Origin of the sequence: Jiella sp. M17.18 (assembly GCF_041027365.1) — a bacterium.
GTDB lineage: Bacteria > Pseudomonadota > Alphaproteobacteria > Rhizobiales > Rhizobiaceae > VKMB-3413.
This window is the reverse complement of sequence record NZ_JBFTEH010000003.1, coordinates 341,296-451,050: the sequence shown is the minus strand read 5'-3', so window position 1 is coordinate 451,050 and position 109,755 is coordinate 341,296. Positions and strand designations below refer to the sequence as shown.

Here is a 109,755-nt window from a genome sequence, read left to right as displayed (position 1 = left end):
CAGGGTCTGCGCGACTATCCGATGCCGCCGGCCGACGCGCCGCTGATCGCGCATCTGACGGATCTCCTGCCGGCCGGCGCCTGATCAACGACCATATCCCCTTGGGGAATGGGTCGGATAAAGTCGGCGCGCGGTCTTTAAGCTCTTTTTCAGCCTTGCCTGTCACTCTGGTTCTCCAGAGCTTTGACGGGCGGAGCACGATGCGCGACTTCGACGCCGAGAACCGATACCTCGACGAGGAAGAACCGACGCGCCGCATGGCCGGGCTCGGCACGGGCCTGTTCCGGGCGACGCTGCTGTTCGGCTCGCTGGTGTTGGCGCTGGCCCTCGTGCTGGCGCCGGCCGCCGATCGCGGCGCCGACTATCTCCTCGCCTCGGGCCGTCCGCAGCTCGACATGATGGCGACGGGCTCGGTCGCGCCGGCCTCCTCCTACACGCTGCGCCGCAGCGTCCTGCAGCCGCCGGGTTCGCCGGCCTGCATCCTTCCCGCGAACGGAGCGAGGTGGGGCCGATGCTGACGTCACTGGCCGTGCAGCCTCACGCCCGGGGAGCCCGCTGGCTCCTCAAGCGCTTCCTGCGATGCGAAAGCGGCGCCACGGCGATCGAGTACTCGCTCATCTGCGTGATCATGAGCGCAGCAGTGGTCGCAGCCGTCACGCTGCTGAAGCAGCCGCTGGTCGACACGCTCAGTTATATCGCCGCGGCGATGTGGCCCTGACCGGGCGATCGCGCCCGCCGACTTAACGCCTCGACGCCCGCGTCGTCGTCACAGTTCGAGAAGCCTCGGCCGGGGTCTGCAAGCCCATGCGCCGGCACCGGCGCGCCGAACGTCCGGCTGACGCTGATGCGTCTTGCTCGCAGCCCATCTCGCCAGCCTGACCTATTACAGCGAAAGCCCCTGCAGGGCATGCCTGCAGGGGCCGATGATACGTTGGTTCCGGGAGCGGAGCGGCGCTTCGCTCAGAAGAAGCTGGCGAGGAAGGACGAGGACTTCTCGCCGCCGACACGGTTGCCGAGCCGGTCGAAGCCCTGGCGACGGTGCTGCTCCTGGGCATAGGCCTCCGGCGTGATCGGCTGGCCGGTCTTGTAGGTGAAGGTCGAGGTCTCGGCGAACTCGCTCGGCGAGAGGGACTCGGCGATCTTCTGCTCCTCGGCCGCGTCCGAGGCGCTCTTCGCGGCCACCTGCGGCGGCGCCTGGACGCTGGGGCACGGGCCCGTCGGCGTCAGGCTGGCGACCGTCTCCGCCGTCTGGTCGAAGATGTAGTGCTTCTGGCAGACCCCGACATTCGGCTGCAGATGCGTCGTCTCGAAATAGTCAGAGCCCTTCTTCAGCATCTGCCAGAAGGCGTAGTGCTCGGAATTGCGGTGCCGGGCCATGTTCTTCGGCGTCATGCGGAACGGATAGGCCTGGATCTGGAACGCACGCTGGCCGCCCTCGAAGGCGTCGCGGGCCAGCGCGTAGATCTCCTGCACCTGCGCATCGTCCATGGCGTAGCAGCCGGACGAATTGCACGAGCCGTGGATCATCAGCGACGAGCCCGTCCCGCCGTTCACACGGTCGTACTGGTTGGGATAGCCGATGTTGATCGCCAGGTGGTAGTTCGAGTTCGGGTTCAGCTGGCCCGGCGTGACCGTGTAGAAGCCCTCGGGCGCCTGACGGTCGCCCTCCTTCGTCTTCGGGCCGAGCTTTCCCGACCAGGCGCAGATCTTGTAGGTCTTGAGCAGGCCGAAGGTGCCGTCGGTCTTCTGCTTCCAGATCTCGAGGTCGGAGTCTTCCTTGTAGAGCCGGACCAGGATGGGCGAGTGGACGCCCATTCCCTGCGCCTTGATGGCCGCAGCGAGATCGCTCGGCAGCGGCGCATTGGCCGGCAGAAGATCGTCATACTTGCAGCCGGAAACGGAAAACAGACAGACTGCGACGAAAATCGCCGCCACGACGCGTCGGACGAACATTCCCCTCATCCCCTCGCTGAGCGGGGCCCTGCCCGGCCGCCGTCCCGATCGGGCCGGCATTGGGCGAGCCACCGTCGGCTCTCGCGACACTGTGCGCCGTACCCCCGGCGCCCGCGTCGCATGCTTGCAGTCAGTCTAGCGCAGCCATGCTTAAGGGAATCTTGCGGTCGCCCCACCGACCGGCTGCGCTCCGACCCCGTCGCATCCCCTCTTACGGGAGAGAATGGCTTTATTCTGGCAAATGCCCGTGCGGAACGGAAGAACCACACTGTTGCGCATGCGCAACGAGGCGCCGGAAACCGGTGGTGAGCCGAGGCGCGCGCGGTTTCCGGGGGCGCTGTGACCCGTCGGACTCAACCGGTCGCAGGCCGTCGCGGCCCTCAGAGGTCGCGGCCGATCGCCAGGAATTTTTCGCGGCGTGCCTGGCGCAGCGCCTTGGAGTCCAGCTCCGCCAGCTCGCCGAAGGCGGCGCGAAGCCGTTCGGCAGCCGTGTCGATGGCCTCGGCTGGCGCGCGGTGCGCCCCGCCGAGCGGCTCCTCGACGATCTCGTCGATGACGCCGAATTCCTTCAGGTCCTGGGCGGTGATCTTCATCGCCGAGGCGACGTCCCGCGCCCGCGTCGCGTCGCGCCACAGGATCGAGGCGCCCGCCTCAGGCGAGATCACCGAATAGATGGCGTTCTCCAGCATCAGGACCCGGTTGGCCGTGGCAATGGCGATCGCCCCGCCGGAGCCGCCCTCGCCGATCACCAGCGAGACCAGCGGCACCTCGAGGTTCAGGCAGGTCTCGGTGGACCGCGCGATCGCCTCGGCCTGGCCGCGCTCCTCCGCGCCGATGCCGGGATAGGCGCCCGCCGTGTCGACCAGCGTCAGCACCGGAATGCCGAAACGCTCGGCCATCTCCATGATGCGCACCGCCTTGCGATAGCCTTCCGGCCGCGCCATGCCGAAATTGTGCTTCAGCCGGGTCTGGGTGTCGTTGCCCTTCTCCTGGCCGATCACCGCGATCGACTGGCCGTCGAAACGGCCGAAGCCGGCGATGATCGCGTGGTCCTCGGCATAGTAGCGGTCGCCGGCCAGCGGCACGAAGTCGGTGATCAGCCGGTTGACGTAGTCGAGACAGTGCGGCCGGTCCGGGTGGCGCGCGACCTGCGTGCGCTGCCAAGGCGTCAGCTTGCCGTAGAGCTCGGCCAGCGCGTCGCGCGAGCGCTTCTCCAGCCGCTGGATCTCCTCGGTCACGTCGACCGCGTTCTCGCCGGCCTCGATCTTCTTCAGTTCGAGGATCTGGCCTTCCAGATCCGCGACCGGCTTTTCGAAATCCAGATAATTGTGCATGCGTCCTACGGCTGCGCCGACGATGGGAGATCAGGGCGGAGGCGCCGGCAGGCCGACCGCTGGGCGGCTTTGGCGGCGCGCGTCGATGCGACCGCTTCGCCGCCCCGCCTGCGGCGGGAGTTCGCGGCGGAAACTGGCGATGGGCTGCCGGCTTGTCAAGCAAGCGCTGCGGGCAAGAAGACGGGTCGGCTTGTCGCTGCCGTTCACGTCTCCCGCGCGAGCGCCGACAGCGGGTGATGGTCGGTGACGAGGCGGACCAGCCGCTCCTCGAGAACGTGGGTATAGATCTGCGTCGTCGAGATGTCGGAATGGCCGAGCAGTTCCTGCACGGCCCGAAGGTCGGCGCCGTTCTTCAGGAGATGGCTGGCAAAAGCGTGGCGGAGGACGTGCGGCGAGATCTTCGCGGCAGGGATGCCCGCGCGGGCGGCGAGCGCCTTGAGGTCGCGAGCGAAGGCCTGGCGGGTCAGATGCCCGGCCTCCGAGACCGCGGGAAACAGCCAGCGCTCGTCGGGCCTGATGCCGGCGGCGCGCATCGCTTCGGCGAACCTCAGAAGCGCGTCGGCGGCGGCCTCGCCGATCGGCACCATGCGCTCCTTCTCGCCCTTGCCCTTCACGACGATCGCGCGGGCGGTCGTGCGCAGCACCGAGCGCGGCAGCGAGACGAGCTCGGAGACGCGCATGCCGCTGGCATAGAGCAGCTCGACCAGCGCATGCAGCCGCGCCGCCCGAAGATGCGCGGCAGGCGAGAGACTGCCGTCCTCGGCCTCCGCCGCCGCCCGGTCGAGCAGCCGGTCGACCTCCTCCTCGCTCATCACCTTCGGCAGCGGCCGCTTCTTCTTCGCGCCCTCGATGGGTCCGGTCGGATCGTCGCCGCGCAAGCCCTCGGTATAGAGGAAGCGGAAGAACTGGCGCAGCGCCGAGAGGCGGCGCGAGCGGCTGGTCTCGGCAAAGCCGCGGGCGGCAAGCGCCGCGACATAGGCCCGGATCCCGTCCGTATCGGCAGTTTCCAGCGAAACGCCGCGCGCGGCGAAGAAGCCGGCGGCGTCTTCGAGGTCCCGCCGATAGGCGGCGACGGTGTTGTCCGAGGCGCCGCGCTCGACCGCCATCATCTCCAGGAAGGATTCGATGTCGAGCCCGGCCCGGCCGTTGCCTCGCGCCCCGGCGGCACTCATTGCGCGGGGGCTCCCGCAGCGGCGGGGGTGCCGGTGAGCGTGGCGGTCGATTCCGGCTGCAGCTGCGGCAGCGGCACGGTGACCGTCACCTCGCGCCGCGTCGGCTCGACGAAGTAGACGAGCGCAGCCATGATGCCGTAGATGATGGCAACGATGATGGCGAGTGTCGTCAGAAGGCGTAGAAGGGTCGGCATCGCGGTCTGGCGGATTCACTCCCGGTGGGGGCGTTCGAGGATCGTCGGGTCGCTTCTAGAGGGAATGGCCGGGGACGCAAGCGGCCCGACCGCGAACCATCCCGATAGCACGCCGAGTTTGAAGAAACCTTGTCCGCAGCCCATGGCCGGACGGCACAGCGGAAGGGCGATGAGCGGCGAAGGCGCAGCGAAGCATTTGGACAGCGTGCAGGATCGGCTGGGGCGGCGCTCCGTCGTTCTGATCGGACTGATGGGAGCCGGCAAGACGACCGTCGGCCGCAAGCTCGCCTCCCTCGTCGGACTGCCGTTCCGCGATTCCGACGCCGAGATCGAGGCCGCCTCGCGCATGAGCGTGCCCGAACTGTTCGAGGCCTATGGCGAGCCGGAATTCCGCGCGCTGGAGGCCCGGGTGATCGCCCGTCTCACGCAGGAAGGTCCGCAGGTTCTGGCGACCGGCGGCGGTGCCTATATGCGGGAGGAGACGCGGCTTCTCTTCCGGACCTGCGCGGTGACCGTCTGGCTGAAGGCCGACCTCGACACGCTGATGGAGCGCGTCTCGCGCCGGCAGAACCGACCGCTTCTCAAGAACGACAATCCGAGAGAAGTCATGCAGCGCCTGATCGACATCCGCTATCCCGTCTATGCCGAGGCCGATCTGACGATCGTCTCGCGCAATGTCAGGCGGGAGGTGGTGGCGGAGGAGATCGTCGCGGCGCTCGACCGTCATCTCGCAACGGAGTCCGCCCGATGAACCATCCCCTCACCGGTGCCTCGGCCGAACAGCTGGCTCTGCGTCGCACCGTCGAGGTCTCGCTCGGCGCCCGCTCCTACGACATCCTGATCGGGCCCGGCCTCATCGACGCCGCCGGCGAGGAGATCGCAAGGCGCCTGCCTCAGAGCCGCGCCGTCGTCGTCACCGATCAGATGGTGGCGAACCTGCATCTGGAGCGCCTGAGGATCGCGCTGCGCAGCGCCGGCATCGACCATTCCGAGATCGTCCTGCCGGCGGGAGAGACGACCAAGTCCTTCGCGCATCTGGAACGGCTGGTGGACGGGCTGATCGCCGCCAAGCTCGAACGCACGGATGCGGTCGTCGCGCTCGGCGGCGGGGTGATCGGCGATCTCGCGGGCTTTGCGAGCGCGATCATGAAGCGTGGCTGCCGCTTCGTGCAGCTGCCGACGACCCTGCTCGCCCAGGTCGACAGCTCCGTCGGCGGCAAGACCGGGATCAACACGCCGCGCGGCAAGAACCTCGTCGGCGCCTTCCACCAGCCGGCGCTGGTCCTCGCCGACACCGCCCTCCTCGACACGCTGACCCCCCGCGAATTCGCGGCCGGCTATGCCGAGGTCGCCAAATACGGGCTGATCGACCGGCCGGACTTCTTCGCCTGGCTGGAACGCAACCGCGAGGCGATCTTCGCCGGCGGCGCCGAACGGACCGAGGCAATCCGGGTCAGCTGCCAGGCCAAGGCCGACGTCGTCGCCGCCGACGAGCGCGAGACCGGGGCGCGGGCGCTGCTCAATCTCGGCCACACCTTCGGCCACGCGCTGGAAGCGGCGGTGAAGTACGATCCCGCCCGGCTCGTCCATGGCGAGGGCGTGGCGATCGGCATGGTCCTGGCACACCGGTTCTCGGCCGAGCTCGGCCTTTGCGGCGGTGCCGAAGCCGAGCGCGTCGCCGCGCATCTGGACGCGGCGGGCCTGCCGACCCGGATCGGCGCCATCCCGGGCGCTGCCCTTGATCTCGACACGCTGATGCCGGCGATCGCGCAGGACAAGAAGGTAAAGCGCGGCCGGCTGACCTTCATCCTGACGCGGGGGATCGGAGAGGCCTTCGTCGCCGACGACGTCGACCCCGCCGCCGTCCGCGCCTTTCTCGCCAGGGAGCTTGCGCGATGACGACCGGGCTCTGGGTCTATGTCGGGATCGTCGTCCTGCTGATCTGCATCTCGGCCTTCTTCTCGGGCTCGGAGACGGCGCTGACCGCCGTCTCGCGCGCCCGGCTGATGAGCTACGAGAAGAACGGCGATGCCCGCGCCGGGATCGTCCAGCGGCTGATCGAGAAGAAGGACCGGCTGATCGGGGCGCTCCTGATCGGCAACAATCTCGTCAACATCCTGGCCTCGTCGCTGGCCACCACCGCCTTCATCGGCCTGTTCGGCGAGACCGGCGTCGTCTACGCGACGATCGCGATGACCATCCTCGTCGTCATCTTCGCCGAGGTTCTGCCGAAGTCGGCGGCGATCGCCAGCCCGGACGGCTTCGCCCTCACCGTGGCGCGACCGGTGCAGCTGGCCGTCGCCGCCTTCACGCCGCTGACGGCAGCGGTCAACTTCATCGTCCGCAAGATCCTGACGATCGCCGGCATGAATCTCGATTCCGGCGCCTCGCTGCTCACCGCCCACGAGGAGCTGCGCGGCGCCGTCGAGGTGCTGCACCGCGAGGGCGCCCTCATCAACGCCGACCGCAACCGGCTCGGCGGTCTTCTCGACCTGCACGAGCTGGAAGTCTCCGACGTGATGGTCCACCGCACCGGCATGCGCCAGGTGAACGCCGACGATCCGCCGGCCGACATCGTCCGGCAGATCCTGGAAAGCCCCTATACGCGGCTGCCGGTCTGGAAGAACCACTACGACAACATCGTCGGCGTGGTGCACGCCAAGGATCTCCTGCGGGCGCTGCACGAGGTCGACAACGACCCGTCCAAGGTCAACATCCTGAAGATCTGCGCCAAGCCCTGGTTCGTGCCGGAGACGACGACGCTGCAGGATCAGCTGAACGCCTTCCTGCGGCGCAAGACGCATTTCGCCATCGTCGTCGACGAATATGGCGAGGTGGAAGGGCTGATCACGCTGGAGGACATCCTGGAGGAGATCGTCGGCAACATCGCCGACGAGCACGACGTCGAGATGCAGGGCGTCCGGACCGAGGCGGACGGCTCGGTGGTCGTCGACGGCCAGGTGCCGATCCGCGACCTCAACCGGGCGCTCGACTGGAACCTGCCGGACGAGGAGGCCGTGACGATCGCCGGCCTCGTCATCCACGAGACCCAGACGATCCCCGAGGAGCGCCAGGCCTTCACCTTCTTCAACAAGCGCTTCACCGTCCTGAAGCGCGAGAAGAACCGCATCGCCCAGCTGCGCATCCGGCCGGCCACCGTGCTCGTCCCGCCGAAGAAGGGCAGCGCGATCCAGGCGACGTCGGGCCCGACGGTGCTGATGCCGGAGGAGGACGAGATGCTCGAGGAGATCGAGAGCGAGGCGCCGACGGGAGCACTGGACGAGGATCCGGGCAACGCCGCACTGCTCGGCGCCCTGGCCGCCGAGGATCGCACGCCGCCGGCAGAGGCGGACGGCGGCGACCGGCGGCGCGAGGACGAGCAGGGGCAGGCCGGGTCGGAGGACGGAGGAAGTCAGCCGAGCGGGCGAAGCGGTTAGGGACCCCGGCCCGCGCTCAAAGCGCCGCGATCGCGCCGAGCGCTAGGCAGCCGTCTCCTGATCGGGCTCCGGCTCGGCTCGACCGGCAGGCTCGATCGTCAGGCGAAGCCCCATCGCCGCCAACATCCTCGCCACCGTCTCGAAGCGCGGATGGCCGTCCCGGCTGAGCGCCCGGTAGAGGTTTTCGCGGCTCAGCTCGGCGTCGTCGGCGATCCGGCTGATCCCGCCCGCCTGAGCCTTGGCGACATGACGAATGCCTTCCTGAAACAGTTCCAGGTCACCACTCTCCAGGAATTCGGCGAGATAGGCTGCGGCATTCGTAGGATCGCGCAGCAAGTGATCGTATTTCTCGAACTCGAATGGCTTGCTCGCCGCAGTCATGACCGCCGCCTCCTGTCATAGTCTGTGAAATAGGCCTTCGCATGAGCGATCGCGCGTCGCTGCTCGCCTTTTCCCGAGCCGGCGAGAAGGAGAACGACGGTTCGACCGACGAGGGCGTAATAGATGCGGAACCCGCCGCCCGAGTGAATGCGCATTTCGCGTATGCCGTTCGAGTCGGCGAGCGATTTCCAGTCTCCGAAGTTGCCGAGCGACGCCCGGCGGATCCGCGCGACGATCTGCGATCTGATCTGGTCGCTCTTCAGGCCGTCGAGCCACTCCTGAAACGGCACCGCCCCGTCTTCCGTCTGGTAGACCTCGATCTGAAACGGCTCCATGGCTCCGAGTGTAGCTTAAGCGCTACATAAGGCAAGCGACCTCGCCGTCCCGACCGAAGCGCGGCCTGCGAGGCAAATCCCGGACCGTCGCGCTCAGTGTCCCACTTCCCTCCGCAGCCCGTGCCGTTGGATTCCTATGCGTTGACGCTCGTCACGGTCGCCCGTCCCGCGACGCCACCACCGTCGGAACGGCGCAGCCGAGCGGCTCGTGATAGCCCTCCGGATGGATGTTGGCGTTGATGTTCTCCACCATCGGCACCAGCGCATGGGACGAGAAGCGTCGCTTGAGGTGCCTGACGTCGCTGGTGCCGACCGAGACCAGCACCGTATAGGCCTTGGTGAAGGTGATCAGCGTGATCTGCCGGTTGTCGTCCGAGGTGCCGGTCTTTCCCGCGACTTCCTGGATGAAGCGGCTGCCGCGGGCGGTGCCGTCCGGCCCGGTCACCGCGGCGAGCATCGTCTGCAGCGTATCGAAGCCGGCGATGAGCTTCGGATCGTCCGGCAGCGGCTTCGGCCGCTGGCGCATCACCACCGTCTGCGTGCGCCGGTCGCGCGCCTCCTCGATGATCAGCGGCGCGTTGGAAACCTGGCCGCAGCTGGCGATCGTCACATAGGCGTCGAGAAGATCCATCAGGTCGACCGGCTCGGCGCCGAGCGCCAGAGAGCGGGCCGGCGCGCCGGCAAAGCGGAAGTCGGTGTCCATGCGCTTCAGGACCGCATTGGCACAATCCGGGCCGAACTCGCTCAGCAGCCGCACGAAGGGCGGGTTGCGGCTCTTCGCCAGCGCGGTCTGCAGGCTGATCCTGCCGAGATAATGCCGGTCGTCGTTGCGGACCGGCGGGACCCCCACGGCGGTGTCGAGGACAGCGGTCGTTTGCGTCCAGCCATGCGACACGATCGCGCAGAGCGCCTCCAACGGTTTGACGGAGGATCCGGGATAGATGCGGGCCCCGGCCGGGGCGACCATCGCCTTGATCCCGCCGGTGCGGTTGTCGACGACCACCGCCGTCAGCCGGTCGTAGCCGGCCCGCTCCAGCCGCGGGTAATAGCTGTCGATCGCGCTCTCGAGATAGAGCTGGATCTCCGACGAATAGGTGGTGACGACGTCGAGCGTGCGGTCGGCGTCGCCGAGGGCCGAGGAAAGGCGGCGGATGGCGAAGTCCCGCGCCGGCCCGAACTGGTCGCTGAGCCGGGACGTGTCGTCGAAGGCATGGGCGGCGAAGCGGCGGGGCAGGTCCGGGTCCGCCACCGCCTTGGCCGTCAGCGTCTGCGGCGTGACGCCCATCGCCAGGAGCAGCCGGCGGGCCTCGACCATGTTGACCGGCTTGGTCGGGTTGCCTCCCGTCGGGTTCTTGATCGTGACGGCGAGGCTCGCCGCCATGTCCGGGGTGAAGGCGACCTTCTGCCAGCGCCCGGCCTTCTTGAAGGAATAGCCGAAATAGTATCGGGCCGCGGCCTCGATCCCCTTCGTGCCGTGCCCCATGAAGGGCGTGTTGAAATAGAACTCCAAGAGCTGCTTCTTGGAGAAGTGCCACTCCAGCCAGAGCGCGATGGCGAGTTCGTCGACCTTTCGCCTGAGGTCGTGGCGGTCGCCGACATAGAGCTGCTTGGCGAGCTGCTGGGTGATCGTCGAGCCGCCGCGCGGGTCGCCGCCGAACTGGCTCAGCACCGCCTTGCCGACCGCGATCGGATTGAAGCCGAAATGCCAGAAGAACCAGGAGTCCTCGCTGGTCAGGATCGCTCTGCGCATGACCGCGGGCACGTCGGCGTAATCGACATACATCATCTCCTCGGTCGGCGCGTCGAAGGGCTGCGCCTCGTGCTCGGGCAGATGGACGATCAGCTTGTTGGCGTGGACGCGCTCCACGGTCAGCGCGACCGAGGCACCGTACTGGCGGGCGACGAGGTTCACCCAGCTGTAGACGAGCGCGAGGCCCGAGGTGAAGAGGAGGAGAAGGAAGACGAGCGCCAGCGAGACCACCGGGAAGCGTCGGCCTGAAGTCTCGCTCATTCCCGCATCCCGCTCTCAACCGATCGTTAACCCTGTCGATATGGGCGGATGGGGATGGGGCCGCAATATGACGACCGATCACGGATCGTCGGCGGCGAACGACGGACGGACGAAGGACGCCGCTTCCGGCGGGGTCGGCTGCGACGCCTGCATCAGCGCCGCTTGAGCCGATGCTCGGCGCCGAGATAGCTGCGCTGCCAGTGGAGCGGCAGGAGAGCCGTGAAGAGGACGAGCAGCGCCGCGAGGGCGGCCGCGGCCCACAGCGCCGGGACGGGCTCGGCGAGCTGCAGGAGCGTCCCCGTGACGGCGCCGGCGAACATTCCGCCCCAGGGGATCAGCTGGATGAGGAAAGCGGTGCGCGGTTCGCCGGTGAGCCAGCGCCCGAGCCCCTTGCCGAAACGCGACAGCGCGCCCGTGACGTAGGTCAGACCGACCGGATGGCCGGCGACGCCCTCGACCGCCGCATTCATCACTCCCATCGCCAGCACGACCGGCAGCAGCACCGGGACCGAGGCGACCATGCCCCCGTCGGCGAGCGCGGAAAGTCCGATGAGGATCGAGACGCCGAGGAGCAGCGGCCACAGGCGGTAGCCGACCGCGGCCGCCAGCATGACGCCGGCGGCGTTACCGGCGACGAACACCGTGAGGATCGCCGCGACCTGCAGGACGTCGATGCCGCGCCCTTCGCCGACGGCGATCGCCAGCCGCGTCGTGTTGCCGCTCATGAAGGAGAGGAAGTTGCCGCCGAGGATGAAGCCGATGGCGTCGCTCATCCCGCCGAGGAAGGACAGGAGCGCCACCAGCACGAGGCCGGTGACGGTGCGGCTGCGCTCCAGGCTGAGCGTCTGCCTCACGTCCGGTCGTTCGCCCAGCGCACCGCTTCGCCGGGCGCCGCGGCCTCGATCGCCAGCGCGTGCACCCCGCCCGAGAGCTCGTCCTTCAGGAGTTCGTTGATCGCCCGGTGGCGCGCGACGCGCGACTGGCCCGCGAAGGCGTCGCTGATCAGCCGGATGCGGAAATGCGTCTCGCCCGAGCCGTCGAAGGCGGCGTGATGGCCGCTGCCCTCGTGGTGGTGGCCGGCATGCAGATGGCTCTCGTCGATCACGATCAGCCGCTCGGGCCTGAACGCGTCGGTGAGCTTCTGCTCGATCGTCGCCTTGGTGGTCATGCTTCGTCTCTCCTCGATGCGGGGACACGGGGGATCTGGAAGCTCCACTGCGAAGCTTGCGCGGAGCCGCCGAACCCCCTTGAATTTCGGGCTTTTTCCGGTCTGTCAATTCTTGTTCGCACTGCGGCGGGGCACCATAATCCGCCTGATGAAACTCGACTCCAAATATTTCGACTCGATCCGGGTCAACGGCAAAGGCGGGAGCAAGGCGGGAGGACGCCGGCCCAGCGAACCGCCGCGCGCGCCCGAATGCGCCTGGGAGGGCTGCAACGAGGCCGGCCTCTACAAGGCGCCGATGGGGCGCGATCACGAGGGGCAGTACCTCAACTTCTGCGTCGACCACGTCCGCCAGTACAACAAGTCGTACAACTACTTTTCCGGGCTGAACGACGAGGCGATCCAGCGCTATCTGAAGGATTCGCTGACCGGCAACCGGCCGACCTGGACGATGGGCCACAACGGCGCCCAGCCGGCCTCGGCTCGCGCCCGCACCGCGCGCAGCTGGAAGGGCGGTGCGCGCGATCCGTTCAATCTCTTCGGCGAGGACGGGGCGCGGCGGCCGGAGCCACGGCGGCGCAAGGTGCGGCCCTTGGAGGAGAAAGCCTTCGAGACCATGGATCTCGCCCAGGAATCGTCTGGCGAAGACATCCGCCGGCGCTATAAGGAACTGGTCAAGCAGCTGCATCCGGACGCCAACGGCGGCGATCGCGGCACCGAGGACCGGCTGCGGGACGTCATTCAGGCCTACAAGCTTTTGAAGCAGTCGGGTTTTTGCTAAGCGCTGGGGATCAAGTCCCCGTCCCGCCGCAGCGGAGTCCGCGACCGTCTCGAAGCGCAGGCCTCTTCATCCACCCTTCGGGCAGTCTGCGAGCGTCCTGGGGATGACGGAAAACGAGCAGGCGCGCGGCATCTGAAAGGCCCGCGCCCTTGGAGGTATGATGAGTGCAGCGGAACAGGAAGTGGCAGCCCTGCCGGACGCCACGATCTCCGTCCGCGAAACCTTCGGTTTCGACAGCGACCTGACCGTTCCGGCCTATTCGACGGCCGACCAGCACGTGCCGGAGATCGATCCGGACTATCTGTTCGACAAGCCGACGACGCTGGCGATCCTCGCGGGCTTCGCGAAGAACCGCCGCGTCATGGTCTCGGGCTATCACGGCACCGGCAAGTCCACCCATATCGAGCAGGTGGCGGCGCGGCTGAACTGGCCCTGCGTGCGCGTCAACCTCGACAGCCACGTCTCCCGCATCGACCTCGTCGGCAAGGACGCGATCACCGTGCGCGAGGGCATGCAGGTCACCGAGTTCCGGGACGGCATCCTGCCCTGGGCCTACCAGCACAACGTCGCCCTGGTCTTCGACGAGTACGACGCCGGGCGCCCGGACGTGATGTTCGTGATCCAGCGCGTGCTGGAATCCTCCGGCCGGCTGACCCTGCTCGACCAGAGCCGCGTCATCCGCCCACATCCGGCTTTCCGCCTGTTCGCGACCGCGAACACCGTCGGCCTCGGCGACACCACCGGCCTCTATCACGGCACGCAGCAGATCAATCAGGCGCAGATGGACCGCTGGTCGATCGTGACGACGCTGAACTACCTGCCGCACGACCACGAGGTCGGCATCGTCGCCGCCAAGGCGAAGAGCTTCGCCAATGCGGAAGGACGCAAGGTCATCGGGCAGATGGTGCGCGTCGCCGACCTCACCCGCTCGGCCTTCGTCAACGGCGATCTGTCCACCGTGATGAGCCCGCGCACGGTGATCACCTGGGCCGAGAATGCCGAGATCTTCGGCGACGTCGGCTTCGCCTTCCGCCTGACCTTCCTCAACAAGTGCGACGACCTGGAGCGGCCGCTGGTCGCCGAGTTCTACCAGCGCGCGTTCGGGGAGGAACTGCCGGAGTCGAGCGCGAACATCGTGCTGGATTGACGAAAATGTCGGCCGGCTGATGGGGAAGACGATCGAAAGGATGCGAGCCAATCCGAAGGCGGATTGGCAGATCCGCGACGTCGAAAAGGCCTGTCGGGAGTCAGGGGCAGAATGTGCCCCGCCGCCGGGAGGCGGCTCGCACTATTATGTCAAATTGGCCGGGCGCCAGAATCGGCTGACGATTCCGGCGCACAAGCCTATCAAACCGTATTATATTCGTCAGCTGGTGCGATACTTGGACGGTTGACGCAACGGAGACTGCGGTATGGATAGCATCACTCTTTCGGACGGATCGCCATTCAATCCGCACGCGTATGCTGTGACGGTGAGGCCGCTGTCAGAAGAGGATGGGGGCGGGTTCCTCGCGACGATCTCGGACCTTCCCGGTTGCATGGGCGATGGTGAGACAGAGATGGAGGCTATTGCCGATGTTCGGTCTGCCGCCAGAAGCTGGGCTGAAGGCGCTCTGAAGGACGGTGAGACGATACCTGAACCGTCTCACTTGAGTTTGGAAGCCGCCGAATAGGCGCTTCACCCGATCCGGGCGTGGATTGGCGGGAGCGAGCCCGCTGCGTTGGCGGACCAAATAGGACCGCTTGAATCAGCCGCCCTCACCGATACAGCTTCGCGAGCGCCGTCATGTTCTCCGCCACGAGGCCCTCCGCGATCGCCCGCTGGAAGGTTTCGTGCACGTGCTGCACCAGCGGCGCCTTGTCCTCGCCGGCGAGCGCCAGGGCGTAGCGGAAGTCCTTGTCGATCAGCTCGACCGGGAATTTCGGCGAGAAGTCGCCCTTGATCATCGTCGAGGTGAGATAGCCGAAGTTCGGCGCCCAGACCGACGTCTGCGAGATCGCGTCGACGGCGGTCTGCGTGTCGACCGGCGCCCGGTTCAGCATGGCGATCACCTCCGCCCAGGCGGCGACGTTGACGCCGAGGATGGCGTTGGTCGCGAGCTTCACCGTCGCGCCGTCGCCCCAGTCGCCGACCCGCTGGAAGCTCTTGCCGAGCGGCTTGAGCACAGGCTCGGCGCGGTCGATGGCGTCTTTCTTGCCGCCGAGGAAGAAGACGAGGCCGGCGTTCTCCGCCTGCGGCAGCGTGCCCGACACCGGCGCCTCGACGAGATCGACGCCCTTCTCCGAAAGCTTCGGGCCGAGTTCGCGCACCCACTTCGGCTGCAGCGTCGAGATCTCCACCGCCGTCTTGCCGCGCGCCATGCCGGCCAGGGCGCCGGTCTCGGCGTCGAGCCAGACCTCGCGCGAGGCCTCGTCGTTGGCGACCATGGCGAGCACGAAGTCGGCCGCTTCGCCGGCCTCGCGCGGCGATTTCACCGCCTGCGCGCCGGCCTCGACGAGAGGCTTGGTCTTTTCCGGGCTGCGGTTCCAGACGACGAGGTCCGCGCCGCCGTCGACAAGGTTCTTCGCGAGGCGCGAACCCATCGCGCCGAGGCCGAGAAATGCGATCTTGGGCATGATGATCTTCCGGTTGTTGGTGAGCCGCCCGGCGCCCGGTCGTCTGGCGCATCGTCGGCGGCGGTCGGGGACGTAACTCTGCCGGAGCGCCGCGATTTCAAGCGCCGAGCGGCACGGGCCTATCGTCGCGGCGAAGGATCGCAGCGTCGTCCCCCGCGCCGCGGCGTCTGCGGATGTGCAGTCCGGGCCGCCGCCGCCTGCAGCAATTTCGCACGCCGGGCACCCTCTCCCTTGCCGCCGGGCGCCCCTGCGGCCTATCTGTTCTCCCATGAGCAAGATCGGCGACAACAAGCGCCCACCGACGCAGAAATCCACCGACCGCGAACCCTTCCGCCGCGCCATCGCCGGCGCGCTGCGGGCGATCGCGGGCGAGCCGGAGATGGAGGTCACCTTCGCCTCCGAACGGCCGGGCCTCGCCGGTAACCGGGCGCGCCTGCCCGACCTGCCGAAGCGCACCACGAAGAACGACGTCGCCGTCACCCGCGGCCTCGCCGACGCGATGGCGCTCCGCAAGGCGCGGCACGACAGCCGCCTGCACGCCAACCTCTCGCCGGAAGGGCGCGGGGCGCGCGCGGTCTACGACGCCGTCGAGCAGGCCCGCTGCGAGGCGATCGGCGCCAACGCCATGCGCGGGGTCGGCGACAATCTCGCCTCCATGCTCGAGGACAAGTATTTCCGCTCCAACCTCTCCGAGGTCACCGACAAGGCCGAGGCGCCGATCGAGGACGCCGTCGCGCTGATGGTGCGCGAGAAGCTGACCGGACGCCCGGTTCCCGAGAGCGCGCGGGCGCTCGTCGACGTCTGGCGCGACTTCGTTGAGGAGAAGGCCGGGGCGAAGTTCGAGAAGCTCTCCGAGACGCTGGAGGATCAGGACGCGTTCGCCCGCGCCATGCGCGACATGCTGGTGTCGCTGGAGATGGCGGAGGAGCTCGCCGAGGAGAACCAGTCCGAGGACAGCGACGAGGACGAGGAACAGGGCGACAACCAGAGCCGCGACAACGAGGAAGGCGGGTCCGAGAAGGATTCCGGCGCCGAGGACGCGCAGGCCGAGGAAAGCGAGAACGAGGGCGAGAACGAGGAGACGGCGGAGGCCGAATCCTCCGAGGTCACCGCCGAGGACCCGGTCGACGACGACACGCAGGATACCGAGACGCCGGGCGAGTCGCGCCGGCCGAACCAGCCGCTGAACAACCAGATGGGCGATCTCGACTACCGCGTCTTCGCGACGCAGTTCGACGAGATGGTCGGCGCCGAGGACCTGTGCGACGAGGCCGAGCTCGATCGCCTGAGGGCCTTCCTCGACAAGCAGCTCGCGACGCTATCCGGCGTCGTCGGGCGGCTCGCCAACCGGCTGCAGCGGCGCCTTATGGCGCAGCAGAACCGGTCCTGGGACTTCGACCTCGAAGAGGGCTATCTCGACACCGCGCGGCTCACCCGCATGGTCACCGACCCGATGCAGCCGCTCTCCTACAAGATGGAGCGCGACACCGAATTCCGCGACACGATCGTCACCTTGCTGATCGACAATTCCGGCTCGATGCGCGGCCGGCCGATCACGGTCGCGGCGACCTGCGCCGACATCCTGGCCCGCACGCTGGAGCGCTGCGGCGTCAAGGTCGAGGTGCTCGGCTTCACGACGCGGGCCTGGAAGGGCGGGCAGTCGCGCGAGGCCTGGCTGAAGGCCGGCAAGCCGGCGAAACCCGGCCGGCTGAACGATCTGCGCCACATCGTCTACAAGAGCGCCGACGCGCCCTGGCGGCGGGCGCGGCGCAATCTCGGCCTGATGATGCGCGAGGGGCTGCTGAAGGAGAACATCGACGGCGAGGCGCTGATCTGGGCGCACAACCGCCTGCTCGCCCGGCCCGAACAGCGGCGCATCCTGATGATGATCTCGGACGGCGCGCCGGTCGACGATTCCACCCTGTCGGTGAACCCCGGCAACTATCTGGAGCGGCACCTGCGGGCGGTGATCGAGGAGATCGAGACGCGCTCGCCGGTCGAGCTCCTGGCGATCGGCATCGGCCACGACGTCACCCGCTACTATCGCCGCGCCGTCACCATCGTCGATGCGGAAGAGCTCGCCGGGGCGATGACCGAGCAGCTCGCCGATCTCTTCGAGGACGAGGGGGCCGGTCGGGGTCGCGGCGGCTCTCGCCGGCGCGTTGCGGGCGGACGCCGGTAACGCGCCGCCGGCCTTCTGCCACGCCGCCTCGTAGCGGCAACCGCCTCGCGGCCGAGGCCAGGCGCCGGCGCCCGGTCAGCGCGCAGCGGTCGCCGGGACCCGGTAGGGCATGAACTGCTGCATGATGATGCGGTAGGGCACCAGCGCGAAGACCGCGATCATCAGCTTCACCGAAAAATCGCCCATCGCCCAGGAGATCCAGCGCGGCGCCTCGACCGCATAGACGCCGAAGAGCCTGGCGCTCTGCAGCGCGAAATCGTCGTTCGGCCCGACGAAGACGAACAGCGGCGCAAAGGCAACGGAGAAGAAGGTCAGCGTGTCGATGACCGAGCCCGACAGCGAGGACGCCGCCGGCGCGCGCCACCAGCTCTCCTGCCGCAGCCGGTTGAACACGGCGATGTCGAGGAGCTGCGCCATCAGGAAGGCGGCACCGGACGCCACCGCGATCCGGAACAGCCGGTCGCCGCTGGTCGGGAACTGGAGGAGGCCGAGATCGAAGAGCAGCGGCGGCGCGACCAGCGAGGCGAGAACCGCGGTGACGAAGCCTGCGAACACCACGCGGCGGGCGATCCGCGGTCCGAATCGGCGGTTGGTGAGGTCGGTCACCAGGAAGGCGAAGGGATAGGTGAAGGCGCCCCAGGTGAGGACGTCGGCGAGCTGCAGCCCGCCCACCTGCCCGAACACCGGATACTGGACCAGCACGTTCGAGGCGAGGACGATCAGCGCCATGGCTGCCACGGGCAGCGAATAGGTCTTGAGGCTCGGCATTTTTTTATCCTGGGTGATGGAACCAGCAGAAACCGGCGCGCCGCATCGGGCGCCCGGTCTCAGGCATGCTGCATGGTGTCAGGCGAAGCGCGGCAGGGGCCGCGCACGGCCTCAGGCGGCGGCGGGCTCGGCCGTCTCGGCGAGCTTCTTGGCGACCTGGCGCTTCAGGAGCCGGGCGCGCTGCGACAGTTCGCTCTCGTCGGCCTTGATCAGGAAGGCGTCGAGGCCGCCGCGATGCTCGACCGAACGCAGCGCATAGGCCGAGACCCGCAGGCGGTAGCTCTGGCCGAGCGCGTCGGAGATCAGCGTGACGTTGCACAGGTTCGGCAGGAAGCGGCGACGCGTCTTGTTGTTCGCGTGGCTGACATTGTTGCCGGACTGGACAGCCTTGCCGGTGAGTTCGCAGGCGCGTGACATCTCATCACCTTTCAGAGTAATCTAATGCTCAACACGACGCGCCGCCGAAATCGGCGCGATCATCGCTGTCGGGCATGATCGGAAAGTCGTCGGGCTCTATAGTCCGAGACTGCGAAAGCGTCAACCCGCGGCCGATATCGCGATCGTGTCCCGCAGCGCCACAAAACGGTCCCGTTTCGGCCCGCAACCGATCCTCAGCCCCACGCCCCTCCCCCTCAGTCTCTCGCTCCTGGAATCATCCGGATGAAACTTCCGCGGATCGCCCTCGCACTGGCCTCACAGATCGCCCTGACGCCCATCGGCAGCGCCGGAGCGAGCGCCGAGACCAAGACCGTCACCACCGACTACGGCATGGCGATCATCGGTCTCCTGATCGGCAAGGCGTCTTTCGACACCGTGATCGACGGCAGCCGGTTCAGCGTCGACGGCCATCTGTCCTCGGCCGGCCTCGGCGCGCTGGTGTCCGAGACCAAGGGCACCAGCCATGTGTCCGGCCGGTTCGGCAGCGGGGGCTTCTCGGCCCAGCGCTACGGTCTCGACTATACGAGCGACTCCAAGCGCTGGAAGAGCGACGTGCGCTTCAACGATGGTCGCGTCACCTTTGCCAGTGTCAGTCCCAAGCGCAGCAAGCACGAGAAGCCGACCTACATCCCCGTTGAGAAGAGCCAGCTCGCCGCGGTGGTCGATCCGCTCAGCGGCATGATGATCAAGACCACGAATCCCGCCTCGGTCTGCCAGCGGACCTTGCCGCTGTTCGACGGGTGGTCGCGGCTCGACCTCGAGCTGTCGCCTGGCGGAAGCAACAGCTTCAAGATGCCCGGGTACAACGGCCCTGCCACGGTGTGCGAGGCGCGCATCGATCCGGTCAGCGGCTACGATACGGCGTCGAAGGGGCTGAAGTTCCTGAAGGACCAGACCATCCAGCTGTGGTTCGCGCCGATCGCGCAGAAGGACGTCTTCGTGCCGGTCTACGCCCGCATCCCGACGACAATCGGCCCGCTGACGCTGCAGGCGCTGTCGGTCGCGGTGAAATAGCCCGCTCGCGGCAGAGCGGCCCGCGCGGCCGGCGACCGCAGCCGGCCGACGCGCTTCAGACGAGGGCGGCGACGCGCTGCTTCAGGACCGGCAGAAGCTCGGCTTCGAAGAACGGGTGGCGCCGCAGCCAGCCATTGTTGCGCCAGGACGGATGCGGCAGCGGCAGAACCGGCGCGTAGGCGCCGCCGCCTGCGAGGACGGCGCGCCAGTCGGCGACGGTCTCGGCCAGCGGCCGGCGGCGCCCGATGATGTGGAAGTCCTGCGCGTAGAGGCCGATCGCCAGGATGAGCTCGACCTGCGGCATCGCCCGCATGACCTGCTCATGCCAGGTGGCGCGGCATTCGCGGCGCGGCGGCCGGTCGCCGCCCTTGGCGTCGTTGCCGGGAAAGCAGAAGCCCATCGGCAGGATCGCGACGCGCGCCGGGTCGTAGAAGACGTCCGGACCGATCCCCATCCACTCCCTCAGCCGCCTGCCGGACGGATCGTTGAACGGCGTGCTGGTCTTGTCGGCGAGATTGCCCGGCGCCTGGCCGGCGATGAGAAGCCGCGCGGTGCCGGAGATCGCCAGGATCGGGTTCGGCTCGATCGGCAGCGGCTCGCCTGCCGGCGAATCGCGGCAGATGCGGCAGGCGCGGATACGCCGATAGAGCGCTTCCGGTGTCTCGCGGGGCACGGGAACGGGGTCGGCCGGGCGGACGCCTGATTCCCGGTCGCGTCCCGCGGACTCGTGCCCGGCGCCTGCGGGCGCGGTCGATGCTGCGGTTCGGCAGCCGTCATCACGCGTCACGGCCTCATCATCTCCATCTCGATCTGCAGGCCGGCCGGTCGTGCTGCCGCGGTCCCCGGGACGGCGGGGCCGGCTGCGAGAAGGCTGCGCAGGCTGCTCCCATGCATCGCGAAAGCTGCAAGGAGACCGGCGCATCCACAACCATTCCGATCTTTCAGGTTCTTTAAGGCATTTCTTTAAGCTTCTCGAAACAGAATGGGCACCGTCCGAATGCGAAGACAGCCAGTTGTACGAGTTTCATGTCCATCGCAGCACCGCCCACATATGAGTTCGCCCTTCGCCGCGGGCGCAATCGCGACCTCGCTCAGACGGTGCGGGCGACACGCGAGCGGCTGTCGACGCGCGGCGGCCTCGCACCGCGATTCGATCGCGAACTGCTCGCCCAGCATGCCGCTGCGCTGCGGGCGATGGCGGTCGTCCTGCCGCTCCCGGTCATGCTCACGGGCTTCGGCCTGTCGCTGTTCACCGGCCCGCTGGCCGCCTCGCTCTGGACCACCTTCTCGCTCGCCGCCTATCTGGCGCTGGTCGTCCTCGCCCATCGGTTTTCGAGCCAGCCGGTCGAGAGCGTCGATCCTCCGCGCTGGCGGCTGTTCTTCCTGCTCGGCCATGCCGCGGCTGGGCTGTGCTGGGCGTATCTCGCGAATTTCGACTGCGCCGCCTGCACGCCGATGCGCTTCGACATCTTCCAGTTCACCGTGCTCTTCCTCGCCATCGCCTCGACCGCGATGATCTCGTCGAGCCTGAAAGCCGCGGTGCCCCTCACCTTCGCGGTGCCGGTCGCGCTTCTGTGCTGGGGCATGATCGCCGATCCGCAACCGGCGCGCCTGGCGATGAAGGCCGTTCTCGTCGGCGCCGTGCCGTTCTTCGCGGTCGTCGCGGAGATCCTGCGCCGCAGTGCCATCCAGCGCATCGCCTACCAAGCCGACAAGGACGAGCTGATTGCCGAGCTGGAGACCGCGCGGCTCCTGTCCGAGGAGGCGCGCCGCCGCGCCGAGGACGCCAACTCCGCGAAGTCGCAGTTTCTCGCCACGATCAGCCACGAGCTGCGCACGCCGCTCAACGCCATCCTCGGCTTCTCCGAGGTTATGACCCACGAGATCCTCGGCCCGATCGGCACCGACGCCTACAAGGAATATATCGGCGACATTCACGCCTCGGGCCAGCATCTCCTCGGCCTGATCAACGAGATCCTCGACCTGTCGCGCATCGAGGCGGGGCGCTATGCGCTGAACGAGGAGGCGGTCGAGCTGGTGGCCATCGCCAAAGACTGCCTGGCGATCCTGAGGATCAAGGCCGAGGCGAAGGATCTGCGGCTGCGCGCCGAGTTCGAGCCGGACCTGCCGGCGCTCTGGGCCGACGAGCGCGCCGCCCGGCAGGTGATCATCAACCTTCTCTCCAACGCCGTGAAGTTCACCCCGCGCGGCGGCGAGATCGTGCTGCGCGTCGGCTGGACCGCCGGCGGCGGCCAGTATGTCTCGATCCGGGACAACGGTCCGGGGATTCCCGCGGAGGAGATCCCGATCGTCCTTTCCTCCTTCGGACAGGGGTCGAGCGCCATCAAGAGCGCCGAACAGGGAACCGGGCTCGGCCTGCCGATCGTCCAGGCGCTGATGAAGCTGCACAACGGCAATTTCGAGCTGCTGTCGCGCCTGCGCGAAGGCACGGAGGCGATCGCTATCTTCCCGCCGTCACGCGTCCTCGAGGCGATGCCGGCGCTCGACGACTATCCCTGATCCCGCAGCCGCGGCGGCGAAGGACGTCGGAGGCAGCGCAGGCCTTACCCCACCTCGCCGGCGTCTGCGGTGACCGACAGGCGTCCGATGAGGTCGCCCGCGATCCGGGTCGCCGCGCCCGCCGCCATCGCCATCTGCGGCAGGAGCATCCATTCCAGGGTCCAGGCGGCGCCGGAGCGCTCGTTCTCGTGGACCAGCGCCTGGTGCAGGCCGGAGACGAGCGTCGCGTTGAAGCGCGCCAGCGTCACCAGAACCTCGGCGCCGACCGGGTTGTTCTTGTGCGGCATCGCCGAGGAGCCGCCGCCGCCTTCGAGCTTCAGCTCCCCCACCTCGTTCTGCAGGCTCAGCGCCGCGTCCTGCCCGAACTTGCCGAGCGCGCCGGTGATCAGCGACAGCCAGCTGCCGAGTTCGGCAATGCCGTCGCGCTCCGAATGCAGCGCCGTCGGCGCCTCGTAGAGGCCGAGCGTCTGGGCGACCTGCCGGGCGATGGCGTCCGCCGCATCGCCGTAGCCGGCGCGGTCGCCGACGGCGCCGCCCATTCTCAGCGCGAAGGCGCGCGGCGCGATCTCCTCCCGACGCAGCCGGCAGCGCACCAGCGGATCGGTCCAGGAGGCGATCTTGCGGGCAAAGCGCACGGGCTTGGCCGCCTGCATGCGCGTATGCGCCATGACCACCCGCTCGCCGTCGCGAAGGCCCCAATCCGAGAAGGCGTCGACGATCGCCTCCAGCCGCCGGTCGAGCACCAGCGAGGCGCCCTGCAGCCGCATCGCCATCGACGCATCGATCACGTCCTGGCTGGTCGAGCCCTTGTGCAAGGCCTGGGCGACGTCCGGATCGAGGCTGCTGCGAAGCTGCTTCAACAGGCCCGGCACCACGAGGCCGTCATGCGCGGTCGCCTGCGCCAGCGCGTCGAGGTCCGGGGAGAAGGCTTCCAGTCGCGCCCGGACGGCTTCGGCGGCTTCCGACGGAATCATCCCGGCCTCCGCCTCGGCCTCGGCCAGCGCCGCCTCGAAGGCCAGCATCGCGTCGATCTCGGCGGCGGCGGTGAAATAGGTCGCGAGTTCCTCGTCGCCGACGAGGCCGGACAGGATCGGATGGTCGAAGGCCGAGGCGCTCATGGGACGCCTCCTTCGAACACCGACTGCGCGAAGTCCTCCACCAGCGCCGCCGTCGCCTCCGGCTGCTCGATGCACGGCAGGTGACCGGCACCGGCGATGATCTCGAACAGCGCGCCTTCGATCAGCTCCGAGGTCGAGCGCACGAGATCCGGCGGCGTCGAGCCGTCCTGATCGCCGACGACGCAGAGGACCGGCAGAGCGAGCTCCCGCGCTTCCTCGGTGTAGTCGGCGTCGCGCAGCGCCGCGCAGCTGCCGAGATAGCCCTCGACCGGCGTGCGCGTCAGCATGTTGGCATAGCCGGTGAAGGCGGGATTGTCCGGCCGCCGATAGTCCGGCGTGAACCATCGCTCCAGGATCGGGCCGGCGAGAGCGGCGATGCCGCCCGCCTCGATCGCCTCGATGCGCTCGTTCCAGGACTGCGGCGTCCCGATCTTGTGCGCCGTGTCCATCAGGACGAGCCCGGCGAGCCGCTCCGGCCGGTCGGCGGCATACCCCTGCGCGATCATCCCGCCGATCGACAGCCCCACGACGAGCGGCTTGTCGAGACCGACATGATCGATCAGGGCGGCGAGGTCGGCGACGTGCGTCGCCATCGCGTAAGGCGCGGGCGTCGCCTCGGAGAGGCCGTGGCCGCGCTTGTCGTAGCGCAGGATCCGGAAGCTGCCGGACAGCCGCGCGACGACGTCGTCCCAGATGCGGAAATCGGTCCCGAGCGAATTGATCAGCACCAGCGCCGGCGCGCCGGCCTCGCCCTCGAGCCTGTAGTGGACGACGATCCCGTTGACGCGGGCAAACGGCATTGCGGCGACTCCTTCCCCTGCTTCCGGTCCGCGATGATAGCGGCGGCGACCGGCGAAGAAAGGGCACGCGCCCGCCGGCAGGATCTGCGGGCCTTTTCCGGGCGCCGCAATCCTGCTAGCGGCGGGTCAAATGGCCGTTGGGCGTTTATCGGAAGGTGGCGAAATGTTCCTGAGCTGCGGCGACTCGCTGTTCGACCTGTTTTCCGACGCGGGCGACGACGTCGCGTCGATCGCCCTCGCCGGCAGGGTCGGGGGATCGGCCCTCAATGCCGCTCTCGGCCTCGCACGGCTCGGGCATCGCTCGGCCTATTTCTCGAAGATCTCCGGCGACCTCTTCGGCCAGCGCATCCGCGCCTTCATGGAGCGCGAAGCGATCGACCAGCGCTTCCTGATCGCGACCGATCGCAACACGACGCTCGCCGTCGTCTCGCTGGGCGCGGACGGCACGCCCCGCTACTCCTTCTATATCGAGGGAACCGCCGACCGCTCGATCTCGCCGGACGAGGTGCCGACCCTGCCGGACGAGGTGACGGCGATCCATATCGGCGGGTCCTATTCGACGGTGACGGAGCCGACCGCCTCCGCCCTCGCCCGTCTCGTCCGCGAGGAAGCCTCCCGCCGCTTCATCTCCTACGATCCGAACATCCGCGCCTCGGTCGTGCCCGACCTCGACGTCTGGCGCGCCAAGGTCGCCGAACTCGCGCCGCATGCCGCCGTCGTCAAGGCGAGCGAGGAGGACCTAGAGCTTCTGTTCCCCGGCCGCAGCATCGACAGCGTGCTCGCAGACTGGATCGGCGCGGGCGCGGCGATGGCGGTGGTGACGCGAGGGGGAGCGGGCGCCGTCGTCCGGTCCGCCGGCGGCGTCGAAGCGGCAATTCCGGGCCGCGCGGTCACGGTCGTCGACACCGTCGGCGCCGGCGACACCTTCCAGGCGGCGCTCCTCGCCTGGCTGCAGGAACGCGGCCTGCTGTCCCGCGACGCCCTCCTGTCGCTCGACAGAGGCGCGGTCGAGGATCTCGTCGGCTTCGCCGTCTCGGCCGCCGCCGTCACCTGCTCGCGGCGCGGCGCCGACCTGCCCCGGCGAGACGACCTCGGCCTTCCGCCGCTAGGCTGAACCGGCGGCGCAAGCGAACCCGGCGGCGGCCTGACACGGAACAGCATCGCTCGCAAAAATGAAGCCGGCCGGATCGAGCGATCCGGCCGGCTTTCCATTTCCGTCTCGTCCGGCCCCGGTACCTGCCGGGGCCGTCGGATCACACGAACCGCTTAGTTGAAGCGGTAGGAGGCCTTGGCCCAGACCGTGTGGAAGTCGAGATCGTTGTTGTTCGAATTGCTGCTGAAGCTGACGGTGTTGGCACCGTTCGTGCCGGTGATCGTCTGCTTGTTCGAGCCGAGATTGGTGTAGAGATACTCGACGCCGAAGGAGAGATGCTGCGTCGCGAGGTAGTCGACGCCGCCGCCGACGGAATAGCCGAAGTCGGCCTTGTCGCCGCTCGTTCTGAAATTGTAGCCGGCGTAGTTGCCGCCCGCCGGGTAGGTCGTCTTGTTGTCGACGCCGGCATAGGCGAGACCGCCCGAACCGTAGACGAGCAGGCTGTCGAAGGCATAGCCGAGACGGCCGCGGACCGTGCCGAAGTAGTTGAGGTCGCTCTCGGTCGAAAAGGTGCCGCCGCCCACGGTGTAGGAGCGCTTCTCCTTGCCGTCGATGTAGTTGATGTCGGCGACCGCGCCGAGCACGAAGCCGTTCGAGAGCTCGTAGTCGTAGCCGACATGGGCGCCGCCGACGAAGCCGGCATTGTTGTCGTGCCCGAAGAGCCCGTTGTTGAAGGCGCCGTTGTTGCCCGGATCGAACACGGCGCCGTTGTCGCTGTTGCCGAAGGCGGCACCGGCCTGGCCACCGACATAGATGCCGGTCCAGGTCTTGGTCGTGGTCACCGGCTCGATGGTCATCGGAGCCGGAGCCGGCGGCTGCGGCGCGATGATGTCCGCGGCGAAGGCCGGCGTGACGAAGGCCGAGGCGGCCAGAAGCAGAAGAGCGCGTTTCATGACTGTACTCCAAATTCCGTCGCTTCCGCGACATCTGATCCGGCCTCTACGCCCGCGTGGGGGCCGGATGTGCGATACCCGTTCCAGCGGGTTCGCGAGGGGTTATGGGTCGCCGCCGTGCCGGAAACATGGCAGGACTGCGGTCTTCTCCGCTCTGTTGCCGGACTGCAACGGCCCGTCCGACCCACCAGAGCGTCGTAAACCCTTGCTAACCGCGGACCGTTGATTCTGTCTTAAAATCCATGGTTTACGCCGAAGCGGCGAACGCGCTCGCCGTTTACGAAGATGGCAACTTCAAGGCAGATTGTTTTCCTATCGTTACGGAAGGCATCCGACCCCGGCGCACCGCTTCCGGCCCCGTTGGACCCCGCTTCGCCCGCCTTTCGAGCCTTTCGCTCCCCGTTCCGCTCGATCGCACCGCTGCAAGCGCGGCCACATTTGCGCCGCCTTGATTGCAGCGCGAAGCACCCCACGGAAAAGTCGGCAGCCGCTCACGAATTGGTGTGACTGTCGGGCGTCCTCGCGCGGAGGGCTGGATCGCGGGTGCCCGCGCTTCCTCGCGCGCATCGGCGGACGCCCGGAGCCGGGAACGAATGCGGCCACGATGTCGCCCCCCGCAACCGTTGCCAATATCTGGAATCGTTCAATATGATCCGCGTGGTTGGGCCCATTGGCACCGATTCATTCGTGGAGGATCCATGCGTATCATCACTCTGGCCGCTGGCGCGGCCGTCGCTCTCGCCCTCACCTCGGGCGCGTATGCGCAGCAGGTCGGCGACGCGGCCGCAGGCAAGCAGGTGTTCAACAAGTGCCGCGCGTGCCACGCGATCGGCCCCGGCGCCAAGAATCGCATCGGCCCTTATCTGAACGGCGTCGTCGGCGAAAAGCCGGGCGAGCCGGCCAGCTACAATTTCTCCACGCCGTTCAAGCAGTGGGCGGCGGACAAGACCGCCTGGAACGAGGATCTGCTGGACAAGTGGCTGACCGATCCGCGGGCGGTGGTGAAGGGCACGAAGATGGTCTTTCCCGGCCTGAAGGACGAGAAGGACCGGATCAACGTGATCACCTATCTCGCGAGCTTCGACGCGGACGGCAAGAGCCAGGATCCGGCCGCTGCCCTGAAGGCGGCCGCGAGCAAGTAGGCGACGCGGCCTATCCCGCGCTGCAGATAGCTCCAGTCAATATGCAACGGCCGCCCATCGGGCGGCCGTTCGCTTTTGAAGCCTCGGTTCCGCGCCCTTGCGATCCGCACACCGGACGCGGCGTCCCGAGCGTGAGCCTGGCAGCGGCGGCGGCGAGCCCTGCCGCTGGACGCCGCGCCGTTGAATCAGGCGTAGATGTCCATGACCTGGTTCAGAAGGTCGATCGCGTCGGCCTTCGAACGCTGGAACGAGTTGCGGCCGATGATCGAGCCGTTGCCGCCGCCCTCCCGGATGGCGCGGACCTCGTCGAGGAGCTCCGGCGTGTTCTTCGCGGCTCCGCCGGAGAAGACCACGATGCGCTTGCCGTTGAACGCGGCCTGCATGATGTGGCGGACGCGCGCCGCCGCATCGTTCACGTCGACCGGATACTTCTCGTAGGTGGACTTCGCCGCGTCGAGATCGATGTGCGCCGACGGCAGCTTCACCTTGATGATCGTCGCACCCATCAGCGCCGCCATGTGCGCGGCATAGGCGATGATGTCGAGGCCGGTCTCGCCCTCCTTCGACACCTTGCCGCCGCGCGGATAGGACCAGACGACGGAGATCAGGCCGCGCGATTTCGCCTCGTAGCTGATCTCGCGCAACTCCTCGATCATCCCGTAGGAGGCATCGGCGCCGGGATAGATGGTGAAGCCGACGCCGACGCAGCCGAGACGCATGGCGTCTTCCACCGTCCCGGTGAGCGCCTGGTCGGCGCCCGAGACGAGGGAGTTGCCGCTGTTCACCTTGAGGATCAGCGGCACTTCGCCGGCGAAGGTGTCGGCGCCCTGCTCCAGAAGGCCGAGCGGAGCGGCATAGCCGGAGACGCCGGAATCGATGGCAAGCTCGTAGAGGTAATGCGGGTCGTAGGCGATCGGATTGGGCGCGAAGCTGCGCGCCGGCCCATGCTCGAATCCCTGGTCGACCGGCAGGATCACGACGCGGCCGGTCCCGGCCAGGCGTCCATGCATCAAAAGCCGCGACAGATTGCTCTTCAGGCCCGGCGTCTCGCCTTCGTACCAGGACAGGATGTTCCGGACGGCCTCGGTTCTCAGCATGGGTCGTATTCCTTCGACAGGACAGTCGGGCAAGCGGGCTCATGCGCCGCGGGACCTTCTTATTGGCGTCGCGCCAAGGCTGCGTCCAGTCGTCCGGCACGCCGCCACCAAATTAAAATCGGTTAGAACTGTCTGCGCGGCTCGGCTCTTCGTTCGAAGCGGCGGCCATTACGCCGAAGCACTGCGCAGCAAGATGAATTTTCCGCGAAAGCTACACTTCGTCATGAAGTTTCAAACACCGAAACGCGGCGATGGCTACACTGAGCACCTGTTCGTCCCAATGCCGGAGGCCATGCCGATGCAGCCCCTCGTCCAGCGCTATGCGACGCCCCTCATCACGGGGTTCTTCCTGGTCTCGCTCGTTTCGGGCGTGCTGATCTTCTTCCACTGGGGCCCCGGCTTCTTCCACAGCATGCACGAATGGCTCAGCATGGTGCTGATCCTGCCCTTCGTGCTGCACATCTGGCGCAACTGGCGCGCCTTCTCGAACTATTTCCGCCGCCCGCCGATGCTCGCAGCCCTCGCCGTCTCGCTCGTCGCGGCGGCGCTCTTCGTCGTGCCGACCGGCAGCAGCGCCACACGCGAACGGGGCGGCCCGCCGCAGTTCGCCCTCGCCGAGACGGTCCTGTCCGGCTCTGCGGCCGGCTTTGCAGGGCTCGTCGGGCAGCCGGCGGACGCGGTGGTCGCGAGCCTGCAGAAGGCCGGCTTCCCGGCTGCCGACGCGACGACGCCGCTGCGGGCTGTCGCGCAGCACTCGGGCAGGAGCGAGCGGGAGTTGATGACCGTCCTCGTCCAGCGAGTGCCGGGCGCGCCGGCGAACTGACGCCTCGGACGAGCCGGCTTCGGGGCCGGACGGCTGCGACGCCGACCCGCCTTTTCCGTCTTTGGTCGCGGCAAACGGTTGATCCCACCTCCCGGTGGTCCATCCTAAGGCATCGACCAGTCGAACAGACGGAGCCCCTTTTCATGAGATGGTTCTTCACCGTTGCCGCCGCGTTCCTCCTGGCCCTGATCGGTCCTGCCGCCGCGCAGACGCCGCCGAACGTGCTCATCGTCGGGCAGATTGCCGAGCCGAAGTCGCTCGACCCGCAGGCGGTGACCGCGACCAACGACTTCCGCATCCTGATGAACGTCTATGACGGGCTGGTGCGCTTCAAGAAGGGGACGCTCGAGGTCGAGCCGGCGCTGGCGAAGAGCTGGGACATCTCGGACGACGGGACGACCTACACCTTCCACCTGCGCGAGGGCGTGAAGTTCCAGGACGGCACGCCCTTCGACGCCGACGCGGTGAAGTTCACCTTCGACCGCATGCTCGACGACAAGAACCCGTACCACGATACCGGCCCCTTCCCGCTCGCCTTCTTCTTCTCGCAGGTCGACACCGTCACCGCGAAGGACGCGCATACCGTCGTCTTCAAGCTGAAGCAGCCCTTCGCGCCCTTCCTGTCGAACCTTGCCTATCCAACGGGCCTCATCGTCTCGCCGGCCGCGGTGAAGAAATGGGGCAAGGACTTCGGCCGCCATCCGGTCGGCACCGGCGCCTTCCAGTTCGCCGAATGGGACCCGAACACCAAGGTCGTCGTCACCCGAAACAAGGACTATTGGGACGGCGCGCCGAAGCTCGAAGCGGTCGTCTTCCGCCCGATCACCGACGCCAACACCCGCGTCGCCGAAATGCTCTCGGGCGGCATCGACCTGATGGTCGAGGTCCCGCCGGACAGCCTCAGCCAGTTCAAGGGCAACGCCGCCTACAAGGTCTACGAGCAGGCCGGCCCGCATCTCTGGTTCCTGATCCTCAACACCAAGGAAGGCCCGTTCTCGGACAAGCGGGTGCGGCAGGCGGTCAATTACGCGATCGACAAGAAGGCGCTGGTCGACGACGTGCTGCAGGGGACCGCCGACGTCGCCGCCGGGCCGATCCCGCCGGCCTTCGGCTGGGCCACCGACGGCTCGGTCAAGCCCTATCCCTATGACCCAGCCAAGGCGAAGAAGCTGATCCGCGAGGCCGGCGCCGAGGGCAAGACGGTGACCTTCTACGTCGCGCAGGGCGGCTCCGGCATGCTCGACCCCGTCGCGATGGCGACGGCGATCCAGGCGGACCTGAAGAAGGTCGGTCTGAAGGTGCGGATCGAGACCTATGAGTGGAACACCTTCCTCGCCAACGTGAACTCCGGGCTGAAGGGCAAGGCCGACATGGCCGAGATGGCCTGGATGACCAACGACCCGGACACGCTGCCCTTCCTGGCGCTGCGGTCGGACGCCATGCCCAAGGACGGCGGCTTCAACTCCGGCTACTACTCCAACCCGAAGGTCGACAAGCTGCTCGACGAAGCCCGCAAGACCACCGACCAGGCGAAGCGCGGCAAGCTCTACGAACAGGTGCAGAAGATCGTCCACGACGACGCACCCTGGGCCTTCATCGCGAACTGGAAGCAGAACGCGGTGGCAACGGCGGCGGTGAAGGGCTTCGAACTGGAGCCGTCGTTCCTGCTCATCCTGAAGGACGTGACGAAGGGGTGAGCGGGAGGCTGGTCGACGCTCGCTCTCTGTCTGCCATGATTGCGCCAGACGCCCCCCTCTGGGCTGCCGCCCATCTCCCCCCCAGGGGGGGAGATCGACCCTGCGTAAAGGCCCTCGCCAACCCTCGATCTGCCGGGATTGCAGGATCGGTGAAGTCTGGCGGCAGACCAGCGAAGCTGCCGATCTCCCCCCTTGTGGGGGAGATGCCCGGCAGGGCAGAGGGGGGCGCGATGGGCGCGGCTTTCGAGGATGAGGCCGGCGCGGACTCTTGCCATTCCAGGCAGGCCGCCGCATGACCGCGACCATCCTCAAGCGATTTCTCGCCGCGATCCCCGTGCTGTTCGGCCTGTCGGTCCTCGTCTTCCTGATGATCGCGCTGATCCCCGGCGATCCGGCGACCGCGATCCTCGGCGCCTATGCGACGCCGGAGAATGTCGCCAGGCTCAACGCCTCCCTCGGCCTCGACCGCTCGCTGCCGCTGCAATACCTCGCCTGGATCACCGGCATCCTGCACGGCGATTTCGGCCGGTCCTACGCCTTGAACCGGCCGGTCATCGACATCGTGACGGAGCGCTTCTCGGCGACGCTGCTGCTCGCCGGCGCGGCGCTGGTCCTCGCCGCGGTCTTCGGGCTCCTCGCCGGCATCGTCTCGGCCGTGCGCCAGTTCGGCTTCGCGGACAAGGCGATCACGCTTCTGGTCCTCATCGGCATTTCGGTGCCGTCCTTCTGGCTGGGGCTGATCCTGATCCTGTTCTTCGCGGTGAAGACGCGGCTCTTCCCGGCGAGCGGCATGGTGGCGATCTATGGCGGCGGCGGGCCGCTCGACATCCTGCACCACCTCGCTTTGCCCGCCATCACCCTTGCCGCCGTCGCGACCGGCGTCATCGCCCGCCTCACCCGCACCGCCATGCTGGAGGTGCTGCGCCAGGACTATATCCGCACCGCACGGGCCAAGGGCCTCGCCGAACGCCGGGTGATCTACCGCCACGCCTTCAAGGCGGCGCTGGTCTCGGTCATCCCGGTCATCGGCATCCAGGCCGGCTTCGTCCTCGGCGGGGCGGTCTATATCGAGACGGTGTTCCAGTGGCCGGGGATCGGCGCGATGCTGGTCAACGCGATTGCCCAGCGCGACATCCTGCTCGTCCAGGGCGGCGTGCTCGTGGTCGCCACCGCCTACGTCCTCGTCAACCTCGCCGCCGACATCTGCCAGATGCTGATCGACCCGAGGCTGAGATGACCGCCGCGGCCGCAGAACCCGTCGCGGAGAGGTCGGAGCACTCCTCGCGCCCCTCCTCCTTCGCGCTTCTGATGAACAACCGGCTGGCGACAGCAGGCCTCGTCGTCCTCGCGGTGATCGTCGTCGCCGCGCTCGCCGCGCCCATCCTGCCGCTGGAGAACCCCGACGCCACCGACCCGGCCCACCGTCTCGCCCCGCTCTTCTCGGCGGCCCATCCGCTCGGCACCGACGCCCTCGGCCGCGATGTCCTCTCGCGCCTCGTCTGGGGATCGCGCGTCTCGCTCGCCGTCGGCGTCTCCGCCTCGCTGATCGCGGCACTGGCCGGCTCGGCGATCGGGCTCGTCGCAGGCTATGCGGGCGGGCGCACCGACCAGGCGATGATGCGCGGCATCGACCTGTTGATGGCCTTCCCGTACATCCTCCTCGCGCTCGCCATCGTCGCGATCCTCGGCCCGGGGCTCGTCAACGCGCTCTACGCCATCGCCATCGTCAACATCCCCTTCTTCGCCCGCAACATCCGCGGCATCACGCTCGGCCTTGCCCGACGCGAATTCGTCGATGCGGCGAAGCTCTCCGGCAAAGGGCCGGTCCGGATCCTTGCGACCGAAATCCTGCCGAACGTCCTGCCGACCATCGTCATCACCCTGTCGACCACCGTCGGCTGGATGATCCTGGAGACGGCCGGCCTCTCCTTCCTCGGCCTCGGCGCGCAGCCGCCGCAGGCCGATCTCGGCTCGATGCTCGGCGAGGGCCGCAAGGTGATGTTCACCGCGCCGGCGGTGTCGCTGGTGCCGGGCCTTGCGATCTTCCTGATCGTGATGGCGATCAACCTTCTCGGCGACGGCATCCGCGACGTGCTCGACCCGCGTCTCAGATCCGGCGCGCTGACGCGGCCCTCGGCGCGTACCGCGATCGTCCGCGACCGCCGCCGGCCGAAGGAGGAGCCCGACCCGGAGGCGACGCTCGACGTCCGTGATCTCAGCACCGAATTCCACATGGGCCGCAGCACCGCCAAGGCTGTCGGCGGCGTCGACCTCAAGATCGCGCGCGGCGAATGCCTCGGCCTCGTCGGCGAGTCGGGCTCCGGCAAGTCGGTAACGGCGATGAGCCTGATGGGCCTCGTCCCCTCGCCGCCGGGCGTGGTGGCGGGCGGGACGGTCGCCTTCAAGGGCGAGGATCTGCTCGACGCCAGGGATGCGCGCATCCGCGAGTTGCGCGGCGGCGCCGTATCCCACGTGTTCCAGGACCCGCTGGCAACGCTCCACCCGCTTTTCCCGGTCGGCGACCAGGTGGCGGAAGCGATCCGCGCCCACCGGCCGCTCTCCCGCCGCGACGCGGACGCCGAGACGCGGCGGCTGTTCGAGCTGGTGCGCATCCCGAACCCCGCCGAGCGCATGAAGGCCTATCCGCACGAACTCTCCGGCGGCCTCAGGCAGCGGGTCTCGATCGCCATGGCGCTCGCCAACGATCCGGAGCTGATCGTCGCCGACGAGCCGACGACCGCGCTCGACGTCACCGTGCAGGCGCAGGTGCTGCGCCTCCTCGACGAGCTGCGGCGCGAGAAGAACGCCGCCGTTCTCTTCATCACCCACGATTTCGGCGTCGTCTCAGAGATCTGCGAGCGCGTCGCGGTGATGTATGCCGGCCGCATCGTCGAGACCGGAAAGACCGACGAAGTGCTGTCCGAACCCGCGCATCCCTATACGCGCATGCTGATCGACTGCGTCCCGGTGATGGGCGAGCCGGAGCGCCGGCTGGACGCGATCCGCGGCCGCCCGCCGGCGGTCGATGCGCTTACGCCGGGCTGTGCCTTCGCCGACCGCTGCCCGCGTGTTCAGGCGGACTGCCGCACCGGCGAACTTCCGCTGACGCCCAAGCGCGACTCGCTCGCAGCACGCTGCCTGCACCCGCTGGAGCCCGGGGAGACGCTGTCGTGAGCACCGCCGCACCCACCACGACGCCGCTGATGGACGTGCGCGACCTCACCCGCCGCTTCGGCGGCGGACGCACGGTGTTCGGTGCGCGCGAGCCCGGGCTGACGGCGGTGCGGGCGCTGACGCTCGAGCTTCGGCAAGGCGAGACGCTCGGCATCGTCGGGGAAAGCGGCTGCGGCAAGTCGACCCTGGCTCGCATGCTGGTCGGTCTCGACCGGCCGTCCTCGGGCACGATCCGCCTCGACGGCGAGGATCTGACCAGGGCCGGCACGCGGGCACTGGCGAAGCGGGTGCAGTACGTCTTCCAGGACCCGGTGTCGTCGCTGAACCCGCGCCAGACGATCCGCGCCATCCTGGAAGCGCCGATGCGCCATCTGCTGGGCCTTGATGCGGAGGAGCGCAAACGCCGGCTCGCGGAGCTCGTCGAGGCGGTGAACCTTCGGCCCGAATTCCTCGAGCGCTATCCGCACGAATTCTCGGGCGGCCAGGCGCAGCGGATTGGCATCGCCCGCGCGCTCGCCGCCGAGCCGGACGTCATCGTCCTCGACGAGCCGGTCTCGGCCCTCGACGTCTCGGTGCAGGCGCAGGTGCTGAACCTCCTCGACCGGCTGAAGCGCGAGCGCGGCCTCACCTACGTCTTCATCAGCCACGACCTCGCGGTGGTTGAAAGCGTCGCGACGCGGGTGGCGGTGATGTATTTCGGTTCGCTGGTCGAGGAAGCGCCGGCCCGCAACCTCTTCGCCGCGCCGCTGCACCCCTATACGCGGCTGCTCCTCGATTCCGCGCCGGTGCCGGGCCGGAAGCGGGAACGCACGGCCGACGACATCGCCGAACTGCCCGATCCGTATAACCCGCCGCCGGGGTGCCCGTTCGCGCCGCGCTGCCCGAGGGTGCAGGCGGACTGCCGTCAGGCGATCCCCCCGCTGGACGCGGCACGGCGCGGCGAGGCGCAGCGCGCGGCCTGCCTGCATCCGCTGGGGAATCGGGGCTGAGGTGCCATAACCTGCAAAGGCTTGCACTCTTCGCGCCCCCCTCTACCCTGCCGGGCATCTCCCCCACAAGGGGGGAGATCAGCTGCTTCGCCGGCGTCGCCTTTCCGTCTGCGTTACGGCAAGGGGTGGCTGTATCCAGTCGGCGGAAGCAGTCGCGTAGGTTCGATCTCCCCCCTTGTGGGGAGATGCCGGCAGGCAGAGGGGGGCGCGACAGGCGCAGCGCTTCCGGCCGAAGCCTCCTCTCCACTCCCTCACGTCCGCGGCTTCGCCCGCGCCGTCGCGGCCGCGTTCGCCGGGTCTTCCGGCCACACATGCTTGGGATAGCGGCCCCTCAGATCCGCCCGCACGTCCGCCCATGACCCCTTCCAGAAGCCCGGCAGGTCGCGGGTGATCTGGATCGGGCGGTGCGCCGGCGAAAGCAGTTCGACCGTCAGCTTCAGCCTGCCGTCGGCGATGGCGGGATGCTCGGTCAGGCCGAAGAGTTCCTGCACCCGGATCGACAGCACCGGCTGCTCCTCCTCGTAGCGGATCGGCACGCGTGAGCCGGACGGCGCGTCGAAATGCGTCGGTGCGAGGTCCTCCAGCCGGCCCTGCAGCTCCGGCGGGACGAGGCCCTGCAGCGCCTGCATGATCTGGCCGCCCGCGATTGCGGCGAGGCTGGTCGCGCCGGGGATGTAGGGCGTCAGCCAGTCCTCCAGCGTCGCGAGCAGCGCCGCGTTCGACAGGTCCGGCCAGGGCGGACCATAGGCCTTGGCGAGGAAGCGCAGCCGGCGCAGCAGCCGCTCGCCCTCCTTGCCGAGGGGCAGCGCGGCAAGGCCGAGGCCGCGGATTCCGGCCGCCAGCGCCTGCTCCGCCGCCGGGCCGGACGGCGCCGGCAGCGGCGCTTCCGACAGGGTGGCGCGGCCGAGCCGGGTCACCCGCCGTGCCCGCACCGCGCGGCTCGGCGCGTCGAAGGCGACGACGTCCTCGCTCACGCCGCGCGCCGCGACGATGCGCTCGAAGGCGGCCGGCGACAGGGCGGCGGCCGACAGGATCCGGCCGGCCCGCGCCTGACCCTGCAGCTCGGCGACGACAATCGCGCTTTCGCGGGCGAGTGCCGTAGTCTCGTCCAGAACGCCGCCGCGGCCGTTGGTCAGCAGGAAGTTCCCCCGCGCGCCGCGGGCGATCGCCACCCGGTCGGGATAGGCGAGCACAAGCATGGCGCCGGGATCGCCCGAGGTCTCCTCGGCGGCGATGCCGACGTCGCGCGCCGCCCGCTCGGCCGTCTCGGCGATCCGCCGCGCCAGATTGCGCGCGCCCTCGGCCCGCTGGCCTTTCTCGCCGCGTGTTCGGCGCAGGCGCTCGGCGAGGTCGGAGTCGTTGCCGCCGAGGCCGCGCTCGGTGAGAAGAACGGCAAGGAGCGCGGCATCGCGCCGGTCCGCCGGTTCGACGCCCGCCACCATGCGGGCGAGGCGCGGCGGCAGCGGCAGAGCGCGCATTGCCGCGCCGACCGGGGTCAGGCGACCGCTGTCGTCCAGTGCGCCCATCTCGGCGAGCAGCGCCCGCGCTTCGGCGACGGCGGGGGCTGGTGGCGGGTCGAGGAAGGCGAGGTCGGCGGGCTCGCTCACGCCCCAGGCCGCGCAGTCGAGCACGAGGCCGGAGAGGTCGGTTGCGAGGATCTCCGGCCGGTCGAAGGCATCGAGCGCGGCAGTCTGTTCGGCCCGCCAGAGCCGGATCGCGGTTCCCGGCGCAGTGCGGCCGGCGCGGCCGGCCCGCTGGTCGGCGGAGGCGCGCGAGACCCGCACCGTCTCCAGCCGCGATAGGCCCGTCGAAGGCTCGAACACCGGTTGGCGCTTCAGGCCGCTGTCGATGACGACGGAGACGCCGTCGATGGTCAGCGAGGTCTCGGCGATCGCCGTCGCCAGCACCACCTTACGCGTTCCCGGCGGTGCCGGCCGCACCGCAAGGTCCTGCGCCTTCCCTTCCAGCGCACCGTAGAGCGGGGCGATGGCGACATCCGCCGGCACCACCGGCGCCAGCCGCTCGGCCACACGCTCGATCTCGCGCTGGCCGGGCAGGAAGACGAGGATGCTGCCGATCTCCTCCGCCAGCGCCTCGCGCACGGCGGATGCGACGGCATCGTCGACGCGCTCGGTGCCCGGCCGCTCGCGATAGCGGATCGCGACGGGAAAGGCGCGGCCGGCGCTCTCGATCACCGGGGCCTCGCCGAGCAGCGTCGCGACGCGGGCGCCGTCGAGCGTCGCGGACATGACGAGCAGCCGCAGATCCTCGCGCAGCGCGGAGGCGACGTCGAGCGCCAGCGCCAGGCCGAAATCGCCGTCGAGCGAGCGCTCGTGGAACTCGTCGAAGAGGACAGCCGAGACGCCGGACAGCTCCGGGTCGGAGAGGATCATCCGCGTGAAGACGCCCTCGGTGACGACCTCGATCCGCGTCTTTGCCGACACCTTGGTGTCGAGCCGCATGCGCCAGCCGACAGTCTCGCCGACGTCCTCGCCGAGGATCTCGGCCATGCGGCGGGCGGCGGCGCGGGCGGCGAGACGCCGCGGCTCGATCAGGATGATCTTGCCGGAGCCCATGAAGGGCGCGGAGAGGAGATGCAGCGGCACCAGCGTCGTCTTGCCGGCGCCCGGCGGCGCGACGAGGACGGCGCGGCCCTTGTCGTCGAGAGCGGCGGCGAGTTCGGTCAGCACCTCGGACACCGGCAGGGCGGGAAGCGTGACCGACCTCATGCCGCACCCTTGCTTTGCCGGCTTACCTCCGGAGTTCCGCCGATGCGGACCACCGCGCCCCCTGCGGCCTCGGCGTCGGCGGGATCGTGGGTGACGAGCACGGCGGGAATTCGCCGCTCGGCGATGCGGGTAAAGACGAGGGCGCGGACCATGTCCTTCAACCCGGCGTCGAGCCGCGAGAAAGGCTCGTCGAGGAGCAGCGCCTCCGGCTCGGCGATCAGCGTGCGGGCCAGCGCGACGCGCGCCGCCTGCCCGCCCGACAGCGTCGCCGGGTCGCGGTCGAACGTGCCGGCGAGGTCGACGTCTGCCAGCATCGCTTCGCAGGCGGCGCGCCGCGCCCTGCGGCCCCGGATGTGGGGCGGGAGGGCGAAGAGCAGATTGCCGCCCACCGACATGTGCGGGAAGAGCAGCGCGTCCTGGAAGAGGAGACCGATCCGCCGGTGCTCCGGCGCGAGGCCGGTGACGTCGCGCCCGTTCAGCCGGATGCGGCCGGAGGCGGAGAAGCCGGGGCCCAGGAAGCCGCCGATGAAGGCGAAGAGCGTAGACTTGCCGGAGCCGGACGGGCCCATCACGCTCAGCGTCTCGCCTGGCGCGACATCGCGGTCGAGCTGCAGCAGCCGGCGAGCGCCGAGGCTGATCTCCAAGCCCTCCAGAGAAAGTCCGGCATCTTCGTTCATGCCGGTCTGATGCCCCGCCGGCCGCGCCAGAGCAACCGCGGAACGGCGGCGGCGAGCGCGAAGGCGAGGAAGGGGAGCAGCGTCTGCAGGAGCGCATAGACGCCGATGACGCGCCGGTTCCCACCGGCAGCCAGCGCCACCGCCTCGGTGGTAATTGTCGGCAGGCGCCCGGCGCCGATGAGCACCGTCGGCAGATACTGCCCGACCGAAACGGCGAAGCCGATGGCGAAGGCCGAAAGGATCGGCGCCGCCAGCATCGGCAGGCGCACGCGCCACAAGGCGGCAAGGCGCGAGCGGCCGAGGCTCGATGCGACCCGTTCGTAGCGCGGATCGAGCGCGAACCACGGGTCGGCAAGCGCCAGCGCGACGTAAGGCGCGACGAAGATCAGATGGACCGCGACGAGCAGCGGCAGCGAGGGCGTCAGGCCAGCCGCGAGGATCAGCACCTGCAGGCCGAAGACGAAGGCGACCTGCGGCACGATCAGCGGCAGGTACAGGAGCGCGGTCGTTATCGCCGGCAGGCGGCTTTGGTCGCCGCCGGGTGCGGATGTCCGCCGACCCTCGAGCATGAGAACGACGAGCACGAGCGCAAGGCAGGCCGCGGCGAGCGCGACCGTGAAAGCGGTCCGCAGGGGACCTGCCGCCGGGCCGAGCACACGCGCCCAGCCTCCGACCGTCCAGGCGCGTGGCGCGAGATCCAGAAAGGCCCAGAAGCCGGCGAACGACCAGGCGGCCAGGATGAAGAGGCCGCCGAGGACGGCGAGGCCGGCCAGCGCTGCCGGGAGCGCCGCGACCGGGCGCGCCATTGCGTCTCGCGCCAAGCGACGTCCGGCCTCTGACATGCGCTGCCTTGCGATCGCGGCGAACCGCTCCCCGCCCAGCCAGACGAGGATGACCGCGAGCGTGACGCCGAGTTGCAGGAGCGCCCCGGCCGAGGCCTCGAAGCGCCGCGTCAGGTCCGGATCGTTCATCCAGGCGACCAGCCGCACCGCGAGCGGCGCCGGCGTCGATGGCCCAAGGATCAGCGCGACATCGACGACGGAGGAGGCGAACGCCGCGACGGCGATCACCGGCAGGCGGATCTGGCGATAGACGCCCGGCCAGACCGTCAGCAGGAAGCCGGCGATGCGGCCGTAGCCGAGCGAGCGGGCGAGCTGCAGTCGCCTCTCGGGATCCGCCTGCGGCAGCGCCGCCAGCGCCACGAGGAGGAGGAAGGGCATCTCCTTGACGATCAGCCCGGCGATCATCGTGAGGCCGAGCGGGTCGCCGACGATCAGAAGGTCCGGCGGACGGTCGAAGCCGAGGAGGAGCGCGGCAGCCCGGAACAGGAGCCCCGACGGCGCGATCAGCAAGGCAAGGCCGAAGGCGGCCGCTGCGTGCGGCACGGCGATGAGCGGCGCGAGCAGGTGCCGGCCCAGCCGGAAGAAGCGCGTGCCGTAGGCGGCTGCGAGGAACAGGGCGGTACCGGCGACAGAGAGCAGGGTCGTGACGAGGCCGGCGGCCACCCCAAGCGCGATGGAGACGCCGAGCCCAGGCTCGGCGAGGAGCGCGCGCCACGGGGCGAGCGACAGCGTCGTCCCGCCGAGCGCCGGCATGTAGCCGAAGGCCGGCAGCGCCGCCCCGAGCAGGCCGACCCCGACCGGGAAGGCGAGGAGAAGGGGAAGCAGCCAAGGCGCTGTTCCTTCTATTTTCCGCCAGCGGTTCGTCGAAGTCGTCACCACGCGCCTGAGTTCGCTCATCCGCAACAGTGACACTACCGACTGTAGTGCCACCGACAGGCGATGATCTCGATATTCTGCTGGTCGCCTGATCCGGAGACGCGATAGATCAGGCGGTGCTCCAGCGTGATCCTTCGGGACCAGCAGCCCTTCAGCTTTCCGACCAGCGGCTCGGGTTTACCTAGTCCGACGAAGGGGGAGCGGCTCGCATCCTTGATGAGCGCGTTCAACCGCTCGAGGACGGCGCGGTCGTTGGCCACCCAATACTGATAGTCTTCCCAGGCGGTCGGAGCGAAGATGATGTTCAATCTTCGACCAAGTCGTGATGTTCACCCTTGCCGGCATCAAGTTCCGCGATCGACCGCAGCAGATGGTCCGCGTTCGCAGGCGAGCTCAGGAGGTGCATCGTCTCCTGGATCGCCTCCCACTCCGAAAGCGCCATGACCACCACCGGCTCATGGTTCTGCCGAGTGACGATCAATTCCGTCCGATCGGCTTCCACGCGGTCGAAATGCGAAGCCATATTGGCCCGCAGTTCGGAAAAGCTGACGTGAGGCATCACCGGCTCCTAGTACAAGTCTATGTACAGATACGCCCGGCCAGCGAGGGCCGCAAGCGCGTCCGGATCACGCCGCCTCGACGACGAAGTCCACGTGGATCGCGTCATAGGAGAACTCGACGCCGGCCTCGCTGCGGTCGAGCACGCCGGCCGTGACGAGGGCGGTGACGTCGCCGTACACGGCCTTCACGTCGCGGCCGACGCGCCGGGCGACCTCGCGGATCGACAGCGGGCCCTGCCCGGTCATCGCCTTGAGGATCTCCCAGCGCTTCTCCGTCAGCGTCCGCCACAGAAGTTCCGGCGTCGCGAAGCTAATGTGGTGGCCCTGCGGCACGCCGGCGAAGGCGGCTTTCAATCTCCTGGTGATGTCTTCCCGCGTCGAGACGGAAAACGTTACCGTCCGTGCTTCATCAGCCATTGGTCCACCTCCTGCCAGAAATCGGCGATCAGTATGTCGATGTCGCGGAACATGTATGCCTCCTCGATCCGGCCGAGATGGCGATGGTCACCCTTGCCCGCCTCATTGTCGTATCGCAGGACGCAAACGTCGTCCGCCCCGAGGGCGAGCGAGTACTTGAACGCGTGTAGCGATCCGCGGACGACTCGCGGTACGCGCCAGACCTTCAGGTCGGTAAAGACTCCGGCCGCCAATTCCTGCCGCTCGAGAAGGAGTAGCTCCGCCTTCATCGACTGACATGAAGCCGCACGCGGTCGGCGTTGTCAACAGCTCCAACACTCCCGCGGGGCCCTCTCCGCCTCAGCCGCCGTAGCGCCTCTTCCACTCCGCCTCGATGCGCGTCATCCAGGAGGCGTCGGGCTCCGGCAAGACGGGGCCGAGCTGTGACGGGGGCAGGGTCGCGACGCCGCGGTCGAGGGCGGCGAAGGCCTTCCGGTCCGTCTCCGGCAGCTTGTCCATCGAAAGCACGGTCGGATCGCCCCAGTACTGCGGGTTCTCCTTGCGCAGCTGCGCCTGCGGCGAGAGCAGGAAGTTCGCGACCACCATCGCGCCGGCCTTGGCCGACGAATTGTAGGGGATCGCGACGAAATGCGTGTTGCCGAGCGTCCCTGCCGGGAACACGAAGGATCGTACCGTATCCGGCAGTTCGCCCGCCGCGATCGCCGAGGACGCCTCGGCGGGGTTGAAGGCGAAGATGATGTCGAGCTCGCCGTCGGCGAGGAGCTGCTTCATCGCCGGATAGTTCTGCGGATAGTCGCGCCCCTGCCGCCACAGCGCCGGCCGGATCGCGTCGAGCCACGCCCAGAGAGGCGCCGTCGCCGCCTCGAAGTTTGCGTCGGTCGCGGGCTTCTGGAGAATCGCGGGATCTGGCGTCGTGTCGATCAGGATCTGCTTCAGGAAGCTCGAGCCCATGAAATCCGGCGGCGCCGGATAGGAGAAGCGGCCGGGATGCGCCTTGGCATAGGTCAGCAGCTCGTCCGCCGTCTTTGGCATGCCCGAGACGGGGCCGGAGCGCGCGGTGTCCTCGAAGAAGACCAGCTTCGCTCCGCCCCAGGGGCTCTCCTGCCCCTTCGTCGGAACGGTGAAGTCGGTGGTGATCGTCGGGTTCGCGGTGTCGACATAGCGCCAGTTCGGCAGCTTCGTCGCAAAGCCCGGCGCGAGCAGGCCCTGACGCTGCATGGCGACGAAGTTCTCGCCATTGATCCAGATGAGATCGACCGAGCCGCCCTTGTCCTTGCCGGCCGTCTTCTCCGCCACGACCCTCGCGACGGCGTCGGCGGTGTCGGCGAGCTTGACCTGCTTCAGGGTGACGCCGTAGCGCTGCTGCACCTCGCCGGCGGCCCAGGCGATATAGTCGTTGATGTTCTGCGAGCCGCCCCAGGCGTCGAAATAGACCGTCTCGCCCTTCGCCGCCTTCAGGATCGCGGGCCAGTCGGCCGGATCGGGATCGGCGGCCGCGGCAGGCAGAGGCTGCGCCGCCATCACCGCGAGCGCGAGGGCGACTGCAGCCGCGATGCGCCGCAGCGGGCGTGACGCGATTTGTAGAGTGTGTGCATCCACTTTCGGCGCTTCCCTTCCAGATCAAGGCAGTGTTGGCTGACTGTTCGTGCTAAAGGCAAGAAACGCGACTCCCGAAGACCTGCCGATGACCGCAACGTGATCGCGGCCGCAGGCGCCCTTCGATGCGGATGAAGAAAGATCAAGACCATGTCCGACGCTCCTCGTGACGAACGCAAGACGCTGGTGCTGACGGGTGCCTCGCGCGGCATCGGCCACGCGACGGTGAAGCGCTTCTCGCGCGAAGGCTGGCGGGTGATCACCTGCTCGCGCCAGGACTTTTCCGACGACTGCCCCTGGCCCGCCGGCCCGGAGGACCACATCCGCGTGGACCTGTCGGACCAGGAGGACGTCGGCTATGCCGTCTCCGAAATCCGCCGGCGGCTGGAGGCGAACGGCTCGGAGCTGCACGCTCTCGTCAACAATGCCGGCATCTCGCCGAAGGGCGAGGCCGGCGCGCGGCTGGATTCGATCCGCACGCCCATGCATGTCTGGCGCGACGTCTTTCAGGTGAACTTCTTCGCCCCGATCATCCTCGCCCGCGGCCTGTTCAAGGAGCTGGCAAAGGCCAAGGGCTCGATCGTGAACGTCACCTCGATCGCGGGCGGGCGCGTCCATCCCTTCGCCGGCACGGCTTATGCGACGTCGAAGGCGGCGCTGAACTCGCTGACGCGCGAGATGGCGCACGATTTCGGCCCGGCCGGCATCCGCGTCAACGCCATCGCGCCGGGCGAGATCGAGACGGCGATCCTGTCGCCCGGCACCGAGAACATGATCGAGGACATCCCGCTGCGCCGGCTCGGCCAGACGGCGGAGGTGGCGGACGTGATCTTCTTCCTGTGCTCGAACCAGTCGTCCTATGTGAACGGCGCCGAGCTTCACATCAATGGCGGCCAGCACGTCTGACGCCGTCATCGGCAGCCGAGGGTCTCCGAGCCGGATCAGCCTGCGCCGATCTCGTCGATCTTCCCGTCGAGGTCGGCGCGCAGGAGCGCGGTGAGAAGCCGCGGATAGTCGGCCCGCTCGACCAGCTTCGCCAGCGCCTCGGCATCCTCGCCGAGACGGAGCGCCTGCGCCGCCCTTAGAGCCCGCTTATCCGCGAAGGGATAGAGCTCGTCCCAGACGACCTGCACCTCGCGGAAGAATATGTCGACGCCGACGTCGCCGATGCCCTTGAAGGCCTTCAGGCGTCGTCGTTCTTCTGCCGGATCGCGCCCTGCCGCCTCGCGCAGCTTCCTGAGATCGCCGCCATAGTCGGCGAGGCAATGGTCGGCCATGTCCTGCAGGAAGCGCGAGGTCTTCTCGTCGAAGCGTGCATAGCCGTTGCGGTTGAGGATGATCACCCGCTCCTTCCACGTCGCCTCGGCCATGTGGTCGGCCGTCGTCAGCCCGGCGTCCTTCAACGCCTTGGCGGCGCGCAGCGCCTGGTCGGCGGAGATGCGGGCGGAGAAGAGGTTGGCGGCCACCAGCCAGAGGAACAGCGGCATCGGCGTATTCTTCGAAAGATCGAGGCCCATCTCGCCGGCAAAGGTCTGTGGCGTGCGCTCCAGAAGCCGCCGGACGATCTCCTTCTCCCGTTCACCAGCCATGGCTCAGAGCCGCGGCGGCGGGTTGTTCCGCGCGTCGAGCGCCGAGAACAGAAGCCCGAAGCCGGAGGTCAGGAAGGAGATGCCGAGGAACAGGCCGACGGCCCAGACGGCGGTGCCCGGCAGGCCGAAGATCAGATAGGCGGCGAGCACGATATCGACGACGCCGGAGATCACGATCAGCCAGAAGCGGCCGGTGGAAGCGCGCAGGGCGCTGGCGATCGACAGGTTGAAGATGCCGGACAGGAGGAAGAAGGCCGCGAGCGCCCAGGTCAGGGTGACGGCGCCGGCGAGCGGGTCGTAGATGATGACCGCGCCGAGGACGACGGCGAGGATCGCGAGCAGGATCGAGGAGAAGAAGCCCGGCGCGCCGTTCGCCCGGAAGGCCGAGATCGCGCCGACGATGCCGCCGAAGATCAACAGCCAGCCGAAGAACAGCGTCGAGGCGAGCGTCGCGACGAAGGGCGCGAGGATCGCGAGGATCCCGACGACGATCATCAGCCCGCCCTGGAAGGCATAGGACTTCCAGTGATCGTGCAGGTGCCGCTGCACCTTGCGCTGCATCTCCCGTGTCGCGGCCACGTCCACCTTGTCCGGGTCGATCGTCATCGTCGCTCTCCGTCGCTAGCGCCTGATCGCTCTCAGGATCAACTAACGGACAAATGTGACGCGACGACCGGCGGTTCCGCCGGAGGACGGATAATCGCCGCCCGCGCCGTCAGGCGTGGCGGCTGAGGCTGCGAGTCGTGTCCAGCAGCTTGTCGACCACCGCCTCCAGATTGGTCCGGGCGATGTCGTCGGTGAGATGCCCCTGCTCGTCGAAGCCGCTCGCCGCATTCGGCACGCTGCACTGCTGGGTGATGACGTCGGCGCCGAGCGAGCGCATGACGATGCGCACGGTCTCCAGCGCCCGCATGCCGCCGAAGCGGCCGGGCGATGCGGAGGCGAGCCCGACGACCAGCCCCTTGAACGGCTGGATCGGCCGCCCCTGGACCTTGCGCACGCGGCTCGTCCAGTCGATCGCGTTCTTCAGGAGCGGCGGGATCGAGTTGTTGTATTCCGGGCTGACGATCAGCAGGCCGTCCTGGGACGCGATCCGCTGGGCGAGGAGCACCGCGTTCTGCGGCACGCCGCCGTCGGTCTCGAGGTCGCCGTCGTAGATCGGCAGCGGGTAGTCCGAAAGGTCGAGCCGCGTCACCACGGCGTCGGTCAGCGACAGCATGCGCATCGCCTCGGCGGCGAGCCGGCGATTGTGCGATCCGGCGCGGATCGAGCCCGGCAGAACGAGGATGTTGGCGCTCAAGAAGGGTGTGCCTCGCTGGCGTCGGCGACCTCGCCGTCTGCACCGCCCGCAGCCGCGCTCTCCTGCGAGTAGATCCAGACCCGGGCGGGCGGAATGTTGTTCCACACGCGCGGCGAGGAGGAGACGGTGAAGACGCCCGGCACCGGCCGCACCGGCGGCGTCAGCATGTAGGACAGCTGGGTGAGGTTGCCGCCCGGCCGCAGCCGGCGGAAATAGTCGGTGAAGAGAGTCTGGCGCCACTCCTGCGGAAAGCTGACGATCGGAATGGCGAAGAGGATGGCGGCGAACTTCTGCGTCTCGGCGGAGCTCCCCAGCGTCTTGTCGAGGTCGAAGCCGTCGCCGTGGATGACGTTCACCTTCGGGAAGCGCCGCTGCAGCTTTCGCGCGAACTCTTCCTCATATTCGATCGAGGTGATGCGCTCGGGCGCGACACCCTTTTCCAGGAGCGCGCGCGTGACGACGCCGAGACCCGGGCCGAGCTCGAGGATCGGCCCGTCGAGATCGGTCGTGGCGTTGTTGACCATCATCTCGCAGTAGCTGCGGCTCGACGGCGCGACGGCGCCCATCTTGATCGGGTGCCGCGCCCATGTCGCCAGGAAGGGCAGCCAGTCGCCGCCGCCCGTGTCGCCGATCTTCGCCTCGCTCTTCATCGCCATGTTCTGGAACTCGTCGCTCTTTGCGGAAGGACTGAAGGACTGCCGCTCACGCGGCGCGATAGACCAGCACGCGGGCCGGCGGAAGGTTGCGCTTGATCCATGGACTGGTTTCCAGGCGGGCGGCGACGCGCTCCGGCTTCACCGGCAGGGTCAGCGCATACGAAAACTGGATGAAGGGCGCACCCGGCACGATGCGTTCGAGCGAGCCGCCGACGATCTGCTCGCGCTTCTCGTCCGGCTTGGTGAACAGCGGCAGGCTGGAGACGACCGCTTCCAGCCGTCTGCCGTGGAGGTGGCTGCCGAAGGCGGTGCCGGGATCGTAGGCGTCGCCCTGGATCACATGCGCCTTCGGAAAACGGGCCCGCAGAAGGACGCAGAACTCACGGCTGTATTCGACGAGAACCAGTGCGCTCTCCGGCACGCCCCGTTCGATCAGGCACTGCGTCACGACACCGGTGCCGGGGCCGAGTTCCAGAACCCGCGAATCCGCGTCGAAGCTGCGAGGGTCCGGCACGTAGCCCGCCATGCGTCGGCCGAGACACCGGGAGGACGGCGAGACCGCCCCCATGATCAGCGGGCGCTGCAGCCAGCCCTTGAAGAAGCGCGCCTCGTCGCTGACCTTGAGGCGCGGCCGGGGGGGCTTGCGTGGCCGCGGCTGCGGGATGTCCAGCACTCGTTGACCTCCGTCCCTCGGAAGCGATTCGGCTAACCGCGTCGTGATGCCCGCGCGATGTAACGCTTTCACGACGGCGGTGCGCCGTCCGCCCAACATGGAGCGCGTCAGCTTTCGCTCAAGCCTTCGAAGAATTCCTTCATCCGCGCGAAGAAGCCGTTCGACTGCGGCGAGTTGTCGGTCGAGGAGATCTGCTCGAACTCCTCCAGGAGCTCCCGCTGACGGCGCGACAGGTTCTGCGGCGTCTCCACCGAGACCTGGATGAAGAGGTCGCCGGACTGGGCGGCGCGCATCACCGGCATGCCCTTGCCGCGCAGGCGGAACTGTTTGCCGGCCTGCGTCCCCTCCGGCACCTTCACGCGGCTGGTATTGCCGTCGAGCGTGGTGACGTCGAAATGTCCGCCGAGCGCCGCCGTGACCATCGAGACCGGCACCTTGCAGAACAGGTCGGCCCCGTCGCGCTGGAAGAACTCGTGCGGCTTGATCGACAGGAAGATGTAGAGGTCGCCCGCCGGGCCGCCGCGCAGGCCCGCCTCGCCCTCGCCGGCGAGCCGGATGCGCGTGCCGTCCTCGATGCCGGCGGGGATGTTGACCGAGAGCGTGCGCTCCTCGGGCAGCCGGCCGTCGCCGCCGCACTTGCCGCACGGATCGGAGATCACCTGGCCGCGCCCCTCGCAGGCCGGACAGGTCCGCTCGATCGAGAAGAACCCTTGCGCCGCCCGCACGCGGCCGACGCCGCCGCAGGTCGGGCAGGTCTTCGGGCTGGTGCCGGGGGCAGCGCCGCTGCCCGAACATTCGTCGCACTGGATCGTGGTGGGAACGCCGATCTCCGCCGTCTTGCCGGCGAAGGCCTCCTCCAGCGAGATCTCCATGTTGTAGCGCAGATCCGAGCCGCGCTCGCGCCCAGACCCGCCGGTCTGGCGCCCGCGGGCCCGGCCGCCCATCATCTCGCCGAAGATGTCGTCGAAGATGTCCGCCATCGAGGAAGCGAAGTCGCCGCGGAAGCCGCCCGCCGCACCGCCGCCGTTCTGGAACGCCGCATGGCCGAAGCGGTCGTAGGCGGCCCGCTTCTGCGGGTCCTTCAGGACCTCGTAGGCCTCGCCGAGTTCCTTGAACTTCACCTCCGCCTGCGCGTCGCCGGGATTGCGATCCGGGTGATACTGCATGGCGAGCTTGCGAAACGCGCTTTTCAGCCCCTTCTCGTCGACCTCGCGGGACACGCCGAGCATCTCGTAGTAATCGGCCTTCATTCACGCTTCCATGATTTCTGTGACGGGCGAACATCGAAAGGCGCGGACGCCGGCGTCAGCCTCCGCACCTGTCAAGTAACATGCCTCTCACTTAGGAACGGCTGGCGCGAGATACCATAGGGGGATGGGCGACGCAAAACCGGCCGCGCCGCGTCGCTTCGCTCTTCAAGCCGGCGCCACCGACACCGCCTCCGGCTGTCTCCCCCGTCGCGACGGCCCTGCCACAAGCCGGGCGAGCGGCGGCTCGAGATAGCGCGCCGACAGCAGGGCGGCCGCGATCGAGGCAATCATCGGCAGCGTCCAATAGACGTAGAAGCCGACGAGGTTCATCGGCCCGACGATGCGGTCCCAGAGGACAGTCAGGAAAAAGAACTCCATCACCGGGTGCCAGATATAGATCCCGAACGAGACCCGGGCGAGCGGCATCAGCGGCTCCAGGAAGGCGGTCGAATCGGGAGCCTCCGTCTCCGCCAGCGCGGTGGTGGTCAAGGCGGCAGCCAGAAGCGAAAAGACGAGCGGATAGGACAGTCGCAGCAGCATGGCGGCCACGGCCGCGACGATGAGCACGACGCCCGGCCAGTGCGAATTCAGCCGGACGAGGCGGCGCCGCACGACTTCGGCCAGGAAGCCGCCGATCATGAAATCCGCGAACGCGCGATAGGCTCCCATGGAATCGGCCGTCGTCCAATGGCCGGACGGGAAGACGCCCCACCAGGAGGCGAGTTCCAGCGCCCCGATCCAGACGGCGAGAACAAGCAGCAACCCGCGCAGCCCCCACCGCCGCAGCGACAGGACGACGACCGGAAACAGCGCATAGGAGAAGAACTCGGCGCTGATCGACCAGGACACGTAGTTCAGCGCCAGTCCGTCGGTCGTCCCGAGCGCGTGCAGGACGAGAAGATGCGCCGGCAAGGCTTCGAGGTCGTGGCGCCAGCCGTAATGGGGCGCGCCGATCAGCATCGCGAAGACGGCGACCGCGGCGAAGAACAGGGTGATCAGCACATGCAGCGGATAGAGGCGCGCGACGCGTCTCCGCAGAAAGGTGCCATAGCTCGAGAAGGACGTGAGCTTTTCGGCGTAGCGCGTGGTGATGAGATAGCCCGAGATCATGAAGAACATGTCGAGCAGCGGCAGGAGTCGATGCAGAAAATCCGCGCCTGCCTGAGCCCCGTAAGGTGCCGAATAGACGAAATGGTAGGCCATGATCAGCAGCGCGGCAAGAAAGCGCCAACAGTCGAAAATGCGGTAGTGCATGACTCGCTCGCAGGATCTGCCGTTTAACTTCGGACGGGTACCAAGGCGGTCCTCGAACAGAAGCGCCGATGCGACGGGAATGCAAGCGAAGGTTTGATCTATCCTTAAACTTCCGGGGTGCCGTGGGGTCGTTCAACACCCGTTTGCCCTCGGCCGGGCCCTGGACATCAGAGCCGGCATGCTCCACCGGATGCCGCGCGGGCCCGCAGCAGCCTCGGCGCCCTCGCCGGCGCCAAGGCCGGCGAAGATGCGTGCGGCAGGGTTACGCCGCCCGCGCGACCACCGGCCGCTGCGGCCGCGCCTCGCCGGTGCCGACGTCGAAGCGCTGGATCAGACGTCCGAGTTCGGCCGCCTCGCTGCGCAGCGCCTGCGTCGCCGCGTTCGCTTCCTCGATCATCGCCGCGTTCTGCTGGGTCACCTGGTCCATCTGGCCGACGGCCCCGTTGATCTCCTTCAGGCCGATCGCCTGGTCGCGCGCGCCGTTCGCGATCGCCTTGACCTGGCCGTCGATCTCCATGACCTGGCTGGCGATCCGCTGCAGCGCCTCGCCGGCCTTGCCGACATGGTCGACGCCCTGCTCAACCTCGCCGGCGGAGGTCGCGATCAGGCCCTTGATCTCCTTGGCGGCGCCGGCAGAGCGCTGGGCCAGCTCGCGGACCTCCTGGGCGACCACCGCAAAGCCCTTGCCGGCCTCGCCCGCCCGCGCCGCCTCGACGCCGGCGTTCAGCGCGAGCAGGTTGGTCTGGAAGGCGATCTCGTCGATGACGCCGATGATCGTCTCGATCTGCTGCGAGGATCCGGCGATGGCATGCATCGCCTGGATCGCCTGCCGGACGACCGCGTCGGTCCGTTCGGCGTCGCTGCGCGCGGATCCGACCGTCGTCGCGGCCGCCTGGGCGAATTCGGCGCTCTTGTTGACGCGGCCGGTGATCTCGTCGAGCGCGGCGGCCGCCTCCTCGACGCTCGCGGCCTGGCTCTCGATCCGGCGGGTCATGTTGTCGGTCGCCGTGCCGATCTCCTGCGCACCGGTGTCGATGCTGGTCACCGCTCCCGCAACGGCCGCGATCGTCGCGCGCAGCTGCCGGACGGCGGTCTCGTAGTCCTCCTTCAGCTGGCGATACGGGCCGTCGAACCGGCCTTCCAGGCCGTGCGCGAGATCGCCCTCGGCGAGGCGCGCGAGGCCGGCGCCAAGCGAAGCGACGATGCGGGCCTGCTCGGCCGCCGAGGCCTGCCGCTCGGCTTCGCCTTCCTGGCGGACCCGCTCGGCCTTCTGCCGCTCGACATCGGCCGCGACTTCCGCGGCGATGCCGCTCTTCAGCTGATGGCGGAAGCCCTCCAGCGCATGCGCCAGCGTGCCGATCTCATCGGCCTGTTCGCGCCCGTCCACCTCGCGGTCGTAATCGCCCTGCTTCAGAGCCTCGACCGAGGCAAGCAGCCTGGCGAGCGGCCGGGTGACGACGCCGCGCACCGACAGCATGAGCACGATCAGCACGCCGGCCAGCACGATGCCGCCGCCGATCAGGAGCTTGACCACCGCCGCCTCGACCGGCGCGGTGAAGGTGGCGGCGGGAACGTCGACCAGCACCGCCCAGCTGGAATTGAGACCCGGCAGGGGAAAGGGATAGACGACGCGCTCGAAGGCGCCCTGGTCGATCCCGGAGACGATCTGCGGTTCGCCATCGGACAGCGCCTTGGTGACGCTATCGGCGCCGGCGCCCTCGTAGGGTTTGGTCAGCAAGGCATTGTCCGGGTTGACCAGCCATTTGCCGCTGCCGGAGACGAGCATCACCCGGCCGCCGTCGAAAGGCGACAGGCCGCCGAGCATCTTCGACAGTTCGCCGAGGCTGAAGTCGACGCCGGCGACGCCGATCGTCTTGCCGCTGTCGACGAGGGGAAAGGCCGCCGACGCCATCAGCACCTTCACGGCGGATGCCATGTAGGGCTCGGTCACCGCGCCCTTGCCGGTGGTCGCGGCCATCTTGTACCAGGGCGCGTCATAATCGGCCTTGAAGGTCGAGAAGGTCACGTCGCCGGTCTTCGATTTCGTCCAGTAGGGGGTGAAGATCCCGTCGTCGTTGGCGCCCGGCGCCCCCTTCATCGAGAAGCCGTCATAGGCCCCCTTCGCCTCGGCCATCCAGGCGCCGAAGACGGTGTCGTTGCGCAGGGCGACCGACTGCAGCATGGCGATCACCGCCTGGCGGCTGCGCTCGCCGGCCTCGTGGCCGGCCGCGATAATGCCGGCCATGGTCTTGCCGGCCGCGGCTGCCTGGCCGATCTGCGAGCCGATCTGACTGGCGACGTCGCGCGCCTCGTCCTTCGCCTGCTGATAGACCCGCTGCTCGGCGTCGGTCTTCGTCTGCCACACGGAATAGCCGACCGCGCCGAGCACGATGAAGCCGACGGTCCCGCCGGCCAGAAGAAGGAGCTTGGTCGAAAGGGAACGCAGGGTCATGTCGGGCCACCTCAAGCGATACCGCGCCGCGATGATTGAGGCCTCACAACTACGACAGGCAGTCCTTCCGAAGGATTAAGGCAAGTTCGATTCAAAGGCGGCAGCTGCCGTTGAGGCGCGGCGAGACTTCCGCAACGAAAAAGGCCCCGGCGATCGCCCGCCGGGGCCTTTGCATTGGGCAGAGCGCGTATCGGCGATCAGGCCGACTTCTTGCGGTCCTGCTCGTCGTCGACTTCCTCGAAGTCGGCGTCGACCACATCGTCCTTGGCCTCAGAGGAGGCCTCGGCACCACCCTCGGCCTCGGCGCCTTCATTCGCCTGCGCCGCCTCGTACATGGCCTGGCCGAGCTTCATCGAGGCTTCCGCGAGCTTCTCGCTCTTGGCCTTTATGGCGTCGGCATCGGCCTCCTCCTTCTCGAGTTCGGCCTTGAGGTCGTCGATCGCCGCGCGGATCGCGCCGCGGTCGGCCTCGGAGACCTTGTCGCCGTAATCGGCCAGCGACTTCTCGGCGGAGTGGACGAGGCTCTCGGCCTGGTTCTTCGCCTCGACGGCCGCACGACGCTTCTTGTCGGCGTCGGCATTCGCCTCGGCGTCCTTCACCATCTTCTCGATGTCGGCGTCGGACAGACCACCGGAGGCCTGGATGGTGATCCGCTGCTCCTTGTTGGTGCCCTTGTCCTTGGCCGAGACATTGACGATGCCGTTGGCGTCGATGTCGAAGGTCACCTCAATCTGCGGGACGCCGCGCGGTGCCGGCGGCAGGCCTTCGAGGTTGAAGCGGCCGAGCAGCTTGTTGTCGGCCGCCATCTCGCGCTCACCCTGGAAGACCTGGATGGTCACGGCGTTCTGGTTGTCCTCGGCGGTCGAGAAGACCTGGGACTTCTTCGTCGGGATGGTCGTGTTGCGGTCGATCAGCCGGGTGAACACGCCGCCCAGCGTCTCGATGCCGAGCGACAGCGGCGTCACGTCGAGGAGCAGCACGTCCTTGACGTCGCCCTGCAGCACGCCGGCCTGGATCGCGGCGCCCATGGCGACGACCTCATCCGGGTTGACGCCCTTGTGCGGCTCCTTGCCGAACAGGTTCTTCACGACTTCCTGCACCTTCGGCATGCGGGTCATGCCGCCGACGAGCACGACCTCGTCGATGTCGGAAGCCGACAGGCCCGCGTCCTTGAGCGCCGCCTTGCACGGATCGACGGTGCGCTGCACGAGGTCGTCGACGAGGCTCTCGAACTTCGAGCGCGTCAGCTTCATCGTCAGGTGCTTCGGACCGGACTGGTCGGCGGTGATGAAGGGCAGGTTGATCTCGGTCTGCGAAGCGGACGAGAGCTCGATCTTGGCCTTCTCCGCCGCTTCCTTCAGGCGCTGCAGGGCGAGCTTGTCCTTCTTCAGGTCGATGCCCTGGTCCTTCTTGAACTCCGCCGCGAAGTAGTCGACGAGCCGCATGTCGAAGTCTTCACCGCCGAGGAAGGTGTCGCCATTGGTCGACTTCACCTCGAAGACGCCGTCGCCGATCTCGAGGACCGACACGTCGAAGGTGCCGCCGCCGAGGTCGTAGACCGCGATCGTCTTGCCGTCGTTCTTCTCGAGCCCGTAGGCGAGAGCGGCGGCGGTCGGCTCGTTGATGATGCGCAGCACCTCGAGGCCGGCGATCTTGCCGGCGTCCTTGGTGGCCTGGCGCTGGGCGTCGTTGAAGTAGGCGGGAACGGTGATGACGGCCTTCTCGACCTTCTCGCCGAGATAGGACTCCGCCGTCTCCTTCATCTTCTGCAGGATCATCGCCGAGATCTGCGAGGGCGAGTACTTGTCGCCGGACGCCTCGACCCAGGCATCGCCATTGTCGGCGCGCACGATCGAGTACGGGACGAGGCCCTTGTCCTTGGCGACCGTCGGATCGTCGTAGCGGCGGCCGATCAGGCGCTTCACCGCGAACAGCGTATTCTGGGGATTGGTGACCGCCTGGCGCTTGGCCGGCTGGCCGACGAGGCGCTCGCCGTCATCCGTGAAGGCGACCATCGACGGCGTCGTGCGCGCGCCTTCGGCGTTCTCGATCACCTTCGCATTCTTGCCGTCCATGACGGCCACGCAGGAATTGGTTGTGCCAAGGTCGATACCGATCACCTTCGCCATCTGCATTCTCCTTTTCAAGCGAGCCGCCCTGGACCCTCGACGAGGCATTCCGAGATGGGCAGCCCCCGACATGGTTGGAATGGCGCCGGGCCGATTCCGACCCGAAATGGCCGGCGCCCCGGTGCTGCCGGCTATATATGAAGCGGCTTTTCCACCTGCAAGACAGTCGCTCGCGCTTTGGTGAGCAACGCTTTTCCCGAGCGGCCGGCGAAACCGTTAGCCGTCCATGGGAAGGGAACCGCATGCCGCAAGGGCGACTTCCCTATCCATCACGCCTCCAGCGACCCTCGCCGGAGGCCCCCCAAGCTGACGGCTCGAGGGAGCAGCCAATCCATGAACAGCATCATCTATCTCATCGGACTGATCGTCGTCGTACTCGCGATCCTGTCCTTTCTGGGACTGAGCTAGGGAGACGCGACATGACATCCGACACGAACCGGTCACCGGCGTCCGACAAGGCCCGAGACGACCTTTCCAAGACCTCCGACCGCCTGGGACAGGAAGCGGGATCGGCCCGGCATGAGGCGAAGGCTGCCGCCGATTCGGCGCGGCACCAGGCCGAAAACCTCGCCGGCACCGCCAAGGAGCGCGCCTATGAAGGCGCCGACCAGGGCAAGGAGACCGTCGCCGGCAGCCTCGACGACTTCGCCGCCGCGATCGGCAAGGCCGCCGACGAACTCGGCGAGCGCGACCAGTCGATGGCTGCTTCGCTGGTGCGCGAGATGGCGACCGGGCTCGGCGATGCTTCCCGCTCGATCCACGGCCGGAGCGTCGACGAGATCGTCCGCTCGGTGGCGGGTTTCGCCCGCAGCCGGCCGACCACCTTCCTCGTCGGCGCGGCGCTCGCGGGCGTCGCCCTCGGCCGCTTCGCGCGCGCCTCGGGCGAGCACGAACACGGGGGCTACGCCGGGAGCGGCGCATCTCGCCAGCCGCATCGCCCCGACCGGGCTCCGGCTGCCCCGCGCGACTATGCGCGCAGCTATGCCGCGCAGCCGCGTCCGTCCGAGGCCGCCTATCCGCGCGACCGCGAGCCGGTGACGGCCCGGCCGCAGCCGGTTGCGACCCCGAGCACGACCGTCGGCAGCAAGCCGGCAACCACCCCTTCCACGACCACGCCGAGCGGAGGAAACCATGGCCGCTGAGCCCCACGACACCCGCTCCGTCCCGGACCTTCTGATCGACCTTCTGAAGGAGACGCGCGAGCTGATCTCGACCGAAGGCCAGCTGGTGCGCGCCGAGATCTCCGACAAGATCCGCCAGGTCGAGATGGGCGGCGGCTCCATCGCCGCCGGTGCCATCTGCCTTCTCGTCTCGCTGATCACGCTGGCTGCGGCGCTCGTCGCGGCGATCGCACAGATCGGCGACATGGGCGCCGGCTGGGCCGCGCTGATCGTCGGCGTCGTCCTGGCGGCGATCGGCGCCGCGCTTCTCGCCAAGGGACGCAGCGACCTCAGACCCGACAACCTCATGCCCAACCGCACCGCCCATGAGCTGCGCGAGGACTCCCGGCTGGTGAAGGAGCAGACCCGATGAGCACAGACACCGAACGCCTCGCCAACGAGGCCGAAACGCACCGCTCGCATCTGGATTCCACCCTCGACGAACTGCGCGGCAAGCTGTCCGTCGGCCAGATCGTCGACGAGCTGTCGGGCTATGTCCGCGAAGGCCAGGGCGCCGAGATGGTGCAGAACTTCGGCCGGCAGGTGCGGGACAATCCGCTGGCTCTCGGCCTCGTCGGCGCCGGCATCGCCTGGCTGTTCGCCGGCTCCGGCGTCAGGGCGCAGGGCGACCGCCTGCGGCACGAATGGGAGGACCGGCGCTACGACCGCTTCGGCGAAGCGTTCCCGCCCGGCTCCGAGCATCGCGGCATGCCCCGCGGCGCCTATCCCGGCGACGACAGGGCCTACCGCGCCGCAGGCTCCCCGTCCGACTATCAGGAGGACATGGCGCGCGACTTCGGTCCGGCGGCCGGGGCGGGCAGTTCCGCCCGCTCCTCCTGGAGCTCGTCGGGTTCGGGCTCCAGCGGCGGATCCGGCGGTCCCGGCCTCGGCGACCGTGCACGGTCGGCGGCCTCCAGCGCGGGATCCGGCCTGTCCTCGGCGGGATCGAGCATCTCGGGCGCCGCGTCGTCCGCCGGTCACAGCGCCTCGGGCGCCGCATCGAGCGTCGGCGACGCGGCGAGCCGCGCCGGCCATTCCGCCAGCGATGCCGCGAGCCGGGCCGGCCATGCGACGGCCGATGCCGCCGGAAGGGCCGGACACCGGGTCTCTGACGCCGCGCATGCGGCGAGCGATTCGATGCGCCGCGCCTCGCATGACGCCTCCGCCGCCGCCTGGCGCGGCGGGCGCTACGCCGCCGACGGCGCGAGGCACGTTGGCGACGACGTCTACCGCATGGGCCGGCGCGCCGGCCGCGGCCTGCTGGACGCCCTGCAGGACGAGCCGCTGGTCTTCGGCGCGATCGCCGTCGCCGTCGGCGCGGCGATCGGCGCGGCCTTGCCCTCCACCCGCCGCGAGGACGAATGGATGGGCGAGACGCGTGACCATCTGCGCGACCGGGCCTGGGAAGAGGGCCGCGACGCCCTGCACAAGGCCGAGCATGTCGCCGAGACCGCCTACCAGGCGGGCAGCGACGAAGCCGAGGCCAAGGGGCTGAAGCCGAAGCCCGGCGAAGGCGAGACGCTGGCCGAAAAGGCTGCGGACGTCGGCAAGGCCGCCACCGACGCGGCGAAGTCGGAAGCGAAGAAGGAAGGGCTCGCCTGAGGAGCCCGGTCGGCCGCCGGGCTTTCGGCGGAATGACCGGCGCCTCGCGGCGGCCGATGACAGCGAAGGCCCGGCGTCTTTCGACCGCCGGGCCTTTCCGTGTCCGAGCTCTGCCGGTCCTGGCCCTTGCGGGCCGTCGCCCGGACCGGCCTCAGAAGCCGCCGAAGATCCGGCGGAACAGCGACCGGTCGCTCTCGCGGCCGCCATCCGCCCGGCCTTCGACCGTCACGCCCGGCGGCGGCTCGCGATCATAGACGTTGCCGCCTCCCGGGCTGCGCGGCGGCCCCTCGCCGGCCTGGCTGTAGTAGCCGCTGTTGTTGGAATCGTAGAAGCCGCCGTCGTCATAGCCGTTGTTGATGTCCGAGCTGTCGGCGGTCAGCGGCTGCTGCGGCTGCCCGATATGGTAGTCGCCCGGCAGCGGCGTCGGCGTCAGCCCCTTCATCGCGACCGTCATGAACTTGTGCCAGACATCGGCCGGCAGCGAGCCGCCGGTCACGCGCTTCATCTTGGCGCCGTTGTCGTTGCCGAGCCAGACGCCGGTGGTGAGAGCGGCGGTCGACCCGACGAACCAGGCATCCTTGAAGTCCTGCGTCGTGCCGGTCTTGCCGGCCACCTGCCAGCCGTCCAGCCTTGCGCGCCGGCCGGTGCCGGAATTGACGACATTGGTCATCATGGCGTTCATCATGCCGACGACATCGGGGGACAGCACGACCGGCGGAACCTCCGCGCCGCGCTCCCACAGCACCTTGCCGCTCGTCGTCGTCACCTTGTTGATGAGGTGGGGCGTCGCGAGATAGCCGCCGTTCGCGAAGGTCGAATAGGCGCCGGTGATATCCTCCAGCGAGACTTCCGAGGTTCCGAGCGCGATCGAGGCGTTGTCGGCGAGCGGCGACTTGATCCCGAGGCGCTTGGCCATGTCGATGACCGCCGGCGGCCCGACCGCGTCGGCGAGCTTGGCCGCGACCGTGTTCAGCGAATGCGTCAGGGCGTAGTTGAGGGTCACCGGGCCGCGATAGTCGCGCTCGTAGTTCTCCGGCGTCCAGTTGCCGATCTTCACCGGGCCGTCGATCATCACGGATTCCGGGCGGTAACCCTTCTCCATGGCCGCCGCATAGACGAACGGCTTGAAGGCGGAGCCCGGCTGGCGCCGCGCGTCGACCGCGCGGTCGTACTGGCTCTGGGCATAGTCGCGCCCGCCGACCAGCGCCCTTATCGATCCCGTCCCGTCGACGGCGACGAGCGCGCCCTGGCTGACATTCTGCTTCGAGCCGTCGATCGTCTGGCGCAGCACCTTTTCGGCGGTCTTCTCCAGCGGCAGGTCGAGCGTCGTCTCGACCACCACGTCCTGCTTCACGTCGCCGATCAGGCCCTTGAGGTCCCGCATCACGAGATCGGCCGAGTAGTGCTCGGCGCCCGTCCAGTAGCTCTTGGCGTCGGTCGGCTTCTGGGCCTTGGCGTTGTCGTACTGGCTCTTGGTGATCATGCCCTCGTCGAGCATGGCGGCCAGCACCACCTCGGAGCGTGCCTTGGCGGCTTCCGGATCACGCGCCGGCGACAGGCGCGAGGGCGCCTTCAGGAGGCCGGCCAGCGTCGCCGCCTGGGCAAGCGTCACGTCCTTCGCCGATTCGTTGAAATAGCGCCGCGCCGCAGCCTGCACGCCGGTCGCTCCCGAGCCGAAATAGACCCGGTTGAGATACATCTCGAGGATCTGGTCCTTGGTGAACTTGTGCTCCAGCCAGAGCGCCAGCACCGCCTCCTGGACCTTGCGCTCGAGCGTCTGCTCGGGATCGAGGAAGACGTTCTTGGCGAGCTGCTGGGTCAGCGTCGAGCCGCCCTCGACCGTTTCGCCGGCCGACATGTTCTTGACGAACGCCCGCAGGATGCCGATCGGGTCGACGCCCCAGTGGTCGTAGAAGCGCCGGTCCTCGATGGCGATGACCGCCTCCGGGATGTAGGGGCTCATCTCGTCGAGCGAGACCGCCTCGCCGCCGGTGACGCCGCGATTGGCGATGAGATCGCCATGGACGTCGACGATCTTCACGTTCGGCGGGCGGTCGGGAATCTTCCACGATTCCGACGGCAGCTTCATGGCGAAATAGCCGACCATGGCGGCCGTCGCGAGGCCGCCCCACAGGCCGAGGCCGACGAACAGGCGGAAGAGATGGCCGATGAAGCTGCGCTTGCGCCGCCGGCCATTGCCGCCGTCGCCGCCCGAGCCGCCGGACCTGCGGCCGCGGCGGCCGCTTGCCGCGCTCGATGATTTGGCCTTGCCGCGGGACGTCTTGGTGTTGGCCTTCTTGCGGCGCGCATCGTTGGCGGCCGTCGGTACGGCACGGTCGTCCGCGCTGATGCGCAGGCCGTCGTCTTCCTCGCGTGGACCATCGAAGCTCGGTTCGATGCGCTCGCGCCGTCTCGCCGCCATTCAATGCCTTCCGTTCGCCGATCGGCGAGGCTTCCCGCATCCGCGATGCGGGGCCTACCCCAAACTTCCCCTCGTCCTGTCGAAGCGGACGGACGGCGCGGTTCCCCTCGAACGCGCCGGGCGGGCGGTCGCCGCCGGACGGCGCGCGCCGTCCGCATCAGATACCCTTCTAAATGCGGCGATTTAACGGGGCCTTAAGGATCGGCCCTCGGCGGAAAGGCGACCGCCGCCGGATCGAGGGCGCCGAACGGCGGATCGTCGCCGCCCCTCTTCCGTGTCCGGAAAGCCGTCGCGGGCTCCGCAGCTCGCGCCGGTCGAACGCTATGTCGCGCCGCGGCGCCCTGGATGGATTCCCGCCCGCCCTAGGTTCTGCCGCGACGACCGGGCGCGGCGGGAGCAGAACGCTGCCGATGCACGTCCCAGCAACGCGAAAGGGCCAGAGGATGCGGATCGACCTGAAGGACAAGACGGCGGTGGTGACCGGTTCGACCGGCGGCATCGGGCTGGCGGCGGCCATCGGCCTCGCGCGGGCGGGGGCGGCGGTCATCCTCAACGGCCGGGAGGAGGACCGGGTCGAGGGCGCCGTGCGCATGCTGCTGGAGGCCGTGCCCGGCGCGGACGTCGCGGGCATTCCGTCCGACCTGTCGACCGCCGAGGGCTGCGCCAGGCTCTCCGGTGCACTGCCGAACGCCGACATCCTCGTCAACAATGTCGGCATCTTCGGCCCGAAGCCCTTCTTCGAGATCGAGGACGCGACCTGGGAGCGCTGCTTCCAGCTGAACGTGATGTCCGGCGTGCGGCTGTCGCGCGCCTACATGAAGGGGATGATGGAGCGCGGCTGGGGCCGCGTCGTGTTCATCTCGTCGGAATCGGCGCTGAACATCCCCGCCGACATGATCCACTACGGCTTCACCAAGACCGCGATGCTCGCGCTCTCGCGCGGCCTCGCCAAGATGGCGGCGGGCACCGGCGTGACGGTCAATTCCGTCCTGCCCGGCCCGACCATGTCCGAGGGCGTCGGCGAGATGCTGAAGGAGATGGCCGAGGAACAGGGCCTGTCGATCGACGCGGCGGGCGTCGCCTTCGTCAAGTCGCAGCGCCCGAGCTCGATCCTGCAGCGCCCGGCCAGCGTCGAGGAGGTCGCCAACATGATCGTCTATGCCTGTTCGATGGAGGCCTCCGCCACGACCGGCGCGGCGCTGCGGGTCGACGGCGGCGTGGTGGACTCGATCGTGCCGTGAGGGATCGGGCGAAGGGCTCCTGCGGGTAGCGCCGGGTCTCGCGCGGCTTCGCCGGGGCGCCGCCTCCTGGGCCGGGAGAAAGCGCCCGGCGCCGGTCGGCGTGCGGTGGCGGATCCTCTCGACCCGCCCCGCCTTCAATCCGAAAGAGGCGGCGCCACGAGCGGAACGGTGATCTCGGCCTCCAGGCCCCCTGGCGCGTATTCCAGCTTCGCCTTGCCGCCGAGGCTGTAGGTCGCGGTGGATTCGATCAGCCGGGTGCCGAACCCCGTCCTGCCGGGCGGGCTCACCGGCGGGCCGCCGCTCTCCAGCCAGTGGATCCGGAGCTGGCAGTCATCGCCCTCGACGTCCCATCGAACCCGCACCTGCCCCCCGGACTTCGACAGCGCGCCATATTTGGCGGCGTTGGTCGCAAGTTCGTGCAGGATCAGGCTGACGGACATGATCGTCCGCGAGTCCAGCTCCACCGGCGCGCCCGGCTCGAGCAGGACGGCGTCCGGGGCGGCCATGTAGGGAGCGAAGATCCGCTCGGCCAAGGCTTTCAGCTTGGTCTCTTCCAGGTCGGAGAAGGCAAGGTCCTGCGCATGCGCCAAGGCACCGAACCGCCCCAGGAAATCGTCGCGATACTCCTCGGCCGAGCGTCCCTCCGTCGCCGTGTGCTGGGCGATGGATCGCGCGACGCTGAGAAGGTTCTTCATCCGATGCCGGAGTTCGTCGAACAGCATGTCCCTTGCGGCATCGCGGCGATAGCGGTCGGTGGCGTCCACGATGGAAAGGAGAAGCGAATGGCTGCCGCCATCGGGATGATGCAGCGTGCGGGCGCTCAGCAGCATCGTCCTTGCGCCGAGCTCCGGAAATTCGTGCTCGACCTTGTAGTCGATGACGGCGCTGGAGTTGGGGATCACCTCCTCGAGCAGCCGCCGCAGATCCGGAATGTCCCACTGGCCGTTGCCCAAGCTGTAGAGCGGCTGCCCGATGGTCTCGAAACGGTCGACCTTGAACGTCTCGAAGAAGGAACGGCTGGCGCCCTGAACGCAGAGGCTGCGGTCCAGCACGAGCAGGGGATCGGGAACGGTGTCGACGATGCCCTGGGCCTGGACGTGGCCGGCGCGCAAGAGACGGTAGAGGTCTTCCATATTCATCATCAGTGGCCCCGCATGGCGCGCGAAGGTTACCGTGTTGCCCGGGGCCTTACAACGGTGGGTGCATGAACGGTCGGCGCTCCCGGCGCACGATCCCGGCACCTTCGATCGTCCGCCCCGGACGTCCTCGCGCTGCCCCGCTCGTCCGGCGCGGACGTCTCAGGCATTCCTTCCGACCTGGGGCCGCGTCGTGTTCATCTCGTCGGAATCGGCGCTGAACATCCCCGCCGACATGATCCACTACGGCTTCACCAAGACCGCGATGCTCGCGCTCTCGCGCGGCCTCGCCAAGATGGCGGCCGGCACCGGCGTGACCGTCAATTCCGTCCTTCCCGGCCCGACCATGTCCGAGGGCGTCGGCGAGATGCTGAAGGAGATGGCCGAGGAACAGGGCCTGTCGATCGAGGCGGCGGGCGTCGCCTTAGTCAAGTCGCAGCGCCCGAGCTCGATCCTGCAGCGCCCGGCGAGCGTCGAGGAGGTCGCCAACATGATCGTCGATGCCTGTTCGATGAAGGCCTCCGCCACGACCGGCGCGGCGCTGAGGGTCGACGGCGGCGTGGTGGACTCGATCGTGCCGTGAGGGAGCGGTAGGGCAGTCTCGCCTCGCGCCGTTTACGACCGATCGATCTGGTCAGCAACGGTATGCTGACGGCTTGTCTTGAATTTGTGCATACAAATGTGCATATCCTCCAACATGAAGGTTGCAGGCATCCAGTGGGACGCCGGGAACTGGCCGAAGTGCGGAAAGCACGGTGTCAGCCGAGAAGAGATCGAGACCGTTCTGCGGACGATGACGATCCGCATTCCCGATCCTTTCCCTGAAGAGGAGCGCTACCGGACCGCTAAGATCCTGCCGGACGGGCGGGCGGTCTTCGTCGTCTTCACCCACCGGACCAAGGACGGCCGCCTGTACCTGCGTCCGGTCAGCGCCCGCTACATGCATGGCAAGGAGATCGAAAGTTATGAGCGAGCCGAAAAAGCCCTGGCCCAGCCTTCCGACCGATGAAGCGGCTGAAGCGTTCGTGGCTACGGCCGACCTGTCCGAATACGATTGGAGCGCGGCAGAACCGGTCCATTACGAGTTCGACGAGAAAGCCGCGCGCGTCACCATGCGGATGCCCGAACGCCAGCTCGACCAGATTAAGAGCGAGGCCGCCCGGCGCGGCATGAAATACCAGCGTTTCATGCGCGAATTGCTTGAGCGGGGGATGCAGTCGCTACGGTCGTGACCGGCGAATGCGAAGGCTGGTGTGGGATAGTCTGGGGGCGACGAAGCGGCCATCAGCGAGCATGCTCGAAGGCTACGGCCTGGCTGGAGCAGTAGACAGGTTCGAATGATGTCTCTTTATCAAGGTTGTATATCCAAAAGCGGCCCTTCCACTCTCCACCCGTTCCGGACGGTCCCGGTCTCGCCACTCGCCCGGTACCGCAGCGAATTCACGCAAGAAAGCCCGGGCGTTTCCACCCGGGCCTCGCCCAGTCTGTAACTGACGGGGGCCGCAGCCGCCGCCGTGCCGCGACGGTTACGCTGCGCCTTTGATCCAGTCGACGAGCTTCGACTTCGACTGCGCGCCGACCTGGATGGCGGCGGGCTCGCCGTTCTTGAACATCAAAAGCGTCGGAATCGAGCGCACGCCGAACTGGGCGGCGAGATCCGGGTTCTCGTCGATGTTCAGCTTGACGATCTCGACATTGTCCATCTCGTTGGAGATCTCTTCGAGGCTCGGGCCGATCATCTTGCAGGGGCCGCACCACTCGGCCCAGAAGTCGACGACGACCGGCTTGTCGCTCTGCAGGACGTCGGACTGGAAGTTGCTGGAATCGACTTTCTTCGTGGCCATCACTCGGCTCCCGATTGTTCGTTGACGCTAGAGGTAGACGCCGGGGCGGGCCAAATCAAGCGAAGGCGGCGCCGGCTCAACGCTCCGTTCCTTCGGCGGCGACGATGCCCTCGCCATGGCCGCTCCCTTTGCCGTCCGCCGGGGCCTTGCGCGCCAGCGCCGCGTCCAGCCGCTCCGCCGGCAGCGCGATCAGCCGCGGCGCCTCGGTGAACAGCAGCGCCGCGCCGACCGCCTTGTCCGGATAGAGCGGCTGCAGCAGCGCCCGGTAGAGCGCCAGCTGCGTGACATAGGCCTGCGGCACGTCTTCCAGCGAGCGCGGCGGCGGCCGGTTGGTCTTGTAGTCGACGATCAGCACCTGCGTTTCCGTCACCGCCAGCCGGTCGACCGTGCCGCTGACGCGGAAGGTCTGGCCGCCGAAGCGCACGTCGCCGGCGACGGAGACCTCAGCCCGGCTCTGCGGCGTGAAGATCGGCGCGAAGTCGGGCTCCGCCATGACGGCGAGGACGGAGGCGACCAGCCGCGCCTGCTCGGTTTCCGAAAACACCGCACCCTGCGCCGCGACATAGCGGGCGGCGATCGCCTCCCGCTCGGCCGGGTCGCGCTCGGGCAGGACCTGCAGCAGCCGGTGCACCAGGATGCCGCGCCGGATCGCCAAGGACGGCTCGGCGACGCTGCCGGAGAGGACCGGCGAGACGAAGGTCTTGGCTTCGGAGGACTCGGCCGGCTCCCCCTCCTCCGGCACGACATCGGCGACGGCCCCGGCGGCGGAGGGCGAGAGCGGGCGCGGCGGCAGGATCTCGCGGGGCAGCGGGGACAGGTCGAGCGTCGCCCGCTCGGCGGGCGCGGCTTCGGCGGGCGCCAGCTTGTCCGCCGCGGGAAGCGCGCCGAACCGCCAGGCCGCGACGCTGCCGTCCTCGGCTTCGATCGTGCGGCATTTCTCGTGACCCGCCAGCGCAGCCTGGACGCGCTGCAGCCAGGCTGTCTCGTTCGGTCCGCGCCAGCCGGCGAGGCCGCAGACGACCAGCCGGTCGGCCGCGCGGGTCATGCCGACATAGAGGAGCCGGCGGTATTCCTCCTCGGCCCGCTGCTTCTCGGCCTCCTTCAGCGCGGCGACGACGTCGTTCTCCAGCGCCTTGGCGCCCCGCCAGAGGAAGCCGGGCGCCTGGCCGGGGGCGAGACCGGGCATGTCCGGCCATGCCATCAGCTTCGCCCCGTGGGCGGCGTGGAAGGGCGCCGAGCCCGGATCGACCAGAAAGACCACCGGCGCCTCCAGCCCCTTGGAGGCATGCGCCGTCATGATCCGCACCTCGCCGCGACCCTGCTCCATCTCGCGCTTGATCGTCGGCGGCGCCGCGACGAGCCGCGACAGGAATGCGTCGAGCCCCGGCTCGCCGGCCTCCTCCTCGGCGAGCGCGAGGTCGAGGAAGGCGTCGATCACCTCGCCGGCGTCCGCGCCGAGCCGGGCGGTCAGCTTCGCGCGCCCGCCCTCGGGGCCAAGAATGCGGGCGAAGAAGGCGAAGATCGTCTCGAAGCCGGCACGGTCGCGCAGGGTCTCCAGCCGCTCCAGCGCCGCGCCACACTTCGCGATGAAGGCCTCGGCGGTCGCGTCCGGGACGAAGTCGGGCAGCCGCGCGAGGCCCTCCGCGCCGGTGAGGCGCCTCAGGCCCAGCGACAGCGGCTCGTGATGCTCGCGCGAGAGGGCGAGGCCCATCAGCTCGTCGTCGGAAAAGTCGAAGAAGGGCGACTTCAGCGCTTCGGCGAGCGACAGGTCGTCGTCGAAATTCGCAACCGTGCGGCCGAGCGCCATCAGGTCCTTCACCGCGATATGGTCGGTGATGACGAGGCGGTCGGCGCCGGCAACGGGAATGCCCGCATCGCGCAATGCCTTGGCCATCGCGGCGACGAAGCCGGAGCGCTTGCGCACCAGCACGATCACGTCGCCGGGCGTCAGCGGCCGGATCCGGCCCTTGTGCGCGATCGGATCGCCGATCCAGCCGGCGATGGTCTCGGCGATGCGGCGCGCGAGCCGGTTGGCCGGCGAGTTCTCCGGCTCGTAGTCGATCGCCTGCAGCCAGTCGCGCGATTGCGGGCTCGCCTCGGCGGCGAAGGGCGGCCAGACCTCGACGAGGCCCGGCGCCTCGCCCCGCGCCGTCTGGTGCGACGGCGCCTCGCCAGTGAAGGTCAGGCCGCGGCGGTTCTCGGCATCGGCGAAGACCTCGTCGACCGCGGCGAGGACGTCGCCGGCGGTGCGGAAGGACTGGTTGAGGGCGATCGCCTCGAAGGGCACGCGCGCGGCCTCCGCGCGCTTTTGCATCGCCGCCCGTTCCTCGGCGAACATCGTCGGCGAGGCACCCTGGAAGGAATAGATCGACTGCTTCTCGTCGCCGACCGCGAAGACCGTGCGCGAGACGTTGCGGGCGGTGGCACCGGCGAAGAACTCGGCGGTCAGCTGGCGCATCACCTGCCACTGGCGGGGGCTGGTGTCCTGCGCCTCGTCGATCAGCACGTGGTCGATGCCCTGGTCGAGCTTGAAGTGCACCCAGGCCGAGGCCTCCGCGCGCGTCAAAAGGTCGGCGGTCTTGACGATCAGGTCCTCGAAGTCGAGCCGGCCGCGGCGGCGCTTCAGGGCGGCGTAGTCGTGCTCCAGCGTGTCGGCGATGGCGAGGGCGCCGGCGCTCGCCCGGAAGAGCTGCAGCGAGGAGAGCCGCTCGTCGACGGCGAGGACGTGCGCGGCGAAGGCCCCCAGCCGCTCCTCGAAGTCGGAAAAGCGGTCGGTCACGGCCTTGGTCGCGACGCTCTTCGCCTTGTAGGGCGCGCCCTTCTGCGTGAGGCAGAGCGAGCGCATCGCCTCGTGCGCGACGGCGTCGTTGACGGCTCCCGTCAGCGCCTTCAGCCGCTCGACCAGCGTCTGGTCGGTCTTCTTGTCGCTCGCCTCGGCGGCCTGCAGAACGTCTTGGCAGAACGCGTCGTCGAAGCCCGGCGCGTCGCGCGCCTCGGCGAGGATCGCCGCCTCGTCCTCGCCCTCTTCGAGCCGCAGCGCCCGGCGCAGCAGCGCGATCGCCGGGCCGAGGCCGCCGGCCTCGTCGATGTGCCGGCGGATGGCGTCGCGCTTGGCGACGATCTCCGACAGGAGCTGGTCGAGGCCGAATTCGCCGGCGAGCGCCAGGACGGAGGAGAAGGATTCGGCGAGCAGCCGCTCCTCGAGCGAGGAATGCTCGGCCCGGCTCGCCGAGGTGATCAGCCGCCGGCGCGCCTCCAAGAGCAGCGCCGCGCTCTCGGTATCGTCCAGCACCTCGAAATGGCCGGGGACGTTCGCCTCCAGCGGAAACTGGTGGAGGATCGCCTCGCAGAAGGCGTGGATGGTCTGGATTTTCAGCCCGCCCGGCGTCTCGACCGCCTCGGCGAACAGCCGCCGCGCCTCGGCGAGGCGCTCGGCCGAGGGCTCCCGCCCGTCGAGCGCCGCGATCTCGCCGGAGAGCACCTCGTCCGGCGCCGTCGCCCAGCGCGACAGCCGCGAGAACACGCGGCCGGACATCTCGGCGGCGGCGGCCTTCGTATAGGTGAGGCAGAGGATCTTCGACGGCTCGTTGCCGGCAAGCAGCAGCCGCACGACGCGCTCGGTCAGGACGTGCGTCTTGCCGGATCCCGCATTGGCCGAGACGAAGACGGAGAGGTTCGGATCGGCGGCGATCTGCTGGCGCCGCGCCGTCTCGGCGATGCCGGTGAAGGCGATGTCTCTCATCAGGCCGCTCCCTCTCCGCCGGAGGTCTCGTCGGCGCCGACCGACCATTCCTCGGCCCGCGCCAGATGGTCATAGTCGCCGGAGAAGTCGCCGGCGAGAAACGGCCGCGTGCGCGAGACGAAGGCCGCCTGCTCCTGCCGATAGGTCGCGACGAGACCGCGGAACTTCTTCAGCGCCTCCTCGCTCAGCGCATCCGGATCGACCGACTCGCCGGAGCGCCCGCCGGCGGAGGCGAAGCGGTCCTCATAGAGCGTGCGCTCGCGCAGGCGGACATAGACGAGGTCGGCGATCTCCCATGCTTTGCCGGCTGACTTTTCGCTTGCCGGCGCGACGTCGGCGAAGGCGCCGAGCTTGACCATCGCACCCTCCAGCGGCAGCTGCGGCGCGAGCAGCGCCCGGGCCTGCGACAGCGAAGGCTGGGCGCCGGTCTTGTAGTCGAGGATCTCGACCCGGCCGTCCGTGAGGACGTCGATCCGGTCGGCGCGGCCGGTGAGCGTCGTGGCGAGTTCGGCGAAGTCGTGGTGCCCGGCGATCTCGGCATGCCGCAGGGCGACGCGGTCGTGCCGCTCGGCCTCCCAGTCCAGATAGTTCTGCGCCAGGGCCTCCATGCGCGGCCACCAGATCGCCGCGATGTCGGGCGGCAGGTTCTCCGCCGCGAATTTGTCCCGCGCGATGGCAAGGATCGTCTCCAGCGCGCCCCCGGCCACCGGGTCGTGCCCCTGCTTCACGAAGGTGCCGAGCACGTCGTGGAACAGGCTGCCGCGCTCGGCGGCGTGCGGGTCGCGCATCAGCTCGGGCAGCGGCTCCAGCTTGAGGATCCGGCGCGCGTGGATCGCATAGGGGTCGCGGATCAGCGTCTCGACCTCGGTGACGGAATAATGCGTCGGGCGGCGCTCGACCGGCGGGCGCGGCTGCGGGCGGGCCGCTCGCGGCTGCGGCTCCACCCGGTCGAGCGCCCGGGCGGCATCGAGATAGACCGCACCATTGGCGACGAGCCGCGCCGTGCCGTCGCGCCGCGCCAGCGTCGTCAGCCGCTGCAGCCAGCGTGAGGCGATCGTCGGCGACCCGCCGGAGCGGCGGGAGCGGGACAGGACGACATGGGGCGCACCCGTCGCCATCCAGAAATCGTGGGCGGCGAGCCCGATGCGGCGCTCCGGCGGGTCGAGCGCGATCTCGCGCCGCATCAGCCGCGACAGGAACGCGCCGCTCTTCGCGCCGCCGGGCCAGACGCCCTCGTTCAGCCCGGCGAGGATCGCCGTGTCGACGCTCTGCAGCCGCGCCTCCAGCGCGCCCCAGACGAAGGCGCGGGCCGACAGGCCGGCGCGCGGCTGAACGGTGACGCCGGCGACGAGCGCCTCGACGACATCGCCGAACTCGCGCGGCGCGAAGGCAAACCCGGTCTGCGGCGCCTGGACGAGATCCGAGAGGAAACTCGCCAGCGCCTTGCCGGCTTCCTCGGCATAGAGGTTCTCGGCGTCGCCCGTCTCGTCCGCCGCCAGCGCTTCCAGCACCTGCGTCAGTGCGACGGCATAGTCGGCGATCTCGCGCTCGCCGAATGGCCCCGAGCCGGCCGATCGCAGATCGACGGACGCGCGCGCCGCATCGGCAGCTTCCGCGGCGCCCGCACCGCTTGCTTCGCTGGGGCCCTCGCCTGCCACCTCTCCCGAAGCCTCCTCTCGGCCGGCAGCTAACCCATCGCCTCCGCCGCCGCGCCGGTCGCCGGACGGCCCCTCCGGCCGCAACCGTGTCAGCGGCGCCAGCGCCCGTTCCAGCGCCTCGGCCATCAGCTGGCCGAGGTCGCGCTCGGCTTCCGGCAGGTTCCTGACCGGCCGCGCGACGCGCTCGCCGGCGTCGATCGCCTTGCGCCGACGGGCAAAGATGCCGGCCATATCAGCGCCGTCCGCCACCCCGACGGAGCCGCGCAGCGCCACCATCTCGATCGCCCGCGCCGCCCGGCGCGCTTCGCCTGCGCCGAGGCCGAGCCGCGTCAGCGGATGCTTGAGGAGCGAGACCAGCGCGATCGGATCGCCCGGCTCCAGCGCCACCTTGATCGCCGTCGCCATCAGCGTGCCCGGGGCGGTGGCGCCGAGCGGCCGACCGGCGGAATCGTTCGCCCCGATGCCGAAGCGTTCGAGCTCGGACACCACCCGGCGGGCGAGATTGCGGTCCGGCGTGATGAGCGCCGCAGTGCGGCCGGGGTCCGAAAGGGCCGCGCGCATGGCGCAGGCGACGGCGAGCGCCTCCTCGCGGTCGTCCGCCGCCTCGATCAGCGCCAGCCCGTCCAGCGCTTCCGGCGGATGCCGGCGCTGCGACGCACCCCAGGCGTCGGTGGTCTCGGCCGGGCGCAGCGCGTCGGAGAGGAACGCCTCGCGGGCGGCGAGCGCGCCCTCCTCGGGGTCGCCGAGATGCTCCACGGTCTCCGGCCCGCGCTGAAAGCGGGTCAGGATGCGCTTCAGCCCGTATTGCGGGTGACCGGGCGCGGCGATGGAGCGCTCCCGGTCGATTTTGGCGAAGGCTTCGGGCTCGAGATGCCGGTCAAGGCCCGGCAGCACGAGCGCGCCGTCGTCGAGATACGCGATCGTATGCATCAGCTCGAGCGTCGCCGGCGCCGTCGCGGTGGAGCCGGCTAGGATGACCGGACCCTTCCGCCTGCCGGAGCGCAGTCGCTCGGCTTCGCCGGCGAGCCAAGCGTTTCGGGCCTCCGCCTCGCCGACGACGCCGCGCGCCGTCAGGATCGCCGGCCATTGCTCGGTGACGATCTTCAGGAAGGTCAGCGTCAGCTGCCACCAGTGCGCGAGATCGTCCGGCGCGAGGCCGGCGATCGCGGCGAAGGAGGTGCCCTCGGTCTCGATCTCGTCGAGCAGCCGGCCGAGATCGCCGGCGAGCCAGAGCGCATCCGCGGCGGAGGCCGGCAGCACCGCCTCCCCGCCGATCAGCGCCTCGGCCTCGGCCTTGCGCACCATGAACCGCCACTCGCGGGCGAGGCGCGCGAGGTGCAGCTGCCGTTCCAGTTCGCCGATCGTCGGTGCCAGGCTCGGCTGCACCTCTCCCGGCGAAAGCAGAGCGGAATCGTCGGTCTCGCCGAGCGGCCGGATGGCCGGCAGGATGGCCGAGCGGCCGCCGAGAAGCTCGGTGAAGGCGGAGGCGAGGCCCCGCGCCGCACGCCGCGTCGGCACGTAGAGCGTGACGTCGGCGAGCGCCAGCGGATCGCCCTCGTAGCGGAAGGACGGCACGATCCGGCCGGTGAAGAGGCTCTCCGCCAGGGTCTTCAGGAAGGGCCGCCCCGGCGGGATCGAAAGGATGTTCGCCTGCATGGGCCGACACTACTCCCACGGGAGGCGATTCGCACCGGATCGCTCGCTTCTCCTGCCTGTGCACCCGACCGCGGCGGCGGCGCCCGCCGCGGTCAAATCGGCGCAACCTTACCGAATTGTCATAAAAGGATTGTGGAACCCGTGGAGAAGGATTTGCCCCGCGCCATGAGGAGCGGATGCGACAACGATGAGGGTTTCAACATGGGCAAGACCATTGCGAGGGGCCTCGCCGCCCTTCTGACGACATCGATGCTGGCGGGACTGAGCGTTCCGGCCGGCGCGCAGGATGCCGGGACGCCGGAGACGCTCCTGACGCGTCAGGCGGCCGGCGACCTGACGCAGGCGGCCGGCGCCCGCCGCATGAGCGGCGACGTTACCGCCGACCTGCGCAAGGCGATCATCGACGGCCCGGCGAAGAACGTCATCCTCTTGATCGGCGACGGCATGGGCGATTCCGAGATCACCATCGCCCGCAACTATGCCGAAGGCGCCGGCGGCTTCTTCAAGGGCATCGACGCGCTGCCGCTGACCGGGCAGTACACCCACTATTCGCTCGACAAGAAGACCGGCAAGCCGGACTACGTCACCGATTCCGCCGCCTCGGGCACGGGCTGGGCGTCGGGCGTGAAGACCTATAACGGCGCGATCGGCGTCGACGTGAAGGGCGAGCCGCACGCGACCCTGCTCGAACTCGCCAAGGCTTCGGGCCTTGCGACTGGCGACGTCTCGACGGCCGAGCTGCAGGACGCGACACCGGCGGTGCTCGTCGCGCATGTGACCGGCCGCAAGTGCTACGGCCCCGAAGCGACGAGCGAGAAGTGCCCGTCGAACGCGCTGGAGAACGGCGGCAAGGGCTCGATCACCGAACAGATGCTTCAGACCCGTTCGGACGTCCTCCTCGGCGGCGGCGCCAAGACCTTCGACGAGACGGCGAAGGCCGGCGAGTACAAGGACAAGACGCTGCGCCAGCAGGCCGAGGCCCGCGGCTTCACCATCGTCGGCAACGCCGGCGCGCTGGCGAAGGTCGAGACGGCGAACCAGGACAAGCCGCTGATCGGCCTCTTCGCGCAGGGCAACATGCCGGTGCGCTGGAGCGGTCCGAAGGCCTCCTATCACGGCAGCCTCGACAAGGAGCCGGTGACCTGCCAGCCGAACGCCGAGCGCGCGGACAGCGTGCCGACGCTCGCCGCGATGACCGAGAAGGCGATCGACCTCCTGAAGGTGAACGAGAAGGGCTTCTTCCTGCAGGTCGAGGGCGCATCGATCGACAAGCAGGACCACGCCGCCAACCCCTGCGCCCAGATCGGCGAGACCGTCGATCTCGACGAGGCGGTGCAGAAGGCGCTGGAGTTCGCCAGGGCGGACGGCAACACGCTGGTGATCGTCACCGCCGACCACGCCCATTCCAGCCAGATCATCCCGACCGACGACAAGGCGCCGGGCCTCACCGAGGCGCTGATGACCAAGGACGGCGCGGTGATGGCGGTCAGCTATGGCAATCCGGAAGGCGACTCGCAGGAGCATACCGGCGCGCAGCTGCGCATCGCGGCCTATGGCCCGGGCGCGGCGAACGTCGTCGGCCTCACCGACCAGACGGATCTGTTCTACACGATCCGCGACGCGCTGCAGCTGAAGCAGGCGAACGACGCCGCCTCGGCGGCCAAGCCCGCCGGCACGTCGGGCTGACCCTCGCCCGCTCCGCCGGCCGCGCCCGACGCGGCCGGCCACCGGAGAAAAGAAAGGCGCCGCCCGAGTATTGCGGGCGGCGCCTTTTGCATTCTGGATCGACCGATCGGGGCGGCGGTCAGTTCACCATCCGCACGGCGCCCTTGGCGGCGCTGGTGGTGAGCGCGGCATAGGCCTTCAGCGCAGTCGTCACCTGGCGCTTGCGCGGCTCGGCCGGATGCCAGCCCGCCTCGTCCTGCGCCTCGCGGCGGCGGGCGATCTCGGCGTCGTCGACGGCGAGGTGGATCTTGCGGTTCGGGATGTCGATCTCGATCGTGTCGCCTTCCCGCACAAGCCCGATCGTGCCGCCTTCCGCCGCTTCCGGCGAGACATGGCCGATCGACAGGCCGGAGGAGCCGCCGGAGAAGCGGCCGTCGGTGACGAGCGCGCAGGCCTTTCCGAGCCCCTTCGACTTCAGATAGCTCGTCGGATAGAGCATCTCCTGCATGCCGGGGCCGCCGCGCGGGCCCTCGTAGCGGATGAGGACGATGTCGCCCGGCTTCACCTCGTTCGACAGGATCGCCTTCACCGAGGCGTCCTGGCTCTCGAAGATCCGGGCGGGGCCGGAGAAGGTGAGGATCGAGGCGTCGACGCCGGCGGTCTTCACGATGCAGCCCTCTTCCGCCAGATTGCCGTAGAGCACGGCGAGGCCGCCATCCTTGGAGAAGGCATGCTCCGCGTTGCGGATCGCGCCGGCCTCGCGGTCGAGGTCGAGTTCGTCCCAGCGCCGCTCCTGGCTGAACGCGACCTGCGTCGGCACGCCGCCGGGCGCGGCGCGGTAGAAGTCGTGGACGGTGGTGCTCGACGTGCGCATCACGTCCCAGCGGTCGAGCGCGTCGGCCATGGTCTCGGCATGGACGCAGCCGACCGAGGTGTCGATCAGGCCGGCGCGGTCGAGCTCGCCGAGGATCGCCATGATGCCGCCGGCGCGGTGGACGTCCTCCATGTGGACGTTGCCGACGGCCGGCGCGACCTTGCAGAGCACCGGCACGCGGCGCGACAGCCGGTCGATGTCGCTCATGGTGAAGTCGACGCCGCCCTCATGCGCCGCGGCGAGGAGATGCAGGACGGTGTTGGTCGAGCCGCCCATGGCGATGTCGAGCGTCATGGCGTTTTCGAACGAGGTGAAGCCCGCGATCGAGCGCGGCAGCACGCTCGCGTCGTCCTGCTCGTAGTAGCGGCGGGCGAGATCGACGATCAGGTGGCCGGCCTCGACGAAGAGGCGGCGGCGGTCGGCGTGGGTGGCGAGCGTCGAGCCGTTGCCGGGCAGCGACAGGCCGAGCGCCTCGGTCAGGCAGTTCATCGAATTCGCGGTGAACATGCCCGAGCACGAACCGCAGGTCGGGCAGGCGGAGCGCTCGATCACCTGCACGTCTTCTTCCGAGACACGATCGTCGGCGGCCGCGACCATGGCGTCGACGAGGTCCAGCGCCTTCTTCTCGCCGGTCGAGAGGACCACCTTGCCGGCCTCCATCGGCCCGCCGGAGACGAAGACGACGGGGATGTTGAGGCGCAGCGCCGCCATCAGCATGCCCGGCGTGATCTTGTCGCAGTTGGAGATGCAGACCATGGCGTCGGCGCAATGAGCGTTGACCATGTATTCGACGCTATCGGCGATGAGTTCGCGGGACGGCAGCGAATAGAGCATGCCGTCATGGCCCATGGCGATGCCGTCGTCGACGGCGATGGTGTTGAACTCCTTGGCGACGCCGCCGGCCTGCTCGATCTCGCGCGCGACCAGCTGGCCGAGATCCTTCAGATGCACGTGGCCCGGCACGAACTGGGTGAAGGAGTTGACGACGGCGATGATCGGCTTGCCGAAGTCGCCGTCCTTCATGCCTGTGGCGCGCCACAGGCCGCGCGCGCCGGCCATGTTGCGGCCATGGGTGGTCGTGCGGGAGCGATAGGCGGGCATGGCGTACTCTTCGTTACGGTAACGGTCGGCCCCGCTTTACACCCGATTTGCGCTCGTTCCAAATGTTTAACGCGTCAAAGCCGGTGCCGCGCCGGAGGTGGACCTCCCTGCTGCGGCGTCTCCGGCCAGGTGAACGGTCGATCCCGCCCGGCCCAGGCGTCGCGACCGTGCGGCCTTTCGCCCGCCCCGCCGCGCCTCCTTCCCCGCCCACGGCATCCCGGCTAAGTGTGCGTCCCATGGACCAGGCGACGCGCAGCGGCTTAAATCTTCGGCTTCCGGCCTTCGTGACGATGATGCGCGACAGCCAGCGCCTGCGGCTCGCGACGCTGGTGCGGCTGCGCTGGCTGTCGGTCGCGGGGCAGACGGCAGCCTGCGTCTTCGTCGCCTGGGGGCTGTGGTGGCCGTTTCCGATCTGGGCGTGCCTCGGGCTGATCGCCCTCTCGGTCGCGCTCAACACCTATCTCGCGACGCAGTTTCCGGCGAGCCACCGGCTGTCGCCGACGATCGCCGCAGCCGTCCTCACCTTCGACATCCTCCAGCCCTCGGGGCTGATGTACCTGACCGGCGGCGTTGACAACCCGTTCATGGTCTTCCTGGTGGTGCCGGCGATCATCGCCTCGGCGACGCAGCCGCCGCTGACCGTGGTGGCGCTCAGCGTCCTCGCCGTCCTGTCGACGACGCTGCTCGTCTTCGTCCACATGCCGCTGCCCTGGCCCGCGGGCGTGCCGTTCTCCATGCCGACGAGCTATGTCGGGGGCCTGTGGTTCGCGATCGTGACGACGCTGGTGTTCTCGGCGATCTACATCTACCGCGTCGCGGCGGAGGCCCGGGCGCTCGCCGACGCGCTGAGCGCCACCGAACTCGTGCTGCAGCGCGAGCAGCATCTCTCGGCCCTCGACGGCCTGGCAGCCGCTGCCGCGCACGAACTCGGCACGCCGCTCTCCACCATCGCCCTCGTCGCCAAGGAGATGAACCGCGCCATCCCGGGCGACAGCGCGATGCGCGAGGACGTCGAGCTCCTGATGGCTCAGTCGGAACGCTGCCGGGCGATCCTTCGGCGGCTGAGTTCGCTCTCCTCCTCCAGCGAAGTCTATCTCGCCCAACTGCCGCTGATGTCGCTGATCGACGAGGTCGCCGAGCCGCACCGCAATTTCGGCGTTTCGGTTCAGGTCGAGGTGGTCGAGCGCAATGGTCCGGAGCCGGTCTCCTGCCGCAATGCCGGCATCGTCTACGGCCTCGGCAACATCGTCGAGAACGCCGTCGATTTCGCGCGCGGGGCGGTCATCCTGCGGGCCGGCTGGAGCGCCGAGACGGTGCACATCCGCATCCTCGACGACGGCCCCGGCTTTTCGCCGGAGATCCTGGCGCGGATCGGCGACCCGTATATGTCCGAGCGCGACCCCGACGGCCAGGAGCGGGCGGGCGGCGGCCTCGGCCTGGGTGTCTTCATCGCCAAGACCCTGCTCGAGCGCTCCGGCGCGACCATCGTCTTTTCCAACCGCGAGGACGGGCCCGGCGCCTCGGTGTCGGTGTTCTGGCCCTACCAGACCTTTGCCGGCGGCTGCCTCCAGCACGCCTGACGCCGCGCACTCGCTTCAACAGTCTCTCTGCCCGTCGTCCCGTGCGAACACGCCGTGTTCACGTTTTTCGTGAACGCCCGGTTCCCGGCTGGATTGCTTCCAAGTGTCGCGCCATCTTGTCGGTCCTAAGGGAAGGAAGGTGACATGCTGACGGAACAAATGGCCGAAACTGGCCAGGGCCAGGTGCCGGTCGAAGATGCGTCTCTGCTCCTCGTCGACGACGATCGTCCGTTTCTCCAGCGCATGAGCCGGGCTCTCGAACAGCGCGGCTTTTCCGTCACCACCGCAGAAAGCATCGCCGAGGGACTCACCGCCCTTCGCGCCGGGGCGCCGGCGCATGCGGTCGTCGACATGCGCCTTGCCGACGGCAACGGCCTCGACGTGATCGCCGCGCTGCAGGATGTGCGGCCAGATGCCCGTGTTGTGGTCCTGACCGGATACGGCAACATCGCGACGGCGGTGACGGCGGTGAAACTCGGCGCGATCGACTATCTCGCCAAGCCGGCAGATGCCGACGAGGTGGTCGCGGCGCTGCTGCGCCAGGCGGACGAGCGGCCGGAGCCGCCGGAGAACCCGATGTCGGCCGACCGCGTGCGGTGGGAGCATATCCAGCGCATCTACGAACTCTGCGATCGCAACGTCTCGGAGACGGCGCGACGGCTGTCGATGCACCGGCGCACCCTGCAGCGCATCCTGGCGAAACGCGCGCCGCGCTGAGCCGGCGCGGCCCTTGAGGCTTCGCCCGGCGCGCGGGTGCCGCCGGACCTCGTGACTACAAAGGATTCGGAGCGGGATTGGCCGCCCATTCCGCCTGCAGCAGGCGATCGGCGGACAGCCGCGCGAAGCGCAGGGTGAGCGCCTTGCGCGTTGCCGGCGGCATCCGCTCCTCCGGCGCCTCGCGCAGGATCTCCGCCTCGTAGCCGTCCGAAACGATCAGCCCGCAATCTTCCGGGAAGATCCCGGCCGGCACGCCCGGATGCGTCGCGAAATACAGCTGGTCGCAATGCAGCCGGTAGATCGGCCATTTCTGGTCGGCCCGGAAATCCTCGATCGAGGTCTTGATCTCGATGATGGCGAAGGCGCCCTTTTCCGACAGGCAGACAAGATCGGCCCGGCGCCCGGTGTCGAGCGGCACTTCCGGGAGCAGCGACACCCGCCGCGCCATCATCAGCCGCTGGACGCCGCGACGGACCATCATCGCCCGCTCGGACTGGCGGCCGTCGACGAGGGGATCGCTTCGAAAGGGCGAGACGAGTGGCATGCGGATTGCCTAGCGCAGCCGGCGGGAGCCCGGCAAGAACATTCGCAGACAAAGCGGAAACGAATCGGCATTCAGCGCTTGTCGACGTCTGGCCGATCAGCGGTGCCGGCCGTCGCTTGCGGACGTGCGGCTCCGTGCGATCCTGCGCCCGTCAGTCCCGCGCATGCATCGCGGCCGAGCCGCCGGCGATCTCCTCCAGGATGGGACAGTCCGGGCCGCCGCCGCCCTGGCATTGCTCGGTGAGTTCCACGAGCGCGCGCTTCAGCGATTCCAGCTCGGCGATCTTCCGGTCGATCTCCGCCATGCGGCGGCTGGCGACCTGCTTGACGTCCTCGCTCTTCCGATTGGCGTTCTCATAGAGCGCCAGCAGGCGGCGGGCTTCGTCGATGGAGAAGCCGAGCGAGCGGGACCGCTGCAGGAAGCGCAGCATGTGGACGTCGCGCTCGCGGTAGTTGCGATAGCCGTTGTTGGCGCGCGCGGGCTTGACCAGCCCGACTTCCTCGTAATAGCGGATCGTCTTCGGCGGCAGACCGGACAGCCGGGACGCCTCTCCGATGTTCATGTACGGACCTTTCGGGTCGCTGCGACCATGCCATGGCGGCAGACATGTCGCGACGTTGCGGGGCGTCAACTGTGACGCGCCCGCAACAAGGGATTTCTTAACCATGCCGGGTCTTAATGAAGACGTTGCCTCCCCGGCTTCCGAAGCCTATCGAATGGACACGTTCGATGGCCGGCGACAGGCCGAGCCGGGATCCGTTCGGCACGCTTTTTCAACCATCGCACTCGTTTGGCGCCATAAGATGAAGATCAGAACCATCCTTTCAGCCGGTGCTGCCGCCGTCTCGATGATCGCCCTCGCAGGGTGCGCGAGCGACGGACACAGGGCTTCGCTCAAACCGGCGCCGGACACGATGGCGGCGGCCTACACCGCACCGACCGACCTGCAGAACGGCGGCAGCGTTGCGGCGACGCAGGAGATGGGCTACGGCGCGGTGACCGACGACGGCTATGCGCTGCCGGCGATTCCGACCAACAAGATCGACCCGCAATATCTGCGCCAGGAGGTCTCGTACCCCGAGGGTGCGCAGTACAAGCCGGGCACCGTGGTGGTCGACACGCCCAACCGCTTCCTCTACGTCGTCGAGCCGAACGGCAAGGCGATGCGCTACGGCATCGGCGTCGGCAAGACCGGCTTCTCCTGGGCCGGCATCGCGACGGTGCACGACAAGCAGCATTGGCCGAAGTGGTTCCCGCCGTCGGAGATGATCGACCGCAAGCCGGAGCTCGAGCCGTATCGCGACGGCATGCAGCCGGGCCTGACCAATCCGCTCGGCGCCCGCGCCCTCTACCTCTGGCAGAACGGCAAGGATACGCTGTTCCGCCTGCACGGCACGCCGGAATGGTGGACCATCGGCACCGCGGCCTCTTCCGGCTGCATCCGCCTGATGAACCAGGACATCATCGACCTCTACAACCGCGTGCCGGACGGCGCCGAGGTCGTGGTCAAGCAGGGTGACGAGCGCCTCGCGAAGCGCTGACGTCGCGACATCGCGGTGCTGCCGCTGAGCGGCGCCGCATCAGCTTCAAGGCGGGGGACCGCCATGGCCGGATGCTTCGGGGGAGGCGTCCGGCCGCTTCGTTTCCGGCCTCCGGGCATGCGCACCGCCGGCGGATCGAGCATCGCTCCGATGACGAAGTCCTGAGACCGCCGCCTTGGTGTCACGCCGCTCGCAGGGCGGCACTGCGCTCGGTCGCCGCCGCGTGCAGCAGCAGGCTGAGCGTCAGCGCATTGAGGATATGCCAGACGAAATGCGTGCCGTCCGGCCAGGCCTCGCAGAGCGGCAGGTCGATCATCCGGAATCCGAGCGAGACGGCGAAGACGAGCCCGGCCGCAAACACCGTGATGCCGCTCCCGGCACTGCGAAGGCTCATCAGGCCGCCGATGCCGAGCATGGCGAGAAGTGCCGGCACGTAGCCAGCCGAGGAGCCGACGACCCGCTGCAGCGGCGGCGCGGCGAGGAAGGACGCCGCAAGGAAAGTGAGCGTGCCGAGGAGCGTACCTGCGAACCCCAGCCCGATGAAGCGGGAGAGCGCCAGTGCGAAATAGGCGTAGATGAAGACCGCGATCGGCAGGACGTCGGCAAGGCTCGCCCAGCGCGTCGCGACGGTGTGGAACAGAAACGAGCCGATCCCGAGGACGCCGACGAGCAGGGCCAGCCAGAGGAGCGCCGGATCTTCGCGTCGGCCATGATTCCAGCGCCAGAGCCCATGGGCTGCCGCCAGCAGGAAGGCGATATTGGAGACGGCGTCCAGCGGCTCCGCCCAGAAGGCGGCGCTCGTGCGCTCGCAGTAGTCGTCGACCGGCTGGGACCAGTTCATCGCCGCCCCGTCACCGCGCTACCCCGACGCGACAGCCAAGTCCGGCACAGGCTCAGACGGCCCGGTCGCGGATCAGCACAGAGAGAGTTCGGCCGGGTCGACCGGACGCGCGTCGGTCTCCGGCGCAGCAAGGTCGAGAATGACCGCCGCTCCGGCCGCGGAGGCGGCAGCGTACAGCGCGTCGATATCGGTCGCGGCAGTCCCGCGGCGCCGTGCGGGCTCGCGGTCCAGCGGCACGAAGCCGTAATCCGGCCGCGTCGAAGACGCCGGCGCCTTGCCCTGGAAGGGGGCGAGCGGCAGCTTGCCGCGCGTCTCGGTGCGCAACGTATCGGACAGCCAACCGATCATGATGTCATCCCCCCTGGCTTGGCGCCTCCGCAGCGAAGGCTCCGTCTTCCTGTCACCGCGCCGTTCAGACCGGTGGCCCCTCCCGCCGCAAAGGCGGATCGGAGGTCTCACGGATGGTCTGACCCGACTTGACGACGTCGCGATGACAACCGCTCCTTCCGGACGAGAGTTCCCGCCAATCATCAAGAAGTGATTAACCACGACGCTGCTTTTCGGGGGCGAAGGCCACACTCGCGTGCGGTCGCGGCTCGCCGTCCGCTCTCCGGCTCGAAATTTCCGATGAAGATGATTGAACCCGTGCGCGCGACTCACCATCTCGGATTCATCGGTATCCGAGTTAGTCGAAGATCCCGCGATGCTTTGCCATCGTGCCCAAACCGAAAGGAACGTGACTGCGATGACTTCGCACGCATTGATTCGTCCTGCCTGGACGCCAGTAACCATTGCCTTGATGATCGGCGGATTCATGGTCTTCTGGCCGCTGGGCCTCGCCATGCTCGCCTACATCATCTGGGGCGACCGCCTCGAAGGCTTCAAGCGGGACGTCAACCGCTCGACCGACCGCTTCATGGGGTCGTTCAAGCGCTCCGGCTTCCGGACGCCCTTCGCGGCCGAGCGCACCGGCAACGTCGCGTTCGACGACTGGCGCGAGAAGGAACTGTCGCGCCTCGACGAGGAGCGTCGCCAGCTGAACGAGGCCGCGGCCGAGTTCGAGGAATATGCCCGCGAGCTGCGCCGGGCGAAGGACCAGGAAGAGTTCGACCGCTTCATGCGTGATCGCCGCAACCGCGAGCGCCGGTCGGACGACACCGGTCCGGTGGTCGACGGTCATCCCGCCTGATCCATCGCCATTGCGCGGCTGCCGGAGTTCCGGCGGCCGCGATGGTCCGCCAGATCCAGAGCGGCGTCCTTCGGGGCGCTGCTCTTTCTTTTGGATGAACCGCACCCCGATGGGCGCACGGCGGGCGCCAGCCTTCCGCATCGTCCCGGTGCATCTTCGCCGGGACGACGCGACAGGCTGTGGTATAGGTGACGCGTCGCCGCGGACGGGCGCCCGCCGGGGCGGCCCGGAAGCGGCCTCTGACCGAAACGATGCTCCGCTTGCCGATGCCCTCGCTGCTTCGCCGCACGTCCGCCGATACGCCCCTTCCCGAGCACATCGATCTCGCGGCGGGCCCGCTGCCGGTGACGGTGCGGCGCAATGCGCGCGCCAAGCGGATGATCCTGCGGCTCGCGCCGGGCGGCGCCGGCGTTCTCGTGACGGCCCCGGCAGGTGTCTCGGCCAAGGCAATCCGCACCTTCCTCGAGCGCCATCGCGGCTGGGTCGAGGATCGGCTGTCGCGCGCCCCCAGCCGGATCGCCATCCGCGACGGCGCGACGATTCCGTTCCGCGGCGGCCATCTTCATCTCGTCCATGCCGGCGGCCGGCTCGCGACGCGGATGGAACCGGCCGCTGAATCAGCCTCCGCGGGCGGCGAGGGCGATACCGCCCGGCTACTCGTCGGCGGTGCGCCGGAGCATTTCTCGCGGCGTGTCCTCGACTTCCTGAAGCGGGAGGCGCGGCGCGACCTCGAGGCCGCGGTGAAGCGGCATGCGGCGACGGTCGGCCTCGAACCGCGGTCGATCACGCTGAAGGACACGACCAGCCGGTGGGGGTCCTGCACGGCGGACCGGCGCCTCGCCTTCTCCTGGCGCATCGTGATGGCGCCGCCGGCCGTGCTCGACTATCTTGCCGCGCACGAGGTGGCGCATTTCAGGGAAATGAATCACGGCCCGGCCTTCTGGGCCCTGTGCCGCCGCCTGTGCCCCGGGACCGAGCACGGACGCGACTGGCTGAAGCGCCATGGCGGCACGCTGCATGCGCTGGCGGCGGGGTAGCACCGGCCGTGGCCGGGCCGCGAGAATTCTTCCACGTCTTGGAAATTTTGCGTCCCGCGCCGGGAAGCGCTATGGGACAGGCGATCGAACCGATTGATATGGGCAGGCCATGGCACCGAGGCGTGACGGCGCGGACGCGCTGAAATTTCCGATCCTGATCGGCGACATCGGGGGGACCAATGCGCGCTTCGCCATTCTCCTCGACGCCTATGCCGAGCCGAAGCTCTTTCCCGTCGTGCAGACGGCGGACTACGCCAATATCGACGACGCGATCCAGGCGGACGTCCTCGACAAGACCTCGATCCAGCCGAAATCGGCAGTGCTCGCCGTCGCCGGCCCGATCGACGGCGACGAGATCGACCTGACCAACTGCCCCTGGGTGGTGCGGCCGAAGCAGATGGTCGAAAATCTCGGCATCGAGGAGATCATCGTCCTCAACGACTTCGAGGCGCAGGCGCTGGCGATCTCCTCTCTGAAGGAGGGCTCGCGCACCCAGATCGGCGGCGGCATCGTGCGCGAAGGCGCAAGCCGCGCCGTGCTCGGCCCGGGCACCGGCCTCGGCGTCGCCGGTCTCGTGCGCGCCCGCAACATGTGGATCCCCGTCGCCGGCGAAGGCGGCCACATCGACCTCGGCCCGCGCAGCGAGCGCGACTACCAGATCTGGCCGCATCTGCAGACCATCGAGGGGCGCATCTCCGGCGAGCAGGTCCTTTGCGGGCGCGGTCTCGTCAACCTCTACGACGCGATCTGCAAGGTGAACGGCTCGCAGGCGGTGCATGCGACACCGGCCGAGGTGACGGAAGCAGCGGTCAACCGGAAGGACGAGGAAGCGGTCGAGGCGGTCGACCTCTTCGCCACCTATCTCGGCCGGATGGCGGGCGACATCGCCCTGATCTTCATGGCGCGCGGCGGCGTCTTCATCGGCGGCGGCATCTTCCAGCGCATCATCCCGATCCTGAAACAGGACCACATCCGCGCCGCCTTCGAGGACAAGGCACCGCACACCGAGCTGATGCGGGAGATCCCGCTCTATGTCGTCACCGAGCCGCTGGCCGCCCTCGCCGGTCTAGCGGCCTTCGCCCGCACGCCGCGCTTCTTCGGCCTGGAGACGACCGGCCGGCGCTGGGTGGGCTAGAGCATTTCCAGTGAAAGCCGGATTGGCTTTCACGGCCGGACAATGCGAAAAGACAAGACGATAGAGCGTTTCCGGTGAACTCTTGCTCGCCGGAGACGCTCTAACGCAGGCGCCGGCGTAGGCCAGAGGCATCACGCCTCTGCCGCGACCAGCTTTTCCGCCGCTCCCATCCGGTTCCAGGCGTCGAGCGCCGCGATCTTGTAGGCCTCGGCCAGAGTCGGGTAGTTGAAGGTGTTCTCGACGAAGTATTCGAGCGTGCCCTTGAGGTTCAGAACCGCCTGCCCGATGTGGATGAGTTCGGTCGCGCCCTCGCCGACGATGTGGCAGCCGAGCAGGCGGCGGGTCTTCAGCGAGAAGATCATCTTCAGCATGCCTGCCTCGAGCCCCATGATGTGGCCGCGGGAGGTCTCGCGAAAGCGCGCGACGCCGCATTCGTAGGGGATCTTCCGTGAAATGACCTCCTTCTCGGACATGCCGACGGTGGACATTTCCGGCACCGAATAGATGCCGTACGGAAAGTATTCCGGTGGCTGCTGCGCCGGCGCGCCGAGCGCGTGGCAGGCGGCGATGCGGCCCTGTTCCATCGAGGTCGAGGCAAGGCTCGGGAAGCCGATGACGTCGCCGGCGGCGTAGACATGCGGCACCTCGGTCTGCAGCGTCACCGGGTCGACCTTCAACCGCCCGCGATGATCGGCCGTCAGCCCGCAGGCGGACAGGTTCAGCGTATCGGTCGCGCCCATCCGGCCGGCGGCGAAGAGCACGGTCTGCGCCCGCACCGTCCGACCGCCTTCCAGATGAATCTCGCAGACATGCTCGTCACGGCGCAGGACGCTCTCGATCTTCGAGCCGAAGCGCAGCGCCATGCCGCGGTCGCGCAGCTGATAGGTGAAGTCCTCCAGCAGTTCCTCGTCGAGGAAGTCGAGCATGGACGAGCGCGGCTCGACCAGGGTGACGTTGACGTCGAGGGCGGAGAAGATCGTCGCATATTCGACGCCGATCACGCCGGCGCCGATCACCGCCATCGACCGCGGCAGCTTCGGGATTTCCAGGATCTCGTCGCTGTCGAAGACGGAGACGCCGTCGAAGGGCACGTAGTCCGGCCGGAACGGCACCGTGCCGACGGCGATCAGGAAGTTGTCGGCGGAAAAGCTCTCGGTCTCGCCGGCGTCGCCCTCGACCTCCACGGTGTTCGTGCCGGTGAAACGGGCCTCGCCGCGGACCGTCGTCACGCGGTTGCGGGCGAACTGATGCTCCAGAACCTCGACCTCGTGCTCCAGCGTCAGATGCAGCCGGTTGCGCAGGTCGTCCGCGGTGATGTCCTTCTTGACCCGGTAGGAGCGGCCGTAGAAGCCGCGCTCGCGCCAGCCGGACAGGTTCAGCGCCGTCTCGCGGAGAGTCTTCGAGGGGATGGTTCCGGTATGGACGGAGACGCCGCCGACGCGCCGCCCGCGCTCGACGACGAGCACCCGCCGGTCGAGCTTGGCCGCCTGGATCGCCGCCCGGCGCCCGGCCGGGCCGCTGCCGATGACCAAAAGGTCGAAATGGTTCAAGGGAATGCCTCCGAGCCTGTCCTTCGCATGCGCGACGGGCCCCGCATCTAACGATCGACGCTTGCGCGGGCCCGAGTCCTCGCCGGATGCTGGCGACACCCCGTTCTGCAGGTTTGCGAAAGAGTTGGGACAACCGGCCCCGCCGCTGCGCAGCGCCAGGTCCTCGCGCCCAGCGCTGCGACGCCGCGGGATCGGCCAGATGCCGCCGGCGGACCTATTCCGCCGCGACCGCCGGCTGGGCGACAGGCACGACGCCGTCGAGGCTCGCCGGTTTCTCGCCGCCGAAGGCCCAGTCCAGCAGTTCCACCGTGTGGAGGATCGGGATGGCCGTGCCGGAACCGATCTGCGTCATGCAGCCGATATTGCCGGTGGCGATCGCCTGCGGCGCGACGGACGCGATGTTCGCCACCTTGCGGTCGCGCAGCCGCGTCGCGATCTCCGGCTGCAGGATGTTGTAGGTGCCGGCCGAGCCGCAGCACAGGTGCCCCTCCGGCACGTCGCGGACGGTGAAGCCGGCCTGCGCCAGGAGCACCTTCGGCGCCCTGGTCAGCCGCTGGCCGTGCTGCATGGAGCAGGCGGAATGATAGGCGACGACGAGGCCGGTCTCGTTCTCGGGCAGCGGCAGATCGAGATCGGCGAGAACCTCGGTGACGTCCTTCGCCAGCGCCGAGACCCGCGCCGCCTTCTCGGCATAGGCAGGATCGAGCCGCAGCATGTGGCCGTAATCCTTGATCGTGGTGCCGCAGCCGGATGCGGTGATGACGATGGCGTCGAGGCCGCCTTCCGCCGCGACGCGCGTCCACACGTCGACATTGCGCCGGGCGAAATCCAGTGCCGGCGCCTCCTGGCCCATGTGGTGGACGAGCGCGCCGCAGCACCCCTCGCCTTCCGGCACGACGACCTCGACGCCGAGCCGGGTGAGGAGGCGGATGGTCGCCGCGTTGATCTTCGGATCCAGCACCGACTGCGCGCAGCCCCGCAGCAGCGCGACGCGCTTGACGCGCGGGCCCTTGGCCGGATGCGTCGCGGGCGCATTGACCACCTTGTCCGACGGGACGTGATCCGGCGCGAGCCTCAGCATGGCCGCCAGCGGCTTCAACGGCTTGATGCCGTCGAGGAGGCCGGCGAAGGGCCGGCCGAGCTTCGCCAGTTGCAGGCTCGCGCGGAAGCGCGCGGGGTAAGGCAGCGTCAGCGCCAGGATGCGGCGGATCATCCGGTCGGCGAAAGGCCGCCGATAGGTCCGCTCGATATGCGCCCGGGCGTGATCGACGAGGTGCATGTAGTTCACGCCGGAGGGGCAGGTGGTCATGCAGGACAGGCACGACAGGCACCGATCGATATGCGTGACGACCTTATCGTCCGCCGGCCGGTCGTTCTCCAGCATCTCCTTGATGAGGTAGATGCGCCCGCGCGGGGAATCCAGCTCGTTGCCGAGCGTGACATAGGTCGGACAGGTCGCGGTGCAGAAGCCGCAATGGACGCATTTGCGGATGATCCCGGCGGAATGCGCGGTGTCCGGATCATCGAGCTGGGCGGGGGTGAAGGCGGTTTGCATGAGATAAGGGCGTGGAACTCAGGGGTTGCCGGGATGGAGCCGACCGCTCGGGTCGAGGAGCATGAACTGGCCCGCGACAAAGTGGTCGAGAAGGCGGACGATCTGGAGCGCTTGGATATCGGCTGCCTTGCGATCCGACGACGGCATGACGACGACGCATAGCTTTCGGTGCGATATCGTCTGCTGAAAGGGCATAGTCTTGTCGGCTGTCACGATGAGGTTGAAGCCCTGCCTTTTCAGCAGCGTCCAACATGTCGCCGTCAGGCATACGTTTTCCGATCGTTCGGGAAGGGCGTCGCATCGCCGCCCCGGCTATTAGTCAACTTCGCCAGACGCCGCGGCACATTTTCGTCGAGCAATATCCTGGTCATGCAGCTTCGCGATGGAGCCGCTCCGCAGCGATCCGAATGGCAGCTTCCGCGCGTTCACGGCCGATGGCCGGGAAGTCTTCCAGGATCTCGTCGAGCGAGGCCCCGCCGGCAAGATTCTCGAACAAAACGTCGACGGGAATACGTGTTCCGGCGAAGACCAACGCCCCGCTCACGACATCCGGACTGCATTCGAAAATCTGATCTTCGGTCATTGCGGCAACTCCGAGCATCCAACTTCAGAACATTACCCCATCTTCCCCGGGTTGAGCACGCCTTTCGGATCGAACTGCGCCTTCAGCCGCTGCGACAGGGCGGCGAGGGCCGGCGCCTGCGGCTGGAACACCGCCGTCGCCGCGCGCACGCCGTCGGCCGCCCGCACCAGCGTCGCATGACCGCCGCCGAAGCGGCGGAGCGTCTCGCGGACGAGGTCCGCCTCCGGCTCGCCGGCCTCCATCCGCAGCCAGACGAGGCCGCCCTGCCAGTCGTAGAAGGCGTCGATGCCGGCCGCCATCCGGAGGCTCATCACGATCGCGTGGCCGTTCGTCGGCGCCACCGAGAGCCGCCAGACGGGCTTTTCCGTCCCGTCGGCGAAGGGCCGTGCATCCCGGACGTCGGCCCAGACGGCGCGGGAGGCTTCGCCCTCCAGCCGATCGAGGGTGGCGACCTTTTCCAGTGCCCGGCCGAGATGGGTCGAACGCGCTTCGACGGAGGGCCCGAACCCCTCCAGCCGGATCAGCGTCGCCGGCTCGTCGCCGAGAGCGCCGCCGGCGACGCGGCCCGCGACGTACATCGGCAGATGCGCCGCTCCGGACACTTCGGCCGGCGAGCCCATCGCTGCCGCCATCGCGCCCGCCGCCGCTTCGTCCGAAAGCCCGCGCAGGACGAGCGTCGTCTCGGTCTCCGCCTTCGGCAGCACCTTGATCGTGATGTCGGTCATCACCGCCAGGGTTCCGTAGGAGCCGGTGAGACCCTTGGACAGGTCGTAGCCGGTGACGTTCTTCACCACGCGCCCGCCGGACTTGAAGATCTCCGCGCGGCCGGAGACGGCGGTGACGCCGAGGATGTGGTCGCGCGCCGCTCCCTGCTTCAGCCGGCGCGGGCCGGAGAGGTTGCAGGCGATCACGCCGCCGAGGGTTCCCTGCCCGGCCGGGCGACCGTGCAGCGGCCCGTAGTCGATCGGCTCGAATTCGAGGCGCTGGCCCTGCGCGTCGACGAGCGCGGCGATCTCGGCGATCGGCGTACCGGCTCGAGCCGAGAGCACCAGCTCCTCCGGCTCATAGAGCGTGATCCCGCTCATCTTCGCGAGCGACAGCGTGCGCGCCGCCTGCACCGGCCGGCCGAGCCCGCGCTTGGAGCCGGTGCCCTCGATCGCCAGCGGCTCCTCGGCCGAGACCGCGGCGGCGACGATGTCGCGGACGTCTTCGGGGGTTTCGGGGCAGAGCGCGGATATCTCCGCGGCGCTTGCGGTCTTCGACCAGGCTGCACTCATGCCTTGCCTTTCGGGGCAAGATCGGTGCGGGCGTAAAGATCGCTGACGCTGCAGGAGAAGCCGAATTCCGGCAGTGCGATCCGATCATCCGCCGAGCGGTAAACCAGCCCCTTCCAGCCGTTCGATCGCGACCAGACTTCGACCGCCATGTCCGTCTGGGACAAGATCAGCACATGAAGGCAGTCGGGATGATCGGCGTACCGCATTCGCTTGGTGCTGATGAAGTCCAGGGGATTGGAATCAGAAAGGACCTCCGCTGCCAGATAAAAGCGTTCGGCGAAATAAACACCGGTCGGAACGCGATCGACAACCGCTACGTCGACCTGCGGCCGGAACCCCGGGTGGCCCGGGACAGACACACCGATCTCCCGCATGGCGTCCAGATCGGGCCTCGCAACGTCCAGCGCATCGTTCAGGAGACGCTCGAGGTTCGAACCGATCCTCTGATGCTTCAGGCTCGGCGGATGCATCATCTGGATCGGCTCCCCGTCGATCAGTTCCCAGCGTTCGTCCTCGCCGCGCGCCTCCAAAAACTTCAGGAACCGCGCCTCGTCCATGGGCGGCTCGTCCCTCAGCGACGGAAGTCGTTCGATGGCGCTCATCCTACCCTCCTGATGGTCAGAACCTCGGCAGATCCGGAAACGCCACCTGCCCCTTGTGGACGTGCATGCGCCCGAGCTCGGCGCAGCGGTGCAGCGTCGGGAACACCTTGCCGGGGTTGAGCAGGTGCTTATCGTCGAAGGCGCATTTGACCCGCTGCTGGTGCTTCATGTCGTCCTCGTCGAACATTTCCGGCATCAGGTCGCGCTTCTCGACGCCGACCCCGTGCTCGCCGGTGAGCACGCCGCCCACTTCGACGCAGAGGCGCAGGATGTCGTTGCCGAATTCCTCCGCCCGGTGCAGCTCGTCGCCCTTGTTGGCGTCGTAGAGGATCAGCGGATGCAGATTGCCGTCGCCGGCGTGGAAGACGTTGGCGACGCCGAGGCCGTATTTCTGCGACATCGCCTTCATGCCCGCCAGCACCTTCGGCAGCTCTTTTCGCGGGATCGTGCCGTCCATGCAGTAATAGTCCGGCGAGATGCGCCCGACCGCCGGGAAGGCGGCCTTGCGCCCGGCCCAGAAGGTCGCCCGCTCCTCGTCCGACTGCGAGACCTTCGCGGTGACGCAGCCGGTGGCCTTCGCGATCGCCTCGACCTCGGCGAGGAGGTGATCGACCTCCGCCGCCGGCCCGTCCAGTTCGACGATGAGCAGCGCCTCGACATCGGTGGGGTAGCCGGCATGGACGAAGTCCTCGGCGGCGAGGATCGCCGGCCGGTCCATCATCTCCATCCCGCCGGGGATGATGCCCTTGGCGATGATCGCCGCGACGCATTCGCCGGCCTGTTCGGAGGTCGGGAATCCGATGAGGACGGCGCGCGCCGTCTCCGGCTTCTGCAGGATTCGCACCGTCACCTCGGTGACGACGCCGAGCAGGCCCTCCGAGCCGGTCATCAGGCCGAGGAGGTCGTAGCCTTCGGCATCGAGGTGCTTGCCCCCGAGCCGGAGGATCTCGCCCTCGATGGTGACGAACTCGATGCCGAGGACGTTGTTCGCCGTCAGCCCGTATTTCAGGCAATGCACGCCGCCGGAATTCTCCGCGACATTGCCGCCTATCGAGCAGGCGATCTGCGAGGACGGGTCCGGGGCGTAATAGAAGCCGCGATGGGCGACGGCATGGGTGATGCCGAGATTGGTGACGCCCGGCTGCACAACCGCACAGCGATTGTCGAAGTCGATCTCCAGCACGCGGTTGAACTTGGAGAGGACGAGAAGCACCCCGTCTTGGAGCGGCAGCGCCCCGCCGGACAGCGAGGTGCCGGAGCCGCGCGGCACCACGGGAATGTCGTTGGCGTGACAGTATTTCAGCACCGCCGCGACCTGTTCCACCGTGTCCGGCAGGACCACGACCAGCGGCAGCTGGCGATAAGCGGTCAGCCCGTCGGTCTCGAAGGCGCGCATCTCGTTGACCGCGTCGACGACGCCTTCGCCGGGCACGATCGCCCGCAACGCGTTGACGATCGCTGCGCGTCGCTGAAGGATCGCCTCGGACGGTTTCGGCATCAGAACGGACATCGGCTCACTCCTGTTCCTCCAAGGTAAGCATCGGACGGCACAAGGTCTACCGGCGCGATGGAGCGGCCACCGCAACGCCCGGCTCAATGGCCGTCGCCGTCCCCGAGATGGTGCTTGCGGATGTACTCGACGGTGATCCAGACGAGGATCAGCGCGACCGGGACGAAGGCGGCCGTCAGCACCGTCGCGGAGATCGGCAGGCCCTCATGCTCCAGCCCGTCGGCGATATGGCCGAAGAGGCCGACGACGTAGTAGGCGATCGCCGCGACCGACAGGCCCTCGACGGTCTGCTGCAGGCGCAGCTGCAGCTGCGCACGGCGGTTCATCGAGGCCAAAAGGTCGCGGTTCTGGTGCTCCAGTTCCACGTCGATGCGGGTGCGCAGGAGGTTGGCTGAGCGGGCGAGCTTTTCCGACAGGCTCGCCTGGCGCTCCTCGACCGCGCGGCAGGTGCGCATCGCCGGCGCCATGCGGCGCTGCAGGAAGGCGCTCCAGCTTTCCTGGCCAGGGATCGGCTGTTCGCCGACGCCGGCCAGGCGCTCACGCACGATCTCGTCATAGGCGCGGCTGGCACCGAAGCGATAGAGCACGGAGGCGGCCGAGGCCTCGACCTCGGCGGCGGCCAGCGTGATCTCCTGGAGCAGCAACCGGCTGTCCTCGCTCCCGCCCTTCATCTCCTCGGTGATGCCCATCAGCCGGGCTTCGAGTGCCTGGACCGACGGGCCGACCGCCTGGGCGAGCGGCAGCCCGAGAAGCGCCAGCGTCCGGTAGACCTCGATCTCGACCAGCCGCATGGCGAGCGCGCCGGCTCTTGCCGGAGGAAGCCCGTCGTCGAGGACGAGCATGCGCGTCAGGCCGTCGCCGTCCTGGCGGAAATCGGTCGCCGCATGCGCCAGCCCGGCCTCCATGACCGAATAGCAGAAGCTCGACCGGTCGAAGACCTGCAGGGCTTCCTCGGATGCCTCGTCATGCGGGCGAAGCTCCAGATGGACGCCGGCGATCAGCGGGCCCGGCGCGCGGAACTCGGCACCGAACGGGTGGCCCTCGACCGGCTCGCCGAACCGCTTCGGCACCGGCCCTTCCCAGGAATAGGTGCAGAACTCGGTGTGCCGCTCCCATCGCAGCGTGCCCTTGCCGAAGCCGAAGGCGTGCGTGCGCGCGTCCGGTGCCGGCGGCGGCACGCCCTGCCGGATCGACAGCTCCGACAGCAGCGCGTGATCCGCCTGGCCGTGATCCTCATTCATGAAGGCGAGGACGACGAGCGCGCGCGGCAGCGCGATCAGCGGGAAGGGACGGGCATGCAGTTCGCCGAGCACGCCGGCACGACGCGGATCGGTGGAAAAGCGCGCGAGCGAGGCCTGGCGCAAGGTGGTCCCGCTCATGTCGTCACGCTCCCTCCTCCTGTGCCCGCGATGCGGTGCACGTGCGGTTCGCGTCCTCCCGACGGTCACCGCATCCGACCATTCTGCTAGCCGATCCCTGCCGCGACACCAACAGGGATTTGCGATTGTTCGCGAACAGGACCAAAAGGATGAGGGACGGCTGCAGTTTCAACGATGTGCCGGCAGCCACGGGAGAGACATTTGAGCGAGACTGCGAATCCCGGGGCGGACGCGCGACGCGTCGCCCTGTTCGTGACCTGTCTGGTCGACCTGTTCCGGCCGAGCGTCGGCTTCGCCGCGATCAAGCTTCTGGAGGATGCGGGATGCCGGGTGGTCGTGCCGACGAGCCAGACCTGCTGCGGCCAGCCGGCCTATAATTCCGGCGACCGGGAGGACACCAAGGCGATCGCGCGGCAGGTGATCGAGACCTTCGAGGGCTACGACCACGTCGTCGCCCCGTCCGGCTCCTGCGCGGCGATGCTGAAGAAGCACTACCCCGAGCTCTTCGCCGGGGACCGGGAGTGGGAGGCGCGGGCGCAGGCGTTCTCCGACAAGGTCTCGGAGCTCGTCAGCTTCCTCACCGACGTCCTCGGCGTAACGGCAGTCGACGCAAAGGTCGCGGGCAGCGCGACCTATCACGATTCCTGCTCGGGCCTGCGCGAACTCGGCATCCGCGAACAGCCGCGGCAGCTCCTGTCCTCGGTCGAGGGGCTGACACTGACCGAGCTGGAGGACGCGGATGTCTGCTGCGGCTTCGGCGGCACCTTCTGCATCAAGTATCCCGACGTCTCCAACGCCATCGTCACCAAGAAGGCGAAGCGCGTGAAGCAGAGCGGCGCCGACATGCTGCTCGCCGGCGATCTCGGCTGCCTGATGAACATGGACGGCAAGCTGAAGCGTGAAGGTACCGCCGTCGAGGTGCGCCACGTCGCCGAGGTGTTGGCCGGCATGACCGACGCGCCGCCGATCGGCGGCAAGCTCTGACGGACGCCGGCCGGTGACCACGATCACGCGGGGCGAGACGACGATCGCGGTCATCACCGGCGACATAACGACGCTCGATGTCGACGCGATCGTCAACGCCGCGAACCAGGGCCTGAAGGGCGGCGGCGGGGTCGACGGGGCGATCCACCGCGCCGCCGGCAAGGCGAAGCTGCAGGAAGCCTGCCGCGCGATCGGCTCCTGCCCGACCGGCGAGGCGCGCATCACGCCGGGCTTCGACCTTTCCGCCCGCTTCATCATCCACGCCGTCGGCCCGCGCTGGAAGAGCGGTGCGAAGGGGGAAGACGGCCTGCTCGCCGGCGCCTACCGCCACTCCTTCGTTCTGGCGGTGGAGCACGGCATCCGCACCATCGCCTTTCCGGCGATCTCGACCGGCGTCTACGGCTTTCCGAAGGAGCGCGCGGCAGGCATCGCGGCCCGGAAATGCCTGAGGGCTGCGGACGGCGAAGCCTTCGCGCGGATCGTCCTGTGCTGCTTCTCCGAGGGGGATGCGCTAGTCTACGGCAGAGCTCTCGAACAGGAGGCGGGATTGTGAGCCTCGCCAAGGACAAGCCCTACTTCGCGCAGCCCTCGGACTACGAGGACGACGTCCACGCCTGGGCCTTCGAGCAGGCCCAACTCCTGCGCCTCGGCCGCTTCTCGGAGGTGGATCTGCCGAACGTGATCGAGGAGTTGGAGAGCCTGGGGCGGGAAGTGCAAGAGCTCATCAGTGGGGCCTATCGCGATCTGATCGCGGCCCTGCTCGAATGGGAAGCAGACCCCTCTTCCCGCACGCGCGAAAATGCGACGCTCATTCTGAAAGCGCGGTTCACGATCGAGGACGAAGAGAAGGAAGCCCGTTCTCTGCGGGAGGATGCCAAGCGCACCGTTGAGGCGGTCTATCCCGATGCGGTTCACTTGGCGATGGCAGCGACCGGTTTGCCGCGCGGGTGTTTTCCTATCGAGTGTCCGTACGAACTCGCATTCTTACGCGATCTGGACGCCTTGCCCGGCTCTTTGCCCGATGGCGAATGACGGATGGGGAAACGTCATCGCCGCGCTCATCTATCCGGTTACGTCGTTCTCATGCTGCATCTGGTGAAATGGGAATTCCAGCCCGAGCGACGCTCGCGATCATGGATCAATACGATCAAGCGCGAACGCGTCCGGATCGCAGTCCGCGAGGCGAGCAGCTCAGACCTGAGGACGATGGCTGAATCGCAGATGGACGCGATTTTCGGTCGCGCCGTGCGTTTGGCGTCGCAGGAAACCCGGCTGCCCCTCTCGACCTTCCCCGACACCTGCCCCTATACCATCCAAGAGCTTCGCGACCGCGACTTCCTGCCCGAATAGGCACCCGCCCCATGCAGATCACCTCCCACACCTTCAAGGCCAACACCGTCAAGGCGCTCGCCGACGTCGACCTGCAGCGCGCGCTCGGCAATGTCGAACGCGGCTTCATCGGCAAGCGGCAGAAGGCGGTCGACGCGCTGCCGGAGTTCGACGCCCTGCGCGACAAGGCCGTCGAGATCAAGAACCACACGCTGAAGCATCTCGACCTCTACATCGAGGCCTATGTGGCAAAGGTCGAGGCGTCCGGCGGCAAGGTGCATTTCGCCGAGGACGCCGACCATGCGCGGCGGATCTTCCTCGACATCGCCAAGCGGCGGAAGGCGAAGACCGTTACCAAGGGCAAGACGATGATCTCCGAGGAGATCGGTCTCAACGCCTTCCTGGAAGAGAACGGCATCACGCCGGTCGAGACCGATCTCGGCGAATACATCATCCAGCTGCGCGGCGAGCATCCGAGCCACATCATCGCGCCGGCGGTCCACATCAACCGCGACCAGGTGGAAGCCGACTTCCGCAAGTTCCACGTCGACCTCGACCCGGAGCGCGACCTCACCGAGCCTGTGACGCTGCTCTCCGAGGCCCGGCAGATCCTCCGGAAGAAATACGGCGAGGCCGATATCGGCGTCACCGGCGCGAACTTCCTGATCGCCGAGACCGGGACGTCGGTGATCGTCACCAATGAGGGGAACGGCGACCTCACCCAGCTCCTCGGCAAGTGCCACGTGGTGCTGGCGTCGCTGGAGAAGATCGTCCCGACGCTGGAGGACACGGCACAGATCCTGCGGGTGCTCGCCCGCTCGGCGACGGGCCAGGACATGAGCGTCTATACGACGCTTTCGACCGGCCCGAAGCGCGCCGAAGATCCCGACGGGCCGGAGGAATACCACGTCATCCTCCTCGACAACGGCCGCTCCAACATGCTCGGCACCGAGTTCGAGGAGATGCTGCGCTGCATCCGCTGCGGCGCCTGCATGAACCACTGTCCGGTCTATCACGCGGTCGGCGGCCATTCCTACGGCTGGGTCTATCCCGGGCCGATGGGCGCCGTGCTGACGCCTTCGCTGATCGGCGTCGACAAGGCCGGGCACCTTCCCAACGCCTCGACCTTCTGCGGGCGCTGCGAGAGCGTCTGCCCGATGCGCATCCCGCTGCCGAAGATGATGCGGCACTGGCGCGAGAAGGAGTTCGAGAGCCACCTCCAGCCGCAGTCGCAGCGGGCCGGCCTCGACGTCTGGGCCTTTTTCGCCAGGCGGCCGAAGCTCTACCGCGCGGCGGTGTCCTTCGGCATGCCGATGCTGAAGCTGCTCGCGGGACCCAAGCGCCGCTTCCGCAAGCTGCCGCTCGCCGGCGGCTGGACCAAGTGGCGCGACCTGCCGGCGCCGGAAGGGCGGACCTTCATGCAGGCCTATGCGCAGAGCGGCCATGCCGCCAGCGCCGATGCGACGGGAGGCGAGCGATGAGCGGGTCCACCAGGGATGCGGTCCTCAACCGCATCCGCCGCGCCAACGGCGCGCGGCCGGGCGATCCGGAGCGGGCGAAGGTGGTCGCCGAGCGGCTCGGCACGGCGCCGCGCGGGATCGTGCCGAAGCGCGGCCAGCTGCCGCAGGAGGAGCGCGTCCGGCTCTTCCTCGACATGGCCGAGAAGGCCAATGCGACGGTGGCGCGGGTCGCGGACTATGCCGAGCTGCCGGAGGCCGTGGCGACCTTCCTGCGCGAGAAGAACCTGCCGGCCGAGCTGAAGCTCGGCGCCGATCCGCGCTTTGCCGATCTCGACTTCTCGCAGACGGCGCTGTCGGTGACCCATGGCGCCAGCGACGGCGACGATCTCGCCGCGCTCTCGCATGCGATGGGCGGGATCGCCGAGACCGGCACGCTGATGCTGACCTCCGGGCCGGACAACCCGACCAGCCTCAACTTCCTGCCGGAATACCATGTCGTCGCCGTCGCGGCGGAGGATGTCGCCGGCGACATGGAGACGCTGCTCGCCAAGCTGCGCGAAACGTTCGGCAAGGGCGGCATGCCGCGTTCGGTGAACTTCGTCACCGGCCCGTCGCGCTCGGCCGACATCGAGCAGACGCTGCTTCTCGGCGCGCACGGGCCGCGCAGCCTGCACATCGTCGTCGTGGGGTAGAAGCGGACGCTCCGGGATCGGCGACCCGCGCTCGAGGTGCAGCGTCGTCCGGCGAGAGAGCTGGTCGAACGAAGCCTCGATGCTCGCCCCGGCTCAGACCGGGGCGCTGCGATCGGGGAACGCGATCCCGTCGAAGATCTCGGCGAGCGGCAGGTCGATCCCGAGTGCCGGAACGACGACCGACGCTTCCAGCCCGGTCACCCGGCTCTCCTGCCACGCGCCGTATGCACCCCGCTCGAAGACATAGACCTCCGGCCGGTTCGGCTCGACATAGAGGATCGTGCGGACCGACGGCACCGCCTTGTATTCGGCGAGCTTGCCGACGCGATCGAAATCGCGGGTCGACGGCGACAGGACCTCGACGATCAGGACGGGCTCGCGGGCGATCAAATCGTCGGCGTCTCGCTTGCCGCAGTCGACGCCCGCATCCGGTCGACGCACCTGCCAGTCCGATGTCTGAACACAGAGGTCGGCCGTGAACGGGCGGCACGGCTTCCCCTTCATGCGCTGCCTGAGCTCGCCGAGGACGTTGAGAACGATGTCGCAATGACGGACGGTCGCGCCCGTCATCATCTTGACGGGAGTGCCGGCGACGAGCTCGTAGCGCCCCTCGCGTCCCTCCTGCCAGGCGAGGAACGCCTCGACCGACCATCGACGACCAGCAGCTTCGCTCATCGCCCGCAGCTCCGCGTTCAACATCCTCTGTGATCTTATCACGGCTTTCGCCCTGCCGCAGCCGAGCCTTCCGTTGCGGCGCTGCGCCGGAGGAACGGCAGGCCTTCTCCCCGCTCCGGGCGGCATCCGCCGACTGGACGCCCGCCTCCGGCCGTGACTTGATGAACGTCCGCATCCATCCGGAAGACCCACATGCCCGTCGAACCCGCCACGCTTGCCGCCTTCGTTCTCGCTTCGACGATCCTCCTCGTGATCCCCGGGCCGACGGTCGTCATGGTCGTCGGGCAGGCGCTGGCGCATGGTCGGCGGGTCGCACTGGCGAGCGTCGCGGGGGTCGGTCTCGGTGACCTGTGCGCCGCGAGCCTTTCGCTCGCCGGCGTCGGCGCGCTGCTCGCAGCCTCGGCGGAAGCCTTCGCGGTGCTGAAGTGGGCGGGCGCTGCCTATCTCGTCTTCATGGGCATCAAGCTGTGGCGGCATCCGCCGGCCTTTGCGCAGACGCCGGGCGACGCCCCGGCGGGCTCGCCGCGGAAGGTCTTCCAGGACGCCTTCCTGGTGACCCTGTTCAATCCCAAGGGGATCGTCTTCTTCGCCGCCTTCGTCCCGCAATTCGTCAGCCCGGCGCAGGCCTATCTGCCGCAGGCGGCGATCTTCGTCGGTGTCTTCGTGGCCCTGGGGATCGCCAATGCGGCGCTCTACGCCCGTCTGGCGGCGACCGCGCGCAGTCTCGCGCGGCGCCCGGTGGTCCTGCGCCGCATGGGCCGGACAGGCGCCGTCTGCCTGATCTCGGCCGGCATCGCCTCGGCCCTCGTGCAGCGCCCGGCCTGAAGCGGATCATCTCCGGCGGATCGCCGGAAATTCCGGGACCGGAACTGTCGGTCGCGCCCACCGTTTCGCCCTCGAGTTTCCGTGCAAGGAGCAACGAGATGAAGACGATGAACGACAATGCGCGCGACGACGCGATGAACGCCGATCCCCGCAAGACCGGCGGCATGGCCGGCGAGGCCGAGGCGAAGCGTCCGCCGCAGCCGGGCGACCAGGAGCGGCCGATGACCGAGAACGAGGAGCTCGACGAGGGCCTCGACGAGACCTTCCCGGCCTCAGATCCCGTGTCGCCGAGCCGCATCGACGGGCCGGTCCCGCCGAAGAAGTGACCCTCGCCGGGCGCTTCCTCACAGTCTGACGATCTTGCGAGCCGGGCCGGTGCCCGGCTCGCCTCATGTGAGGGCGAGCCTCTGCGCAGGCGGAACCACCCGGCGGACCGGTGACATCGCGGCCAGCCGTGATAGATGTCCGCCGAATGGAATTGCCACTGGGCACCGGGAGAGACCGCTTGGCCGAGACATCCGACCTGAAACGCACGCCGCTCTTCGCCCTCCATCAGGCGCTCGGCGGCAAGATGGTCCCCTTCGCCGGCTACGAGATGCCCGTGCAATATGCGGCGGGCGTCCTGAAGGAGCATCTCCACACGCGCTCCGGCGCCGGGCTCTTCGACGTCTCGCATATGGGCCAGGTCGCCATCCGGCCGAAGTCCGGATCGCTGGACGATGCGGCCCTGGCACTGGAGACGCTGGTGCCGGTCGACGTCCTCGGCCTGAAGGAGGGGCGGCAGCGCTACGCCGTCTTCACCAGCGAGACGGGCGGCATCCTCGACGACCTGATGATCGCCCATCGCGGCGACCACCTCTTCCTCGTCGTCAACGCCGCCTGCAAGGACGCCGACATCGCGCATCTTCAGGCGGAGCTGTCCGAGACCTGCACGGTGGAGCCGCTGACCGATCGCGCGCTGATCGCGCTGCAGGGACCGGCGGCCGAGGCGGCGCTGGCAGCGCTCGCGCCGGACGTCGCCGCGATGCGCTTCATGGACGTGCGCGACGTGACGATCGCCGGCGCCGCCTGCACGGTCTCGCGCTCGGGCTATACCGGCGAGGACGGGTTCGAGATCTCGGTGCCGGTCGCCGACGCCGAAAACCTCGCCAAGGCGCTGCTCGAAAACCCGGTCGTCCAGCCGATCGGCCTCGGCGCGCGCGATTCGCTGCGGCTCGAAGCCGGGCTCTGCCTCTACGGCAACGACATCGACGAGACGACGACGCCGGTCGAGGCGTCGCTGCAATGGGCAATCCAGAAGGTGCGCCGGTCCGGCGGCGAGCGCGCCGGCGGCTTTCCCGGCGCCGAGATCATCCTCGGCCAGCTGACCGCCGGCGTCCTGAAGCGCCGCGTCGGGTTGAGGCCGGAGGGCCGCACGCCGGTGCGCGGCGGCGCGGCGGTCTTTGCCGGCGAGAGCGGCGGCGAGCCGGTCGGCCGCGTCACTTCGGGCGGCTTCGGTCCGACACTGGAGGCGCCGGTCGCAATGGGCTACGTTCCCGCCGAACATGCCGAACCGGGCACCCGGCTGTTCGCGGACGTGCGCGGCAAGCGCATCCCCCTATCCGTCACAGACCTGCCCTTCGTCGAGCCGCACTACAAGCGGCGCTGAACAACGGAGGAATCCGCCGATGCTGAAATTCACCCAGGAGCACGAGTGGCTGCGCGTCGAGGGCGACGTCGCGACCGTCGGCATCACCGAACACGCCTCCGTCCAGCTGGGCGATCTCGTCTTCGTCGAACTGCCGGAGGTCGGCAAGACCGTCTCGAAGGGCGACGACGCCGCGGTGGTCGAATCGGTGAAGGCCGCCTCCGAGGTCTACGCGCCGCTGGACGGCGAGATCGTCGAGGTCAATCCGGCGATCGCCGACGATCCCTCGCTGGTCAATTCCGATCCCATGGGCAAGGGCTGGTTCTTCAAGCTGAAGCTCGCCGACACGGGCGCGCTGGACGCGCTGATGGACGAAGACGCCTACAAGGCCATGGTGGACTGAGCCTTTCATGCCCTTCGAATTCACCGACTACGATCCGTACGACTTCGCCAACCGCCGCCATATCGGCCCGTCTCCCGCCGAGATGGCGGAGATGCTCTCCGTCGTCGGCGCTGAGACGCTCGACGCGCTGATCGACGAGACCGTTCCCGCCTCGATCCGGCAGAAAGAGCCGCTCGACTTCGGCCCGCCGATGACCGAGCGCCAGGCGCTCGACGCGCTGCGCGAGACCGCCGACAAGAACCGGAACCTCGTCTCGCTGATCGGCCAGGGCTATTACGGCACGATCACGCCGCCGGTCATCCAGCGCAACATCCTGGAGAACCCCGCCTGGTACACGGCCTACACGCCGTACCAGCCGGAGATCAGCCAGGGCCGGCTCGAAGCGCTCCTGAACTTCCAGACGATGATGTCGGACCTGACCGGCCTCGACGTCGCCAACGCCTCGCTGCTCGACGAGGCGACCGCCGCCGCCGAGGCCATGGCGATGGCGCATCGCGTCGCCAAGTCCAAGGCGAACACCTTCTTCGTCGACGAGAACTGCCACCCGCAGACGATCGCGGTCATTCGGACGCGGGCCGAGCCGCTCGGCTGGAGCGTCGCCGTCGGCGACCCGTTCGCCGACCTGAAACCCGGCGAGGTGTTCGGCGCGATCTTCCAGTATCCCGGCACCTACGGCCACGTCCGCGACTTCACCGACGTCATCGCGAGCCTGCACGCGGCGAGCGCGATCGCGGTGATGGCCGCCGACCCCTTGTCGCTGGCGCTGCTCAAGACGCCCGGCGAGATGAACGCCGACATCGCCGTCGGCTCGACCCAGCGCTTCGGCGTGCCGATGGGCTATGGCGGCCCGCACGCCGCCTACATGGCGGTGAAGGACGCCCACAAGCGCTCCATGCCCGGCCGCCTCGTCGGCGTCTCGGTCGATGCGCGCGGCAACCGCGCCTATCGCCTTGCGCTGCAGACCCGAGAGCAGCACATTCGCCGCGAGAAGGCGACCTCGAACATCTGCACCGCGCAGGTGCTCCTCGCGGTGATGGCGTCGATGTACGGCGTCTTCCACGGCCCGAAGGGGATCAAGGCGATCGCCCAGCGGGTGCACACGCGGGCGTCGATCCTCGCCTCCGGCCTCGAAAAGCTCGGCTACACCGTCGAGCCGGACGCCTTCTTCGACACGATGACGATCGACGTCGGCCGCCTGCAGCGGGTGATCCTCGACGCGGCGGTGGCCGGCGGGGTGAACCTGCGCCCGGTCGGGGAAACCCGCATCGGCATCTCCGTCGACGAGCGCACGCGGCCCGGCAATATCGAGGCGGTCTGGCGCGCCTTCGGCGGCACCTTCGCCTTCGCCGCGATCGAGTCCGGCTGGCGCCTGTCCGAAGAGCGCCTGCGCCAGACCGACTACATGACGCATCCGGTCTTCCACATGAACCGGGCGGAGAGCGAGATGACCCGCTACATCCGCCGGCTCTCCGACCGCGACCTCGCGCTCGACCGCTCGATGATCCCGCTCGGCTCCTGCACGATGAAGCTGAACGCGACCGCCGAGATGCTGCCGATCACCTGGCCGGAATTCGCCGAGCTGCATCCCTTCGCGCCGGCGGACCAGGCGCTCGGCTACCGCTTCCTGATCGAGGACCTGTCGGAAAAGCTCTGCGCCATCACCGGGTTCGACGCGGTGTCGATGCAGCCGAATTCCGGCGCGCAGGGCGAATATGCCGGCCTCCTCACCATCCGCGCCTTCCACAAGGCGAATGGCGACGACCACCGCACGGTCTGCCTGATCCCGACCTCGGCGCACGGCACCAATCCGGCGTCGGCCCAGATGGCCGGCATGACGGTCGTGCCGGTGAAGTCGGCGGAGAACGGCGACATCGACGTCGAGGAGTTCCGGGCGAAGGCCGAGCAGTATTCCGACCGGCTCGCCGCCTGCATGATCACCTACCCCTCGACGCACGGCGTCTTCGAGGCCCGGGTCGCCGAACTCTGCGAGATCGTCCACGAGCATGGCGGCCAGGTCTATCTCGACGGGGCCAACATGAACGCCCTCGTCGGCCTCGCCCGCCCCGGCGATATCGGCGCCGACGTTTGCCACCTCAACCTGCACAAGACCTTCTGCATCCCGCATGGCGGCGGCGGGCCGGGCATGGGACCGATCGCGGTCAAGGCGCATCTGGCGCGGCATCTGCCGGGCCATCCGATGCTCTCGGGCGAGGAGGGCCCGGTCTCGGCGGGTCCCTACGGATCGCCGTCGATCCTGCCGATCTCCTGGAGCTACTGCCTGATGATGGGCGGTGAGGGGCTGACGCAGGCGACCAAGGTCGCGATCCTCAACGCCAACTACATCGCCAAACGCCTGGAGGGGGCCTATCCCGTCCTCTACAAGTCCGGCACCGGGCGCGTCGCGCACGAGTGCATCATCGACACCCGCATCCTGCAGGAGAGCGCCGGCGTCACCGTGGACGATGTCGCCAAGCGCCTGATCGACTGCGGCTTCCACGCGCCGACGATGAGCTGGCCGGTGGCCGGCACGCTGATGATCGAGCCGACGGAGTCGGAGACCAAGGCCGAGCTCGACCGCTTCTGCGAGGCGATGCTGGCGATCCGCGAGGAGGCCCGCGCGATCGAGGAAGGCCGGTCCGACCCGAAGAACAACCCGCTGAAGAACGCCCCGCACACGGTGGAGGATCTCGTCGGCGAATGGGACCGTCCCTATTCGCGCGAAGAGGCCTGCTATCCGCCCGGTGCCTTCCGGGTCGACAAGTACTGGTCGCCGGTCAACCGCGTCGACAACGTCTATGGCGACCGCAACCTGGTCTGCGCCTGCCCTCCGATGGAGGCCTATCAAGAGGCGGCGGAATAGCGTGAAAGCTGCGAGGGGCGGCCGGCATCATGCCGGCGGCTGCCTTTCGGCACCGGGGCTCGGCGTTTCCGCGCCGGCCTCCTTCCCGTCTGCCGGAGCATCGTCATCCGCGAAATCGCGCCGGTGGCGATGCGGCGGCTGGCTCAGCTCCGCCTCGTCCGAGCCGGGCGCCGGCGTCTCGGCGTCTTCCATGTCTTCGCCGGGGATGAAGTCGGCGGTGCTGCGGGTGTTCGACATGACCCCTGCTCCTTCTGGCCGGAGACGACTGTCCTCGAATAAGCCGTTCCCGGCAAGAGCGTTCCCGCACGGACGGAGCGACGCCGAAGGCCGCACCCCGCTTGACTTTCCAGCCGGCGAAAGAACATGCGGGCACACAGGAAGAGCGACGACATCAAGGAACGGGCGATGAATTCGGAAGCGGGTACGACGATCGACGGCGCCGAGGTCGAGCGCTTCTCCCGCATGGCGCAGGAGTGGTGGAACCCGGTCGGCAAGTTCAAGCCGCTGCACAAGTTCAACCCGGTCCGCCTCGACTATATCCGCCGCGAGATGGCGATGAACTTCGACCGCGACATCAACGCGCCGAAGCCCTTCGCCGGGCTGACACTGCTCGACATCGGCTGCGGCGGCGGGCTGATCGCCGAGCCGATGGCGCGGCTCGGGGCCGATGTCGTCGGTGCGGATGCGTCCGAGACGAACATCGAGGTCGCCAAGCTCCACGCGGCCGAGGGCGGCCTTGCCATCGACTACCGCGCGACGACGGCCGAGGCGATCGCGGCCGGCGGCGAGACCTTCGACGTCGTGCTGGCGCTGGAGATCGTCGAGCATGTCGCGGATGTCGACCTGTTCCTGACGTCGTGTGCCCAGATGGTGAAGCCGGGCGGCCTCCTCTTCGTCGCCACCATCAACCGCACCCTGAAGGCCTATGCCTTCGCCATCGTCGGCGCGGAGCGCGTGCTGCGCTGGCTGCCGAAGGGCACGCACCAGTTCGAGAAGCTGGTGCGCCCGGACGAGATCGCCGGCCCGCTGGAGCGCGCCGGCCTGTCGATGATCGACGAGACCGGCGTCGTCTACCACCCGCTCGCTGACGAATGGCGCCAGTCGAAGGACACCGACGTCAACTACATGATGCTGGCTCGGCGTCCGGGCTGAGGGCGTCGGACACCTTCGGAGTTCGGCACGAACGTTCGCAATCGGCGACGACACCGCCGGCTCGTCATCCCGGCCTCGAGCCGGGATCCACGCCAAGTCGCCGACGCTGCAAGGGCGTCTGATGTTCTCCTGTCGTCGTCGCCGAAGAGGTCGTTTCGACGCGGAGGAATAGATCCCGGCTCAAGGCCGGGATGACGAAGCTGAAGCGCTGCGCTTCGATCGCACCACCCCTTGCACCGCCCGGGCTGCGGCGTCCTGCTTGCCGCCGGAAGCCTCCGAGTCGTCCGCCTTGAACTTTCGGCCCTGAAAGGGCATGTGTTCCGGCAATCCTTTTGAACTCATCTCCCCTCGCCCTTGGGGCGTCGCCGCATCATCGCATCGCGGCCAAGACGCGTTGGCGAGCGAAGAGGAAAGCCGATGTCCGTCACGCTCGACCTCACCCAGTCCCGCGCGAAGCCGCAGCTGGCCGTTCCGCCGGCACTGCGACCCGCGCCGGCCGACGAAAAGCCGTCGCTGATCGGGATGTCGCGCGAGCGGCTGGGCGAGGCGCTGGCGGCGGTTGGCGTCCCGGAAAAGCAGGTGCGCATGCGCACCCAGCAGCTCTGGCACTGGCTCTATGTCCGCGGCGTCTCCGACTTCTCCCAGATGGCCAACGTCGCCAAGGACCTGAGGCAGAAGCTCGACGACGCCTACACCATCGCGCGGCCCGAGATCGTCACCGAGCAGGTCTCGGTGGACGGCACGCGCAAATGGGTGCTGCGCTTCTCGCCGAAGGGCGCCGGCCGGCCGGTCGAGATCGAGACGGTCTATATCCCCGAGGAAGGCCGCGGCACGCTCTGCGTCTCCTCCCAGGTCGGCTGCACGCTGACCTGCACCTTCTGCCACACCGGCACGCAGCGCCTGGTGCGCAACCTGACGCCGGACGAGATCGTCGGCCAGATCCTGCTCGCCCGCGACCGGCTCGGCGACTTCCCCGACGCCGCGACGCCGGCCGGCGCGATCGTACCGAGCGAGGGACGCCTGGTCTCGAACGTCGTGATGATGGGCATGGGCGAGCCGCTCTACAATTTCGACAACGTCAAGGAGGCGCTTGGCGTCGCCTCGGACGGCGAGGGCCTGTCCCTGTCGAAGCGCCGGATCACGCTGTCGACCTCCGGCGTCGTGCCGATGATCGCCAAGGCCGGCGAGGAGATGGGCGTGATGCTGGCGATCTCGCTGCACGCGACGAACGATGCGCTGCGCGACGAGCTGGTGCCGATCAACAAGAAGTACCCGCTGAAGGATCTGCTCGACGCCTGCCGCGCCTATCCCGGCCTGTCGAACGCCAAGCGCATCACCTTCGAATACGTCATGCTGAAGGGCGTCAACGACAGCCTCGCCGACGCCAAGGAGCTGGTGCGGATCCTCAAGGGCATTCCCGCCAAGATCAACCTCATCCCGTTCAACCCCTGGCCGGGCAGCCGCTATGAATGCTCCGACTGGGACCAGATCGAGCGCTTCGCGGACTTCGTGAACCAGGCAGGCTACGCCTCGCCGATCCGCACCCCGCGCGGGCGCGACATCTTCGCCGCCTGCGGGCAGCTGAAGTCGGAGTCCGAGCGCATGCGCAAGAGCGAGCGCGACGCGATGGAAGCGGCGCGGATCAGCGAACTCGCCGCCGGCTGAACGGCCCGCGGCAAAGGACGCCGCCCGCGCCTCAGCGCGCCGCCGCGCCGAGGATCGGCCCCGGCCGGCTCTGGCTGCCGGCCTGCAGGATGACCGCGCAGGCATCGGCGCCTTTCGCCGCGCCGCAGGCGCCGAGCGCGTAGGTCGCCGGCTTGCCGCTCCACTGGCCGATGAGGGTCATGCCGCGCACGGCGTTGACGTAGGTGACGCTGGAGCCGGCGTTCTCGCCGCGGCCGATCGGGACGGTCGCCGCGCTGATATAGTCGATGCGCCAGAGCGCGCCGGAGCCCTGTCCGGGGCCGACCAAAACCTTGCCGCCGGAAATTGCGACGGAAACCGGCAGCGGCGTCTCCGCCATCATCCGGCTGATCGCCCGCCCGTTCGAGCCGACGGCAAGCCCCTGACCGTCGACCACCGCCTGCGGCGTATAGACCTGCCCGTCGCCGCGCTCCTGAGCATAGGCGCGCTGGCGGGCGGAAAAGGCCGGCGATCCCAGCGTGTCCTTCCAGCCCAGCCGGTCCCAGTAGTCGACATGCAGGCCGAGGGCGAGCACGGCCGGATCGGCGGCGATCCGCCGCAGCACGGCATCGGCCGGCGGGCAGGACGAGCAGCCCTGGCTGGTGAACAGCTCGACGACATGGCGGGTCTCGGCTTTGGCGGCGATCGGTGCGAGAACGAGGGTCGAAACGAGCGCTGCGAAACATAACTTGGTCTTCATTGGTATCTCCTCCGCTGGAGGAGTATTCGCGGCAGACGCCCGTTTGATTACATCTCCTCGTCCGGTCGAGCGGCGAGTTCGCGAACCTCCCCGATCCGCCTGAAAGTGAAGATCCGCGATGGGAACAGTGCTGCGTTTTCTCTTCGTCATTCCCATCGGCTACATCGCCGCGTGCCTGACGGCGGCTTTCGCGCTGCTGTGGCCGTTCATCCGGGTCAACGGCGCGGAGCTGCACGACCCGGTCTTCCTGGCGCACGCCGTCTTCTTCTTCTCGGCCCAGGCCGTTCAGGTCGGGGCGGTGGCGATCGGGCCCTGGCTGGTGTTCATGGTGCTGACGGAGATCTTCGGCCTCGACTCCGTGCTTCTCCACATCACCGCCGGCCTGATCGGCGGCGTCGCCATCCTGTTCGCCGCCTACGGCACCAACGTGCCGCATATGAGCGTCCAGACGGCCATCATCGTCGCCGCGCTGTGTTTCGCGCTCGTCTACTGGATCATCGCCGGGCACGCCGCGGGCGGCTGGCGCAAGCGCCGCGATCCCGGGCAGCCGCCCCCGCTGCCGCGGGTGCGCGAGCGATCGTCGCCGCGCGATCCCGACTGACCGGCGCACCCGCGCATTCGCAGCACCCGCGTCTCCTGCTACGCTGCGCTCAGCTCCTGCGAACGGTGACGCTCGCAATCTCCAGCCTCGCCTGACTGGCGGCCACAGGCCTGCCTTTCCGGCTCATGCTCCAGAAGGACCGCCTCCCATGGCCAGACGCCCCACCGATCCCCGCGCCGCGGCCGAAGCCGCCTTCAAGGCCGCGACCACCCCGACCGACCGCGTCAAGGAGGCATCGGCCATTCCCGGTGCCAGGGAGCTGGTCTCGCTGCGGATCGACCGCGACGTGCTGGAGCGCTTCCAGGAGGACGGGCCGGGCTGGCAGGAGCGGATCAACGCGGCTCTGCGCCGCGCTGCCGGCCTCTGATCCAGCGGGCGCGTCCTCCGGGAACGGTCGCCCGCGTCAGAAGCGGTAGGTGATGCCCGTGCCGATCAGCCAGGGATCGAGGTCGGCCTTGCCGTGCAGCCTGTTGCCGCCGACGGTGACGTCGAAGTCCGGTCGCAGGAAGAGCTTCTTGACGTCGACGTTCCAGCCCCAGTTGTCGTCGATCATGTAGTCGAAGCCGACCTGCAGCGCGGCGCCGAAGGAGTTCTTGATGTCGAGGTCGTCGGCGCTTCGACCTTTCTGGTTGTAGAAGATCGTATAGTTCACGCCGGCGCCGACATAGGGCTTGAACCGCCCGAAATCGTTGAAGTGGTACTGCAGCGTCAGCGTCGGCGGCAGGATCCAGGTCTTGCCGACCGTGCCGAGGCCGGCGATCGAGCCCTTGCCTTTGACGTCCGCATAGGTCGTGCCGAGGATCAGCTCGGCGGCGATGGCGTCGGTGAAGAAGTAGGAGATGTCGAGTTCCGGGACGACCGTATCCGAATAGGAAAGGTCGGATCCGTCGACGCCGTCGACCCGGCCGGAGTCCCGTGTGATCACGCCGAGGCCGCGCAGCCGCACCTGCCAGGGGCTCTGCGCCTCCTTGACCCTGACGCCGCCGAGATCGTAGTCCGCCGCGCGAGCAGCCTCGCCCGGCGTGACGAAGACCGCGCCAATCGCCGCCGCGAGCCGCACCGCAATTCCTGCCTTTTTCATTTCCGTTTCTCTTCACCCTGCGAGGAAATTTGACAGGGGAGCCTTAGGATCGTCGGAGGCGGGCCCGATTGATCCAGATCAAATGCAGCACCGCCTCGGGAAGAGCCGGAGCGAGAAGCCGCAACTGTTGCGGATGCGCCGCACCCGCTGTCGCGCCAGGTGCCCGATTGCGCGGGGCAGCGCCCGATCTATGTTCGGGGCGGCTCCAGCGGCGAAGGACGGATCCCGGTGCTCACCATCCATCACCTCAACAACTCCCGCTCGCAGCGCGTGCTCTGGCTGCTCGAGGAGCTGGAGGCGCCCTACGAGGTCCGGCACTATCAGCGCGGCAAGGACATGCAGGCGCCGCCCGAGCTGAAGGAGATCCATCCGCTCGGCAAGTCGCCCGTCCTGACCGATGGCGGCCGCACCATCGCCGAGACCGGCGCGATCGTCGAATACATCCTGTCGCGCCACGACCCGTCGGACCGGATGATGCCGCCGCGCGATTCGGACGACTACTGGACCGCGCGGCACTTCCTGCACTACGCTGAGGGCTCGGCGATGCCGCCGCTGTTCCTGATGCTGGTCCTGCAGATGATCCCGGACCGGGCGCCGTTCTTCGCCAAGCCGATCCTCAAGGCCTCGATGGAGAAGGTGGACGAGCTGCTGGTGCGCCCGCAGCTCGCTCTGCACATGGACCATTGGGAGGCGTCGATCGGCGACAGCGGCTGGTTCGCCGGGCCCGACCTGTCGGTCGCCGACATCATGATGAGCTTCCCGGTCGAGACCGCCGGCAAGCGCTTCGGCTATGACGGCCGGCCGAAGCTGCGCGACTTCCTGCAGCGGATCCACGAGCGTCCGGCCTACCGCCGCGGCTTGAAACGCGGCGGCCCCTACGCCTACGCCTGATCCGTCCCGCGGCTCCCGAGGCCTGGCGGATGCCGGGCCTGCGGGTACGCCGCCAGAACCGGTCTTACGCCGGCGCTACTTGGCCGCCGGTGCCCCGTCGTCGAAGCCGGTGAAGATGTGGATGTCCTTCTCCGTCGGAACCGGAAGCACGATCTTGTTGTCGACATAGCTGAAGGAGTGGGCGACGCCGCCCTTCTCGACCGGCACGGAGAGCTTGCCGAGGGCCGAGTAGACGACGTCCTGGCCGCGCGTGACGGCGACCCGGATCGGCAGGGAGACGCTACGCGAGGTCGCCGCGGGACCCGGCATCATGCGGCCGATGACGCCGACGACGATGTGGAACTGGCCGTCGACGATCCGGCAGTCGCGGGTGACGCTCTGGATCGAGGCCTGGTAGTCGATCTTGTCCGCGACCATCTTGGTCAGGATGGAGGTGCCCTCGCGCAGCGTGACCTGCGGGCAGTACATGGCTTCGCCGCCCTGCGCATGCTCGGCATAGGCCGGCTTGGTCAGCGCGGCGTCCGGCGTCGACAGGTCCCCCCCGGCCTGATCCGTCGACGTGCAGCTCGACAAAAGCACGATCGCGCCACAGAGCGCCGCCCCCCTCAGGGCCATCACCATATGCATCGCTCGGTTCTTCCCTTAATGTGACGGGCCGTTCTATATCAGCCCAAGACGGGTTAGGCGACCGACGGGCCTCGACGCAAGGCAGGTCGCCGGGCTTTCCGGCCCGATCCGACACGAAGTGGAGACGACGTGAGGTATGTGAGTTCGCGGGGGGAGGCTCCGCTTCTCGGTTTCGCCGACGCGCTTCTGGCGGGCCTGGCGAGCGATGGCGGGCTGTATGTCCCCGAGACCTGGCCGCAGCTGTCGCCGGAGACCATCCGCGGTTTCGCAGGACGTCCCTATCCCGAAGTCGCCTTCGAGATTCTGTTGCCCTTCGTCGGCGACGACATTCCGGCCGCTGCCCTGAAGCGGATGATCGAGGCGGCCTATGCCACCTTCCCGCATCCGGCGGTGGCGCCGCTGGTCCAGATCGGGCCGGCGCATTTCGTGCTGGAGCTGTTCCACGGCCCGACGCTCGCCTTCAAGGACGTCGCCATGCAGCTGATCGCCCGGCTGATGGACCATGTGCTCGCCGAGCGGAACGCCCGCGCGACGATCGTCGGCGCGACCTCGGGCGATACCGGCGGCGCGGCGATCGCGGCCTTCGCCGGATCGCGGCGCACCGACCTCTTCATCCTGTTTCCGCACGGCCGCGTCTCGCCGGTGCAGCAGCGGCAGATGACGACGTCGGGCGCCGACAACGTCCATGCGGTCGCGGTGGACGGCACGTTCGACGACTGCCAGGCGCTGGTCAAGGCGATGTTCAACGACGCCCGCTTCCGCGAGCGCTCGCGCCTGTCCGGCGTCAACTCGATCAACTGGGGCCGGATCATGGCCCAGATCGTCTACTACTTCACC

The 109,755-nt window shown here is 68.6% G+C and carries 109 protein-coding genes (2 of these 109 cut by a window edge); 53 read left to right on the top strand and 56 right to left on the bottom strand.

From position 1 onward, the window contains the following. The 3 genes from mutT to AB5S17_RS08540 all read left to right on the top strand — a co-directional run. Positions 1 to 84, top strand: partial view of an 8-oxo-dGTP diphosphatase MutT gene (gene mutT / locus AB5S17_RS08550; protein ID WP_369238192.1) — the final stretch only. It extends 354 nt beyond the left edge of the window; 84 of the gene's 438 nt are visible here — the last part of the coding sequence; its start codon lies off the left edge, out of view; it ends in the stop codon at positions 82 to 84. Between the two features lie 116 nt (positions 85 to 200). Beyond that, positions 201 to 518, top strand: coding sequence for a hypothetical protein (locus AB5S17_RS08545; protein ID WP_369238190.1), 318 nt, complete (start codon positions 201 to 203; stop codon positions 516 to 518). After that, positions 512 to 718, top strand: a complete 207-nt coding sequence (locus tag AB5S17_RS08540; RefSeq protein WP_369238188.1) for a Flp family type IVb pilin — start codon at positions 512 to 514, stop codon at positions 716 to 718. The genes AB5S17_RS08545 and AB5S17_RS08540 overlap by 7 nt, the downstream gene beginning before the upstream one ends. Before the next feature lie 242 nt (positions 719 to 960). On the opposite strand, the gene AB5S17_RS08535 is transcribed toward AB5S17_RS08540, so the two are convergent. The 4 genes from AB5S17_RS08535 to AB5S17_RS08520 form a co-directional block, all read right to left on the bottom strand. Beyond that, entirely contained in the window at positions 961 to 1,953 is a 993-nt protein-coding gene (locus AB5S17_RS08535) for a L,D-transpeptidase family protein (protein WP_369238186.1), read from the bottom strand. A gap of 380 nt (positions 1,954 to 2,333) precedes the next feature. After that, positions 2,334 to 3,287 carry an acetyl-CoA carboxylase carboxyltransferase subunit alpha gene (locus tag AB5S17_RS08530; RefSeq protein ID WP_369238184.1) on the bottom strand — a complete coding sequence of 318 codons (954 nt, stop codon included), beginning with the start codon at positions 3,285 to 3,287 and terminating at the stop codon, positions 2,334 to 2,336. Positions 3,288 to 3,490: 203 nt separating this feature from the next. Further along, positions 3,491 to 4,459, bottom strand: a complete 969-nt coding sequence (gene xerD, locus AB5S17_RS08525; RefSeq protein WP_369238182.1) for a site-specific tyrosine recombinase XerD — start codon at positions 4,457 to 4,459, stop codon at positions 3,491 to 3,493. Then, positions 4,456 to 4,653 carry a hypothetical protein gene (locus AB5S17_RS08520; protein WP_369238180.1) on the bottom strand — a complete coding sequence of 66 codons (198 nt, stop codon included), beginning with the start codon at positions 4,651 to 4,653 and terminating at the stop codon, positions 4,456 to 4,458. Before AB5S17_RS08520 ends, xerD begins: the two co-directional genes overlap by 4 nt. 169 nt (positions 4,654 to 4,822) lie before the next feature. Between AB5S17_RS08520 and AB5S17_RS08515 the strand changes: the two genes are divergently transcribed. Genes AB5S17_RS08515 through AB5S17_RS08505 form a run of 3 tightly spaced genes read left to right on the top strand, consistent with a single transcriptional unit; the run spans position 4,823 to position 8,090 of the window. Next, positions 4,823 to 5,404: a shikimate kinase gene (locus AB5S17_RS08515; protein WP_369238178.1), complete on the top strand. Its 582-nt coding sequence runs from the start codon at positions 4,823 to 4,825 to the stop codon at positions 5,402 to 5,404. Then, the gene (gene aroB / locus AB5S17_RS08510; protein ID WP_369238176.1) at positions 5,401 to 6,552 is read left to right on the top strand and encodes a 3-dehydroquinate synthase; all 1,152 of its coding nucleotides are present in this window, start codon (positions 5,401 to 5,403) and stop codon (positions 6,550 to 6,552) included. The genes AB5S17_RS08515 and aroB overlap by 4 nt, the downstream gene beginning before the upstream one ends. Continuing rightward, positions 6,549 to 8,090 carry an HlyC/CorC family transporter gene (locus AB5S17_RS08505; RefSeq protein ID WP_369238174.1) on the top strand — a complete coding sequence of 514 codons (1,542 nt, stop codon included), beginning with the start codon at positions 6,549 to 6,551 and terminating at the stop codon, positions 8,088 to 8,090. The genes aroB and AB5S17_RS08505 overlap by 4 nt, the downstream gene beginning before the upstream one ends. 42 nt (positions 8,091 to 8,132) lie before the next feature. Here AB5S17_RS08505 and AB5S17_RS08500 read toward each other — a convergent pair whose 3' ends face one another. From AB5S17_RS08500 to AB5S17_RS08480, 5 genes are all read right to left on the bottom strand, one after another. Next, entirely contained in the window at positions 8,133 to 8,471 is a 339-nt protein-coding gene (locus AB5S17_RS08500) for an addiction module antidote protein (RefSeq protein ID WP_369238172.1), read from the bottom strand. Beyond that, positions 8,468 to 8,806 (bottom strand): type II toxin-antitoxin system RelE/ParE family toxin, encoded by a 339-nt coding sequence (locus AB5S17_RS08495; protein WP_369238170.1) that lies wholly within the window; start codon positions 8,804 to 8,806, stop codon positions 8,468 to 8,470. The genes AB5S17_RS08500 and AB5S17_RS08495 overlap by 4 nt, the downstream gene beginning before the upstream one ends. Positions 8,807 to 8,957: 151 nt before the next feature. Further along, on the bottom strand, positions 8,958 to 10,817 hold the full coding sequence (locus AB5S17_RS08490; RefSeq protein WP_369238168.1) for a transglycosylase domain-containing protein: 1,860 nt from the start codon (positions 10,815 to 10,817) through the stop codon (positions 8,958 to 8,960). Between the two features lie 152 nt (positions 10,818 to 10,969). After that, positions 10,970 to 11,671, bottom strand: coding sequence for a YoaK family protein (locus AB5S17_RS08485; RefSeq protein ID WP_369238166.1), 702 nt, complete (start codon positions 11,669 to 11,671; stop codon positions 10,970 to 10,972). Next, complete coding sequence (locus AB5S17_RS08480) at positions 11,668 to 11,985, bottom strand: BolA family protein (protein ID WP_369238164.1); 318 nt, start codon at positions 11,983 to 11,985, stop codon at positions 11,668 to 11,670. Before AB5S17_RS08480 ends, AB5S17_RS08485 begins: the two co-directional genes overlap by 4 nt. Before the next feature lie 148 nt (positions 11,986 to 12,133). Between AB5S17_RS08480 and AB5S17_RS08475 the strand changes: the two genes are divergently transcribed. From AB5S17_RS08475 to AB5S17_RS08460, 4 genes are all read left to right on the top strand, one after another. Further along, the gene (locus AB5S17_RS08475; RefSeq protein ID WP_369238162.1) at positions 12,134 to 12,763 is read left to right on the top strand and encodes a J domain-containing protein; all 630 of its coding nucleotides are present in this window, start codon (positions 12,134 to 12,136) and stop codon (positions 12,761 to 12,763) included. A 160-nt stretch (positions 12,764 to 12,923) separates the two neighbouring features. Next, positions 12,924 to 13,910: a cobaltochelatase subunit CobS gene (gene cobS, locus AB5S17_RS08470; protein WP_369238160.1), complete on the top strand. Its 987-nt coding sequence runs from the start codon at positions 12,924 to 12,926 to the stop codon at positions 13,908 to 13,910. Positions 13,911 to 13,929: 19 nt separating this feature from the next. Further along, complete coding sequence (locus AB5S17_RS08465; RefSeq protein WP_369238158.1) at positions 13,930 to 14,157, top strand: type II toxin-antitoxin system HicA family toxin; 228 nt, start codon at positions 13,930 to 13,932, stop codon at positions 14,155 to 14,157. 18 nt (positions 14,158 to 14,175) lie between these two features. After that, positions 14,176 to 14,436, top strand: a complete 261-nt coding sequence (locus tag AB5S17_RS08460; RefSeq protein WP_369238156.1) for a type II toxin-antitoxin system HicB family antitoxin — start codon at positions 14,176 to 14,178, stop codon at positions 14,434 to 14,436. An 85-nt stretch (positions 14,437 to 14,521) separates the two neighbouring features. Here the strand turns inward: AB5S17_RS08460 and AB5S17_RS08455 are convergent, their stop codons facing one another. Beyond that, on the bottom strand, positions 14,522 to 15,379 hold the full coding sequence (locus tag AB5S17_RS08455; protein ID WP_369238154.1) for an NAD(P)-dependent oxidoreductase: 858 nt from the start codon (positions 15,377 to 15,379) through the stop codon (positions 14,522 to 14,524). 268 nt (positions 15,380 to 15,647) lie between these two features. Between AB5S17_RS08455 and cobT the strand changes: the two genes are divergently transcribed. Further along, a complete protein-coding gene (gene cobT, locus AB5S17_RS08450) occupies positions 15,648 to 17,561 on the top strand; it encodes a cobaltochelatase subunit CobT (RefSeq protein ID WP_369238152.1) in 1,914 nt (637 codons plus the stop codon). 75 nt (positions 17,562 to 17,636) lie between these two features. Here cobT and AB5S17_RS08445 read toward each other — a convergent pair whose 3' ends face one another. Beyond that, the gene (locus AB5S17_RS08445) at positions 17,637 to 18,329 is read right to left on the bottom strand and encodes a queuosine precursor transporter (protein ID WP_369238150.1); all 693 of its coding nucleotides are present in this window, start codon (positions 18,327 to 18,329) and stop codon (positions 17,637 to 17,639) included. A gap of 111 nt (positions 18,330 to 18,440) precedes the next feature. After that, on the bottom strand, positions 18,441 to 18,746 hold the full coding sequence (rpmB, locus tag AB5S17_RS08440; protein ID WP_369238148.1) for a 50S ribosomal protein L28: 306 nt from the start codon (positions 18,744 to 18,746) through the stop codon (positions 18,441 to 18,443). Between the two features lie 243 nt (positions 18,747 to 18,989). Between rpmB and AB5S17_RS08435 the strand changes: the two genes are divergently transcribed. Beyond that, positions 18,990 to 19,781, top strand: a complete 792-nt coding sequence (locus AB5S17_RS08435) for a DUF3108 domain-containing protein (protein ID WP_369238146.1) — start codon at positions 18,990 to 18,992, stop codon at positions 19,779 to 19,781. A 55-nt stretch (positions 19,782 to 19,836) separates the two neighbouring features. Here AB5S17_RS08435 and AB5S17_RS08430 read toward each other — a convergent pair whose 3' ends face one another. After that, positions 19,837 to 20,454, bottom strand: coding sequence for a uracil-DNA glycosylase family protein (locus AB5S17_RS08430; RefSeq protein ID WP_369238144.1), 618 nt, complete (start codon positions 20,452 to 20,454; stop codon positions 19,837 to 19,839). Positions 20,455 to 20,807: 353 nt separating this feature from the next. Between AB5S17_RS08430 and AB5S17_RS08425 the strand changes: the two genes are divergently transcribed. After that, positions 20,808 to 22,301: a sensor histidine kinase gene (locus AB5S17_RS08425; protein WP_369238142.1), complete on the top strand. Its 1,494-nt coding sequence runs from the start codon at positions 20,808 to 20,810 to the stop codon at positions 22,299 to 22,301. Between the two features lie 44 nt (positions 22,302 to 22,345). Here the strand turns inward: AB5S17_RS08425 and AB5S17_RS08420 are convergent, their stop codons facing one another. Further along, the gene (locus AB5S17_RS08420; RefSeq protein ID WP_369238140.1) at positions 22,346 to 23,419 is read right to left on the bottom strand and encodes a 3-carboxy-cis,cis-muconate cycloisomerase; all 1,074 of its coding nucleotides are present in this window, start codon (positions 23,417 to 23,419) and stop codon (positions 22,346 to 22,348) included. Further along, the gene (gene pcaD, locus AB5S17_RS08415) at positions 23,416 to 24,219 is read right to left on the bottom strand and encodes a 3-oxoadipate enol-lactonase (RefSeq protein WP_369238138.1); all 804 of its coding nucleotides are present in this window, start codon (positions 24,217 to 24,219) and stop codon (positions 23,416 to 23,418) included. Before pcaD ends, AB5S17_RS08420 begins: the two co-directional genes overlap by 4 nt. A 163-nt stretch (positions 24,220 to 24,382) precedes the next feature. Between pcaD and AB5S17_RS08410 the strand changes: the two genes are divergently transcribed. Then, complete coding sequence (locus AB5S17_RS08410; RefSeq protein WP_369238136.1) at positions 24,383 to 25,333, top strand: carbohydrate kinase; 951 nt, start codon at positions 24,383 to 24,385, stop codon at positions 25,331 to 25,333. Between the two features lie 152 nt (positions 25,334 to 25,485). On the opposite strand, the gene AB5S17_RS08405 is transcribed toward AB5S17_RS08410, so the two are convergent. Continuing rightward, positions 25,486 to 26,265, bottom strand: a complete 780-nt coding sequence (locus AB5S17_RS08405; RefSeq protein WP_369238134.1) for an outer membrane protein — start codon at positions 26,263 to 26,265, stop codon at positions 25,486 to 25,488. 698 nt (positions 26,266 to 26,963) lie between these two features. On the opposite strand from AB5S17_RS08405, the gene AB5S17_RS08400 reads away from it, so the two are divergent. Continuing rightward, the gene (locus tag AB5S17_RS08400) at positions 26,964 to 27,407 is read left to right on the top strand and encodes a cytochrome c family protein (RefSeq protein ID WP_369238132.1); all 444 of its coding nucleotides are present in this window, start codon (positions 26,964 to 26,966) and stop codon (positions 27,405 to 27,407) included. 185 nt (positions 27,408 to 27,592) lie between these two features. Here AB5S17_RS08400 and AB5S17_RS08395 read toward each other — a convergent pair whose 3' ends face one another. Further along, entirely contained in the window at positions 27,593 to 28,504 is a 912-nt protein-coding gene (locus tag AB5S17_RS08395) for a class I fructose-bisphosphate aldolase (protein WP_369238130.1), read from the bottom strand. 298 nt (positions 28,505 to 28,802) lie between these two features. Here AB5S17_RS08395 and AB5S17_RS08390 point away from each other — a divergent pair, with 298 nt between their 5' ends. From AB5S17_RS08390 to AB5S17_RS08370, 5 genes are all read left to right on the top strand, one after another. Then, a complete protein-coding gene (locus tag AB5S17_RS08390; RefSeq protein ID WP_369238128.1) occupies positions 28,803 to 29,327 on the top strand; it encodes a DUF4405 domain-containing protein in 525 nt (174 codons plus the stop codon). A gap of 143 nt (positions 29,328 to 29,470) precedes the next feature. Then, a complete protein-coding gene (locus tag AB5S17_RS08385; protein ID WP_369238126.1) occupies positions 29,471 to 31,024 on the top strand; it encodes an ABC transporter substrate-binding protein in 1,554 nt (517 codons plus the stop codon). A gap of 292 nt (positions 31,025 to 31,316) precedes the next feature. After that, positions 31,317 to 32,261, top strand: coding sequence for an ABC transporter permease (locus AB5S17_RS08380; RefSeq protein WP_369238124.1), 945 nt, complete (start codon positions 31,317 to 31,319; stop codon positions 32,259 to 32,261). Next, positions 32,258 to 34,198, top strand: coding sequence for a dipeptide/oligopeptide/nickel ABC transporter permease/ATP-binding protein (locus AB5S17_RS08375; RefSeq protein ID WP_369238122.1), 1,941 nt, complete (start codon positions 32,258 to 32,260; stop codon positions 34,196 to 34,198). The genes AB5S17_RS08380 and AB5S17_RS08375 overlap by 4 nt, the downstream gene beginning before the upstream one ends. Continuing rightward, on the top strand, positions 34,195 to 35,187 hold the full coding sequence (locus tag AB5S17_RS08370) for an ABC transporter ATP-binding protein (protein WP_369238120.1): 993 nt from the start codon (positions 34,195 to 34,197) through the stop codon (positions 35,185 to 35,187). Before AB5S17_RS08375 ends, AB5S17_RS08370 begins: the two co-directional genes overlap by 4 nt. A 251-nt stretch (positions 35,188 to 35,438) precedes the next feature. Here AB5S17_RS08370 and hrpB read toward each other — a convergent pair whose 3' ends face one another. From hrpB to AB5S17_RS08330, 8 genes are all read right to left on the bottom strand, one after another. Beyond that, positions 35,439 to 37,916, bottom strand: a complete 2,478-nt coding sequence (gene hrpB / locus AB5S17_RS08365; protein ID WP_369238118.1) for an ATP-dependent helicase HrpB — start codon at positions 37,914 to 37,916, stop codon at positions 35,439 to 35,441. Then, entirely contained in the window at positions 37,913 to 38,593 is a 681-nt protein-coding gene (locus AB5S17_RS08360) for an ATP-binding cassette domain-containing protein (protein ID WP_369238116.1), read from the bottom strand. Before AB5S17_RS08360 ends, hrpB begins: the two co-directional genes overlap by 4 nt. Next, positions 38,590 to 40,314 carry an ABC transporter permease gene (locus AB5S17_RS08355; RefSeq protein WP_369238114.1) on the bottom strand — a complete coding sequence of 575 codons (1,725 nt, stop codon included), beginning with the start codon at positions 40,312 to 40,314 and terminating at the stop codon, positions 38,590 to 38,592. The genes AB5S17_RS08360 and AB5S17_RS08355 overlap by 4 nt, the downstream gene beginning before the upstream one ends. Before the next feature lie 32 nt (positions 40,315 to 40,346). Continuing rightward, entirely contained in the window at positions 40,347 to 40,619 is a 273-nt protein-coding gene (locus AB5S17_RS08350; protein ID WP_369238112.1) for a Txe/YoeB family addiction module toxin, read from the bottom strand. Further along, a complete protein-coding gene (locus AB5S17_RS08345) occupies positions 40,616 to 40,870 on the bottom strand; it encodes a type II toxin-antitoxin system Phd/YefM family antitoxin (RefSeq protein WP_369238110.1) in 255 nt (84 codons plus the stop codon). The genes AB5S17_RS08350 and AB5S17_RS08345 overlap by 4 nt, the downstream gene beginning before the upstream one ends. 67 nt (positions 40,871 to 40,937) lie before the next feature. Beyond that, a complete protein-coding gene (locus tag AB5S17_RS08340; protein WP_369238108.1) occupies positions 40,938 to 41,288 on the bottom strand; it encodes a transcriptional regulator in 351 nt (116 codons plus the stop codon). Beyond that, positions 41,264 to 41,557, bottom strand: coding sequence for a DUF6516 family protein (locus tag AB5S17_RS08335; RefSeq protein ID WP_369238106.1), 294 nt, complete (start codon positions 41,555 to 41,557; stop codon positions 41,264 to 41,266). Before AB5S17_RS08335 ends, AB5S17_RS08340 begins: the two co-directional genes overlap by 25 nt. Before the next feature lie 70 nt (positions 41,558 to 41,627). Continuing rightward, positions 41,628 to 42,812: an ABC transporter substrate-binding protein gene (locus tag AB5S17_RS08330; protein WP_369238348.1), complete on the bottom strand. Its 1,185-nt coding sequence runs from the start codon at positions 42,810 to 42,812 to the stop codon at positions 41,628 to 41,630. Between the two features lie 222 nt (positions 42,813 to 43,034). Between AB5S17_RS08330 and AB5S17_RS08325 the strand changes: the two genes are divergently transcribed. After that, positions 43,035 to 43,790, top strand: coding sequence for an SDR family NAD(P)-dependent oxidoreductase (locus AB5S17_RS08325; protein WP_369238104.1), 756 nt, complete (start codon positions 43,035 to 43,037; stop codon positions 43,788 to 43,790). A gap of 35 nt (positions 43,791 to 43,825) precedes the next feature. Here AB5S17_RS08325 and AB5S17_RS08320 read toward each other — a convergent pair whose 3' ends face one another. From AB5S17_RS08320 to dnaK, 9 genes are all read right to left on the bottom strand, one after another. Beyond that, positions 43,826 to 44,473 (bottom strand): hypothetical protein, encoded by a 648-nt coding sequence (locus AB5S17_RS08320; protein WP_369238102.1) that lies wholly within the window; start codon positions 44,471 to 44,473, stop codon positions 43,826 to 43,828. A 3-nt stretch (positions 44,474 to 44,476) separates the two neighbouring features. Then, the gene (locus AB5S17_RS08315) at positions 44,477 to 45,079 is read right to left on the bottom strand and encodes an HdeD family acid-resistance protein (protein WP_369238100.1); all 603 of its coding nucleotides are present in this window, start codon (positions 45,077 to 45,079) and stop codon (positions 44,477 to 44,479) included. Positions 45,080 to 45,188: 109 nt separating this feature from the next. Then, positions 45,189 to 45,773 carry an NADPH-dependent FMN reductase gene (locus AB5S17_RS08310; protein ID WP_369238098.1) on the bottom strand — a complete coding sequence of 195 codons (585 nt, stop codon included), beginning with the start codon at positions 45,771 to 45,773 and terminating at the stop codon, positions 45,189 to 45,191. Continuing rightward, positions 45,770 to 46,429: a class I SAM-dependent methyltransferase gene (locus AB5S17_RS08305; RefSeq protein WP_369238096.1), complete on the bottom strand. Its 660-nt coding sequence runs from the start codon at positions 46,427 to 46,429 to the stop codon at positions 45,770 to 45,772. Before AB5S17_RS08305 ends, AB5S17_RS08310 begins: the two co-directional genes overlap by 4 nt. Before the next feature lie 46 nt (positions 46,430 to 46,475). Beyond that, on the bottom strand, positions 46,476 to 47,102 hold the full coding sequence (locus tag AB5S17_RS08300) for a class I SAM-dependent methyltransferase (RefSeq protein WP_369238094.1): 627 nt from the start codon (positions 47,100 to 47,102) through the stop codon (positions 46,476 to 46,478). Between the two features lie 107 nt (positions 47,103 to 47,209). Then, positions 47,210 to 48,352 (bottom strand): molecular chaperone DnaJ, encoded by a 1,143-nt coding sequence (gene dnaJ / locus AB5S17_RS08295; RefSeq protein WP_369238092.1) that lies wholly within the window; start codon positions 48,350 to 48,352, stop codon positions 47,210 to 47,212. A 165-nt stretch (positions 48,353 to 48,517) separates the two neighbouring features. Further along, positions 48,518 to 49,606 (bottom strand): acyltransferase family protein, encoded by a 1,089-nt coding sequence (locus AB5S17_RS08290; RefSeq protein ID WP_369238090.1) that lies wholly within the window; start codon positions 49,604 to 49,606, stop codon positions 48,518 to 48,520. A gap of 262 nt (positions 49,607 to 49,868) precedes the next feature. After that, on the bottom strand, positions 49,869 to 52,058 hold the full coding sequence (locus AB5S17_RS08285) for a methyl-accepting chemotaxis protein (RefSeq protein WP_369238088.1): 2,190 nt from the start codon (positions 52,056 to 52,058) through the stop codon (positions 49,869 to 49,871). A gap of 197 nt (positions 52,059 to 52,255) precedes the next feature. Then, positions 52,256 to 54,187 carry a molecular chaperone DnaK gene (gene dnaK / locus AB5S17_RS08280; RefSeq protein WP_369238086.1) on the bottom strand — a complete coding sequence of 644 codons (1,932 nt, stop codon included), beginning with the start codon at positions 54,185 to 54,187 and terminating at the stop codon, positions 52,256 to 52,258. A gap of 419 nt (positions 54,188 to 54,606) precedes the next feature. On the opposite strand from dnaK, the gene AB5S17_RS08275 reads away from it, so the two are divergent. Genes AB5S17_RS08275 through AB5S17_RS08265 form a run of 3 tightly spaced genes read left to right on the top strand, consistent with a single transcriptional unit; the run spans position 54,607 to position 56,949 of the window. Further along, entirely contained in the window at positions 54,607 to 55,329 is a 723-nt protein-coding gene (locus AB5S17_RS08275; RefSeq protein ID WP_369238084.1) for a hypothetical protein, read from the top strand. After that, entirely contained in the window at positions 55,319 to 55,720 is a 402-nt protein-coding gene (locus AB5S17_RS08270; RefSeq protein WP_369238082.1) for a phage holin family protein, read from the top strand. The genes AB5S17_RS08275 and AB5S17_RS08270 overlap by 11 nt, the downstream gene beginning before the upstream one ends. Continuing rightward, on the top strand, positions 55,717 to 56,949 hold the full coding sequence (locus AB5S17_RS08265; RefSeq protein WP_369238080.1) for a DUF3618 domain-containing protein: 1,233 nt from the start codon (positions 55,717 to 55,719) through the stop codon (positions 56,947 to 56,949). The genes AB5S17_RS08270 and AB5S17_RS08265 overlap by 4 nt, the downstream gene beginning before the upstream one ends. Before the next feature lie 151 nt (positions 56,950 to 57,100). Here AB5S17_RS08265 and AB5S17_RS08260 read toward each other — a convergent pair whose 3' ends face one another. Further along, positions 57,101 to 59,371: a transglycosylase domain-containing protein gene (locus AB5S17_RS08260; RefSeq protein ID WP_369238078.1), complete on the bottom strand. Its 2,271-nt coding sequence runs from the start codon at positions 59,369 to 59,371 to the stop codon at positions 57,101 to 57,103. 443 nt (positions 59,372 to 59,814) lie between these two features. Between AB5S17_RS08260 and AB5S17_RS08255 the strand changes: the two genes are divergently transcribed. Then, positions 59,815 to 60,612 carry an SDR family NAD(P)-dependent oxidoreductase gene (locus AB5S17_RS08255; RefSeq protein WP_369238076.1) on the top strand — a complete coding sequence of 266 codons (798 nt, stop codon included), beginning with the start codon at positions 59,815 to 59,817 and terminating at the stop codon, positions 60,610 to 60,612. Positions 60,613 to 60,746: 134 nt separating this feature from the next. Here AB5S17_RS08255 and AB5S17_RS08250 read toward each other — a convergent pair whose 3' ends face one another. After that, on the bottom strand, positions 60,747 to 61,751 hold the full coding sequence (locus AB5S17_RS08250; RefSeq protein ID WP_369238346.1) for an HWE histidine kinase domain-containing protein: 1,005 nt from the start codon (positions 61,749 to 61,751) through the stop codon (positions 60,747 to 60,749). A gap of 34 nt (positions 61,752 to 61,785) precedes the next feature. On the opposite strand from AB5S17_RS08250, the gene AB5S17_RS08245 reads away from it, so the two are divergent. The 3 genes from AB5S17_RS08245 to AB5S17_RS08235 all read left to right on the top strand — a co-directional run bounded on the left by AB5S17_RS08245 (position 61,786) and on the right by AB5S17_RS08235 (position 62,980). Further along, entirely contained in the window at positions 61,786 to 62,331 is a 546-nt protein-coding gene (locus AB5S17_RS08245; protein WP_369238074.1) for an SDR family NAD(P)-dependent oxidoreductase, read from the top strand. A gap of 114 nt (positions 62,332 to 62,445) precedes the next feature. Further along, complete coding sequence (locus AB5S17_RS08240) at positions 62,446 to 62,757, top strand: BrnT family toxin (RefSeq protein ID WP_369238072.1); 312 nt, start codon at positions 62,446 to 62,448, stop codon at positions 62,755 to 62,757. Next, positions 62,714 to 62,980: a CopG family antitoxin gene (locus tag AB5S17_RS08235; RefSeq protein ID WP_369238070.1), complete on the top strand. Its 267-nt coding sequence runs from the start codon at positions 62,714 to 62,716 to the stop codon at positions 62,978 to 62,980. Before AB5S17_RS08240 ends, AB5S17_RS08235 begins: the two co-directional genes overlap by 44 nt. Before the next feature lie 294 nt (positions 62,981 to 63,274). On the opposite strand, the gene trxA is transcribed toward AB5S17_RS08235, so the two are convergent. The 3 genes from trxA to addB form a co-directional block, all read right to left on the bottom strand. After that, positions 63,275 to 63,592 (bottom strand): thioredoxin, encoded by a 318-nt coding sequence (trxA, locus tag AB5S17_RS08230; RefSeq protein ID WP_369238068.1) that lies wholly within the window; start codon positions 63,590 to 63,592, stop codon positions 63,275 to 63,277. A 76-nt stretch (positions 63,593 to 63,668) separates the two neighbouring features. Further along, positions 63,669 to 67,334 carry a double-strand break repair helicase AddA gene (gene addA, locus AB5S17_RS08225; protein ID WP_369238066.1) on the bottom strand — a complete coding sequence of 1,222 codons (3,666 nt, stop codon included), beginning with the start codon at positions 67,332 to 67,334 and terminating at the stop codon, positions 63,669 to 63,671. Next, positions 67,334 to 70,648 (bottom strand): double-strand break repair protein AddB, encoded by a 3,315-nt coding sequence (addB, locus tag AB5S17_RS08220; RefSeq protein WP_369238064.1) that lies wholly within the window; start codon positions 70,646 to 70,648, stop codon positions 67,334 to 67,336. Before addB ends, addA begins: the two co-directional genes overlap by 1 nt. A 201-nt stretch (positions 70,649 to 70,849) precedes the next feature. Between addB and phoA the strand changes: the two genes are divergently transcribed. Further along, positions 70,850 to 72,334 carry an alkaline phosphatase gene (gene phoA, locus AB5S17_RS08215; RefSeq protein ID WP_369238062.1) on the top strand — a complete coding sequence of 495 codons (1,485 nt, stop codon included), beginning with the start codon at positions 70,850 to 70,852 and terminating at the stop codon, positions 72,332 to 72,334. 118 nt (positions 72,335 to 72,452) lie between these two features. Here the strand turns inward: phoA and ilvD are convergent, their stop codons facing one another. Beyond that, positions 72,453 to 74,288 carry a dihydroxy-acid dehydratase gene (gene ilvD / locus AB5S17_RS08210; protein WP_369238060.1) on the bottom strand — a complete coding sequence of 612 codons (1,836 nt, stop codon included), beginning with the start codon at positions 74,286 to 74,288 and terminating at the stop codon, positions 72,453 to 72,455. A 236-nt stretch (positions 74,289 to 74,524) separates the two neighbouring features. Here ilvD and AB5S17_RS08205 point away from each other — a divergent pair, with 236 nt between their 5' ends. Further along, positions 74,525 to 75,868 carry an ActS/PrrB/RegB family redox-sensitive histidine kinase gene (locus AB5S17_RS08205; RefSeq protein ID WP_369238058.1) on the top strand — a complete coding sequence of 448 codons (1,344 nt, stop codon included), beginning with the start codon at positions 74,525 to 74,527 and terminating at the stop codon, positions 75,866 to 75,868. Between the two features lie 144 nt (positions 75,869 to 76,012). Continuing rightward, positions 76,013 to 76,585: an ActR/PrrA/RegA family redox response regulator transcription factor gene (locus tag AB5S17_RS08200; protein ID WP_369238056.1), complete on the top strand. Its 573-nt coding sequence runs from the start codon at positions 76,013 to 76,015 to the stop codon at positions 76,583 to 76,585. Positions 76,586 to 76,640: 55 nt separating this feature from the next. On the opposite strand, the gene AB5S17_RS08195 is transcribed toward AB5S17_RS08200, so the two are convergent. Continuing rightward, on the bottom strand, positions 76,641 to 77,129 hold the full coding sequence (locus AB5S17_RS08195) for an MmcB family DNA repair protein (protein ID WP_369238054.1): 489 nt from the start codon (positions 77,127 to 77,129) through the stop codon (positions 76,641 to 76,643). A 151-nt stretch (positions 77,130 to 77,280) separates the two neighbouring features. Next, positions 77,281 to 77,691, bottom strand: a complete 411-nt coding sequence (gene cueR, locus AB5S17_RS08190) for a Cu(I)-responsive transcriptional regulator (RefSeq protein WP_369238052.1) — start codon at positions 77,689 to 77,691, stop codon at positions 77,281 to 77,283. A gap of 241 nt (positions 77,692 to 77,932) precedes the next feature. On the opposite strand from cueR, the gene AB5S17_RS08185 reads away from it, so the two are divergent. Next, positions 77,933 to 78,670 (top strand): L,D-transpeptidase, encoded by a 738-nt coding sequence (locus AB5S17_RS08185; protein ID WP_369238050.1) that lies wholly within the window; start codon positions 77,933 to 77,935, stop codon positions 78,668 to 78,670. Between the two features lie 181 nt (positions 78,671 to 78,851). Here the strand turns inward: AB5S17_RS08185 and AB5S17_RS08180 are convergent, their stop codons facing one another. Then, a complete protein-coding gene (locus AB5S17_RS08180; RefSeq protein ID WP_369238048.1) occupies positions 78,852 to 79,511 on the bottom strand; it encodes a ceramidase domain-containing protein in 660 nt (219 codons plus the stop codon). Between the two features lie 72 nt (positions 79,512 to 79,583). Continuing rightward, positions 79,584 to 79,859: a hypothetical protein gene (locus AB5S17_RS08175; protein WP_369238046.1), complete on the bottom strand. Its 276-nt coding sequence runs from the start codon at positions 79,857 to 79,859 to the stop codon at positions 79,584 to 79,586. A 397-nt stretch (positions 79,860 to 80,256) separates the two neighbouring features. On the opposite strand from AB5S17_RS08175, the gene AB5S17_RS08170 reads away from it, so the two are divergent. From AB5S17_RS08170 to AB5S17_RS08160, 3 genes are all read left to right on the top strand, one after another. Beyond that, the gene (locus tag AB5S17_RS08170; RefSeq protein ID WP_369238044.1) at positions 80,257 to 80,700 is read left to right on the top strand and encodes a DUF2852 domain-containing protein; all 444 of its coding nucleotides are present in this window, start codon (positions 80,257 to 80,259) and stop codon (positions 80,698 to 80,700) included. Positions 80,701 to 80,966: 266 nt separating this feature from the next. Next, positions 80,967 to 81,737, top strand: a complete 771-nt coding sequence (locus AB5S17_RS08165) for a M48 family metallopeptidase (RefSeq protein WP_369238344.1) — start codon at positions 80,967 to 80,969, stop codon at positions 81,735 to 81,737. 109 nt (positions 81,738 to 81,846) lie between these two features. Continuing rightward, positions 81,847 to 82,872, top strand: coding sequence for a glucokinase (locus AB5S17_RS08160; protein ID WP_369238042.1), 1,026 nt, complete (start codon positions 81,847 to 81,849; stop codon positions 82,870 to 82,872). 131 nt (positions 82,873 to 83,003) lie between these two features. Here AB5S17_RS08160 and sthA read toward each other — a convergent pair whose 3' ends face one another. Beyond that, positions 83,004 to 84,422, bottom strand: coding sequence for a Si-specific NAD(P)(+) transhydrogenase (gene sthA, locus AB5S17_RS08155; RefSeq protein WP_369238040.1), 1,419 nt, complete (start codon positions 84,420 to 84,422; stop codon positions 83,004 to 83,006). A gap of 214 nt (positions 84,423 to 84,636) precedes the next feature. Next, positions 84,637 to 85,977, bottom strand: coding sequence for a glycolate oxidase subunit GlcF (glcF, locus tag AB5S17_RS08150; protein ID WP_369238038.1), 1,341 nt, complete (start codon positions 85,975 to 85,977; stop codon positions 84,637 to 84,639). 33 nt (positions 85,978 to 86,010) lie between these two features. Here glcF and AB5S17_RS08145 point away from each other — a divergent pair, with 33 nt between their 5' ends. Next, positions 86,011 to 86,139: a hypothetical protein gene (locus tag AB5S17_RS08145; protein ID WP_369238036.1), complete on the top strand. Its 129-nt coding sequence runs from the start codon at positions 86,011 to 86,013 to the stop codon at positions 86,137 to 86,139. Positions 86,140 to 86,344: 205 nt separating this feature from the next. Here the strand turns inward: AB5S17_RS08145 and AB5S17_RS08140 are convergent, their stop codons facing one another. The 5 genes from AB5S17_RS08140 to AB5S17_RS08120 all read right to left on the bottom strand — a co-directional run bounded on the left by AB5S17_RS08140 (position 86,345) and on the right by AB5S17_RS08120 (position 91,328). Next, on the bottom strand, positions 86,345 to 86,560 hold the full coding sequence (locus AB5S17_RS08140; RefSeq protein WP_369238034.1) for a DUF433 domain-containing protein: 216 nt from the start codon (positions 86,558 to 86,560) through the stop codon (positions 86,345 to 86,347). A 32-nt stretch (positions 86,561 to 86,592) separates the two neighbouring features. Next, positions 86,593 to 87,837, bottom strand: a complete 1,245-nt coding sequence (gene glcE / locus AB5S17_RS08135) for a glycolate oxidase subunit GlcE (RefSeq protein WP_369238032.1) — start codon at positions 87,835 to 87,837, stop codon at positions 86,593 to 86,595. Then, positions 87,834 to 88,439 (bottom strand): Uma2 family endonuclease, encoded by a 606-nt coding sequence (locus tag AB5S17_RS08130; RefSeq protein WP_369238030.1) that lies wholly within the window; start codon positions 88,437 to 88,439, stop codon positions 87,834 to 87,836. The genes glcE and AB5S17_RS08130 overlap by 4 nt, the downstream gene beginning before the upstream one ends. A gap of 16 nt (positions 88,440 to 88,455) precedes the next feature. Beyond that, a complete protein-coding gene (locus tag AB5S17_RS08125; protein WP_369238028.1) occupies positions 88,456 to 89,949 on the bottom strand; it encodes an FAD-linked oxidase C-terminal domain-containing protein in 1,494 nt (497 codons plus the stop codon). An 83-nt stretch (positions 89,950 to 90,032) separates the two neighbouring features. Then, positions 90,033 to 91,328 (bottom strand): DUF3422 family protein, encoded by a 1,296-nt coding sequence (locus AB5S17_RS08120; protein ID WP_369238026.1) that lies wholly within the window; start codon positions 91,326 to 91,328, stop codon positions 90,033 to 90,035. 201 nt (positions 91,329 to 91,529) lie between these two features. On the opposite strand from AB5S17_RS08120, the gene AB5S17_RS08115 reads away from it, so the two are divergent. The 6 genes from AB5S17_RS08115 to AB5S17_RS08090 are packed head-to-tail and all read left to right on the top strand — an operon-like array spanning position 91,530 to position 95,793. Then, the gene (locus tag AB5S17_RS08115) at positions 91,530 to 92,312 is read left to right on the top strand and encodes a (Fe-S)-binding protein (RefSeq protein WP_369238024.1); all 783 of its coding nucleotides are present in this window, start codon (positions 91,530 to 91,532) and stop codon (positions 92,310 to 92,312) included. Positions 92,313 to 92,325: 13 nt separating this feature from the next. Continuing rightward, positions 92,326 to 92,865, top strand: a complete 540-nt coding sequence (locus tag AB5S17_RS08110) for an O-acetyl-ADP-ribose deacetylase (protein ID WP_369238022.1) — start codon at positions 92,326 to 92,328, stop codon at positions 92,863 to 92,865. Then, positions 92,862 to 93,344, top strand: coding sequence for a DUF29 domain-containing protein (locus AB5S17_RS08105; protein ID WP_369238020.1), 483 nt, complete (start codon positions 92,862 to 92,864; stop codon positions 93,342 to 93,344). The genes AB5S17_RS08110 and AB5S17_RS08105 overlap by 4 nt, the downstream gene beginning before the upstream one ends. A 3-nt stretch (positions 93,345 to 93,347) precedes the next feature. Then, positions 93,348 to 93,662 (top strand): DUF29 domain-containing protein, encoded by a 315-nt coding sequence (locus AB5S17_RS08100; protein WP_369238018.1) that lies wholly within the window; start codon positions 93,348 to 93,350, stop codon positions 93,660 to 93,662. 11 nt (positions 93,663 to 93,673) lie between these two features. Next, the gene (locus AB5S17_RS08095; RefSeq protein WP_369238016.1) at positions 93,674 to 95,122 is read left to right on the top strand and encodes a LutB/LldF family L-lactate oxidation iron-sulfur protein; all 1,449 of its coding nucleotides are present in this window, start codon (positions 93,674 to 93,676) and stop codon (positions 95,120 to 95,122) included. Beyond that, positions 95,119 to 95,793, top strand: a complete 675-nt coding sequence (locus AB5S17_RS08090) for a lactate utilization protein C (RefSeq protein ID WP_369238014.1) — start codon at positions 95,119 to 95,121, stop codon at positions 95,791 to 95,793. Before AB5S17_RS08095 ends, AB5S17_RS08090 begins: the two co-directional genes overlap by 4 nt. 93 nt (positions 95,794 to 95,886) lie before the next feature. On the opposite strand, the gene AB5S17_RS08085 is transcribed toward AB5S17_RS08090, so the two are convergent. Continuing rightward, a complete protein-coding gene (locus AB5S17_RS08085) occupies positions 95,887 to 96,468 on the bottom strand; it encodes a Uma2 family endonuclease (RefSeq protein ID WP_369238012.1) in 582 nt (193 codons plus the stop codon). Between the two features lie 192 nt (positions 96,469 to 96,660). On the opposite strand from AB5S17_RS08085, the gene AB5S17_RS08080 reads away from it, so the two are divergent. The 5 genes from AB5S17_RS08080 (at position 96,661) to gcvP (ending at position 102,183) form a co-directional block, all read left to right on the top strand. Continuing rightward, positions 96,661 to 97,293, top strand: a complete 633-nt coding sequence (locus tag AB5S17_RS08080) for a LysE family translocator (protein ID WP_369238010.1) — start codon at positions 96,661 to 96,663, stop codon at positions 97,291 to 97,293. 98 nt (positions 97,294 to 97,391) lie between these two features. Next, positions 97,392 to 97,619 carry a hypothetical protein gene (locus AB5S17_RS08075; RefSeq protein WP_369238008.1) on the top strand — a complete coding sequence of 76 codons (228 nt, stop codon included), beginning with the start codon at positions 97,392 to 97,394 and terminating at the stop codon, positions 97,617 to 97,619. Positions 97,620 to 97,798: 179 nt separating this feature from the next. Further along, the gene (gene gcvT / locus AB5S17_RS08070; RefSeq protein ID WP_369238006.1) at positions 97,799 to 98,941 is read left to right on the top strand and encodes a glycine cleavage system aminomethyltransferase GcvT; all 1,143 of its coding nucleotides are present in this window, start codon (positions 97,799 to 97,801) and stop codon (positions 98,939 to 98,941) included. A 19-nt stretch (positions 98,942 to 98,960) separates the two neighbouring features. Beyond that, on the top strand, positions 98,961 to 99,323 hold the full coding sequence (gene gcvH / locus AB5S17_RS08065) for a glycine cleavage system protein GcvH (RefSeq protein ID WP_369238004.1): 363 nt from the start codon (positions 98,961 to 98,963) through the stop codon (positions 99,321 to 99,323). A gap of 7 nt (positions 99,324 to 99,330) precedes the next feature. Then, the gene (gene gcvP, locus AB5S17_RS08060) at positions 99,331 to 102,183 is read left to right on the top strand and encodes an aminomethyl-transferring glycine dehydrogenase (protein WP_369238002.1); all 2,853 of its coding nucleotides are present in this window, start codon (positions 99,331 to 99,333) and stop codon (positions 102,181 to 102,183) included. Between the two features lie 27 nt (positions 102,184 to 102,210). Here gcvP and AB5S17_RS08055 read toward each other — a convergent pair whose 3' ends face one another. Further along, the gene (locus AB5S17_RS08055) at positions 102,211 to 102,420 is read right to left on the bottom strand and encodes a hypothetical protein (protein WP_369238000.1); all 210 of its coding nucleotides are present in this window, start codon (positions 102,418 to 102,420) and stop codon (positions 102,211 to 102,213) included. 168 nt (positions 102,421 to 102,588) lie between these two features. On the opposite strand from AB5S17_RS08055, the gene ubiG reads away from it, so the two are divergent. Together ubiG and rlmN are read left to right on the top strand one after the other, a co-directional pair. Beyond that, positions 102,589 to 103,335 carry a bifunctional 2-polyprenyl-6-hydroxyphenol methylase/3-demethylubiquinol 3-O-methyltransferase UbiG gene (gene ubiG / locus AB5S17_RS08050; protein ID WP_369238342.1) on the top strand — a complete coding sequence of 249 codons (747 nt, stop codon included), beginning with the start codon at positions 102,589 to 102,591 and terminating at the stop codon, positions 103,333 to 103,335. 417 nt (positions 103,336 to 103,752) lie between these two features. After that, positions 103,753 to 105,000 carry a 23S rRNA (adenine(2503)-C(2))-methyltransferase RlmN gene (rlmN, locus tag AB5S17_RS08045; RefSeq protein ID WP_369237998.1) on the top strand — a complete coding sequence of 416 codons (1,248 nt, stop codon included), beginning with the start codon at positions 103,753 to 103,755 and terminating at the stop codon, positions 104,998 to 105,000. A 31-nt stretch (positions 105,001 to 105,031) separates the two neighbouring features. Here rlmN and AB5S17_RS08040 read toward each other — a convergent pair whose 3' ends face one another. Next, complete coding sequence (locus tag AB5S17_RS08040) at positions 105,032 to 105,718, bottom strand: DUF1223 domain-containing protein (RefSeq protein ID WP_369237996.1); 687 nt, start codon at positions 105,716 to 105,718, stop codon at positions 105,032 to 105,034. Between the two features lie 118 nt (positions 105,719 to 105,836). On the opposite strand from AB5S17_RS08040, the gene AB5S17_RS08035 reads away from it, so the two are divergent. After that, positions 105,837 to 106,319, top strand: a complete 483-nt coding sequence (locus AB5S17_RS08035) for a hypothetical protein (protein ID WP_369237994.1) — start codon at positions 105,837 to 105,839, stop codon at positions 106,317 to 106,319. A 148-nt stretch (positions 106,320 to 106,467) separates the two neighbouring features. Next, entirely contained in the window at positions 106,468 to 106,686 is a 219-nt protein-coding gene (locus tag AB5S17_RS08030) for a BrnA antitoxin family protein (RefSeq protein ID WP_369237992.1), read from the top strand. A 36-nt stretch (positions 106,687 to 106,722) separates the two neighbouring features. Here the strand turns inward: AB5S17_RS08030 and AB5S17_RS08025 are convergent, their stop codons facing one another. Beyond that, entirely contained in the window at positions 106,723 to 107,400 is a 678-nt protein-coding gene (locus AB5S17_RS08025) for an OmpW family protein (protein ID WP_369237990.1), read from the bottom strand. A gap of 228 nt (positions 107,401 to 107,628) precedes the next feature. Between AB5S17_RS08025 and AB5S17_RS08020 the strand changes: the two genes are divergently transcribed. Next, the gene (locus AB5S17_RS08020; protein ID WP_369237988.1) at positions 107,629 to 108,291 is read left to right on the top strand and encodes a glutathione S-transferase family protein; all 663 of its coding nucleotides are present in this window, start codon (positions 107,629 to 107,631) and stop codon (positions 108,289 to 108,291) included. Between the two features lie 75 nt (positions 108,292 to 108,366). Here AB5S17_RS08020 and AB5S17_RS08015 read toward each other — a convergent pair whose 3' ends face one another. After that, positions 108,367 to 108,918, bottom strand: a complete 552-nt coding sequence (locus AB5S17_RS08015; RefSeq protein WP_369237986.1) for a hypothetical protein — start codon at positions 108,916 to 108,918, stop codon at positions 108,367 to 108,369. A gap of 129 nt (positions 108,919 to 109,047) precedes the next feature. On the opposite strand from AB5S17_RS08015, the gene thrC reads away from it, so the two are divergent. Further along, positions 109,048 to 109,755 carry the 5' portion of a threonine synthase gene (gene thrC, locus AB5S17_RS08010; protein WP_369237984.1) on the top strand. Its footprint extends 702 nt past the window's final position, so only the first 708 of its 1,410 coding nucleotides appear in the window; it begins with the start codon at positions 109,048 to 109,050; the stop codon falls past the right edge of the window.

Bases quoted from the DNA above. Each gene is read 5' to 3' on its own strand.
- AB5S17_RS08545 (WP_369238190.1), top strand. From the start codon at position 201: ATGCGCGACTTCGACGCCGAGAACCGATACCTCGACGAGGAAGAACCG.
- AB5S17_RS08540 (WP_369238188.1), top strand. From the start codon at position 512: ATGCTGACGTCACTGGCCGTGCAGCCTCACGCCCGGGGAGCCCGCTGG.
- AB5S17_RS08535 (WP_369238186.1), bottom strand. From the start codon at position 1,953: ATGTTCGTCCGACGCGTCGTGGCGGCGATTTTCGTCGCAGTCTGTCTG.
- AB5S17_RS08530 (WP_369238184.1), bottom strand. From the start codon at position 3,287: ATGCACAATTATCTGGATTTCGAAAAGCCGGTCGCGGATCTGGAAGGC.
- xerD (WP_369238182.1), bottom strand. From the start codon at position 4,459: ATGAGTGCCGCCGGGGCGCGAGGCAACGGCCGGGCCGGGCTCGACATC.
- AB5S17_RS08520 (WP_369238180.1), bottom strand. From the start codon at position 4,653: ATGCCGACCCTTCTACGCCTTCTGACGACACTCGCCATCATCGTTGCC.
- AB5S17_RS08515 (WP_369238178.1), top strand. From the start codon at position 4,823: ATGAGCGGCGAAGGCGCAGCGAAGCATTTGGACAGCGTGCAGGATCGG.
- aroB (WP_369238176.1), top strand. From the start codon at position 5,401: ATGAACCATCCCCTCACCGGTGCCTCGGCCGAACAGCTGGCTCTGCGT.
- AB5S17_RS08505 (WP_369238174.1), top strand. From the start codon at position 6,549: ATGACGACCGGGCTCTGGGTCTATGTCGGGATCGTCGTCCTGCTGATC.
- AB5S17_RS08500 (WP_369238172.1), bottom strand. From the start codon at position 8,471: ATGACTGCGGCGAGCAAGCCATTCGAGTTCGAGAAATACGATCACTTG.
- AB5S17_RS08495 (WP_369238170.1), bottom strand. From the start codon at position 8,806: ATGGAGCCGTTTCAGATCGAGGTCTACCAGACGGAAGACGGGGCGGTG.
- AB5S17_RS08490 (WP_369238168.1), bottom strand. From the start codon at position 10,817: ATGAGCGAGACTTCAGGCCGACGCTTCCCGGTGGTCTCGCTGGCGCTC.
- AB5S17_RS08480 (WP_369238164.1), bottom strand. From the start codon at position 11,985: ATGACCACCAAGGCGACGATCGAGCAGAAGCTCACCGACGCGTTCAGG.
- AB5S17_RS08475 (WP_369238162.1), top strand. From the start codon at position 12,134: ATGAAACTCGACTCCAAATATTTCGACTCGATCCGGGTCAACGGCAAA.
- cobS (WP_369238160.1), top strand. From the start codon at position 12,924: ATGAGTGCAGCGGAACAGGAAGTGGCAGCCCTGCCGGACGCCACGATC.
- AB5S17_RS08465 (WP_369238158.1), top strand. From the start codon at position 13,930: ATGGGGAAGACGATCGAAAGGATGCGAGCCAATCCGAAGGCGGATTGG.
- AB5S17_RS08460 (WP_369238156.1), top strand. From the start codon at position 14,176: ATGGATAGCATCACTCTTTCGGACGGATCGCCATTCAATCCGCACGCG.
- AB5S17_RS08455 (WP_369238154.1), bottom strand. From the start codon at position 15,379: ATGCCCAAGATCGCATTTCTCGGCCTCGGCGCGATGGGTTCGCGCCTC.
- cobT (WP_369238152.1), top strand. From the start codon at position 15,648: ATGAGCAAGATCGGCGACAACAAGCGCCCACCGACGCAGAAATCCACC.
- AB5S17_RS08445 (WP_369238150.1), bottom strand. From the start codon at position 18,329: ATGCCGAGCCTCAAGACCTATTCGCTGCCCGTGGCAGCCATGGCGCTG.
- rpmB (WP_369238148.1), bottom strand. From the start codon at position 18,746: ATGTCACGCGCCTGCGAACTCACCGGCAAGGCTGTCCAGTCCGGCAAC.
- AB5S17_RS08435 (WP_369238146.1), top strand. From the start codon at position 18,990: ATGAAACTTCCGCGGATCGCCCTCGCACTGGCCTCACAGATCGCCCTG.
- AB5S17_RS08425 (WP_369238142.1), top strand. From the start codon at position 20,808: ATGTCCATCGCAGCACCGCCCACATATGAGTTCGCCCTTCGCCGCGGG.
- AB5S17_RS08420 (WP_369238140.1), bottom strand. From the start codon at position 23,419: ATGAGCGCCTCGGCCTTCGACCATCCGATCCTGTCCGGCCTCGTCGGC.
- pcaD (WP_369238138.1), bottom strand. From the start codon at position 24,219: ATGCCGTTTGCCCGCGTCAACGGGATCGTCGTCCACTACAGGCTCGAG.
- AB5S17_RS08410 (WP_369238136.1), top strand. From the start codon at position 24,383: ATGTTCCTGAGCTGCGGCGACTCGCTGTTCGACCTGTTTTCCGACGCG.
- AB5S17_RS08405 (WP_369238134.1), bottom strand. From the start codon at position 26,265: ATGAAACGCGCTCTTCTGCTTCTGGCCGCCTCGGCCTTCGTCACGCCG.
- AB5S17_RS08400 (WP_369238132.1), top strand. From the start codon at position 26,964: ATGCGTATCATCACTCTGGCCGCTGGCGCGGCCGTCGCTCTCGCCCTC.
- AB5S17_RS08395 (WP_369238130.1), bottom strand. From the start codon at position 28,504: ATGCTGAGAACCGAGGCCGTCCGGAACATCCTGTCCTGGTACGAAGGC.
- AB5S17_RS08390 (WP_369238128.1), top strand. From the start codon at position 28,803: ATGCAGCCCCTCGTCCAGCGCTATGCGACGCCCCTCATCACGGGGTTC.
- AB5S17_RS08385 (WP_369238126.1), top strand. From the start codon at position 29,471: ATGAGATGGTTCTTCACCGTTGCCGCCGCGTTCCTCCTGGCCCTGATC.
- AB5S17_RS08380 (WP_369238124.1), top strand. From the start codon at position 31,317: ATGACCGCGACCATCCTCAAGCGATTTCTCGCCGCGATCCCCGTGCTG.
- AB5S17_RS08375 (WP_369238122.1), top strand. From the start codon at position 32,258: ATGACCGCCGCGGCCGCAGAACCCGTCGCGGAGAGGTCGGAGCACTCC.
- hrpB (WP_369238118.1), bottom strand. From the start codon at position 37,916: ATGAGGTCGGTCACGCTTCCCGCCCTGCCGGTGTCCGAGGTGCTGACC.
- AB5S17_RS08360 (WP_369238116.1), bottom strand. From the start codon at position 38,593: ATGAACGAAGATGCCGGACTTTCTCTGGAGGGCTTGGAGATCAGCCTC.
- AB5S17_RS08345 (WP_369238110.1), bottom strand. From the start codon at position 40,870: ATGCCTCACGTCAGCTTTTCCGAACTGCGGGCCAATATGGCTTCGCAT.
- AB5S17_RS08340 (WP_369238108.1), bottom strand. From the start codon at position 41,288: ATGGCTGATGAAGCACGGACGGTAACGTTTTCCGTCTCGACGCGGGAA.
- AB5S17_RS08335 (WP_369238106.1), bottom strand. From the start codon at position 41,557: ATGAAGGCGGAGCTACTCCTTCTCGAGCGGCAGGAATTGGCGGCCGGA.
- AB5S17_RS08325 (WP_369238104.1), top strand. From the start codon at position 43,035: ATGTCCGACGCTCCTCGTGACGAACGCAAGACGCTGGTGCTGACGGGT.
- AB5S17_RS08320 (WP_369238102.1), bottom strand. From the start codon at position 44,473: ATGGCTGGTGAACGGGAGAAGGAGATCGTCCGGCGGCTTCTGGAGCGC.
- AB5S17_RS08315 (WP_369238100.1), bottom strand. From the start codon at position 45,079: ATGACGATCGACCCGGACAAGGTGGACGTGGCCGCGACACGGGAGATG.
- AB5S17_RS08305 (WP_369238096.1), bottom strand. From the start codon at position 46,429: ATGGCGATGAAGAGCGAGGCGAAGATCGGCGACACGGGCGGCGGCGAC.
- dnaJ (WP_369238092.1), bottom strand. From the start codon at position 48,352: ATGAAGGCCGATTACTACGAGATGCTCGGCGTGTCCCGCGAGGTCGAC.
- AB5S17_RS08290 (WP_369238090.1), bottom strand. From the start codon at position 49,606: ATGCACTACCGCATTTTCGACTGTTGGCGCTTTCTTGCCGCGCTGCTG.
- AB5S17_RS08285 (WP_369238088.1), bottom strand. From the start codon at position 52,058: ATGACCCTGCGTTCCCTTTCGACCAAGCTCCTTCTTCTGGCCGGCGGG.
- dnaK (WP_369238086.1), bottom strand. From the start codon at position 54,187: ATGGCGAAGGTGATCGGTATCGACCTTGGCACAACCAATTCCTGCGTG.
- AB5S17_RS08275 (WP_369238084.1), top strand. From the start codon at position 54,607: ATGACATCCGACACGAACCGGTCACCGGCGTCCGACAAGGCCCGAGAC.
- AB5S17_RS08270 (WP_369238082.1), top strand. From the start codon at position 55,319: ATGGCCGCTGAGCCCCACGACACCCGCTCCGTCCCGGACCTTCTGATC.
- AB5S17_RS08265 (WP_369238080.1), top strand. From the start codon at position 55,717: ATGAGCACAGACACCGAACGCCTCGCCAACGAGGCCGAAACGCACCGC.
- AB5S17_RS08260 (WP_369238078.1), bottom strand. From the start codon at position 59,371: ATGGCGGCGAGACGGCGCGAGCGCATCGAACCGAGCTTCGATGGTCCA.
- AB5S17_RS08255 (WP_369238076.1), top strand. From the start codon at position 59,815: ATGCGGATCGACCTGAAGGACAAGACGGCGGTGGTGACCGGTTCGACC.
- AB5S17_RS08250 (WP_369238346.1), bottom strand. From the start codon at position 61,751: ATGAATATGGAAGACCTCTACCGTCTCTTGCGCGCCGGCCACGTCCAG.
- AB5S17_RS08240 (WP_369238072.1), top strand. From the start codon at position 62,446: ATGAAGGTTGCAGGCATCCAGTGGGACGCCGGGAACTGGCCGAAGTGC.
- AB5S17_RS08235 (WP_369238070.1), top strand. From the start codon at position 62,714: ATGAGCGAGCCGAAAAAGCCCTGGCCCAGCCTTCCGACCGATGAAGCG.
- trxA (WP_369238068.1), bottom strand. From the start codon at position 63,592: ATGGCCACGAAGAAAGTCGATTCCAGCAACTTCCAGTCCGACGTCCTG.
- addA (WP_369238066.1), bottom strand. From the start codon at position 67,334: ATGAGAGACATCGCCTTCACCGGCATCGCCGAGACGGCGCGGCGCCAG.
- addB (WP_369238064.1), bottom strand. From the start codon at position 70,648: ATGCAGGCGAACATCCTTTCGATCCCGCCGGGGCGGCCCTTCCTGAAG.
- phoA (WP_369238062.1), top strand. From the start codon at position 70,850: ATGGGCAAGACCATTGCGAGGGGCCTCGCCGCCCTTCTGACGACATCG.
- ilvD (WP_369238060.1), bottom strand. From the start codon at position 74,288: ATGCCCGCCTATCGCTCCCGCACGACCACCCATGGCCGCAACATGGCC.
- AB5S17_RS08205 (WP_369238058.1), top strand. From the start codon at position 74,525: ATGGACCAGGCGACGCGCAGCGGCTTAAATCTTCGGCTTCCGGCCTTC.
- AB5S17_RS08200 (WP_369238056.1), top strand. From the start codon at position 76,013: ATGCTGACGGAACAAATGGCCGAAACTGGCCAGGGCCAGGTGCCGGTC.
- AB5S17_RS08195 (WP_369238054.1), bottom strand. From the start codon at position 77,129: ATGCCACTCGTCTCGCCCTTTCGAAGCGATCCCCTCGTCGACGGCCGC.
- cueR (WP_369238052.1), bottom strand. From the start codon at position 77,691: ATGAACATCGGAGAGGCGTCCCGGCTGTCCGGTCTGCCGCCGAAGACG.
- AB5S17_RS08185 (WP_369238050.1), top strand. From the start codon at position 77,933: ATGAAGATCAGAACCATCCTTTCAGCCGGTGCTGCCGCCGTCTCGATG.
- AB5S17_RS08180 (WP_369238048.1), bottom strand. From the start codon at position 79,511: ATGAACTGGTCCCAGCCGGTCGACGACTACTGCGAGCGCACGAGCGCC.
- AB5S17_RS08175 (WP_369238046.1), bottom strand. From the start codon at position 79,859: ATGATCGGTTGGCTGTCCGATACGTTGCGCACCGAGACGCGCGGCAAG.
- AB5S17_RS08170 (WP_369238044.1), top strand. From the start codon at position 80,257: ATGACTTCGCACGCATTGATTCGTCCTGCCTGGACGCCAGTAACCATT.
- AB5S17_RS08165 (WP_369238344.1), top strand. From the start codon at position 80,967: ATGCCCTCGCTGCTTCGCCGCACGTCCGCCGATACGCCCCTTCCCGAG.
- AB5S17_RS08160 (WP_369238042.1), top strand. From the start codon at position 81,847: ATGGCACCGAGGCGTGACGGCGCGGACGCGCTGAAATTTCCGATCCTG.
- glcF (WP_369238038.1), bottom strand. From the start codon at position 85,977: ATGCAAACCGCCTTCACCCCCGCCCAGCTCGATGATCCGGACACCGCG.
- AB5S17_RS08145 (WP_369238036.1), top strand. From the start codon at position 86,011: ATGGAGCCGACCGCTCGGGTCGAGGAGCATGAACTGGCCCGCGACAAA.
- AB5S17_RS08140 (WP_369238034.1), bottom strand. From the start codon at position 86,560: ATGACCGAAGATCAGATTTTCGAATGCAGTCCGGATGTCGTGAGCGGG.
- glcE (WP_369238032.1), bottom strand. From the start codon at position 87,837: ATGAGTGCAGCCTGGTCGAAGACCGCAAGCGCCGCGGAGATATCCGCG.
- AB5S17_RS08130 (WP_369238030.1), bottom strand. From the start codon at position 88,439: ATGAGCGCCATCGAACGACTTCCGTCGCTGAGGGACGAGCCGCCCATG.
- AB5S17_RS08125 (WP_369238028.1), bottom strand. From the start codon at position 89,949: ATGTCCGTTCTGATGCCGAAACCGTCCGAGGCGATCCTTCAGCGACGC.
- AB5S17_RS08120 (WP_369238026.1), bottom strand. From the start codon at position 91,328: ATGAGCGGGACCACCTTGCGCCAGGCCTCGCTCGCGCGCTTTTCCACC.
- AB5S17_RS08100 (WP_369238018.1), top strand. From the start codon at position 93,348: ATGGGGAAACGTCATCGCCGCGCTCATCTATCCGGTTACGTCGTTCTC.
- AB5S17_RS08095 (WP_369238016.1), top strand. From the start codon at position 93,674: ATGCAGATCACCTCCCACACCTTCAAGGCCAACACCGTCAAGGCGCTC.
- AB5S17_RS08090 (WP_369238014.1), top strand. From the start codon at position 95,119: ATGAGCGGGTCCACCAGGGATGCGGTCCTCAACCGCATCCGCCGCGCC.
- AB5S17_RS08085 (WP_369238012.1), bottom strand. From the start codon at position 96,468: ATGAGCGAAGCTGCTGGTCGTCGATGGTCGGTCGAGGCGTTCCTCGCC.
- AB5S17_RS08080 (WP_369238010.1), top strand. From the start codon at position 96,661: ATGCCCGTCGAACCCGCCACGCTTGCCGCCTTCGTTCTCGCTTCGACG.
- AB5S17_RS08075 (WP_369238008.1), top strand. From the start codon at position 97,392: ATGAAGACGATGAACGACAATGCGCGCGACGACGCGATGAACGCCGAT.
- gcvH (WP_369238004.1), top strand. From the start codon at position 98,961: ATGCTGAAATTCACCCAGGAGCACGAGTGGCTGCGCGTCGAGGGCGAC.
- gcvP (WP_369238002.1), top strand. From the start codon at position 99,331: ATGCCCTTCGAATTCACCGACTACGATCCGTACGACTTCGCCAACCGC.
- AB5S17_RS08055 (WP_369238000.1), bottom strand. From the start codon at position 102,420: ATGTCGAACACCCGCAGCACCGCCGACTTCATCCCCGGCGAAGACATG.
- ubiG (WP_369238342.1), top strand. From the start codon at position 102,589: ATGAATTCGGAAGCGGGTACGACGATCGACGGCGCCGAGGTCGAGCGC.
- rlmN (WP_369237998.1), top strand. From the start codon at position 103,753: ATGTCCGTCACGCTCGACCTCACCCAGTCCCGCGCGAAGCCGCAGCTG.
- AB5S17_RS08040 (WP_369237996.1), bottom strand. From the start codon at position 105,718: ATGAAGACCAAGTTATGTTTCGCAGCGCTCGTTTCGACCCTCGTTCTC.
- AB5S17_RS08035 (WP_369237994.1), top strand. From the start codon at position 105,837: ATGGGAACAGTGCTGCGTTTTCTCTTCGTCATTCCCATCGGCTACATC.
- AB5S17_RS08030 (WP_369237992.1), top strand. From the start codon at position 106,468: ATGGCCAGACGCCCCACCGATCCCCGCGCCGCGGCCGAAGCCGCCTTC.
- AB5S17_RS08025 (WP_369237990.1), bottom strand. From the start codon at position 107,400: ATGAAAAAGGCAGGAATTGCGGTGCGGCTCGCGGCGGCGATTGGCGCG.
- AB5S17_RS08015 (WP_369237986.1), bottom strand. From the start codon at position 108,918: ATGCATATGGTGATGGCCCTGAGGGGGGCGGCGCTCTGTGGCGCGATC.